Annotated in this window: 107 protein-coding genes and 5 pseudogenes (1 of these 112 running past the window's edge); 52 read left to right on the forward strand and 60 right to left on the reverse strand. The window is 69.7% G+C overall.

Features of this window, described 5'->3' with window-relative positions:
* Positions 1 to 250 precede the first annotated feature (250 nt).
* The 5 genes and pseudogenes from ACFV6H_RS06220 to ACFV6H_RS06240 all read left to right on the forward strand — a co-directional run.
* Positions 251 to 898: a Chromate resistance protein ChrB gene (locus ACFV6H_RS06220; protein WP_385539148.1), complete on the forward strand. Its 648-nt coding sequence runs from the start codon at positions 251 to 253 to the stop codon at positions 896 to 898.
* Positions 895 to 1317 carry a YkvA family protein gene (locus ACFV6H_RS06225; RefSeq protein WP_385539150.1) on the forward strand — a complete coding sequence of 141 codons (423 nt, stop codon included), beginning with the start codon at positions 895 to 897 and terminating at the stop codon, positions 1315 to 1317. The genes ACFV6H_RS06220 and ACFV6H_RS06225 overlap by 4 nt, the downstream gene beginning before the upstream one ends.
* Before the next feature lie 7 nt (positions 1318 to 1324).
* Positions 1325 to 2044, forward strand: coding sequence for a sulfite exporter TauE/SafE family protein (locus ACFV6H_RS06230; protein WP_385539152.1), 720 nt, complete (start codon positions 1325 to 1327; stop codon positions 2042 to 2044).
* Positions 2045 to 2202: 158 nt separating this feature from the next.
* On the forward strand, positions 2203 to 3525 hold the full coding sequence (locus ACFV6H_RS06235) for a hypothetical protein (RefSeq protein ID WP_385539154.1): 1323 nt from the start codon (positions 2203 to 2205) through the stop codon (positions 3523 to 3525).
* Positions 3526 to 3540: 15 nt separating this feature from the next.
* Positions 3541 to 3837: pseudogene (locus tag ACFV6H_RS06240) on the forward strand (hypothetical protein); the annotation flags it as partial.
* A 157-nt stretch (positions 3838 to 3994) separates the two neighbouring features.
* Here ACFV6H_RS06240 and ACFV6H_RS06245 read toward each other — a convergent pair.
* From ACFV6H_RS06245 to ACFV6H_RS06265, 5 genes are all read right to left on the reverse strand, one after another.
* Positions 3995 to 4690, reverse strand: coding sequence for an MBL fold metallo-hydrolase (locus ACFV6H_RS06245; protein ID WP_385539156.1), 696 nt, complete (start codon positions 4688 to 4690; stop codon positions 3995 to 3997).
* An 81-nt stretch (positions 4691 to 4771) separates the two neighbouring features.
* Complete coding sequence (locus ACFV6H_RS06250; protein WP_385539158.1) at positions 4772 to 5290, reverse strand: 3-isopropylmalate dehydratase; 519 nt, start codon at positions 5288 to 5290, stop codon at positions 4772 to 4774.
* Positions 5290 to 6543 carry an aconitase/3-isopropylmalate dehydratase large subunit family protein gene (locus ACFV6H_RS06255; protein WP_385539160.1) on the reverse strand — a complete coding sequence of 418 codons (1254 nt, stop codon included), beginning with the start codon at positions 6541 to 6543 and terminating at the stop codon, positions 5290 to 5292. Before ACFV6H_RS06255 ends, ACFV6H_RS06250 begins: the two co-directional genes overlap by 1 nt.
* On the reverse strand, positions 6543 to 7439 hold the full coding sequence (locus ACFV6H_RS06260) for an oxaloacetate decarboxylase (protein ID WP_384988088.1): 897 nt from the start codon (positions 7437 to 7439) through the stop codon (positions 6543 to 6545). The genes ACFV6H_RS06255 and ACFV6H_RS06260 overlap by 1 nt, the downstream gene beginning before the upstream one ends.
* A gap of 26 nt (positions 7440 to 7465) precedes the next feature.
* Positions 7466 to 8911: an MmgE/PrpD family protein gene (locus tag ACFV6H_RS06265; RefSeq protein WP_385539163.1), complete on the reverse strand. Its 1446-nt coding sequence runs from the start codon at positions 8909 to 8911 to the stop codon at positions 7466 to 7468.
* Positions 8912 to 9033: 122 nt separating this feature from the next.
* On the opposite strand from ACFV6H_RS06265, the gene ACFV6H_RS06270 reads away from it, so the two are divergent.
* On the forward strand, positions 9034 to 9726 hold the full coding sequence (locus ACFV6H_RS06270) for a GntR family transcriptional regulator (protein WP_385539165.1): 693 nt from the start codon (positions 9034 to 9036) through the stop codon (positions 9724 to 9726).
* 6 nt (positions 9727 to 9732) lie between these two features.
* Here the strand turns inward: ACFV6H_RS06270 and ACFV6H_RS06275 are convergent, their stop codons facing one another.
* The gene (locus tag ACFV6H_RS06275) at positions 9733 to 11133 is read right to left on the reverse strand and encodes an MFS transporter (protein WP_385539167.1); all 1401 of its coding nucleotides are present in this window, start codon (positions 11131 to 11133) and stop codon (positions 9733 to 9735) included.
* 194 nt (positions 11134 to 11327) lie between these two features.
* Between ACFV6H_RS06275 and ACFV6H_RS06280 the strand changes: the two genes are divergently transcribed.
* The 3 genes and pseudogenes from ACFV6H_RS06280 to ACFV6H_RS06290 form a co-directional block, all read left to right on the forward strand.
* Positions 11328 to 12089: an IclR family transcriptional regulator gene (locus ACFV6H_RS06280; RefSeq protein WP_384988096.1), complete on the forward strand. Its 762-nt coding sequence runs from the start codon at positions 11328 to 11330 to the stop codon at positions 12087 to 12089.
* A 344-nt stretch (positions 12090 to 12433) separates the two neighbouring features.
* A pseudogene (locus ACFV6H_RS06285) lies at positions 12434 to 12725 on the forward strand (hypothetical protein); the annotation flags it as partial.
* Positions 12716 to 13535: pseudogene (locus ACFV6H_RS06290) on the forward strand (IS630 family transposase); the annotation flags it as partial. The pseudogenes ACFV6H_RS06285 and ACFV6H_RS06290, both read left to right, overlap by 10 nt.
* 29 nt (positions 13536 to 13564) lie before the next feature.
* Here ACFV6H_RS06290 and ACFV6H_RS06295 read toward each other — a convergent pair.
* On the reverse strand, positions 13565 to 14194 hold the full coding sequence (locus tag ACFV6H_RS06295; protein ID WP_385539170.1) for a TetR/AcrR family transcriptional regulator: 630 nt from the start codon (positions 14192 to 14194) through the stop codon (positions 13565 to 13567).
* 70 nt (positions 14195 to 14264) lie between these two features.
* Between ACFV6H_RS06295 and ACFV6H_RS06300 the strand changes: the two genes are divergently transcribed.
* Complete coding sequence (locus ACFV6H_RS06300; RefSeq protein ID WP_385539172.1) at positions 14265 to 15134, forward strand: ketopantoate reductase family protein; 870 nt, start codon at positions 14265 to 14267, stop codon at positions 15132 to 15134.
* Positions 15135 to 15356: 222 nt separating this feature from the next.
* On the opposite strand, the pseudogene ACFV6H_RS06305 reads toward ACFV6H_RS06300, so the two are convergent.
* Together ACFV6H_RS06305 and ACFV6H_RS06310 are read right to left on the reverse strand one after the other, a co-directional pair.
* Positions 15357 to 15695, reverse strand: a pseudogene (locus tag ACFV6H_RS06305) (IS5/IS1182 family transposase); the annotation flags it as partial.
* 198 nt (positions 15696 to 15893) lie between these two features.
* A complete protein-coding gene (locus tag ACFV6H_RS06310) occupies positions 15894 to 16859 on the reverse strand; it encodes a pirin family protein (protein ID WP_385539174.1) in 966 nt (321 codons plus the stop codon).
* A gap of 122 nt (positions 16860 to 16981) precedes the next feature.
* On the opposite strand from ACFV6H_RS06310, the gene ACFV6H_RS06315 reads away from it, so the two are divergent.
* Positions 16982 to 17392, forward strand: a complete 411-nt coding sequence (locus ACFV6H_RS06315) for a tetratricopeptide repeat protein (protein ID WP_385539176.1) — start codon at positions 16982 to 16984, stop codon at positions 17390 to 17392.
* A 90-nt stretch (positions 17393 to 17482) separates the two neighbouring features.
* On the opposite strand, the gene ACFV6H_RS06320 is transcribed toward ACFV6H_RS06315, so the two are convergent.
* Positions 17483 to 19333 (reverse strand): transketolase, encoded by a 1851-nt coding sequence (locus tag ACFV6H_RS06320; RefSeq protein WP_385539177.1) that lies wholly within the window; start codon positions 19331 to 19333, stop codon positions 17483 to 17485.
* A 1-nt stretch (position 19334) separates the two neighbouring features.
* On the reverse strand, positions 19335 to 20711 hold the full coding sequence (locus tag ACFV6H_RS06325) for an NAD(P)/FAD-dependent oxidoreductase (RefSeq protein WP_385539179.1): 1377 nt from the start codon (positions 20709 to 20711) through the stop codon (positions 19335 to 19337).
* A gap of 336 nt (positions 20712 to 21047) precedes the next feature.
* On the opposite strand from ACFV6H_RS06325, the gene ACFV6H_RS06330 reads away from it, so the two are divergent.
* Positions 21048 to 21533, forward strand: coding sequence for a DUF5709 domain-containing protein (locus ACFV6H_RS06330; protein WP_093590100.1), 486 nt, complete (start codon positions 21048 to 21050; stop codon positions 21531 to 21533).
* 39 nt (positions 21534 to 21572) lie between these two features.
* Here ACFV6H_RS06330 and ACFV6H_RS06335 read toward each other — a convergent pair whose 3' ends face one another.
* From ACFV6H_RS06335 to ACFV6H_RS06350, 4 genes are all read right to left on the reverse strand, one after another.
* On the reverse strand, positions 21573 to 22079 hold the full coding sequence (locus ACFV6H_RS06335) for an ATP-binding protein (RefSeq protein WP_385539181.1): 507 nt from the start codon (positions 22077 to 22079) through the stop codon (positions 21573 to 21575).
* Between the two features lie 276 nt (positions 22080 to 22355).
* Complete coding sequence (locus ACFV6H_RS06340; protein WP_384975010.1) at positions 22356 to 22724, reverse strand: hypothetical protein; 369 nt, start codon at positions 22722 to 22724, stop codon at positions 22356 to 22358.
* A gap of 99 nt (positions 22725 to 22823) precedes the next feature.
* On the reverse strand, positions 22824 to 23357 hold the full coding sequence (locus ACFV6H_RS06345) for a type 1 glutamine amidotransferase domain-containing protein (protein ID WP_385539183.1): 534 nt from the start codon (positions 23355 to 23357) through the stop codon (positions 22824 to 22826).
* A gap of 148 nt (positions 23358 to 23505) precedes the next feature.
* Positions 23506 to 24516 (reverse strand): amino acid ABC transporter permease, encoded by a 1011-nt coding sequence (locus ACFV6H_RS06350; RefSeq protein ID WP_385539185.1) that lies wholly within the window; start codon positions 24514 to 24516, stop codon positions 23506 to 23508.
* Between the two features lie 831 nt (positions 24517 to 25347).
* Here ACFV6H_RS06350 and ACFV6H_RS06355 point away from each other — a divergent pair.
* The 11 genes from ACFV6H_RS06355 (at position 25348) to ACFV6H_RS06405 (ending at position 36659) form a co-directional block, all read left to right on the forward strand.
* The gene (locus tag ACFV6H_RS06355) at positions 25348 to 26517 is read left to right on the forward strand and encodes an LLM class flavin-dependent oxidoreductase (protein ID WP_385539187.1); all 1170 of its coding nucleotides are present in this window, start codon (positions 25348 to 25350) and stop codon (positions 26515 to 26517) included.
* Complete coding sequence (locus tag ACFV6H_RS06360; protein WP_385539189.1) at positions 26517 to 27032, forward strand: GNAT family N-acetyltransferase; 516 nt, start codon at positions 26517 to 26519, stop codon at positions 27030 to 27032. Before ACFV6H_RS06355 ends, ACFV6H_RS06360 begins: the two co-directional genes overlap by 1 nt.
* Positions 27033 to 27036: 4 nt before the next feature.
* A complete protein-coding gene (locus ACFV6H_RS06365; protein ID WP_385539191.1) occupies positions 27037 to 27990 on the forward strand; it encodes an ABC transporter substrate-binding protein in 954 nt (317 codons plus the stop codon).
* Positions 27991 to 28005: 15 nt separating this feature from the next.
* The gene (locus tag ACFV6H_RS06370) at positions 28006 to 29061 is read left to right on the forward strand and encodes an amino acid ABC transporter permease (RefSeq protein WP_385539193.1); all 1056 of its coding nucleotides are present in this window, start codon (positions 28006 to 28008) and stop codon (positions 29059 to 29061) included.
* The gene (locus tag ACFV6H_RS06375; RefSeq protein ID WP_384783959.1) at positions 29058 to 29840 is read left to right on the forward strand and encodes an amino acid ABC transporter ATP-binding protein; all 783 of its coding nucleotides are present in this window, start codon (positions 29058 to 29060) and stop codon (positions 29838 to 29840) included. The genes ACFV6H_RS06370 and ACFV6H_RS06375 overlap by 4 nt, the downstream gene beginning before the upstream one ends.
* Positions 29841 to 29926: 86 nt before the next feature.
* A complete protein-coding gene (locus tag ACFV6H_RS06380) occupies positions 29927 to 30913 on the forward strand; it encodes an ABC transporter substrate-binding protein (protein WP_385539195.1) in 987 nt (328 codons plus the stop codon).
* Positions 30914 to 31461: 548 nt separating this feature from the next.
* Positions 31462 to 33354 carry an APC family permease gene (locus ACFV6H_RS06385; RefSeq protein WP_385539761.1) on the forward strand — a complete coding sequence of 631 codons (1893 nt, stop codon included), beginning with the start codon at positions 31462 to 31464 and terminating at the stop codon, positions 33352 to 33354.
* 118 nt (positions 33355 to 33472) lie between these two features.
* The gene (locus ACFV6H_RS06390; RefSeq protein WP_093590094.1) at positions 33473 to 33655 is read left to right on the forward strand and encodes a hypothetical protein; all 183 of its coding nucleotides are present in this window, start codon (positions 33473 to 33475) and stop codon (positions 33653 to 33655) included.
* Between the two features lie 92 nt (positions 33656 to 33747).
* The gene (locus ACFV6H_RS06395) at positions 33748 to 34392 is read left to right on the forward strand and encodes a hypothetical protein (RefSeq protein ID WP_385539197.1); all 645 of its coding nucleotides are present in this window, start codon (positions 33748 to 33750) and stop codon (positions 34390 to 34392) included.
* A gap of 183 nt (positions 34393 to 34575) precedes the next feature.
* Entirely contained in the window at positions 34576 to 35502 is a 927-nt protein-coding gene (locus ACFV6H_RS06400; RefSeq protein WP_385539763.1) for a DUF6895 family protein, read from the forward strand.
* Entirely contained in the window at positions 35499 to 36659 is a 1161-nt protein-coding gene (locus tag ACFV6H_RS06405) for a serine hydrolase domain-containing protein (RefSeq protein ID WP_385539199.1), read from the forward strand. Before ACFV6H_RS06400 ends, ACFV6H_RS06405 begins: the two co-directional genes overlap by 4 nt.
* Here the strand turns inward: ACFV6H_RS06405 and ACFV6H_RS06410 are convergent.
* Entirely contained in the window at positions 36649 to 37947 is a 1299-nt protein-coding gene (locus ACFV6H_RS06410) for an LCP family protein (RefSeq protein ID WP_385539765.1), read from the reverse strand. The two genes, ACFV6H_RS06405 and ACFV6H_RS06410, sit on opposite strands and share 11 nt — an antisense overlap.
* Positions 37948 to 38374: 427 nt before the next feature.
* Here ACFV6H_RS06410 and ACFV6H_RS06415 point away from each other — a divergent pair, with 427 nt between their 5' ends.
* Together ACFV6H_RS06415 and ACFV6H_RS06420 are read left to right on the forward strand one after the other, a co-directional pair.
* A complete protein-coding gene (locus ACFV6H_RS06415; RefSeq protein WP_385539201.1) occupies positions 38375 to 38923 on the forward strand; it encodes a hypothetical protein in 549 nt (182 codons plus the stop codon).
* Positions 38924 to 38974: 51 nt separating this feature from the next.
* Positions 38975 to 39472: a hypothetical protein gene (locus tag ACFV6H_RS06420; RefSeq protein ID WP_384783972.1), complete on the forward strand. Its 498-nt coding sequence runs from the start codon at positions 38975 to 38977 to the stop codon at positions 39470 to 39472.
* Between the two features lie 44 nt (positions 39473 to 39516).
* Here the strand turns inward: ACFV6H_RS06420 and ACFV6H_RS06425 are convergent, their stop codons facing one another.
* The 4 genes from ACFV6H_RS06425 to ACFV6H_RS06440 all read right to left on the reverse strand — a co-directional run bounded on the left by ACFV6H_RS06425 (position 39517) and on the right by ACFV6H_RS06440 (position 44715).
* Entirely contained in the window at positions 39517 to 41388 is a 1872-nt protein-coding gene (locus ACFV6H_RS06425; protein WP_385539203.1) for a LamG-like jellyroll fold domain-containing protein, read from the reverse strand.
* A 203-nt stretch (positions 41389 to 41591) separates the two neighbouring features.
* Positions 41592 to 42566, reverse strand: coding sequence for an AEC family transporter (locus ACFV6H_RS06430; RefSeq protein ID WP_385539205.1), 975 nt, complete (start codon positions 42564 to 42566; stop codon positions 41592 to 41594).
* Positions 42567 to 42753: 187 nt separating this feature from the next.
* Positions 42754 to 43617: a helix-turn-helix domain-containing protein gene (locus ACFV6H_RS06435; RefSeq protein WP_384975023.1), complete on the reverse strand. Its 864-nt coding sequence runs from the start codon at positions 43615 to 43617 to the stop codon at positions 42754 to 42756.
* Between the two features lie 147 nt (positions 43618 to 43764).
* On the reverse strand, positions 43765 to 44715 hold the full coding sequence (locus tag ACFV6H_RS06440; protein ID WP_385539207.1) for a GlxA family transcriptional regulator: 951 nt from the start codon (positions 44713 to 44715) through the stop codon (positions 43765 to 43767).
* Positions 44716 to 45004: 289 nt separating this feature from the next.
* On the opposite strand from ACFV6H_RS06440, the gene ACFV6H_RS06445 reads away from it, so the two are divergent.
* On the forward strand, positions 45005 to 45505 hold the full coding sequence (locus tag ACFV6H_RS06445; protein WP_385539209.1) for a DUF2269 family protein: 501 nt from the start codon (positions 45005 to 45007) through the stop codon (positions 45503 to 45505).
* A 237-nt stretch (positions 45506 to 45742) separates the two neighbouring features.
* Positions 45743 to 46951 carry a S8 family peptidase gene (locus ACFV6H_RS06450; protein ID WP_384975026.1) on the forward strand — a complete coding sequence of 403 codons (1209 nt, stop codon included), beginning with the start codon at positions 45743 to 45745 and terminating at the stop codon, positions 46949 to 46951.
* A gap of 136 nt (positions 46952 to 47087) precedes the next feature.
* Here the strand turns inward: ACFV6H_RS06450 and ACFV6H_RS06455 are convergent, their stop codons facing one another.
* Entirely contained in the window at positions 47088 to 48521 is a 1434-nt protein-coding gene (locus tag ACFV6H_RS06455) for a dihydrolipoyl dehydrogenase family protein (RefSeq protein ID WP_385539212.1), read from the reverse strand.
* Positions 48522 to 48685: 164 nt separating this feature from the next.
* Here ACFV6H_RS06455 and trxA point away from each other — a divergent pair, with 164 nt between their 5' ends.
* Positions 48686 to 49072: a thioredoxin gene (gene trxA, locus ACFV6H_RS06460; protein WP_385539214.1), complete on the forward strand. Its 387-nt coding sequence runs from the start codon at positions 48686 to 48688 to the stop codon at positions 49070 to 49072.
* A 32-nt stretch (positions 49073 to 49104) separates the two neighbouring features.
* On the opposite strand, the gene ACFV6H_RS06465 is transcribed toward trxA, so the two are convergent.
* Together ACFV6H_RS06465 and ACFV6H_RS06470 are read right to left on the reverse strand one after the other, a co-directional pair.
* Positions 49105 to 49374 carry a hypothetical protein gene (locus tag ACFV6H_RS06465; RefSeq protein ID WP_385539216.1) on the reverse strand — a complete coding sequence of 90 codons (270 nt, stop codon included), beginning with the start codon at positions 49372 to 49374 and terminating at the stop codon, positions 49105 to 49107.
* A 94-nt stretch (positions 49375 to 49468) separates the two neighbouring features.
* Entirely contained in the window at positions 49469 to 50503 is a 1035-nt protein-coding gene (locus tag ACFV6H_RS06470; RefSeq protein WP_385539218.1) for a LacI family DNA-binding transcriptional regulator, read from the reverse strand.
* A gap of 68 nt (positions 50504 to 50571) precedes the next feature.
* Between ACFV6H_RS06470 and ACFV6H_RS06475 the strand changes: the two genes are divergently transcribed.
* The 5 genes from ACFV6H_RS06475 to egtD all read left to right on the forward strand — a co-directional run bounded on the left by ACFV6H_RS06475 (position 50572) and on the right by egtD (position 55729).
* On the forward strand, positions 50572 to 51051 hold the full coding sequence (locus ACFV6H_RS06475; protein ID WP_385539220.1) for a type II toxin-antitoxin system PemK/MazF family toxin: 480 nt from the start codon (positions 50572 to 50574) through the stop codon (positions 51049 to 51051).
* 310 nt (positions 51052 to 51361) lie between these two features.
* The gene (gene egtA, locus ACFV6H_RS06480; RefSeq protein WP_385539222.1) at positions 51362 to 52636 is read left to right on the forward strand and encodes an ergothioneine biosynthesis glutamate--cysteine ligase EgtA; all 1275 of its coding nucleotides are present in this window, start codon (positions 51362 to 51364) and stop codon (positions 52634 to 52636) included.
* Positions 52633 to 54015, forward strand: a complete 1383-nt coding sequence (egtB, locus tag ACFV6H_RS06485) for an ergothioneine biosynthesis protein EgtB (protein ID WP_385539224.1) — start codon at positions 52633 to 52635, stop codon at positions 54013 to 54015. Before egtA ends, egtB begins: the two co-directional genes overlap by 4 nt.
* Positions 54015 to 54770 (forward strand): ergothioneine biosynthesis protein EgtC, encoded by a 756-nt coding sequence (egtC, locus tag ACFV6H_RS06490; RefSeq protein WP_385539226.1) that lies wholly within the window; start codon positions 54015 to 54017, stop codon positions 54768 to 54770. The genes egtB and egtC overlap by 1 nt, the downstream gene beginning before the upstream one ends.
* Positions 54767 to 55729 (forward strand): L-histidine N(alpha)-methyltransferase, encoded by a 963-nt coding sequence (gene egtD / locus ACFV6H_RS06495; RefSeq protein ID WP_385539228.1) that lies wholly within the window; start codon positions 54767 to 54769, stop codon positions 55727 to 55729. Before egtC ends, egtD begins: the two co-directional genes overlap by 4 nt.
* Here egtD and ACFV6H_RS06500 read toward each other — a convergent pair.
* From ACFV6H_RS06500 to ACFV6H_RS06535, 8 genes are all read right to left on the reverse strand, one after another.
* Positions 55624 to 56502, reverse strand: a complete 879-nt coding sequence (locus ACFV6H_RS06500) for a lysophospholipid acyltransferase family protein (RefSeq protein ID WP_385539230.1) — start codon at positions 56500 to 56502, stop codon at positions 55624 to 55626. The genes egtD and ACFV6H_RS06500 overlap by 106 nt on opposite strands.
* Positions 56499 to 57317: a GNAT family N-acetyltransferase gene (locus tag ACFV6H_RS06505; protein WP_384975035.1), complete on the reverse strand. Its 819-nt coding sequence runs from the start codon at positions 57315 to 57317 to the stop codon at positions 56499 to 56501. The genes ACFV6H_RS06500 and ACFV6H_RS06505 overlap by 4 nt, the downstream gene beginning before the upstream one ends.
* A gap of 246 nt (positions 57318 to 57563) precedes the next feature.
* The gene (locus ACFV6H_RS06510; protein ID WP_385539233.1) at positions 57564 to 58817 is read right to left on the reverse strand and encodes an extracellular solute-binding protein; all 1254 of its coding nucleotides are present in this window, start codon (positions 58815 to 58817) and stop codon (positions 57564 to 57566) included.
* A 293-nt stretch (positions 58818 to 59110) separates the two neighbouring features.
* Positions 59111 to 60508: a cellulose binding domain-containing protein gene (locus ACFV6H_RS06515; protein WP_385539768.1), complete on the reverse strand. Its 1398-nt coding sequence runs from the start codon at positions 60506 to 60508 to the stop codon at positions 59111 to 59113.
* Positions 60509 to 60666: 158 nt separating this feature from the next.
* On the reverse strand, positions 60667 to 62226 hold the full coding sequence (locus tag ACFV6H_RS06520) for a beta-N-acetylhexosaminidase (protein WP_385539235.1): 1560 nt from the start codon (positions 62224 to 62226) through the stop codon (positions 60667 to 60669).
* A 12-nt stretch (positions 62227 to 62238) separates the two neighbouring features.
* Entirely contained in the window at positions 62239 to 62988 is a 750-nt protein-coding gene (locus tag ACFV6H_RS06525; protein WP_093595634.1) for a carbohydrate ABC transporter permease, read from the reverse strand.
* Positions 62989 to 63104: 116 nt separating this feature from the next.
* Positions 63105 to 63980 (reverse strand): carbohydrate ABC transporter permease, encoded by an 876-nt coding sequence (locus ACFV6H_RS06530; protein WP_385539770.1) that lies wholly within the window; start codon positions 63978 to 63980, stop codon positions 63105 to 63107.
* Between the two features lie 143 nt (positions 63981 to 64123).
* The gene (locus tag ACFV6H_RS06535) at positions 64124 to 65371 is read right to left on the reverse strand and encodes an extracellular solute-binding protein (protein ID WP_385539237.1); all 1248 of its coding nucleotides are present in this window, start codon (positions 65369 to 65371) and stop codon (positions 64124 to 64126) included.
* Positions 65372 to 65628: 257 nt separating this feature from the next.
* Between ACFV6H_RS06535 and ACFV6H_RS06540 the strand changes: the two genes are divergently transcribed.
* From ACFV6H_RS06540 to ACFV6H_RS06550, 3 genes are read left to right on the forward strand one after another with little or no spacing between them, the layout of a single operon-like run.
* The gene (locus ACFV6H_RS06540; protein ID WP_237539972.1) at positions 65629 to 66492 is read left to right on the forward strand and encodes a GntR family transcriptional regulator; all 864 of its coding nucleotides are present in this window, start codon (positions 65629 to 65631) and stop codon (positions 66490 to 66492) included.
* Between the two features lie 47 nt (positions 66493 to 66539).
* A complete protein-coding gene (locus ACFV6H_RS06545) occupies positions 66540 to 67328 on the forward strand; it encodes a GntR family transcriptional regulator (RefSeq protein WP_385539240.1) in 789 nt (262 codons plus the stop codon).
* A 59-nt stretch (positions 67329 to 67387) separates the two neighbouring features.
* A complete protein-coding gene (locus ACFV6H_RS06550) occupies positions 67388 to 67618 on the forward strand; it encodes a dodecin (protein WP_093595616.1) in 231 nt (76 codons plus the stop codon).
* Positions 67619 to 67672: 54 nt separating this feature from the next.
* On the opposite strand, the gene ACFV6H_RS06555 is transcribed toward ACFV6H_RS06550, so the two are convergent.
* Positions 67673 to 68161, reverse strand: coding sequence for a hypothetical protein (locus ACFV6H_RS06555; RefSeq protein WP_385539242.1), 489 nt, complete (start codon positions 68159 to 68161; stop codon positions 67673 to 67675).
* Positions 68162 to 68229: 68 nt separating this feature from the next.
* Here ACFV6H_RS06555 and ACFV6H_RS06560 point away from each other — a divergent pair, with 68 nt between their 5' ends.
* Positions 68230 to 69246, forward strand: a complete 1017-nt coding sequence (locus tag ACFV6H_RS06560; RefSeq protein ID WP_385539244.1) for an MsnO8 family LLM class oxidoreductase — start codon at positions 68230 to 68232, stop codon at positions 69244 to 69246.
* A 118-nt stretch (positions 69247 to 69364) separates the two neighbouring features.
* On the opposite strand, the gene ACFV6H_RS06565 is transcribed toward ACFV6H_RS06560, so the two are convergent.
* From ACFV6H_RS06565 to ACFV6H_RS06585, 5 genes are all read right to left on the reverse strand, one after another.
* Positions 69365 to 70369, reverse strand: a complete 1005-nt coding sequence (locus ACFV6H_RS06565; RefSeq protein WP_384975043.1) for an NAD(P)H-dependent glycerol-3-phosphate dehydrogenase — start codon at positions 70367 to 70369, stop codon at positions 69365 to 69367.
* Entirely contained in the window at positions 70312 to 71226 is a 915-nt protein-coding gene (locus ACFV6H_RS06570) for a class I SAM-dependent methyltransferase (protein WP_385539246.1), read from the reverse strand. Before ACFV6H_RS06570 ends, ACFV6H_RS06565 begins: the two co-directional genes overlap by 58 nt.
* Positions 71219 to 72370 (reverse strand): YcaO-like family protein, encoded by a 1152-nt coding sequence (locus ACFV6H_RS06575; protein WP_385539248.1) that lies wholly within the window; start codon positions 72368 to 72370, stop codon positions 71219 to 71221. Before ACFV6H_RS06575 ends, ACFV6H_RS06570 begins: the two co-directional genes overlap by 8 nt.
* Complete coding sequence (locus ACFV6H_RS06580; protein ID WP_385539250.1) at positions 72367 to 73431, reverse strand: TfuA domain-containing protein; 1065 nt, start codon at positions 73429 to 73431, stop codon at positions 72367 to 72369. Before ACFV6H_RS06580 ends, ACFV6H_RS06575 begins: the two co-directional genes overlap by 4 nt.
* A 214-nt stretch (positions 73432 to 73645) precedes the next feature.
* Complete coding sequence (locus tag ACFV6H_RS06585) at positions 73646 to 73795, reverse strand: hypothetical protein (RefSeq protein WP_384975047.1); 150 nt, start codon at positions 73793 to 73795, stop codon at positions 73646 to 73648.
* Between the two features lie 299 nt (positions 73796 to 74094).
* On the opposite strand from ACFV6H_RS06585, the gene ACFV6H_RS06590 reads away from it, so the two are divergent.
* Positions 74095 to 75462, forward strand: coding sequence for a transcriptional regulator (locus tag ACFV6H_RS06590; protein WP_385539252.1), 1368 nt, complete (start codon positions 74095 to 74097; stop codon positions 75460 to 75462).
* A 70-nt stretch (positions 75463 to 75532) separates the two neighbouring features.
* Here the strand turns inward: ACFV6H_RS06590 and ACFV6H_RS06595 are convergent, their stop codons facing one another.
* The 3 genes from ACFV6H_RS06595 to ACFV6H_RS06605 form a co-directional block, all read right to left on the reverse strand.
* Positions 75533 to 76279 carry a succinate dehydrogenase/fumarate reductase iron-sulfur subunit gene (locus ACFV6H_RS06595; RefSeq protein ID WP_384975049.1) on the reverse strand — a complete coding sequence of 249 codons (747 nt, stop codon included), beginning with the start codon at positions 76277 to 76279 and terminating at the stop codon, positions 75533 to 75535.
* Complete coding sequence (locus ACFV6H_RS06600; protein ID WP_385539772.1) at positions 76276 to 78261, reverse strand: fumarate reductase/succinate dehydrogenase flavoprotein subunit; 1986 nt, start codon at positions 78259 to 78261, stop codon at positions 76276 to 76278. The genes ACFV6H_RS06595 and ACFV6H_RS06600 overlap by 4 nt, the downstream gene beginning before the upstream one ends.
* A gap of 129 nt (positions 78262 to 78390) precedes the next feature.
* Positions 78391 to 79101: a succinate dehydrogenase gene (locus ACFV6H_RS06605; RefSeq protein WP_385539254.1), complete on the reverse strand. Its 711-nt coding sequence runs from the start codon at positions 79099 to 79101 to the stop codon at positions 78391 to 78393.
* A 96-nt stretch (positions 79102 to 79197) separates the two neighbouring features.
* Between ACFV6H_RS06605 and ACFV6H_RS06610 the strand changes: the two genes are divergently transcribed.
* Positions 79198 to 80181, forward strand: a complete 984-nt coding sequence (locus ACFV6H_RS06610) for a LysR family transcriptional regulator (RefSeq protein WP_385539774.1) — start codon at positions 79198 to 79200, stop codon at positions 80179 to 80181.
* Here ACFV6H_RS06610 and ACFV6H_RS06615 read toward each other — a convergent pair.
* The 4 genes from ACFV6H_RS06615 to ACFV6H_RS06630 form a co-directional block, all read right to left on the reverse strand.
* Positions 80151 to 82310, reverse strand: a complete 2160-nt coding sequence (locus tag ACFV6H_RS06615) for a putative bifunctional diguanylate cyclase/phosphodiesterase (RefSeq protein ID WP_385539256.1) — start codon at positions 82308 to 82310, stop codon at positions 80151 to 80153. The genes ACFV6H_RS06610 and ACFV6H_RS06615 overlap by 31 nt on opposite strands.
* The gene (locus tag ACFV6H_RS06620) at positions 82307 to 83119 is read right to left on the reverse strand and encodes an SAM-dependent methyltransferase (protein WP_384975053.1); all 813 of its coding nucleotides are present in this window, start codon (positions 83117 to 83119) and stop codon (positions 82307 to 82309) included. Before ACFV6H_RS06620 ends, ACFV6H_RS06615 begins: the two co-directional genes overlap by 4 nt.
* Positions 83120 to 83489: 370 nt before the next feature.
* On the reverse strand, positions 83490 to 84434 hold the full coding sequence (locus tag ACFV6H_RS06625) for an SCO0930 family lipoprotein (protein WP_093603447.1): 945 nt from the start codon (positions 84432 to 84434) through the stop codon (positions 83490 to 83492).
* Positions 84435 to 84819: 385 nt separating this feature from the next.
* Positions 84820 to 85053, reverse strand: coding sequence for a hypothetical protein (locus ACFV6H_RS06630; protein ID WP_385539259.1), 234 nt, complete (start codon positions 85051 to 85053; stop codon positions 84820 to 84822).
* Positions 85054 to 85130: 77 nt separating this feature from the next.
* Between ACFV6H_RS06630 and ACFV6H_RS06635 the strand changes: the two genes are divergently transcribed.
* The 3 genes from ACFV6H_RS06635 to ACFV6H_RS06645 all read left to right on the forward strand — a co-directional run bounded on the left by ACFV6H_RS06635 (position 85131) and on the right by ACFV6H_RS06645 (position 86858).
* On the forward strand, positions 85131 to 85280 hold the full coding sequence (locus ACFV6H_RS06635) for a hypothetical protein (RefSeq protein ID WP_384975055.1): 150 nt from the start codon (positions 85131 to 85133) through the stop codon (positions 85278 to 85280).
* Between the two features lie 14 nt (positions 85281 to 85294).
* Positions 85295 to 86059 (forward strand): hypothetical protein, encoded by a 765-nt coding sequence (locus tag ACFV6H_RS06640; protein ID WP_385539262.1) that lies wholly within the window; start codon positions 85295 to 85297, stop codon positions 86057 to 86059.
* Positions 86060 to 86285: 226 nt separating this feature from the next.
* Positions 86286 to 86858 carry a hypothetical protein gene (locus tag ACFV6H_RS06645; RefSeq protein WP_385539264.1) on the forward strand — a complete coding sequence of 191 codons (573 nt, stop codon included), beginning with the start codon at positions 86286 to 86288 and terminating at the stop codon, positions 86856 to 86858.
* 129 nt (positions 86859 to 86987) lie between these two features.
* On the opposite strand, the gene ACFV6H_RS06650 is transcribed toward ACFV6H_RS06645, so the two are convergent.
* Entirely contained in the window at positions 86988 to 87473 is a 486-nt protein-coding gene (locus ACFV6H_RS06650; protein WP_093604296.1) for a hypothetical protein, read from the reverse strand.
* Positions 87474 to 87784: 311 nt separating this feature from the next.
* Here ACFV6H_RS06650 and ACFV6H_RS06655 point away from each other — a divergent pair, with 311 nt between their 5' ends.
* Positions 87785 to 88444: a class F sortase gene (locus ACFV6H_RS06655; protein ID WP_385539266.1), complete on the forward strand. Its 660-nt coding sequence runs from the start codon at positions 87785 to 87787 to the stop codon at positions 88442 to 88444.
* A 146-nt stretch (positions 88445 to 88590) separates the two neighbouring features.
* Here the strand turns inward: ACFV6H_RS06655 and ACFV6H_RS06660 are convergent, their stop codons facing one another.
* Positions 88591 to 89451: a polysaccharide deacetylase family protein gene (locus ACFV6H_RS06660; protein ID WP_385539268.1), complete on the reverse strand. Its 861-nt coding sequence runs from the start codon at positions 89449 to 89451 to the stop codon at positions 88591 to 88593.
* A 246-nt stretch (positions 89452 to 89697) separates the two neighbouring features.
* Here ACFV6H_RS06660 and ACFV6H_RS06665 point away from each other — a divergent pair, with 246 nt between their 5' ends.
* Entirely contained in the window at positions 89698 to 90156 is a 459-nt protein-coding gene (locus tag ACFV6H_RS06665; RefSeq protein ID WP_384975059.1) for a universal stress protein, read from the forward strand.
* Positions 90157 to 90309: 153 nt separating this feature from the next.
* Here ACFV6H_RS06665 and ACFV6H_RS06670 read toward each other — a convergent pair whose 3' ends face one another.
* Entirely contained in the window at positions 90310 to 91494 is a 1185-nt protein-coding gene (locus ACFV6H_RS06670) for a CapA family protein (RefSeq protein ID WP_385539270.1), read from the reverse strand.
* A gap of 263 nt (positions 91495 to 91757) precedes the next feature.
* On the opposite strand from ACFV6H_RS06670, the gene ACFV6H_RS06675 reads away from it, so the two are divergent.
* The gene (locus ACFV6H_RS06675) at positions 91758 to 92336 is read left to right on the forward strand and encodes a sigma-70 family RNA polymerase sigma factor (protein ID WP_385539272.1); all 579 of its coding nucleotides are present in this window, start codon (positions 91758 to 91760) and stop codon (positions 92334 to 92336) included.
* On the opposite strand, the gene ACFV6H_RS06680 is transcribed toward ACFV6H_RS06675, so the two are convergent.
* Complete coding sequence (locus ACFV6H_RS06680) at positions 92273 to 92713, reverse strand: zf-HC2 domain-containing protein (RefSeq protein ID WP_385539273.1); 441 nt, start codon at positions 92711 to 92713, stop codon at positions 92273 to 92275. The genes ACFV6H_RS06675 and ACFV6H_RS06680 overlap by 64 nt on opposite strands.
* Positions 92714 to 92784: 71 nt before the next feature.
* Here ACFV6H_RS06680 and ACFV6H_RS06685 point away from each other — a divergent pair, with 71 nt between their 5' ends.
* Positions 92785 to 93354 carry a hypothetical protein gene (locus tag ACFV6H_RS06685; RefSeq protein ID WP_385539275.1) on the forward strand — a complete coding sequence of 190 codons (570 nt, stop codon included), beginning with the start codon at positions 92785 to 92787 and terminating at the stop codon, positions 93352 to 93354.
* Positions 93355 to 93381: 27 nt separating this feature from the next.
* Here the strand turns inward: ACFV6H_RS06685 and ACFV6H_RS06690 are convergent, their stop codons facing one another.
* From ACFV6H_RS06690 to ACFV6H_RS06705, 4 genes are all read right to left on the reverse strand, one after another.
* Positions 93382 to 94572 (reverse strand): sensor histidine kinase, encoded by a 1191-nt coding sequence (locus ACFV6H_RS06690; protein ID WP_385539277.1) that lies wholly within the window; start codon positions 94570 to 94572, stop codon positions 93382 to 93384.
* The gene (locus ACFV6H_RS06695; protein WP_384975065.1) at positions 94569 to 96131 is read right to left on the reverse strand and encodes a cation acetate symporter; all 1563 of its coding nucleotides are present in this window, start codon (positions 96129 to 96131) and stop codon (positions 94569 to 94571) included. Before ACFV6H_RS06695 ends, ACFV6H_RS06690 begins: the two co-directional genes overlap by 4 nt.
* The gene (locus ACFV6H_RS06700) at positions 96128 to 96499 is read right to left on the reverse strand and encodes a hypothetical protein (RefSeq protein WP_237540227.1); all 372 of its coding nucleotides are present in this window, start codon (positions 96497 to 96499) and stop codon (positions 96128 to 96130) included. Before ACFV6H_RS06700 ends, ACFV6H_RS06695 begins: the two co-directional genes overlap by 4 nt.
* A 160-nt stretch (positions 96500 to 96659) precedes the next feature.
* On the reverse strand, positions 96660 to 97409 hold the full coding sequence (locus ACFV6H_RS06705) for a LytR/AlgR family response regulator transcription factor (protein ID WP_384975545.1): 750 nt from the start codon (positions 97407 to 97409) through the stop codon (positions 96660 to 96662).
* Between the two features lie 80 nt (positions 97410 to 97489).
* Between ACFV6H_RS06705 and ACFV6H_RS06710 the strand changes: the two genes are divergently transcribed.
* Positions 97490 to 98182 (forward strand): zf-HC2 domain-containing protein, encoded by a 693-nt coding sequence (locus ACFV6H_RS06710; protein WP_385539280.1) that lies wholly within the window; start codon positions 97490 to 97492, stop codon positions 98180 to 98182.
* A gap of 88 nt (positions 98183 to 98270) precedes the next feature.
* Here the strand turns inward: ACFV6H_RS06710 and ACFV6H_RS06715 are convergent, their stop codons facing one another.
* Positions 98271 to 99149, reverse strand: coding sequence for an Fpg/Nei family DNA glycosylase (locus ACFV6H_RS06715; protein ID WP_384782466.1), 879 nt, complete (start codon positions 99147 to 99149; stop codon positions 98271 to 98273).
* Positions 99150 to 99289: 140 nt separating this feature from the next.
* Between ACFV6H_RS06715 and ACFV6H_RS06720 the strand changes: the two genes are divergently transcribed.
* Positions 99290 to 99994, forward strand: coding sequence for an alpha/beta hydrolase (locus ACFV6H_RS06720; RefSeq protein ID WP_384782464.1), 705 nt, complete (start codon positions 99290 to 99292; stop codon positions 99992 to 99994).
* A gap of 90 nt (positions 99995 to 100084) precedes the next feature.
* Here the strand turns inward: ACFV6H_RS06720 and ACFV6H_RS06725 are convergent, their stop codons facing one another.
* The 4 genes from ACFV6H_RS06725 to ACFV6H_RS06740 all read right to left on the reverse strand — a co-directional run bounded on the left by ACFV6H_RS06725 (position 100085) and on the right by ACFV6H_RS06740 (position 103623).
* On the reverse strand, positions 100085 to 100936 hold the full coding sequence (locus tag ACFV6H_RS06725; RefSeq protein ID WP_385539777.1) for an amidohydrolase family protein: 852 nt from the start codon (positions 100934 to 100936) through the stop codon (positions 100085 to 100087).
* A 25-nt stretch (positions 100937 to 100961) separates the two neighbouring features.
* The gene (locus ACFV6H_RS06730; protein ID WP_385539283.1) at positions 100962 to 101273 is read right to left on the reverse strand and encodes an L-rhamnose mutarotase; all 312 of its coding nucleotides are present in this window, start codon (positions 101271 to 101273) and stop codon (positions 100962 to 100964) included.
* Entirely contained in the window at positions 101270 to 102301 is a 1032-nt protein-coding gene (locus ACFV6H_RS06735) for an aldo/keto reductase (RefSeq protein WP_385539779.1), read from the reverse strand. Before ACFV6H_RS06735 ends, ACFV6H_RS06730 begins: the two co-directional genes overlap by 4 nt.
* A gap of 80 nt (positions 102302 to 102381) precedes the next feature.
* Positions 102382 to 103623, reverse strand: coding sequence for an AbrB family transcriptional regulator (locus tag ACFV6H_RS06740; RefSeq protein WP_385539285.1), 1242 nt, complete (start codon positions 103621 to 103623; stop codon positions 102382 to 102384).
* Positions 103624 to 103869: 246 nt separating this feature from the next.
* Between ACFV6H_RS06740 and ACFV6H_RS06745 the strand changes: the two genes are divergently transcribed.
* Positions 103870 to 104547: a response regulator transcription factor gene (locus tag ACFV6H_RS06745; protein WP_385539287.1), complete on the forward strand. Its 678-nt coding sequence runs from the start codon at positions 103870 to 103872 to the stop codon at positions 104545 to 104547.
* Entirely contained in the window at positions 104548 to 105987 is a 1440-nt protein-coding gene (locus ACFV6H_RS06750) for a sensor histidine kinase (protein ID WP_385539289.1), read from the forward strand.
* Between the two features lie 27 nt (positions 105988 to 106014).
* On the opposite strand, the gene ACFV6H_RS06755 is transcribed toward ACFV6H_RS06750, so the two are convergent.
* The 3 genes from ACFV6H_RS06755 to ACFV6H_RS06765 form a co-directional block, all read right to left on the reverse strand.
* Positions 106015 to 107460: a wax ester/triacylglycerol synthase family O-acyltransferase gene (locus tag ACFV6H_RS06755; protein WP_385539291.1), complete on the reverse strand. Its 1446-nt coding sequence runs from the start codon at positions 107458 to 107460 to the stop codon at positions 106015 to 106017.
* A gap of 113 nt (positions 107461 to 107573) precedes the next feature.
* The gene (locus ACFV6H_RS06760; RefSeq protein ID WP_385539293.1) at positions 107574 to 109646 is read right to left on the reverse strand and encodes a SpoIIE family protein phosphatase; all 2073 of its coding nucleotides are present in this window, start codon (positions 109644 to 109646) and stop codon (positions 107574 to 107576) included.
* A gap of 98 nt (positions 109647 to 109744) precedes the next feature.
* Entirely contained in the window at positions 109745 to 110821 is a 1077-nt protein-coding gene (locus ACFV6H_RS06765) for a DUF6777 domain-containing protein (protein WP_384975072.1), read from the reverse strand.
* Between the two features lie 169 nt (positions 110822 to 110990).
* Between ACFV6H_RS06765 and ACFV6H_RS06770 the strand changes: the two genes are divergently transcribed.
* Together ACFV6H_RS06770 and ACFV6H_RS06775 are read left to right on the forward strand one after the other, a co-directional pair.
* Positions 110991 to 111179 carry a hypothetical protein gene (locus ACFV6H_RS06770; protein ID WP_385539296.1) on the forward strand — a complete coding sequence of 63 codons (189 nt, stop codon included), beginning with the start codon at positions 110991 to 110993 and terminating at the stop codon, positions 111177 to 111179.
* Positions 111176 to 111325: pseudogene (locus tag ACFV6H_RS06775) on the forward strand (DUF1990 family protein) (its annotated part continues 102 nt past the right edge of the window); the annotation flags it as partial. The gene ACFV6H_RS06770 and the pseudogene ACFV6H_RS06775, both read left to right, overlap by 4 nt.

The following is a 111325-nucleotide window of genomic DNA, read 5'->3' on the forward strand; positions in this document are numbered from 1 at the left end:
CATTTTTTTGGGCCCGCCGTTTGATCCGGGGTGGCACCCGCGCCCCGCCCCCGCCGGGGGGGGGGGGTCCCCCGGGGTGGGGCGGGGGGGGGTGGGGCCCCCACGACGACGCAAATGTTACAACCGTTACTACGGGCGTGCGCCTCACACTGACCACCTGAGGCCTGATCTCACCCCGCACATACGCACTCGCGTCCACAGGCGTCCGGGCAATTACAAGCACAGATAGATACGCACGTATCATAGATGCATGGAGAACGAAGACCTACGTCAATCGACCGGAACGCCTCAGGAGGGATCCAGTGGCCAGGAGGGGTGGCTGCTGGTCGCGGTGAGCACTGCCGGGGCGGCGGATTCCCTGCGGGTGTACGTCTGGCGGAAGTTGCGCGGCCTGGGAGCGGTATATGTGCAGCAGTCGGTGTGCCTGCTGCCCGACCGGCCCACCATCGCGGCGACGGTACGGCGGCTGGTGGACAAGGTCCGTGCCGACGGCGGCACTGCCCGCTGCCTTCACATCCGTATCGACGACCCGGTGGAACGCGGAGAGCTGATCGGCGAGTTCCGGGAGGCCGTCGCCGTGGAGTACGGCGAGGTGCTCGAACGTCTCCCGGCGTTCTTCACGGAGATCGAGGCCGAGACCTCGAAGGGGCGCACCACCTTCGCCGAGGTCGAGGAGTCCGAAGCCGATCTCGTCCGCTTCGAGACCTGGGTCGCCAAGATCGAAGCCCGGGACTACTTCGCAGCTCCGATCGGCGCCGAGGTCCGCGCCGAACTCGACCGCGCCCGCGCCGCGATGCGCGAGTTCGAAGCCGCCGCGCTGGCCGCCGAGACCGCCCCCGATGCCGGCACCGCCCGCGTACCGGTCCGGCTGCGCGCCGTGGAAGGAGACCACCTGTGAACCCCTGGCTCACCGCCGTCCTCGCCATCGTCGGCGGACTGATACTCGCCTGGCTGCTCGCCCTGGCCGCCCTGCTGATCGTCCGCCCGCGCGGCAACCTGCTCACCGAAGCCGTCCGCCTGCTGCCCGACCTGCTACGGCTCATCCCCCGGCTGGCCCGCGACCCCCAACTGCCGCGCGGGATACGCGTACGGCTGTGGCTGCTGCTCGCCTACCTCGCGATGCCCATCGATCTGATCCCCGACTTCATCCCCGTCCTCGGTTACGCCGACGACGCGATCATCGTCGCCGCCGTCCTGCGCTCAGTCGTACGCGCCGCCGGCCCGGAGGCACTGGACCGCCACTGGCCGGGCACCCCGGACGGCCTGGCCGCCGTGCGCCGCCTGGCCGGGCTCCCCAACGCCCCAACCACACGGTGAGCGAGGCGTGTTGACCGTCCTGCTGGTGGTCATAGCCGCCTACAGCACCGCCACGCTCTCCGCGGTGGCCGGGTTCGGCGGCGGTGTGCTGCTGCTGCCGGTATTCGTGAAGGTCTTCGGCCCCCGGGACGCGATCGCCGTGCTCACCGTCGCCCAACTCGCCAGCAACGGCAGCCGCGTATGGTTCAACCGGCACGAGATCGACCGCCGCCTCGTCGGCACCTTCGCGTACGGCGCCGTACCCGCCGCCGCGGCCGGAGCATGGCTGTTCGCCACCGCGCCACTGCCCGCACTCACCCGCCTGATCGGCGTTTTCCTGCTCGCCATGGTGGCCTGGCGCCGGTGGCGACCACGGGCGGCGAGCCTGAACGACGCGGCGTTCGCCGCGATCGGAGCAGCCTCCGGCTTCGGCTCGGCACTGGTCGGCTCCGTCGGCCCCATGGTCGCGCCCTTCTTCCTCGCCCGCGGTCTGGTCCGTAGCGCCTACATCGGTACCGAAGCCGCCGCCGCGGTCGTCATGCACCTCGTCAAACTCGCCGTCTTCAGCGCCGCCGCCGTCCTCACCGCCGGCAACACCCTGACCGGCCTCGCCCTCGCACCCGCCTCCACCGCCGGAGCCTGGACCGGCAAGAAAATCGTCGACCGGCTCCCCGTACCCGTCTTCATCACCCTCGTCGAAGCTGGCCTGGTCACCTCTGGCCTGCTCCTGCTCACCGGCGGCGGATAGCGAGCGCCATCAGCCCCAGCCCGTACCGGCCGCTGCCTGCTGTTGCTCTGGTTGTGGGCATCCGACAACAGGGGGGCGGAGAGGCGCTGCCGTCCGCGGGGTCTGGCACTTCGGAAAAGCCCTGCGATAGCGCCGACAAGTCCGTCATGCTGGCGGCCATGCACCCCCAGGACCAAGAGATTTGGCGCGCGATCTACCACGGCGATCGGGAGATCGACTGGGCGGCCTGGTTCGGGCAGGCCGACGGCGCCGACTATCTCTCCGAGGCAGGGCACGAGTTGACCGCTCGCGCGGTGGCCGGCCTCACCGAATTCTTCGACAGCCGCTGGCTGCCCAGAGCTGTGACCACCCCGCACACCGACGGCAGGGCCAGCGACACCGTCGCCGGACTCGGCCGACACTCGCCTGTGCTACAGATCCTCAACGGGAGCGCGAAGGGGGCGTGGGTGGAGGCGGTGCGCTGGTGGGCCGCGTACGCCTATCTGGAGGAAGCCGGTGTTCCGGGCCTCGCCTCCGTCCGGCGGGACGCCCGCCATGACGTCACCCTCTCCCGCTTCCTCCATACCCAGACACAGGCCCGCCTCGCGCTGATGGGCGCGTCCCGTAGGTTCCCGGTCGAGCTGGAGCCGACGAAGGCCACGGGCGGCCCCGGCGACGTCCGGATCGGCCCGGTCTTCATCGAGGTCGTCACCTTCGCGGAGGACCAGAAGCTCCAGGACTACGAGAAGTTCCGGCAGCGCTGCCGGGTCCACCTCCTGAGGCTGGACAGGAAGCGCGACATTTACTGGGAAGGCGACTCTCCCGAACTGCTAAATCGCGACGACCTCGCGGACTGGGAGAAGCAGACCGAAGAGGCCGCAGAACGATGCGCGTCCACGGGGACCGCCGTGGAGGTCGTCAGCGGCGCCGGACGCCGCCTGACCGTCCGCCCCGGGCAGGCCCCCGAAGGCACGACCCTGACCGGGGCAACCGTCGAGAGCGACCAAGGGAAGCGGCTTCTCGGCAAAGTACGGGGCAAATGCGCCAAGACGGCGGGTGCCGGCACGGCATGGATATGGGTGGAGGACCACAGCGGCCTCTTCCACTTCCCCATGCCCTTCGCCGAGATGTCACTCGCCGCGAAGACCGACGCGCTCGCGGACCTGCTCGGACCCGTCCTGGACGACTACGTCCACGTCGCCGGGATCGTCGTCTCGAACGCCGCACGCCGACGACTGCCCCTCCCGCCGGACGAGGACTCGCGCCGCCCTCACGGGCAGGGCTTCCAGCGCGGGCTGCCAATCGACCGGGTCCGCGAGACCATCGTGATCCCCCGGAAAATCCTTCTGCCCGAACAGACAAGCATCATCGCCAGAATGTGCGACACCGAAGCGGCCTGGCTCGACCGGGCCCTGGAGAAGCTCGGCATTCCCGGAGGCGTGTCGTCACTACTGGCCGCTTCTCCAGCACCTTGTCGGGTCTCCTCGCTGTGGATGCCATGAACTGACCTCGGACACGGAGGCACGACCACGGTCCACCACCCCGTCGTCGGTGAACTACGCCTCCACCGGGACAAACTACCCATCGACGACGTCATCCTCGTCGTCTACTACCCCGACAAGGACAACGACAGCGACGAGAAACTGCGGCTCCTCGCCGCACTCACACACACCGAGTCCGCCAGCACAGCACACAACAGGCCGACGGACATCCCCCACCCCAAGACACCTTGGCGAACACGCACCGTCCCGCCGTCGCAGCCAGAACACGCGCGCCACGGGTTCCACCACCCGCGAGATCGCCCCGGACCCTGATCACGAGCCGTCCGCGTCGTCCTTGCCGCGCAACGGCCGCAGGCCCCCGGGCACCAGATCCTTTGAGACGGGACAGCCGCGGTGGTGATCGCCATCAACTTCTGAGTGTTGAGAGTGGGGTCGGCTTGTAGAGCGGCCGCCGTCTGGGTGTCCGGGCTCAGGATTCCGAGCGGAATTGCCGCAGGAACTCCTGGAAGGAGTGCGCCCCACTGCCCGTTAGTGGGGCGCCGTGGGCAAAGCCGACTGCGTTGAGGTTCTGGGGGATGCGGGCCAGGCTGCCGGGCCTGAGGTCGGGATCGGCGGCGAGTGCGGCGGGGCCGATGGCGAGTTTGCCGCGGTTGAAGGCCGCGTCTCCCATGAGGATGGTCTTGCTCGGTTCGTGCAGCAGCACGATGTGGCCGGGCGAGTGGCCGGGGGTGTGGATGACGCGCAGTCCGTCGCTGCCCTCCACTACTTCTCCGTCGGAGACGGTGCCGTCTGCGGTGGTGGGGGTCCAGTGGAGTTTGGGCAGGTGGTCGATGAGGCGGCCGATGGTGCCGGAGCGTCCCTCGGCTGGGACGCGTCCGGCTTCCGGCCAGGCGCGGTCGGCGTCGTGGATGAGGATGTGTGCGCCGGTGTGGCGGCGGAGTTCGGCGGCGCCTTGTACGTGGTCGGGGTGGGCGTGGGTGAGGATGACGCGGCGGATGTCGGAGGACTTGCGGCCTAGAGCGGCGACCGTGTTGAGAAGAGCTTCGGGGGCTTTGGACCAGCCGACGTCGACGAGGGTGAGGCCGTCGTCGCCGTCGATGAGGAAGGCGTTGTCACGGTTGCTGGTGGCGATCTGGGTGACGCCGGGGGCGAGCTGGCTGTGCATGAGGGTCCCTTGATCATGGAGTGTGCAGTCCCTGAGGGAGGGAACGGTGTTGGGGCGGCCCGACGCCGCCCCAACACCGGCTCAATGGCCGTGTGCGGCCGGGGCGGGTATGTAGCCTTCGCGGACGAGTTTGGGCAGGATGCCGCCGTTGGCCAGGATGTCGAGGACCAGGGGCGGCAATGCGCCTCCGTCCAGGCGGGTTCCGGACCTGGTGTTCTCGGCCCAGCCTTCGGCGAAGTCGAGGCGTGCGGTGTCGCCGTCGGAGAATGCCTCGGTGGCGCCGGGTACGGTGAGTGCGGGCAGGCCGTGGTTGATGCAGTTGCGCAGGAAGAGGGAGTTGAACTCCTCCGCGATCAGTGCGGCGATACCCAGTTCGCGAAACAGTGCGGCGACGGGGCGCGATGAGCCGAGGCCGAAGTTGCGGCCCGCCACCACGATGTCGCCTGCCTGGACCTGGTCGGTCCAGCCGGGGCGCAGCTCGTAGAAGATGTGGCGGGCGGCTTCGGGCACGGGCAGTTTCATGGCAAAGGCGGGGTACATGGCGTCGGTGGTGACGGAGTCGCCGACGACCCAGACGTGTCCGGTGATGAGGGTGTCCATCAGCTGAGTTCTCCTCGCGGGTCGGTGACATGGCCGGTGAGGGCGGAGGCGGCGACGGTGGCGGGTGAGGCCATGTAGATCTCGGCGTCGGGGCTGCCCATGCGGCCGGTGAAGTTGCGGGTGGAGGAGGTCAGGCAGACCTCGCCGGGGGCGAGGAGTCCCATGTGGTAGCCGAAGCAGGCGCCGCAGGTGGAGTTGGTGACCACGGCGCCGGCGTCGGCGAGGTCCTGGAGGTAGCCGGCGCGCATGGCGTCCTTGTATACCTCCTGAGAGGCCGGGGTGATCAGCAGTCGTACTCCCGGCGCGACTTTGCGGCCACGCACGATGTCTGCGGCGATTTTGAGGTCTTCGAGTTGTCCGTTGGCGCAGGATCCGATGAAGCACTGGTTGACCGGACGCTTCTCGATCGCTGATATCGGCAGCGAGTTGTGGCTGACGGTGCCGGGGCGGGCGACGTAGGGCTCCAGCGACGAGAGGTCGACGGTGCGTACGGCGGCGTAGGTGGCGTCCGGGTCCGGATCGGCTGCTGTGTAGGAGTCGGGGGCGGCTCCGTGGGCGGCGAGGAAGTCGCGGGCGAGGTCGTCGATGGGGAAGGTGGAGAAGTCTGCGGAGATCTCGGCGCCCTGGGTGGCGATGGTGCGCCGGTCGTTCATGGGGATGGAGGCGAGGCCGGGTCCGCCGTATTCGAGGTTGTGGTTGGTGGCGTCGCCGTAGGTGCCGGCGATGTACAGGAAGATGTCCTTGCCCGAGACAGCGTCCGGCTTGGTGCCGGTGAACTCGTAGCGGATGGTGGGCGCGGCCTGGAACCAGGTCTTGCCGGTGCACAGGATCGAGTACACCTCGGCTGGGCCGAGTCCGCGGGCTGCTGTGTTGTAGGCGCCGCCCGCGCAGGTGTGGGAGTCGGTGCAGGCGAGGATCTCGCCGGGGCGGGCAAGGCCGTTCTCGGCGATGACCTGGTGGCAGATGCCGTGCCGGCCGACGTCGTAGAACTTCTCTATGTGGAAGTCGCGGGCGAACGCGCGGGCGTGGGTGCCGCCGATGGCGTCGTGAATGCTGGGGGCGGGCACGGCATGGTCCATGATGACCGCGACCTTGTCCGGGTCGTTGATCTTCAGGGGCTGGACCCAGCTGGTGGCGAACTGCAGGTCGATCATGACGGTCATGTCGACGTCGCAGACCACCGTGTCGCCGGGGCTCACCTTCTCGACGCCGGCTTTGCGGGCGAGGATTTTCTCCATCATGGTCATGCCCATCAGGCACCGTCCTTGGTGTGGTCGCGGTAGCGTTCGCCGATTGCGGACCACTCGCGCAGCCCGACGAGTTCGAACAGGCCCTGCGGGCCGGGCGTGGCCTCGGGCATGGTGCCGCTCATGCGGCCCAGGGCCTCCAGTCCGTGCAGGACGTAGGGGGCGAGCAGGGCGCCGGGGTGGATGGCGATTCGGAAGCCGAGCTCGGCGAGCCGGCCGGGCGCGGTGTCGGGTGTGAGGCCGCCCTGCACCATGTTGATCAGGAGCGGGGCGTCGACCTCGGCGGCGATCTTCTCGATTTCCCCGATGTTCTGCGGGGCTTCGACGAAGAGGACGTCGGCGCCTGCGGCTGCGTAGCGGCCGGCGCGGTCGATCGCCTCGTTGATGCCCAGCGGCCCGCGGGCGTCGGTCCGCGCGATGATCACCAGGTCGTCATCGGTGCGTGCCTGGAGCGCGGCGTCCAGCTTGGCGGTGAACTCCTCGGGGGTGACGAGTTCTTTGTCGGGGAGGTGGCCGCACTTCTTCGGGAATGCCTGGTCCTCCAGGTGGAGGGCGGCGACTCCGGCCTTCTCGTACTCGCGCACGGTGCGCGCCACGTTCATCGGTGCGCCGTAGCCGGTGTCGGCGTCCGCGATGAGCGGGATGCCGTCGAGTGCGGTGACGACGATGCGGGCCCGCTCGGTCATCTCGCTCTGGGTGAGCAGGCCGATGTCGGGCAGGCCGAACCCGGCGACGGACACGCCCGCGCCGCTCAGGTAGGCGGCGCTGAAACCGGTGCGGGCCACCAGGTGGGCGGAGAGGCCGTCGAACACGCCGGGGGCGGTGATCAGGTTGTCCTGGGCGAGCAGAGTGCGCAGCCGGCCGCCCGCGGTGGCGGGGGCTGTCTGTTGAGACGGTGACATGGGGATACCTCGCAGTGCGTAGGGGGTTAGTCGAGGACGCCGCGGGCGGGTTCGGCCAGCAGGTCCACGAGGCGTCCGAGATCGATCTGGTCTTCAAGGTCCAGGACGATGCGTTCGATTTCTGCGGCCCGGTCGGCATCGATGACTGTGGCGGTCAGCGCCCGGTACTTTTCACGGATTTCGCTGTTGGTGAGCGGGTCGTCCGGGCCGCCGTGGGGCTGATTGAGGGCCTGGGTGAGGACCTCGCCCCCGCGCAGCGTGATCGTGAGGCGGGTGTTGTAGCCGCGCTGGGTCCAGGCGGGGTCCTGGGGCTCGTCGACCTGCTTGACCTCGGTGCGGCCGATCAGTTGCCAGACGTCTTCGGCGTTGATCCGGGCGGGCGTGAACTGTTCCGGCCGCACGTGGCCGTCCAAGAGGGCGACGGCGGTGGCGTAAGCAATGTTCATCTGGGCGCCGATGGTGGTCAGGGGGCGCTCAGGGGTCCACCATCCGTGATGGTAGATCGCGTCAGGGACCTCGATGAGGATGGAGTCGATGTCGTCGGCGCTCAGCGTGCGGCCGTCGGCCATCGCGATGGCCGCGTCGATGGCGGGATGGAGCCCGCCCATGGCCGCGTGGATCTTCACCGTGATCTGCTCGGTGTTCCACACCTGGCCCAGGCCCTTGGTGATCTGGGTGGCGTCGGGGTCGTGGCCTTCACCGAAGGTGGACAGGAAGCCGCCGTAGGGGCGCTCGAAGACCCTCTTGATGCCGGTGTAGCCGGCCTGGGCGAGCCCGGCGGCGTAGAAGCCGTTGCGGGAGGCCAGACCGTGGTGCATCCGCTTGGACATGGCCTCGTACTGCGCGGCCATCAGGCCCGCGGACTGTGTGGCGGCCAGGCCGAGCGCGTCCTCGAACGCGGCGGCATCCAGGCCGCGCAGGACGCCGGATGCGGCGGCGGCCGCATGCGTGCCGAAGACCGAACCCGAATGCCAGCCACGGGAGAGCATTTGCGAACCGTGCAGGGCCAGGCCCACCCGGGTGCCGGTCTCGAAACCCAGGACCGACGCCGTCAGGAACTCCGCGCCCGTGACCGACGGCAGCTGCGATGCGGTGGACAACAGTGCCGGCAGGACCAGGGAAGTGCTGTGCAACGGCGCGGCCGGGTAGTAGTCGTCCAGCTCGAAGCCCTGGATGAACGTGCCGTTCAGCACGGCGGCTGCCGGGCCGCTGGTGGTGCGCCCCCAGCCGATCACCGGGACACCTCCGTCGCCCTCCAGGGCCAGGACCGCCTCGACAGCTGTACGTGACCAGGGCAGTTGAGCGCCGATCAGCGCGCAGGCGAGGCCGTCGAGCACCAGGTGCGCGGCCCGCTCCCGCACGCCAGCAGGGATCTGTTCCAGCGAGGTGGTGGTCAGCCAGGTGGCCAGCTGCCCCGTGGGGCCCTCAGGGTCGGTGGGCTGTCGGGCGGTCGTTGGCGTCGGTGCGTACACCGCGCTCACCTCCAATGTCGTGGGACTCGGATCGGGCGGAAGGAGTGGTCCGGTCTCCCGCGAACTCCCGCATTACAATTTATAACATCTAGTTTCAGTGGGTCGGTGGGTAGCATGGGCGGGTGGCACTGAAGCGAACCTCTCTTCCCCGTACCGCCGAGGCTGTGGCCCTGGCGGAACTCCGCGACGCGATCGTCCGCGGCGACCTGCCCCCCGGCGCCCCGATCCGCCAGAGCGCTGCCGCCGAGGAACTGGGGCTGAGCGTCATCCCGGTCCGCGAGGCCCTCAAGACGCTGGCCGGGGAGGGGATCGTCACCTACGTCCCGCAACGCGGCTACACCGTCACCGAGTTGAGCCCGCGGAGCGTGGACGGCATCTTCCGGATCAGGGAACTCCTGGAGGGCGAAGCCGAGGCGAACGCGGCGGCCCGCATGCGGCCCGAGGACATCGCCGCGATGCGCACCGCCCTTGAGGCCCAGCGAGCCGCCGTCGCCGGAGTCGATGTACCGAGCACGATTTCCGCCAACCGGAATCTCCACTTCGCGCTGCTCGACCGCTGCGACAACGAATGGATGCTGCGCTTCGTACGGCAGCTGTGGGAGGCCCTGGAGCCGCACCGGGCGCTGGCCTACCGGCGGGCAGCCGCGGCAGGGGACGCCGTCCGCGCGGAGGCAATCCTCGGCGAGCACGAGGGGATCGTCGCCGCCTTCGAACAGGGAGACTTCCCTCTTGCCCTGCGCCTGCTTGCCGAGCACCGCGCGGGCGGCCGGTCGGACTTCCACCGTCTGCTGGTGGTGGACGCGGCACCGGTGTAGCCCTCTCTAGATGTCCTCAAGGGTGACCGCGTTGGTTCGGGGGCCGAGCATGGCGACCGCGAGGGCCATCAGTGCGATGATGCAGGCGCAGCTGAGGTAGACGGGGCCTGCGCCGAGCGTGTCGAGGACGGGCAAGGTGCAGAAGGGCAGGATGGCCGCCACCAGGCGGGAGAGCGAGTAGGTCCGGCCGAGTGCGGTGTTGCGGACCTCGGTGGGGAAGAGTTCGGCGCCGTAGGTGCGCGAGACGGTGGCGTTGATAACACTCATCAGTGTGGTCAGCAGCCCGGCCGGGACGATCACCCAGACGGAAGTTCCTATGCCGAAGATCGTGCCGGCGACGGCCACCAGCAGGGACGAGACGATCACCAGGGTTCTGCGCTGGATCCGTTCGGCCAGGTGCATCAGCACATAGCACCCGAGCGGATAGCCGATCGCCGTCATGGCCGAGTACGTCAGCGAGTCGACGACGGTGAATCCCTTGTGCAGGAGTACGAGGGGGGCGATCGAGGCGAAGCCGTAGAACCCGACGGGCCCCAGGGTCTCCATCAGGCACACCAGCAACGTGCGGCGCCGCAGGGCAGGGCCCCAGAGCTTGGGACGGCCGCTCCGTTCGCAGGCTTCCTCACGGCCGAGTCCCAGTTCGGGAGCGGCGGTGAAGGTGCCGGTCACCGGCAGGCCGGCTGTCTCCTCGATGCGGTCCATCGCGGCGAGTGCCTGATGGGGTTTGTGGGTGGCCAGCCATCGGGGCGATTCGGGAAGGTTGCGGCGCAGCAGGTAGACCACGAGAGCACCCGCGCCCGCCATGACCATGAGCCAGCGCCAGCTTGAGGTGCCGAGCATGGTGTGAGGGAGCTTGGCTGCGAGCACTCCGGCCACGGGCACGGCCAGCATGCCGAGGCCATAGGCGGTGGCCAGCATCCGTCCGCGGCGGGCGGCGGGCATGAGCTCGGTGAGATACGTGTCGACCAGGGCAAGTTCAGCGCCGAGCCCGATGCCGAGCAGGAACCTCAGCACGATCAGCTGGGCGGGGCCCTGGGCACACGCGGCCGCGATGGACAGCGCTGCGTAGGCGACGAGGTTGATCTGGAACATCCGCCGCCGCCCAATGCGGTCGGCGAGCCCTGACAGGGCGACCGCGCCGAGAAGCTCACCGGCGAACGTCGCGCTGATGAGCAGGGACTTGCCCGTCGTGGTGGCAGCCCAGTCCACCGGCAGCAGGGGAATGAGCAGGCTGCTGAGGGCCACCTCGAAGAAGTTGAAGAAGGAGCCGAGACCGACGACAGCAAGCACCCTTCGGTGCCAGCGGGTCAGAGGGAGACCGTCGAGGCGGGCCGCGACGAGAGACCGCAGCTGGCGTGTGTCGGAGATGTTGCCCACGGACGGCGAAGCGCCGCGAATGTCTGCCATTGTTCCGTCCGGTTTCATTATCTGTAACCTGGGTTTCATATTGGGACGCCGAGAGTGACAGGGGCGTACACCCTCGTCAAGGGGTGAGGCGCGACCGCCCTGAGTCGGCGAGCAGCGCCTTGCAGTCGGCACACAGGAGGCCTTAGGTTTCAGATAATGATTCCAATGGTGTAAATGTTGAGACAGGAGAGATCGTGGCGGATCAGACCCAGGGCGGTAACACCGCGCGGCGGGCTCTGCGGCTGCTTGAGGCCGTCGCCGCGTCACGGGAACCTGTCGGCTTGCAGGAACTGGCGGAGACCGTGGGGCTCAGCAAACCGACGGCCTACCGACTGCTGCGCGTGCTGCAGGAGGAGTCATACCTGACACGGGCGGATTCCGGCGGATATCGCATCGGCACACAGTCGATGGCCCTCGCCGCCCAAGTCATGCCCCGGGCCGACGTGTTCGTCGATGCCCGCCCCGTTCTGCAGGCCCTCGCCGGGCTCTCCGAGGAGACGGCGACGCTGCACTTGCGGGCCGGGGACGAGGCCATCTTGGTGCTCGGAGTCGACAGCGCCCATGAACTGCGCCGGGCAGCCCGCCTCGGCTCCGCGACTCCACTCCACCGCGGATGCAGCGGGCAGGCAATCCTGGCCCATCTCCCCGTCCGCGAGGTTGCCGCGCTCCTCAAGCGGGTCGACAGCGACCTGGACACGTCACAGGTCGTCCAGGCGCTGAGCGCCGTACGCGACCAGGGGTTCGCCCTGTCCGAGGGCGCCAATCACCCGGGGCTGACAGGCATCGCCGCACCGGTGCTCACCGCATCTGGCCGGCCGACGGCATCCATCGCCGTCTCCGGACCCTCTGCACGCTGGACGGCGGAGAAGGCCAGGGAGTTCGCCAGCGTACTGACCGAGCACTGCAGCCGAGTGGCCGAACTGTTCGCTCCTCTCCCGCCTGCGGACAGGACGTAGCCAAGGAGCTTGTCGCTGTGCGATGAAGAGTTGGTGGACGGAGCTCATGAGTACGGCTCGTTCGAGTTCGGCTTTGTCTTTCTCGCGGAGTTCCTTGAGCCGCACGACCTGTTTGCGGCGCCGGGTCTCGGCATCTGTGGGATGCCCACGTTCTTTGACCTTGGCGTAAAACTCGTTCTTCAGGTCGAGGTGGCGCTGGGTGAGAGCGTTGCGGGGGACGCCGGCCTCGACAGCGAGGGCCACGATGGTCAGCGCCCCGTTGGAATGCTCGGGGCGTCCGGCCAGGATGCGGTCCATCGCGGTGCGGATGCGGTGGCGTTCGTCGGGTGCTCCGCTCATGCGGTGACCAGTGGGGCGTACGACTCGCCCTCTCCGCCGTGCACGCCATCAGCGAGGACGAATGCGCACGGATCGACAAGGGGCAGCCGTACGGATCGCTGTCGGACTTCTGGCAGCGGGCCCGCCCCAGCAGACCCCGTCGCCGAACGCCTCGCCGAGATCGGCGCGCTCACCTGTCTGCACGACGGCTGACTCACCCGCCGCGACCTGCTGCTCCAGATCACCGAGTTGCACCGGCAGTCCCGCAACCGGACCGCGGCCTCGGGCCAACTCCCCATCGACACGGGCGCGGTCGGCGGTCGGTGGTGACCTGGCGGTGGGCCCAGATGGTGTTGTTGTCAGCGCAGGGCATGCTGGTCGACAACATCGCGACGGTGACGTTCACAAGCCCGGACCGGGTCCGGGACGGGATGCACAACTTCAACGCCGACGGCTTCGAGGCGCTCTGCCCCAAGTACCGGGGCGGGCGCCCGAAAACCTTCGCCCTCCTGGAACGGCGGGAGATCAAGAAGATCGCCAAGTCCAAGCCCGCCGAGCACAGCCTGCCGTTCTCGACCTGGAGCCTGGTCGAGCCGGCCGACTTCCTGGTCGACGAGGGGGTGGTCGACGACATCAGCCACGAGGAACTGCGCATCCTGCTCCGCGAGGAAGGCGTCACCTTTCAACGGGTGAAGGACCTGGAAGACCTCGAAAGACCCGGACTACGAGGCCATAAAGGCCCAGGTCGAGCACCTCTACGCCATCGCCGACGGCGAAGTGATACCTGAACCCGGCGAGCCCGAAGTCATCCTCTGCATGGACGAGTTCGGCCCACTCAACCTCCAGTGTGACAACTACTCGCCGCACGTGACGGCCAAGCGCTGCCAGCGGGTCGGCGCGTGGGCGGCTGCCGATGACGCCGAGATCGTCTGCACCCCGACCAACAGCTCCTGGGTGAACAGGATCGAGGCCCAGTTCACCGCCCTTCGCTGCTTCGCCCTCGACGGCACCGACCACCCGACCCACAAGGCCCAGGGCAGTATGGTCCGCCGATACATCATCTGGCGGAACAAGAACGGCGCCGACAAGCGCCTCACTGCCCTCGTCCACAGGGCGAACGCCGCCTGACCCGCGCCGTCGGCGTCTGTCTTGGGTCGTCAGGTCCGGGGCGGTGGCGCGCTCATCGCTGCCGTCAGGAACGTGATCGCCCATCGCCGTGCCGCCTCGCCCGCTACCGGGGACTCGCAGCCAGGGGAGGGCTGCTGGTGGACCTGGAGGCGGTCGACGGCCGTCACGGCAAAGATCCCCCGCATCCGGAACCACAGCTCCTCCGGGGAAAGGCCGGGCAGTACGCGCGCGAAGGCTGCGAAGTAGCGCTCGCGGACCGCGTCCTCGGCCGGGCCGGTCCAGCTGCGTGCCTCCTCGGCCGGGTCGCTGAGGATCGTCACGATCAGCCGGGACGTCCGGGCGCCGCCCTCGTCGCCGGCCGGCATCTCGTCGAACAACGGCCCCGCGAATGCCTCCACCAGTTCGCTGACCGGTGGGTCGGGGGTCCGAGTGAGCAATGTGTCGAGCCCGGCGCACTGGGCAGCGGTGATGGGCTCGACCACGCGGCGGGCGACTGCCGCCATCAGCTCCGCCTTCGAGCCGAAGTGGTAGCCGACGGCGGCCAGGTTCGCTCCGGCGAGTTTGGTGATCGCGCGGACCGAGGTGCCGCGGTATCCGTGCTCGGCGAAGAGGTGCTCGGCCGCGTCGAGGATCTGGGTGCGGGTGTCTGGGGTCGCCACACGAAGGACTCTACATATGTTTGAATGAAACGAACGTATGAATGAAGCGAACGTGTGAAAGAGGACTGTCATGAAGCTGCTCGTGTACGGCGCCGGGGTTTGCGGCAGCCTGTTCGCCGCCCGCATGCACGAGGCCGGCCACGACGTCTCGCTCCTCGCCCGGGGCGAGCGCCTGACCGCCCTGCGCCGGCAGGGAGTGCAGCTCGCCGAGGAAGACGGCCCTGTCAAGCGGGTGCCGGTACCGGTGATCGAGCACCCGGACGGCGGGTACGACCTGATCACCGTCTTCGTCCGCACCCACCAGGTGGATGCAGTGCTGGAATCACTCGCTGGTGTCCAAGGTGACGTGCTGTTCCTGCTCAACTGGGCAGCCGGCCCGGAGACGCTGGGTGCGGTGATCGGCCACGAGCGGGTGCTGCTCGGCTTCCCCACGACTGGCGGCACGATGGACGGCGACGTGGTCCGCTACCGCAAGAGCAGTTTCATCACCCGCCGGGTCGCGATGCCGATCGGCGAGCCCGACGGCCGTACCACCCCGCGACTGGTACGGATCGTGGAGACGTTCCGTACCGCCGGGATCAACGCCAAGGCCGAGCCGCAGATGGATGCCTGGCTCAGGACGCACGCCGCGTTCGAGGTCCCGCTCGGTCAGGCGGTACACGCGGCGGGCGGCCCGGTAGTGCTGGCCGACGCCCCGGACGCCGTCCGCGCCATGCTCCACCTCATACGGCAGAACCTCTCCGCGATGGAGACACCGCCGGTACCTCGCGCGTTCGCCGCGTTGCGGACTCTGCCGCAAGGGCTCCTTGTGGCCGTCCTCCGGCGCTTCCTGAAGAGCCCGACGGCCGTGCACAGCGGACTCAACGACCCGTCGCCTGCCACGGCGGCCGAACTCAAGCAGCTGGCCGAACAACTCCGTGCCCCTGCGGGAGCCCGCTGAGCGACCCAGGACGGCGAAAACCTCACCACGCACACCACCGCCAGTCCCACAGTCCTCGACCCCACCTCCGCCGGCTCCACGGACGGCAACCGCTGACCTCATGACCGTTTCGGTAGCAATGTAGCGGCCGGCCTTCGGAGTTGGCGTGGCTTTCTCCCCCCTGCGGCCACGTCCTTCAAATAGCACGGCACTACAGGGCGAACGTTGGTTGATGCGGCACTACCTGCGATTGCAACGTGAGCTGTATGCCTTGTCCCGCCCAAGCGGCCCGAACAGGTGCGAGGGCGACCGCCCTGCGGGCGGGAGACATGGGTGCGTTCGACGGCCTCGACCATCTGCGGTGCGTCGGCCCACTGGCCGAGCGTGAGGAAGGCCATCGGCTGGCATCCGCCTTCACCCGCGAGATGGATCTGGCAGGTCAGACCGCCCCAGGACCGTCCGAGTCCTTCGTCGGGGCGGCGGTACCGTGGCATTGTCCTTTTTCGGGACGCGTGGCTTCCTCTTCGGGGCGCCGGGCGCCTGCTGATGGGCTTGGCAGGACGTCGAGTCGACGCTGCCCATGAGCTGACGAGGCATAACAAAAGTCAGCATTGGGTCAGCATGAGGTCTGGCACATACGAGAAGAGGCGACAACACCTGCCACTCGAACCAGCTCTCTCATGCAGGCCTGGAGCACCCCGGCCGGTGCGCCGGATCGCCAGCCGGGGGAATTAAGGGGATCAACGAATGCCATCCGGCCAACGAACACGAACGCGCAGATCAGCGCGTGCGTCCCCGCGGTTTCAGCGGGGTCGGCGGGAGGGCTGGGGCGGGGAGGCGGTCGCCTTCGAAGCCGTGGACGTCGCCGAAGCGGGTGCCGGTCATCCAGTCTTCGCGGGCCTCTTCGATCTCCTGCTGGCTTCTGCCGATGAAGTTCCACCACATCACGAGCTCCTCTTCGAACGGCTCGCCGCCGAGGAGCATCAGGCCGGCGTCGGACTCCGCGCGCAAGGGCAGTTCCGAGCGGCCACAGCCTAGGTAGAGCATGGATCCCGGCAGTACGGGGACGCCGTCGACCTCGGCCTCGCCGGACATGGACAGGACGGCGTACTCGAAGTCCGGTTCCAGCGGCAGACGTGTTTCGGTGCCGCGGGCGAGTGCCAGGTCGGCGCCGATGATCGGGCTGTAGGTGGTGCCGGGTGAGACCGCGCCGTCGAGCGCGCCGAGGATGACGGTCGCGGTCAGACCGGGCGCGGTGACGACGGGCAGTTCCGCGTGGTGCTGGAAGTGCGGCTGGACCTGGCGGTGGGCGTCGGGAAGTGCCACCCAGAGCTGGGCGCCGTGCAGAAAACGGGCATGCCTGCGCGGGCTCTCCTCGGAGTGGGAGATCGCCCGGCCCGAGGTCATCAGGCCCAGCTCGCGCGGGCGTACGGTCTGGAGGCTGCCGAGGCTGTCGCGGTGCAGCACCTCGCCGTCGTGCAGCCAGCTCACGGTCTGGAGGCCCATATGGGGATGAGGCGGCACCTGCATTCCGGGCTCGTCCGCGATGTCGTCCGGACCGTAGTGGTCGACAAAAGCCCATGCACCCACCATCCGGCGGCCCAGATTGGGCAGCAGTCTGCGGACCTCGGTGGATTCGCCGAGCTGGACCCGGCGCGGGCTCAGCAGCTCACGCACCGGCTCGGCCACGACGAAGCCGCGACCGCCGCACACGGTGAGGGCGGCCTGACGATCAAGATTGCTCATGGCGCCCAACCTAATCCCGTGGCGTCCGGAGGGGCAGTATCCACACCAAATCGATAGTGGAATGTTCAACCACCTTAAACTGTTGTCAGCGTACGACACCATCGGAGACCGGAGGAGGACACGTGGAGAGCACGTCCTACGACACGTACTACGAGTACGGAACGGCCGCGGAACGCTGGGACCGCGCACAGCTGTTCTTCGACGCCAAGGAGTACATGACGGCGGCCCGTATCCTCGACGGACTGGTGGCGGAGGTGCCGGAGCAGGTCGCGCCGCGGCTGCTGCTCGCCCGTACGTACTACCACTCGGCGCGGCTGGCCAAGGCCGAGGCCGAACTGCGCGCCGTCCTGGAGCGTGACCCGGTGGAACCGTACGCGCGGCTGATGCTGGGCCGCACGCTGGAGCGGCAGGGCCGCCGCGCGGAGGCCGCGACGCAGCTCCGGATGGCCGCCGCGCTCGCCGGTGAGTTCACGGCACCGGCCGCCGACGGCACGTACGACGCGACGTACGACGGAACGCACGACGCGACATGAGCGTCACCGGCGTCAGGAGCGTGAGCGCCCCTGACGCCGGACGGCAAGCGCGCCGCCCTACGCTTCCGTCGGCACCTCGGCCGTGAGCCGTCAGCGGATGATCTTCTCCACCAGCAGCCGCACCCCCGCCGCGATCGACTCCGCGTCGATGCCCGCCGCGCGGAGCTGCTCCTCCGGTGTCGCCGAGCCCGGAATCCTGTTCACCGCCAGCCGTACCAGCCTCTTGGGCGCCGGGCGGCCGTCCGAGAACACCTCGGCCACCGCGTCCCCGACACCGCCCTGCGGATGATGGTCCTCCACCGTGATCAGACAGTGTGTGTCGGCCGCCGCGGCCTGGAGTGTGTGTTCGTCGGCCGGCTTGATCGAGTAGAGGTCGATGACACGTACGGGAATGCCCTCGCCGGCCAGCAGATCGGCAGCCTTCAGACACTCGTGCACGGTGACTCCGGCGCCGATCAGTGTCACCCGGTCGCCGTCGGAGCGGCGCAGCACCTTGCTGCCGCCGACCGGGAACTCCTCGTCCGGACCGTAGATCACCGGCGTCGCGCCCCGGAGCGTACGGAGATAGCGCACGCCCGACAGCGCGTGCATCTCCGCCACCAGCCGTGCCGTCTGGTTGGCGTCGCACGGGTGCAGCACCGTACTGCCGTGTATGGCGCGGAACATGGCCAGATCCTCCAGGCCCATCTGCGACGGACCGTCCGGACCGATCGCGACACCGGCGTGCGAGCCGACGACATTGATCGAGGCCCGGCTGACGGACGCCATCCGCAGGAAGTCGTGCGCGCGCGTCAGGAAGGCCGCGAAGGTCGACGCGAACGGGACATGGCCGAGCGCCTGCATACCGACGGCCGCCGCGATCAGTTGCTGTTCCGCGATGTAGCACTCGAAGAACCGGTCGGGATGCTCCTTGGCGAAGAACTCGACCCGGGTCGAGTCGCTGACCTCGCCGTCGAGCGCGACGACCTCGCCCTGGGCCGTGCCGAGCGCGGCAAGCGCCCTGCCGTACGCGTCACGCGTGGCGACCGAGTCGCCGACCTCGTAGCGCGGCAGTTCGAGAGTGACGGGATGCCTGGCGGTACGGGCCGGGGCCTCGGGCTCGGCGGGCTTCGCCACGGAGATCCGGATGGAACGCCGTCCGCCCAGCTCCTCGATGGCGCTCTCCGCGTCGGGCAGCACCTTGCCGTGCATCCCTTCGCGGTCCTCGACCGAGGCGACGCCCTTTCCCTTCCTGGTGCCCGCGATGATCGCGGTCGGCCGACGGCCCGTCGACCGGGCCTCGTTGAAGGCCGCGTCGATGGCGTCGACGTCATGGCCGTCGATCTCGATGGTGTGCCAGTCGAACGCGCGAAGCCTGCGGCCGTACGCCTCCAGATCCCGCTGATGGCGCGTGGGACCGCGCTGGCCGAGCCGGTTGACGTCGAGGACGAGTGTCAGCGAGTCGAGATGTTCGACACCGGCGTGTTCGATCGCCTCCCACACCGATCCCTCGGCCATCTCGCTGTCGCCCGAGAGCACCCAGACGCGGTACGGAGTCCGGCCGAGCCGCTGTCCGGCGAGCGCCATGCCCACGCCCACCGGCAGTCCCTGGCCCAGTGAGCCGGTGGCGACATCCACCCACGGCAGCCGCGGAGTCGGATGGCCTTCGAGCCGGCTGTCGAGCCTCCGGTAGGTGAGAAATTCCTTCTCGTCGACCGCGCCCGCCGCCAGATACATCGAGTACAGCAGCGGCGAGGCATGGCCCTTGGAGAAGAGCAGCCGGTCGTTGCCCGGATGGCCGGGACGGTCGAAGTCGTAGCGCAGATGCTTGGCCATCAGCACCGCCATGAGGTCGGCGGCCGACATCGAGGAGGTCGGATGGCCCGAGCCCGCCGTATCGGTGACCCGTACGGAGTCGACCCTCAACTGCTGGCCCAGTTCGGTCAGTTCTTCGCTGTTCATGTCACTCCTCGCGAGGTGAGCTCGACGTACTGGAGGTGCCGGAGGTGCTGGAGGTGTTCGAGGTGTGCGGTCCGCCCGGGACCCTGGCCAGCTCGGGTGACGACGATTCGAGCGGTACGGTCCAGGAGCGGACCAGACCGAGCTGTACGGCCTGACGCGGCAGCACCGCCTCAAGCAGCCAGTCGGCGGCGACGCGCACCCGGTTGCCCGGCATGGCCGCCAGGTGGTAGCCGCGTGTGACGGCTCCCGCGAGCGGTCCGGACAGCGGCACACCGAACGGATTGGCCGCGGCCTTGACACCGCCGAGATCCACGACGAATCCCAGGTCGTTGTGGCGGTAGACCCGCTGCTCACCGTGGCCGAGCGTGGCCGCCACATTGCCGCCCGCCACCCGGCCCTGCCTGCTGGCGTGTTGGGCGGTCATCGGCGTGAACTGGCCGGGCCTGGTGAGGTCCGGTACGGCCGCGGCGTCACCGCAGGCGAACACCTCGGGATGGCCGGGCACATTGAGCCGCGCGTCGACCAGCAGCCTGCCCCGTTCGACCGGCAGTCCGATCTTGGAGACCAGCGGATCCGGCCGTACGCCCACACACCACACCAGGGTGTGGGTCTCGATGAACTCGCCGTCGTCCAGCGTGATCCCGGTCCGTGCCGCCTCCTTCACGGAGGTGCCGGTCCGTACGTCCACACCGCGTCGGCGCAGCACCCGGTCCGCGGTGACGGAGAGCCGGCGGTCCAGCTCGGGCAGGACGCGCGGTGCGATGTCGAGAAGCAGCCAGCGAGGTTTGCGCTGATGACACCAGGCGGGCTGTTTGCGGACCAGCGCGTCGGTGAAGAGCTGGCCCTGCGCGGCGACCTCGGTGCCCGTGTAGCCGGCTCCGACCACGACGAACGTGGCACGGGCCGCGCCCTCACGGTGGTTGTCGGTGGCGGCGGCCAGCTCGATCTGACGGGTCACATGGTCCCGTAGATAGAGGGCCTCCGGCAGTCCTCGGAAGCCGTGCGCGTACTCGGCGACACCCGGCACCGGAAGCAGCTTGTTGACACTGCCCACGGCGAGGACGAGCCGGTCGTACGTCAGCTCGCCGCGTTCGCCCTCCGGTCCCGTGTACTCGACACACCGTGACTCCAGGTCGACATGGTGGGCCTCGCCGAGGACAAGCCGTACGCGTGGCAGCGTTCCCGGGAGAGAGACGGTCACCCGGCGCGGCTCCAGAATGCCCGCGGCGACCTGGGGCAGGAGCGGGAGATAGAGGAAGTAGTCCGTCGGATTCAGCAGGACCACTTCCGCGGTGTCCCGGACGCGGTGGGAGAGCGTACGGGCAGCCTCGTATCCGGCGAATCCTGCTCCGATGATGACAATACGTTCTCGGCTCACATTCGACTCCGGAGTGTGACATATCGGGTCGTAAGGGTTGACTTGTCACGTGCCCGCCGACAGGGACGACAAACACCTCCCGCGCCGGGAAGGCGTGTGGAAGGCGCTCGGAAGCGCTGCGCGAGGCACCGCGTACGACGGCGTCCGGCACCGTGTGACCGCCTCCCACAGGCGCCTTCACCTGCCGGTTGACACGGTCGTGAGAGGTGGGAAGGTGGACGCAAGGGAGGAGCCGCCACCTCCCCCGGCAGAAACTCCCACGCACCGGCGCACGGCCGGCCCGCAGGAGGCGAGGAGAACGACGTGAGCGGCGACAGCGGCGAAAGCGGCGAGATCATGGGCGACGAGGTCTACCAGCCGGACGGCTCGGAGGTCATCGACGACGAGGGCATCCTCGATCCCGAGGACACTCTGCTCGACCGTGGCTCGGATCCCTTCGACGAGGGCTGGTCGCCGCCGGAGCGCCCGCTCGGTGTGGAGCACATCGGGACGACGGCCGCCGAGCAGCGCGCGGGAGAAACGCTGGACCAGCGGCTCGCCGAGGAGGTCCCCGATCTCACGGTTCCCATCGGGGACGGTATCGGTGACCTGCCGTACGGAGAGGGCGAGACGCTGGACGACGAGGTCGGCGACGACCGGTCGGGACGGCTGGTTGCACCGGACGAGGGCGCGCACGAGGACGCCGAGAAGGACATGATCGCCAGCGATGTCGGTATCGACGGCGCCGCCGCTTCGGCGGAGGAGGCCGCGGTCCATCTCATTCCGTTCCCGGAGGACGAGATTCCCTTCCCGGAGGACGAGCCGGAGCCCGAGTTCGAGTGACCCGGGCCCGAGTTCGAGTTCGAGTGAACCGTCAGACCGTCAGACCAGGACCGGCACACGCGGTACGCGCGGTACGAACATGGCCGGAGCGGGCAGCGGGACGGGTTCCCGCCGCGCCGTGTCGAGCCCTCTGAGTGGTGTCCACGGCACACGCGGGATGTCCTGCGGGCTGCGGACACTTCTGGTGAACCAGATGACTTTGCCCTCGGCCGTGGCGCACGTACCCCAACTGTCGCTCAGCGCGGCGACTCTGGCGAGGCCGCCGCCACCGGCCGTGAGCAGCCGCGGCATGCGCGGGCCGTTGTCCTCGACGGAGGACGTGAGATGCCGGCCCGTCCAGCGGAGTTCGACCACACAGCGATTGTCGTCACCGACATGACGAAGGACATTGGTCAGCAGTTCCTCGATACCTTTGTCGACAGGCGCTATATGCAGGTCGAGCTTCCAGTGCCGAAGATGCGCGGCGACGATGCGCCGGAGTTGTGGAACACGCTCCAGAGAGGCGTGCAGTTCGACCACATAACGACGGTCGAGCGGATCGGTCATGGTCGAGGCTCCTCACAGAGAGGCCCACGAACTTCACCACGTTGGATCAAACACCGTCGGATCAACACCGCGTTGGATCAACGACCCCCGAGCACGAAGCGTGAGCGAAAGCCACTTCTGGGTCATCCTCAGGGTGAGGTGAGCCGTCCGGAAGCGCAACACGAGAGGGGCCGAGGCGAATCACCGCAGCCGGGAGCCGCTCCCGAGCAGGTCGGCCGCCGGCCTGCTCGGCTGTCGGCTTTCCGAGAGCCACAAGAGCCCCAGGAGCCGAGTCGGCTACCGGCTCTCCAGGAGCACCTGGATCTCTTCCTCCTGATCGCCGAAGGCCGTACCGACATCGTGGACGGTGAACACGGAGGCCAGCGTTCTGCGCATGCTGTCCACCGCCGAGTAGCCGCCCTGGAGCGTGGCCGTGAGCGGTGCCGTCAGCCGCGTGGGGCCCGGCTTCCTCCCCGGATGGGACGCGTCGAACGTCGCGAGCCACACGGTGGGCCGCCGCTCGACCACGTCCTTCGGTACGTCGTCTGGCGCGCGATCGCAGGCGAAGGCCGTACGGAGCACACCGAACACGGCGTGCGCGTCCTCCTTCGCGCCGTCGGTGAGCGCCACCACGACCTCGTCCACGGGATGATTCACACTCTTCACGTCGATCGCTCCTCTCCATTCACCACCCTCTCCCCCGCCGCCGCGGTGTGCGACCGGACCGCACCCTGCCGGGTCGGGCCAAGGTCCAACCGGGCGACGCTACGCTCCGAGTTCCTTGAGGAATGTCGTGCAGAAGGCGTCGAGGTCGTCCGGCTTCCGGCTGGTGATCAGGGTGCCGGGCGCGGACGTACAGACATGGACCTGCTCGTCGACCCAGGTGGCGCCCGCGTTGCCGAGATCGGTCCGCAGGCTCGGCCATGAGGTCAGCGTCCTGTCGCGCACCACATCCGCCTCGATCAGCGTCCATGGCGCATGGCAGATCGCCGCCACCGGCTTGCCCGCGTCGAAGAAGCCCTTGACGAACGACACGGCCGCCGCGTCCATCCGCAGGGCGTCCGGATTGGCGACACCGCCGGGAAGCACCAGCATGTCGTAGTCGTCGGCGGCCGTCTCGGACACCGTGCGGTCGACCGGGAAGGTGTCCGCCTTGTCGAGATGGTTGAACGCCTGGATCTCACCCGGCGCAGTGGAGATCAATACACGCTCTCCGCCGGCGTCGCCCACGGCCTTCCACGGCTCGGTCAGCTCAACCTGCTCCACTCCTTCGGGAGCCGCGAGGAATGCCACACGCATGTGATCACGTCCTTTCCCGCGCTGTCCTGCTCGCTCGTACGACTCTTCTCGTACGACTCTGCTCGCACACCTCTTCCCATACCCAGAAATTCTCGTTGATTCCTGCATATCCCGGGCATATGCCAGGTGTGCGGACGCATCGAGCAGCTCAGAGACGTTTCGCGTCGGGCGCGGTCGCGGTACGCAGCCGTGCGGTCACGCTCGTGGTACGGCGGCGCAGTCGCTGGAGAGGTGTGGGCGGCAGCTCGCGGGCCGCGCCACGGGCGTAGTACCGCTCGACATAGAACTGGCCGACGGACAGCACGCTGGTGACGACGATGTACCAGATGGTCGCCACCATCAGCAGCGGAATGACCTGGTACGTACGGTTGTAGATGAGCTGCACGGAGTACAGCAGGTCCTGTACGGCGAGGACGCTGACGATGCTCGTCCCTTTCAGCGTGCCGATCAGCATATTGCCGGCGGTGGGCACGATGGAGCGCATCGCCTGCGGCACGATGATCCGGCGCAGCACCCGCCATCGGCTCAGCCCCAGGGACTGCGCGGCCTCGGTCTGGCCGGCGTCCACGGAGAGGATCCCGCCGCGTACCACCTCCGCCGCGTAGGCCGCCTCGTGCAAGGTGAGACCGATCAGCGCGGTGAGTCCGGCACCGAAGAGATTCACGGTCTTGAAGGTGAGGAACTCGGGGCCGAAAGGGATACCGATGCCGAGCGTCGGATACAGCGCGCCGATGTTGAACCAGAACAGGAGCTGCACCAGCAGCGGAGTGGATCTGAAGATCCAGACGTATCCCCAACTGATCGTGCGCAGCACCGGGTTGGCGGAGAGCCGCAGCACGGCGAAGACCGTGCCGATGACAAAGCCGAGCACCATCACGCCCGCGGTCAGCCAGAGCGTGAGCAGCAGCCCGTCGAGCACGGCGGGCGTGGTGAAGTACCGGCCCACCACGCTCCACTGGAACCGCTGGTTGCGGACGACCGAGTTGACGACCATCGCGAGGATCAGCAGCGCGGCGACGGCCGACAGCCACCGTCCCGGATGCCGGCGCGGCACGATACGGGAGGCCTCATCGGCGCGCGGCGGAATCGGTTCGCGTCCGGGAGGGACCGCGTCCGATACGTGGAGGACATCGGGCGAGGGCGATGGCGATACAGACATGAGAGGGCTCCGGCGGGAGTGCGGTCGGCGGTGGTCGGCGTACTCCGGGTGCTCCGGATACCCCAGGTGCTCCAGGTACTCCGGACGTCATCACGCACCGCGTCCCTCAACACGGCCGGTACGGCCCGGTGTTCACCTCGGTCACTTCAACGGACCGTTGTGCGCACAAGAGCCGGACGCGTTTCGATCGTACGGGCCGGAGCCGCGCGCTTGTCAAGGACGCCTAGGCCGTGTCTGACAAATAGCGTCGTCCGCCCGCAGGGCGGGGCTCACGGCGTCTGGTGCGTGCGATCGCAAGGCGGAGGGTCATCCTCGTACTGGACGTACTTGGATGATCCCGACAACGCAGCGAGCGTGCGTGCCAGGCGTCGTGAGCCAGACGGGATTTGTCAGACACGGCCTAGGCGCCCGACCACGGTGCCGACACCGGGACCACAGTGCGAGCACCGGTTGACTTCGGTGAAAGTCCCGTGCTCAATTGGCTGCATGCAGAAGCAGCTGCCGTTGGTCACCCGCGGCCACATCGACTTCGGTCGAGTGTGGTCCGCCTCTTGTTGCGCCTGATCGCACCTGACCTCGGCAGCGGGCCGCCCGACCGGCCCCTCCCTCCCTCGGTGACCCCGTCGCGGGCCGAGTTCCTGCTCCTCACCGGGTGCACGCTGCCGTCTTCCTCCTGACGCTCCACGCGCCACTCGTTTCCACGCGCCACTCCGCTTCCACACGCCACTCAGCTTCCGCCGTTTCCGCCGTGTCCGCGGTCTGCCCAGGGTTCCTTCGGCATGCCCTCTTCCGCGTACGCGCCGCGTTTCCCCGCCGTACGAAAGGTCCGTCATGCCTGTGGAGTTCCTCGGTATCGCCGCCACCCACGACGGGTCGGAGACGAGTCCCCGCTCCGGCGCCGCGTTCGACAAGGAGTACACGCTCAAGCTGGCCCGCGCCCATGAGGACCACGGCTGGGACCGGGTGCTGTTCGCGTACGGCTCAGGCTCGCCCGATCCCGCTCCGGCCGCCGCGTTCATCGCCTCCCGTCTGGACAGGCTCCAGATCCTGCTGGCGCACCGGCCGAATGTCTCGTATCCGACCTTCGCCGCCAAGACGTTCGCGACGCTGGACCGGATCAGCGACGGCCGGCTCACGGTCCACTTCATCACCGGTGGCAACGACCATGAACAGGGCCGCGAGGGCGACACGCTCACCAAGGATCAGCGCTACTCGCGTACGCGCGAGTACATCGAGATCGTCAAGCGGATCTGGACCACGCACGAGGCCTTCGACCACGAGGGCGAGCACTACCGGTTCCATGACTTCGTCAGCGATGTCTTCCCGGTCCAGCAGCCGCGCCCGGACGTCTCGTTCGGCGGCTCCTCGCCGGCCGCGTACGAGGCGGGCGGCGCCGAGGCGGACATCTACTGCCTGTGGGGTGAGCCGCTGGAGAGGACCGCGGAGCAGATCGAGGCGGTGAAGGCCGCCGCGCGCGCGGCCGGGCGCCCGGCACCGCCGCGTATCCAGGTGGCCTTCCGGCCGATCATCGCGCCGACCGAGGAACTCGCCTGGGAGAAGGCCCATCGGACGGTGGACACGATCAAGGCCCGCAGGGAGCAGGGCGACGCGGCCCTGGTGCGCCGCTATCGCCGAGGCGAGCCCGAGAACACCGGCTCGCAGCGGCTGATCGCGATCGCGGAGTCGGGCGAGCGTTACGACCGGGCGCTGTGGACGCCGACCGCCGCGGCCACCGGTGGCGCGGGCAACTCCAACGCGCTGGTCGGGACGCCGGAGACGGTCGCGCGGGCGCTGCTCGACTACTACGACCTGGGCGTGGACATCATCTCCGCCCGCGGTTACGACCTGCTGGGCGACGCCATCGACTTCGGCCGCCATGTCATCCCGCTGGTGCGCGAAGAGGTCGCCAAGCGGGACGCCGAACGGGACAGCAAGCAGAACGCCGAGCGGGACGCCGAGCGCGCGGTCCGTGGCACGCGGAACCTGGTCGAGGCCGGCTGATGACCTCCGTCGCCGAACCCGGCGGTCTGACCTGGGTACGGACCGCCCTCTCCGATCCGCTGGTGCTGCCGATGCTGCGCGAGCTGGACCAGGAGTACACCGCGCGCTACGGCCAGTCGGCGCACGGCGAACTGGCCCGCTATCCGGCCGAGGAGTTCGATCCGCCGCACGGTGTCCTGCTGCTGTTGCTGGAGCACGGCGAACCGGTCGCGGGCGGAGCGTTCCGCAGGTACGACGACACCACGGCCGAGCTGAAGCGGATCTGGACCCACTCCGCCCACCGACGGCGAGGACTGGCCGCGCGGGTGGTCGCGGAGCTGGAGCGGATCGCCGCCGTACGCGGCTACCGCCGGATCCATCTGACCACCGGACCGCGCCAGCCCGAGGCCAGAGGGCTGTATCTGACGGCCGGTTACACACCTCTGTTCGACACGAGCGCCGATCCGGAGACCATCGGCCCGCTCCCGTTCGAGAAGCATCTCACCGATCGCCGCTCCTCCGAAGGAAAGGTGTAAGCCCGTGCGCACCCTGATTCCGGGCCGTCGCCGCCGGCTGCCGGCCGCCGCTCTGGCCGCTCTGCTCCTGCCCGTCCTCGCGGGCTGCGGTACGGACACGTCGTCCGGGCCGGAGACGGCGGGCGCCGCCTCGCCCGCGCCGTCGGACGATGTCACCGCCTCGCTGACGAAGAACGCCGAGCTGGCGAAGCTGCTGCCCGAGAACGTCCGCGCGCAGGGAACCTTCCGGATCGCCTCCGCCGTGGGCGCGCCGCCCAGCGCGTACTTCCCGGACGCGTCGTCCCATCAACTCGCCGGTCTCGACATCGACATCGCGGATGCCGTCGGCAGACTGCTGGGACTGAGACCGGAGCGGCAGGACGCCAGTTTCGAGGCGATCCTGCCCGCGCTCACCAGCGGCAAGTACGACGTGGGCACCGGAAACTTCGGTGTCACCGACGAGCGGCTCAAGACGATCGACTTCGTCACCTATATCAACGACGGACAGGGATTCGCCGTCCGCAAGGACGACAACAGCCTGAACAAGGTGACCAGTCTCGACCAGCTCTGCGGCAAGACCATCGGTACGGGAGCGGGCACCACCTTCGAGGCGACCTTGAACTCCCGGAAGAGTGTCTGCGCGGACGCGGGCAAGAAGCCGTACACGGTGCGGGTCTTCTCCGAGAACGGCGCTGTCCTGACCAGTCTTCAGCAGGGCCGGATCGATGTGGTCATGTCGACCATCAACGGTCTGCGTCACCAGGCCTCGCAGCCGGCGGCCGGAGTCAGATTCCTGGGCGAGTTCCACCGGCTCGATGTCGGTTTCGCCTTCGACAAGGGCTCGCCGCTGCTCAAGGCGTTCCAGGGCGCTGTCAACGAGCTGATCGACGACGGCACATACGCCCGGATTCTCAAGAAGTGGGGAACGGAGGACTCCGCCATCGAGGAGTCCCGGATCAGCCCGCCCGAGACGACGTAGCGGCAGGAGCCTCCGATGGATATCGCAACCGGCACGGCGGCGGACAGACCGCCCGTACCGCCGCCCGTACCGCCGTGGTCCTCCGCGGCGCCGTCCGACGCCCTGTCGTCGTCCGCTCCTTCGCCGAAGAAGGAGTCATCGCCACCGAGCGCGGCGGAACTCGCCGCGCTGAAGGTCGTGCCCGCGCGCCATTACTGGCGCTGGGTGGCCGGTGCCGCCGCGCTGGTCGTCGTCGCGCAGTTCGTACACGGTCTGGTCACCAATCCGGGCTGGGACTGGGACACCTTCTTCCTCTATCTCTCCACCGACACCGTGCTGAAGGCCGTCTGGGTGACGCTCCAGCTCACCGCGTACGGCACCGCGCTGGGCTTCGCCCTCGGTGTCGTCCTCGCCTTTATGCGGCTGTCGCGCAGTGTGATTCTCCAGACGGTCGCCTGGACCTATATCTGGGCCTTCCGCTCGATCCCGCTCATCGTCCAGCTTCTGTTCTGGTTCAATCTGGCCTATCTCTACCAGGAGTTGGGCGTCGGCGTTCCCTTCGGTCCCGTCCTGTGGAGCTTCGACACGATGAACCTGGTCGGCGCCATGTCGGCGGCCGTCATCGGTCTGGCGCTCCATCAGGCGGCCTATGCGGCGGAGATCGTGCGCGGCGGGATCATCTCCGTCGAGGGCGGACAGCTCGAAGCGGCGGCGGCACTGGGCATCCCCCGGCTGCGTCAGATACGCCGCATTCTGCTGCCGCAGGCGATGCGCGGAATCCTGCCCAACGCCGCCAACGAGGTCATCTCCCTCTTCAAGGGCACCTCGATCGTCTCCGTGATGGCCATCGGCGAGCTGTTCTACCAAGTACAGGTGATCTACGGCCGCAACGGCCGGGTCGTACCGCTGCTGATGGTCGCCACCGCCTGGTACATCCTGCTCACCACGCTGCTGTCCGTCGCCCAGTACTACGTGGAGCGGCACTTCGCGCGCGGAGCCGAGCGCACTCCGCCGCCCACTCCGCTCCAGCGAGCCCGGAGCTTCACCCGCAGAGTACGGGCCGCTGCCGCCACCGGAGGTTTTCCGCGATGAGTACAGACACAGACACCGCTCCTCTGATGGTCGATGTACGAGGTGTGCACAAGAACTTCGGCGCGCTGGAGGTGCTCCGCGGAGTCGACCTCCAGGTCCGCACCGGCGAGGTCACCGTCGTACTGGGCCCGTCGGGCTCGGGAAAGTCGACGCTGCTGCGCAGCATCAACCATCTCGAAAAGCTCAACCGCGGCTACGTCAGCATCGACGGCGAGCTGATCGGCTACCGCCGCTCCGGCTCCAAGCTGCATGAGCTCAAGGAGAGGGACGTACTGAAGCAGCGGCTGCACATCGGCTTCGTCTTCCAGAACTTCAATCTCTTCCCGCATCTCACCGTGGTCGAGAACATCATCGAGGCTCCCGTCTCGGCGCTGCGCCGCCCTCGTAGGACCGCTGTCGAAGAGGCCGAACGGCTGCTGGAGCGGGTCGGTCTCGCCGACAAGACCCATGCCTATCCGCGGCAGCTCTCCGGCGGTCAGCAGCAGCGTGTGGCGATCGCCCGCGCGCTGGCGCTGGAGCCCAAGGTGCTGCTCTTCGACGAGCCCACCTCGGCGCTCGATCCCGAACTGGTCGGCGAGGTCCTCGATGTCATCAAGGATCTGGCCCGCAGCGGCACCACCATGATCGTCGTCACTCATGAGATCGGCTTCGCCCGTGAGGTCGCCGACACCGTCGTCTTCATGGACGACGGTGTGATCGTCGAGCAGGGCCCGCCGGCCGAGGTGCTGGACCGGCCGCGCCACGAGCGGACCAAGGCGTTTCTCTCCAAGGTGCTCTGACCTCACGCTTCCTCGCTCACGCTTCCTCGCTCACTCTTCCCTGCCCGCTCTGTCCGTCAACCCGTCTTTCCCACAAGGAGCCCTCCGTGCCGTCCAGACCTGTCCTCCGTACCACCGCCGCCCTCCTCGGCCTTGTCGCCGCGCTCTCCCTCTCGGCCTGCGGCAACTCCGCCGACGGCTCCACCGACGAGGTGGTGGCCAAGGACGGAGGCAAGGACGGTCTGCGGATCAACCTCAGCCCGGACCAGAAGCGGATCACCACGCCCAAGGTGAACTCCATCGCCGCGCTCCTGCCCGCGGCGATCCGCGAGCGCGGCACTCTTGAGGTGGCCGACTCGGCCGGTTCCGTACCGCCGTTGTCCTTCTACGCCACCGACGACAAGACCGTCATCGGAGTGGAGTCGGACATCGCCTCGCTGATCGCGGACGTCCTCGGGCTGAAGCTGAGCTACAACACGGTCGACTGGGCGAATATCTTCGTCGGTCTCGACAGCGGCAAGTACGACGTCGGGATCAGCAACATCACCGTCACCGAGGAGCGCAAGGAGAAGTACGACTTCGCCACCTACCGGCTGGACAATCTCGCGTTCGAGGCGAAGAAGGGCGGCGACTGGAAGGTCGCGAGCCCGACGGACGTGGCAGGCCGGACCATCGGTGTCGGCTCCGGCACCAACCAGGAGAAGCTGCTGGTCGACTGGAGCAAGCAGAATGTGAAGAACGGTCTCAAGGCGACGGACATCAAGTACTACCAGAATGCGAGCGACTACTATCTCGCCCTCGGCTCCGGACGTCTCGACGCCTATCTCGGGCCCAACCCGGTCGCCGCGTACCACGCCGCCTCCACCGGAGAGACCGAGATCATCGGCACCTACTCGGGCGGCGGCGCCGATGTCCAGGGCAAGATCGCGGCCACCACGAAGAAGGACAACGGTCTGATCAAGGCCCTCCACGAGGCGCTCGGCACCGTGATCGGGAACGGTACGTACGAGAAGGTCCTGGCGCGCTGGGGACTGTCGAACGAGGCCGTGACATCCTCCGAGCTGAACCCGCCGGGACTGCCGAAGACCGAGTAGCCGCACCGAGCACGCTCCGGGCGGAGCGGACCCGCCGCTGTCCGGGCCCGCCGCCGTACCTCCGAACGGGTTGTCGGCGTCCCGGCCCGTGTGTCGTCCGCCGTGGGAGAGTCGGTCGGCGCGCTCCGCCGATGAGACTCGCCCATGTGACGGATACCCAGGGAGAAGACGGCCGGCCGGGTCAGGTACCGGAGGACAGCGAAGGTACGCCCACGCCCGTCATCGTGGAGAAGCTCGATCCGGAGCAGTCCATGGTGCTGCGTCAGGTGGGCCGTGAGTGGGCGCGGGTGTCCGCCGCGCGTGACGCGTGGCGGGCGGCGCTGCCCGTGGATCCCGACATCGGCCGCTATCCCGAGCCCGCGCAGATCGTGCCGGCGCGCTTCGACCGGATCGTACGCGTACCTCCGCTCGGCGGGCTGCCGTTGCCCGCCGAGACGGGCGACATGGCGACGGTGGAGAGCCTGACGGAGCCGAGCGGTCCCGGTACGCGGATCCGGCACGCGATTCTGGGAGCGCCGCTGCGGAGCACGGCGATGGCGCGGGAGCGGATGCGCAAGATCGTGGCGCTGCCGGTGCTCTCGGCGGACGCGCTGTCGTCGGTCGCGTACGGTCCCGAGGCGCTGCTCGCCGTACTGGTGCTGGCCGGTACGGCGGGACTCGCCTATTCGGCGCCGGTGGCCGGAGCGATCGTCTTTCTGATGCTGGCGGTCGGGCTGTCGTACCGTCAGACGATCCGCGCGTATCCGCACGGCGGCGGCTCGTACATCGTCGCGACGGACAATCTCGGCCGGGTGCCCGGGCTGATGGCCGCGGCCGGACTGCTGACGGACTATGTCCTCACGGTCGCCGTCTCCGTCTCGTCCGGGATGGCGGCGGTCACCTCGGCGCTCCCCGGGCTGTCGGACGATGTGGTCCTGATCGGCCTGCTGGTCATCGCCGTTCTGCTCGCGGGAAATCTACGCGGTGTCAAGCAGGCCGGAGCGCTGTTCGCCGCACCGACCTATGCGTTTATCATCGCCATCCTGTCGCTGGTGGCCGTGGGACTCTACGACGCGGCCGGGCGCGGCTTCGAGGCCACACCGACCCCGCCGCTGCACGCCGTCGAGGGCGTCGGTCTGCTGCTGGTGATGCGGGCGTTCGCCTCCGGCTCGACGGCGATGACCGGTATCGAGGCGATCTCCAACGCGGTGCCCGCGTTCGAGCCCGTCTCCTGGCGCAACGCGCGCACGACACTGTCATGGATGGTCGGACTGCTCGTCACACTGTTCGCCGGCACGATCGCGTTGGTCCATCTGACCGGTGTCGTACCCGAGTCGCGGGAGACGGTCCTGTCGCAGCTCGCGCATATCACCTTCGGCTCCGGCGGTATGTATATCTTCATCCAGGCGGCCACGGCACTGATCCTGCTGCTCGCGGCGAACACCGCGTACAACGACTTTCCCCGGGTGCTGTATCTGCTGGCACGCGACAATCACGCGCCACGGATCTTTCTGCGGCTGGGCGACCGGCTGGCGTTCAGCAACGGCATCATGCTGCTCTCCGTGGCGGCGGCGGTCGTCTATGCCGCTTTCGACGGGAAGACCGCCTCACTCATTCCGCTGTACGCCGTCGGAGTCTTTCTCGCCTTCACCCTGTCGCAGTGCGGCATGGTGGTCCACTGGTGGCGCAGGCGTGAGCGGCACTGGCGCAAGAGTCTCGCCTTCAACGCGGTCGGCGCCCTGCTCTCGGCCGTGGTCTTCATCACCGCGGGCATCACCAAGTTCACCGAGGGAGCCTGGCTCGCCCTTCTCACCGTCGCCCTGTTCCTGCTGGTGACGACCAGGATCCGGCACCACTACGACATGGTGCGCCGGGCGGTGCGGCTGCACTCCCGGCTGATCGAGATTCCGAGCCGTACGCTGCCGCCGCGGCCGGAGAGCCGTAAGACCCGTGCCGAGGGAGCCGACGGTGCCGAGGGGCCGTCAGACCTGCTTCCTCGGAGCGAGCGGCCCCCGGAGAAAGAGGAGAGAGAGGAGCAAGAGGAGACACCCGAGGAGATCCGGCATCTCTCCGTCGTCCTGGTGGACGCGCTGCATCAGGCGAGCATGCGCGCGATGGCCTACGCGGCCTCCCTCCAGCAGCCCGTTCTCGCCCTGCATGTCAGCCCGAGCGACGAGGACGCCGAACGCTTCCGTGAGAGCTGGCTCCTGTGGGGCGACCATCTGCCGCTGAGAATCGTCCTCTCGCCCTATCGGGCCATCGTGACCCCGCTGATCAGCTATATCGAACAGCTCCACCATCAGCGTCCCGATCTGACCATCACCGTGATCCTGCCGGAGATCGTCGTACGGCACTGGTGGCACCGGCCGCTCCACAGCCCGCTCGCCGGCCGGCTGCGGCGGGCGCTCCGGCCGCTGTCGAAGATCGTGGTGACGACGGTCCCGTTCCATGTGGATGGATGACGAAAGAACGGATTGAATGCCCATCACCCATCCCAATTGGTCGGTTTGTCCGTTTCGATCTAGGGTGAGCGATGGCACCGCCCAGATAGGGCAAGTGCGACTACACGAGGAGCCCATGATGCTTTCTCAGACCATCAGGCCCGGAGAAATCACCCTGGACCACTACGCGTTGGGTGCGGCAATGGCCGAGCCCGAGGCGCCCGTCAGTGATGCGCCGGTGTACGCGCCGGAAGCCGCCGGTCTACTGCTTCTGCTGCTTCTGCTGTCCCCGAAGGAGCCGAAGGAGCCCAAGGGCCTGTGAGCCAGGACCGGTCGCGGACCATTTACCAAGAATCAGCGGCCGGCCTGGCACGACGTGCCCTCGGCGCCCTGCGGGGTGCCGGGGGCACGGCCATGGTCGCCGAACATGTCGAGAGCGAGCGGGATCCGGGCGCCGCGCTGGCCGCCATCCGGATCCTCGGCGCCGATGTCCTCGCGCCCGCGGTGCTGGGCGGCGCCGCGTTCCATCCGTTGGACGCCGAGGCCGTGGCCCTCTCCTTCACGGCCCTGCCGCCCTCCCGGGTCGAACCGCTCCCGCCGCCCGCCGGGCCCGAGGAGCCCTGGCTGATGGCCTGGCGCGACTGGGGCACCGTCACTCTGCTGACGGTCCTCACCAGCGGTGACACCGCGCGGATGACGGCACCTCGGCCGTCCTCGCCGCCGGCCGGTGCGCCCGCCGTCGAGGACGGCACGGGATGGGCGGCCTGGTCGGTCAGGATGGGCCGGCTCTGCGCCCTGGCATTGCCGGGACTGGAGAGTCCGGTGCATGACGCGGCGCGCGCCGCACCGCTGGCGCTGGCCCGCGGGGCGACCCGTGCCGTGCTGCGCAGGGACTATCCCACCGCCGCGCGGATCGTACGGTGGCTGGCCTGGCTCCGCGCGGACGGTGTGGAGCTGCCGCTCGATCCGGTACCGCTGGTGGAGCACATCGGTCTGATGGCGGGAGGCGACCGGCTGGCGCTGGACATGGCGATCGCGCGTCGTCTGGTCGCCGTCTGACGGGCGCTCGATCTCCGTTCCCTCCCCTGGCTCGATTCCCGTTCCCTCCTGATCGCTTCCTTGCCGTTCCGTTCCCTGACGTTCCCTGCCATTCCCTGAAGTTCCCTCCCGATCCCACCCGTTCACCTCCGATCAACAGACCTTGTCTGAGTGATCGTCACCCGATCGGACCGAGATCCCGCCATGCCGATGTCCGTCGCACAAGCCGCCCACCGGATCACCTCCCTGGCGCTGACCTGGCTCCACACCCACCGTGAGCACGGCGCGCTGCCGCCCGGCACCACCGCCGAACTCGCCGAGCCCAACAGCGTGTACAAGCCGCTGGGCGAGACCGCTCTCGCCGCATCCCTCGTCCTGCGCGAGGCGGTGGCCGGCACCGTCGAACTGCGGCTCGCCCGTGAACTGCTCGACTTCAGCTGGGAGCAGCTCGGCGCCGGAGCCATGCTCCATGAACGGCTGCTGCGCTATCCGATGATGAGTGACCCGCTGGAGACCTACGCCCACTTCGCCCGCAGCGGCTACCGCCACCAGGCGCTGGACCGGCTGCTCACACACACCACCTCGCTCCGCTCGGCCCGCGCCGTCGAGGTGATGCCCAACCGGCGGCTGGCGATCGCCAACGCCGCCCGCGTCGGCGGCTTCGACCAGGGCGACGACCGCGCCGTCGACTGGGCCGCGCTGACCGAGGCCACCTGGTTGGGCTCATTTCCCGAACCGTGGCTCATCGACTGGATGACCGCCTACAACATGACGCACACCGTCTTCCATCTCACCGACTGGGGCCGTACTCCGGCCGGTCTGCCCGTCGAGTCGGCCCGCTATCTCGCCGACTGGCTGCCCGCCTGGATCGATATCTGGGCCGAGATCGGCGAGTGGGATCTGGTGGCCGAGCTTATGATCGTCGGGAGTTCGCTGCCCGATCCGTACTGCGATCCGGCGGACTGGGAGCGACTGGCCCGTCTCCAGCACGAGGACGGGCTGATGCCCCGCGACGGACACCCCGTCAGCGAGGATCCCGGCGAGCGCTTCGCGGCGCACCACCACACCACTGTGGTCGCCGCGGTCGCCGGTACGCTCGCCCTCTCCCGTACCCTCGGCGCCCGTCCATGACATCGGGAGCGACGGGAACGGCGTATGCGCCGACGGCCCACGACCGGGCGGTGCGACGGCCGGAGTGGGCCCACGGTCCCGCCTCGGCCATCGCCGCCTCGGCGCGCGGCGCCAGCGGTGTGGCCGTCGCGATCCGTCAGGGCGAGCGGCGGGCCGTCATGACCTACGGCAGTACCGCGCACGGCGGTGCTCCGGTCACGGCCGACACCCGGTTCGAGACGGGCTCGCTCACCAAGTGCTTCACCGCGCTGCTGCTCGCCGAACTGGCCGCGCGCGGTGAGGTCTCGTACGGCGATCCCCTCACCCGGCTGCTGCCGCCCGGCTCCGTTCCCGCGCCGCGCGGCGGGCCGATCACACTGCTCCATCTCGCCACGCACACCTCGGGGCTGCCCCGGCTGCCTCCCGGACTGCTCGCCGGTGCGGCGCCGCGCTGGTTCAGCAATCCGTACGCCGGTTTCCGCACCGACGATCTGCTGCGCGCGCTCGCCAGGACCCGTCCATCCGCCCGGCCCGGCGAGCGGGTGCGGTACTCCAACTTCGGTGTGGGGCTGCTCGGTCATCTCCTCGGCCGTGCGGTCCCCGGCCGGCTGGGGTACGGGGAGCTGCTGGCGGACCGGGTCCTGGAGCCGCTCGGGCTGCACCGCACCGGCTGTGCGCCGGGCCTTCGACAGGCCACCGGCTACTGGCACGGCCGCGCCCGGCCGCCCTGGCGGATCCCGGGTCTCGCCGGAGCGGGCGCGGTCCGCTCCAGCGCCGGCGATCTGCTGACGCTGCTCGACGCCCTGCTCGATGCCTCGTCCTGCGGCTCGTTCGATGCCTCGCCGGACACTCCGGTCGGCACCTCGCCGGACGCTCCGGCCCGCGACGGTTCCGTACCGCTGCCCGCGCCGTTGCGTACGGCGCTGGCGGATGTGGTCCGTCCACGGCTCGCGCTGCGCGGAGGCACCAGACGGCTGGCGCTCGTCTGGAACATCCGTGTCCGGCCGGACGGCGATGTCTATCACCACTCGGGCGGCACCCGTGGTTTCACGGCGTTCGCCGGATTCAGTCCTCGGCACCGGACCGCCGTGGTCGCTCTGGCCAACACCGCACCCTCCGCCGACCAGCGCTTCATCCAGAGCGCCTACGGGACGCTGCTCTCACTGCTCATCCGGTGACCTCCGGCAGATCGGGACCGATGGTGAGCGTCACCATGCCCGGCGCGGCCTGGGCCGACCGTATGGGCACCAGGCCCGGGAGGTGCGCGGCGAGCGCCCTGGCCTGGTCCGCGAGGCCCTCCGGGTAGGTGAGCGTGGTGCGTTGGGCGGGTGCGGGCGCGTTGCCGGTGCCGCTGATCCGGAAGCCGAGCGCCCTCAGCCGGTCGGCCGTCTCCCGGGCCCTGCCGGTCACGCCCGTACCGTTGAGCACGGTCACCGCGACGGTGGCCGCCGCGGGCGGCAGTTGACGGGCCGTCTCCGCCAGCTGGGCCGCGGTCATCTCCCGGTCGAGCGTGAGGGCGGTGAACAGCCGCTGGGCGGCAGGCCCGTTCCAGACGACATTGGCCCGGTCGCTCGGCACGTCCCGCTCCCGTGGGTAGTTGGGCACGGTCAGAAAGGAAATCCGGTCGGTGGGCAGTGCCTTGAGGCCGGAGGCCAGTTCATGGAGCGGCTTGAGTCCGGCCAGTTCGGGATCGGTGGTCAGTGATCCGGTGGCCGAGTCGAGAAAACCGTACAGCGCACCTGGGTTGTAGAGCTTGGCCTTGGCCCGGGCGACGAGCGCCCGCATGAACTCCTGCTGCCGGCCGATACGGCCGATGTCTGTGCCGTCGCCGAGGCTGTAGCGGGCCCGTACATAGCCGAGGGCCTCGCTGTCCTTCACCGTCTGGCAGCCCGCGCGGAGATCGAGATGGGCCTTTCTGTCATGGATGGGCCGCTCGGGACAGATCTCGACTCCATCGAGAGCGTTGACCATGCCGGTGAATCCGCGGAAGTCCACGACGAGGAAGTGGTCGATGCGGACACGGGTGTTCTGTTCGACGGTCTTGATCGCGCAGGCGGCGGCCTTGCCGGTGTCGCCGGTGGAACCGCCGATCGCGAACGCCTCGTTGATCTTGAAGTGGTGCGGTACGGAGAAGGTGCCGTCGCCCTGGTCGCAGGCCGGGATCCGGACCCAGGAGTCACGCGGGAAGGAGACCATGGTGGCCCACTTCCCGCTGCCGCCGACATGGAGCAGCAGCAAGGTGTCGGACTGCATGCTGGTCAGCCCTCGGCCGTAGCCGTCTCCCGCGCCTTTACGGCTGTCGGAGCCGATGACCAGGATGTTTTCGCCGCCCAGGGTGGCGCTGGGCCGGTTGTCGCCGATCGCGTCGTCCACGCCCGCGCCCTGGATATTGCCGCTGAGCCGGGTGTACAGCCAGCCGCCGGCGCCCGATGTGCCCAGCACCAGAAGGGCGGTGGCCACGGCGATCCAGCGTCCGATCCGGCGGAGCGGAGACCGCGGGCGCGGGCGTCCTCCACTCCGCGCGGGCCCGCTCCCCGCGCCCGTCTGTACTGCTTTCACGGCGTCAAGCTCCTTACTGCGGCCCGGTCGTGGAACGGATCGTACGGGGAGCGAGGTGCCCGATGTGCCGGATGTGTCGGACAATCATTCAGCCGAGAACGAGGATCGGCCACGCGTCGAACAGGGCACCGAAGCCGACCGGGAGCGGTCGCGAAGACCGGAGCGAGGGCGACGGCGAGGGCTGAGACGAAAGCGACGCCGAGGACGACGGCGAGGTACGTCGGACGGCTCTGTCCGGTGGCCCGGGGCCCGGAGGTGCCGTGTAGTGGAGGGTGCGGCCCCGACCGGGCGGTCGGTGTGCCGCCCATGGGACGGCCGGATCGGAGGAGCCTCGATGGGGAGCACGTCCAGCACGGCCGGTGTCATGGCCGTGGCGCTGCTCTGCGTCGCGGCGGTGACGGGCTGTGCCGACAGCGGCGGAGGCGGCTCCTCGGTGGCACGGTCCGAGGCACGGGACGGCCTCGCGGCGGACGCGTCCTCGCCCGGCGTGGACAGGGACGAGGTGTCCGCGCGGTCCACCTCGCTCGGACGGATCCTGGTCGACGGCGCGGGCCGGACTCTCTATCTCTTCGAAGGAGACGGAAAGAACGCCTCCACCTGTACAGGGCCCTGCGCGAAGATCTGGCCTCCCTTGACCGTGGCGACAGGGGCGACCGCGGGCGGCGGCGGAGTCGAGAAGCGTCTGTTGGCCGTCGCCGTCCGTGCCGACGGCGCCCGGCAGGTCACGTACAACGGCCATCCCTTGTACACGTTCGAGGACGACCACAAGCCCGGCGACACCAATGGCCAGGGCGATATCTCCTTCCACCACAGGTGGTACGTCGTCGACACCGCGGGCAACAGGAACACCACTCCGCAGCAGGACACCGGCGGTCTCTACTGACCTCCATCCACGCCTTCGAAACCTCTGGCCACCGGTGAGACAGGAGAAGCGATGTCATCAGGCACGTCCGTCGTATCCCCCCAGCGCGGACGGAAGCTCCGTGTGCTGCGGGGAGCGGCCCGGCTGCTGGCCGCCCTCGCCCTGGCGGTGAACGCCTATGTCCACGCCGATCTCGCTCCTCGCTACGACCTCGTCGCCGAGAACATCAGCCAGGGCACGCTCTTCCGTATCGAAGCCGCTCTGTCCGCGCTGGCGGCCCTGCTCATCCTGGTCTGGCACCGGCTGATCAGTGATCTCTTCGCCTGGTGCGTCGCCGCCGGAGGTCTGGCGCTGCTGTTCGTGTACCGGTACATCGATGTCGGCACGCTCGGACCGTTCCCGAACATGTACGAACCGCGGTGGTACGACGAGAAGTTCGTCGCGGTCGTCGCCCTGGCGCTCGCCGTACTCGCCACGGTCTTTCTGCTGCTCACCCACCGCTGGCGGCGAGGTCGTGGCGTGCACGCGGGTCTGGGCAACCGCAGACGCCGCCGCGGCGAGGTGTCCTGACCGGACCCTCGTCCGCGGCGGCGCGGGTGTGGCTACGGGCGTGCTTACTCGTACGGCGTGAGGAACTCCTTCGGCTTCAGCGCCCGCTCCACGATGCGGGTGTCGCCGACCCAGCCGTAGAAGCCCTGGCCGAACTTCTCGTCGAACTGGGTCCCGCCGATGACGAAGGGCTTGCCGAGCGTGGCGATACCGGTCGACTCCTGCGTGGGATTACGGGCGATCTTCGAGCCGTCGACATAGATCACCGTACGGTGTCCGTCGTTGACGACGGCGATGTGCGTCCACCGTCCGACCGGCAGGGCGTGGCTCCATGAGGTGGGATCGGCGTCCTGGCGGTGTGCGTAGACGACGAACTGGATGAACCGCTCCGGAGAGATGTTGAGGCTGCACGTGGGCTCGTCGGGCGACCAGCCGGTGGTCTTGCCCGCCTCGCTGTTGCGCCCTTCCCAGCTCAGGATGCCCATCCAGGCGTGATCGCCCTCGAAGGGCTCCGGCAGCTTGATGTAGGTCTCGATGGTGTAACCCGAGGTGAACTTCGTGCTGTTGAGCGGTGCGTTGGCGGAGGTGGTGAGGATGGCGCCGCGGTCCGGGGACTTGCCGCCGTCGAAGCGCAGGCTCGCGTGGGCCGGCTGGCCCTCGTGGTGCTCGTTCGACCAGGTGAGCGCGTCGGCGCCGCTGGAGTGCAGCCGGCTCACGGTCAGGTCGTTGCCGTTGCCGGTCAGATCGCGCGCGACCTTTCCGTCGGCCACGGGCGCGCCCGCCGTGCCGGCGCCGCCGCCGAGCCCGGCGGAGTCGAAGCGCCAGTACGCGACGGTCCCGCGCGGTATCACGGCGGAGGCCGGGCGGGCCGTCGGCGGTACGGACTGGTCGAAGCCGGCGAACCGGGTGTCGAAGTCGATGTCGAGGCTGAACCGGTCGGTGGGACCGGTCAGTTCGATCGTCTCGGCCTCCAGCGGCGTCCGCTTCTCCGGATCGCGCGCGAGGAACCAGGGCGAGAACGTCTCGACGTCGATGACACCGCGCGCGAGGTCGAAACCGTACAGCCGGATCATCGCGGCACCGCCGTAGTAGCGGTCCTGGTAGTTGGTGATGTGGACATGGACGTCATGGCCCGCGTCATTGGTCAGGACGGTACGGCCGGGCGGCCAGTAGTGACCGCCGAGCGCGAGGAAGATCTGGTCGTTGCCGTGGATGAGACCGTCCCACAGCCGCTGTCCGTTGCCCGAGAGCTGGGCCTTGCCGTCGTCGCCGGACGAGGCGATGTCATGGGTGGTGAGAATGGCCGGCAGCGTCGCGTGGCGGTCGAGCACCGAGCGCGCCCAGTCGAGGCCCGCGTCGGACACACGCCAGTCCAGGGCGAGGACCAGCCACTCGCGTCCGGCGGCGCTCACCACGTGGTAGCTGTTGTAGCCGTCGCGCGAGGAGCCGCCGTAGGTCGGCATGGACGCGTAGCGCGCCGGTCCGAAGGCCCTCAGATAGGCGGAGTCGCCGCGCTGGTCGTCGGAGCCGTTGATGTCGTGGTTGCCCGCGAGCACGCTGTAGGGCAGTTTGCCGTCGAGCGTACGGAAGGTGTCGGCGGCCAGCTCGATCTCGTCGCGGGTGCCGTGCTCCGTGACATCACCGAGGTGCGTCATGAACGCGATGTTGGCCTCCTTCCGCTCGGACACGAGGTAACGGAAGGTCTCGCGCAGCGGCGCCGGGTCGGAGCTGTCGGCGTCGAAGAGGTACTGGGTGTCGGGAAGGACGGCCAACGCGAACCGGGGGCTGACGCCGTCGAACCGCCCGTAGGCACCCGAGTCGGCCTGCGCCGACGCCGTGTCGAGGAACGTCGCCGCCGCCCCGGCGGCCGGCACCGCGAGCGCCGCCTGAAGCAGCGCCCGTCTCGCCGGCTTGCCGCGATTGTCTGCTGTGCTCATGTCGAACTCCCTGCGCTGTACATCTGTGTCAGCCGCACTGTTCTGATCAGCCATGGCGCGGCGATGGCTGACAACTGAACGCCGTCTGCCCGTTCGCGGTACGTATGGGCCGGTCCGGGCCGCTACCGCCGTCATGACCGGCTGCGCCCTTTACGCGTGCGCCCGTTACGCGCGTTCCCGTTACGCGCGCGCCCGGCCGTACGTCAGCCGAGCAGTGCCGCCACCGCCACCAGGGCCGGGATCGACAGGAGTGTGGAGAGCAGGATCGACTCCCGCGCCAGCCGTTCTGCGACCTTGTAGCGCGAGGCGTAGGTGTAGAGATTCTGGGCGGCGGGCAGGGCGGAGGTCACCACGACATTGAGCAGGGCCGCGCCGTGCAGTCCGAAGGCCCACGCTCCCAGCATCCAGGCCACCAGCGGCTGGCCCGCGGACTTCAGGGCGGCGGAGAGCAGCACGGAGTGGCGGTCGGGACCACGGCCCGGCAGGGCGCTCCCGTGCAGCGATATCCCGAAGGCCAGCAGCACGGCGGGAACGGACATGTTGCCGATCAGGACCAGCGGATCCAGCACAGGTCCCGGCACCGTCCAGCCCGTGGCCGCCACCGCCACTCCGCACAGCGAACTGGCCGCGACCGGATTGCGCAGCGGAGTGATCAGCCGCTGCGCGAAGGAGAGTTTCTTCCTGGGCCCGGCCTCGGTTCCGGTCCCTGCTCCCGCTCCGGTCCCTGCTCCGGCTCCGGCTCCGGCCAGATCGAGCACCGTCAAGGCGATCGGTGTGACCACGATGAGCTGGAACAGCAGGACGGGAGCCACCAGTGAGGCGTCGCCGAGGACATAGACGGCGATCGGAATCCCGAGATTGCCCGCGTTGACATAGCTGGAGCAGAGCGCTCCGATCGTGGTGCGGCCCACGTCCCAGCGGCGGACCACGGCGACCGCCACGAACGCTCCGGCCGCGACGGCCGTACTGAGCGCGGTGACCAGCAGCCGGCTGGAGAGGACCGCCGACAGTTCCGCCTGTGCGAGCGTGGTGAACAGCAGCGCGGGCGTGGCCACATGGAAGGCGAGCCTGGTGAGCACCTCACGCCCGTTCTCGCCGAGATGTCCGCGCCGTCCCATCAGATAGCCGACGCCGATCACCACGGCGATGACCGCGAATCCGGTCAGTACTCCCCGCACTGCGCGTTCCGGCCGATGGATATGGGTGCATGGCTCACACAGCCAACCCTCCCCAGGAACATCACCCGAGGTCAACGTGATCTCGCGCACTGGACATCAGGGTGCCCGGCAGCGAGACGGCCGTGGGTACGGTCGGAACTGAGGCAGGACCAGGTCGGAACTGCGCCGGAACTGCCTCGGAACGGGCTCAGAACTCCTTGCGGAGAACGGTGAGTAGCTCCTTGGTGCGGCTCGCGGGCTCCGCGTGGGCCACCATCCGGTCCATCGCCTCCATGTGCTCGGCGACCTCGCCCGCCTCGTCCAGATAGAGCGCGCCCGTCAGATACTCGATATAAACCATGTCGGGCACTTCGGGAACATCGAAGCGGAACAGTACGAACGGGCTGTACGTCCCGGGATGGTGTCCCGCATCCAACTCGGCTATCTGGATGGTCACATTGGGCTGCTCGGTCGCCTCTATCAGCCGGTCGATCTGCGCCCGCATCACCGCCGCGGAGCCGACGGGTCTGCGCAGGACGGTCTCGTCCAGGACGGCCCAGTAGGCCGGCGCGTCCGGGCGGGTGAGCAGCGCCTGACGCTGGCAGCGCAGGGAGACATGGCGCTCTATCCGTTCGGAGTCGGCCGTCCGTCCCAGCGCGCCCGTGGTCAGCACCTGGCGGGCGTACTCCTCGGTCTGGAGCAGACCCGGTACGAAGTGCGGTTCGTAGACGCGCATGGTCGTGGCGGCCTCTTCGAGGCTGACGTAACCGCTGAACCACTCCGGGAGTACGTCATGGAAACGCTGCCACCAGCCCGGCTCGTTCGCCTCCTCGGCCAGCCGCAGGAATATCTCGGTCTCCGCCTCGCACACTCCGTACGCGGGCAGCAGGATCTGCAGATACGGGATCTTGAGCCCGACCTCGGCCGTCTCCATCCGCCGGATGGTGGCCGCGGTGATCCGCAGCAGCTTGCCGGCCTGCTCCCTGCTCAGCCCCGCCTTCTCGCGCAGGGCACGCAACTGCCTACTGAGGACGAGCTGCCCGATCGTCGGGGCAGACCGCGGTTCGCTCATGTCCCACCCCCGAGCAACACCACCGTTTTCGGGCAGTCTGCCACAGCAACTGGTATGTGGGGATGGCATATTGATCGCACGATTCAACCTTCGCGCCACTCGGGTCCCGGGCGCCACGCGGGGCTCCGAGGACTCAGGTGGCGGCGCTCAGCCCGCGGAGCCGCGGAAGGCGCGCCGATAGGTGTGCGGGCTGGTGCCGACGACGCGCTTGAAGCGTTCACGGAAGGCCGTGGGTGAGCCGAATCCGGCCTGGGACGCGATGCGGTCGACGGAGTGGGTGGTGGTTTCCAGGAGGTACTGGGCGCGGCGGATCCGGGCACGGTGGAGCCATCGCAGCGGCGTGGTGCCGGTCTGTTCGCGGAAGCGCCGGCTGAGCGTACGGCTGCTCATCCTGGCCCGTGCGGCGATGTCCTCCAAGGTCAGCTCCTGGTCCGCGTTCTCCTCCAGCCAGCTCAGAAGCGGCTCCATGGCGGATCCGGACGGTGTGGGCGGCTGGGCGTGGACGATGAACTGGGCCTGGCCGCCCTCGCGTTCGAGTGGCATGACCGACAGCCTGGCCGTGTCGGCCGCGACGGCGGAGCCGTGGTCCTTGCGGACCATGTGCAGACAGAGATCGAGTCCGGCGGCGGCTCCGGCCGAGGTGAGGAACTGTCCGTTGTCCACATAGAGCACATCGGGATCGACGGCGATCTCTGGATGGAGGGCCGCGAGACGGGCGGCGGCGATCCAGTGGGTGGTGGCGCGCAGCCCGTCGAGGAGTCCGGTGGCGGCGAGCACGAAGGCGCCGGCGCAGATGGAGGCGATACGGGTGCCGTCCGCCGCGGCCTCGCGCAGCGCGTCGAGCACGGCGTCGGGGACCGGCCCGGCGTGCTCCAGCGTGCCCGGGACGATGATCGTGTCCGCCTCGCGCAGCCGGTCGAGACCGTGCGGCGCGCGCAGTACGAACGGACCGGCGTCGACCTCTTCCGTGGCGGCGCAGATCAGCACGCGATAGGCGGCGCGGCCGTCGGGCAGACGCGTACGGGAGAACACCTCGATGGGAGTGGCGAGGTCGAAGGAGACGACCTGTTCGAGCGCGAGTACGGCCACGGTGTGCATGGCGAGAGGCTATGCGAGGAACGGATTACGGCCAAGCGCGCGGGAGCGAGGGCGGCTCGGTGATGTGCCTGCGCTGTGCCTGCACTGTGCCCGTACCGCGCCGACCTCATGTCCGATTTCATCCTGCTTGCGGCACCTGGCGAGAACCCGTTGAATCCTGGCACTCAAGCCACTACTGGACCGCGGTGCCCACGCCTAACGTCGGGTACGGCCTCCCGCGCGGGAGCCCTCCGTATCCCGCCCTGCCCCGCCCCGCCCTTAGACGTACGCCTGAGAAAGCACCCCACCTGTGACGAAATTCCTTCTTGCCGTTCATGTTCTGGCCGCGATCGTCGCGATCGGACCGGTCACCGTGGCCGCCAGCATGTTCCCGCCGACCGTCCGCCGGGCGCTGGCCGATCCCGGCGACCGGCAGGCGATGGCATGGGTGCGTCTGCTGCACCGAATTTGCCGTGTCTACGCGGTCATCGGTCTGACGGTGCCGGTCTTCGGATTCGCCACCGCGAGCTCGATGGGCGTACTCGGTGACACCTGGCTGATCGTCTCGATCGTCCTGACCGCACTCGCGGCCGTCGCCCTCGGCGCGCTCGTACTGCCACGCCAGGAAGCCCTGTTGACCGGAATCGAGGCGGCTGAGACGACCGAGGCAGTCAAGGAGACGGCCGCCGCAGAACCGGCGGGACGCCGGGCGACCGCCCGACTGGCCATGGTCACCGGGATCTTCAATCTCCTCTGGGCCACCGTGACCGTCCTCATGATCATCCGCCCGGGCTCCACCACAGGCGCCTGACCTTTCGGGTCCCTTGAGCGGCACGGTTCTTGACGTGGCGTCATTGCCAAGTCATTGCATGGCCATGTCATGTCGATGACATGGCTTCAGACCGTCTTGTCGGCGGCCCGCACCCTCCGCGATCGTTCTCGCACAGGCGGTGCCGGAATCACCCGCACCCCCTTGCGCATACATCCGTATGCGTCCCCCACATTTGCGCACGCACCCCCGCGCACCACGTTGAGGAGGACCCCTCACATGGCAAGGATGCGTACCACCAGGACACGGATCGCGGCTACGGTCACCGCGACCGCGGCGGTCGCGGCTCTCGCCGCCGTCTCCGTCCCCGCCCAGGCGGCCCCCACCGTCGGCACCGTCATCGGCGCCGGCGCCAAGGACGCGGTACAGGGCAGCTACATCGTCACCCTGAAGGAGACGGCCGGCCTCAAGTCCGCCTCGGCCGCGGGCCGCAGCGTCGTGGCCGAGTACGGCGGCACGGTCGAGCACACGTACACGGCGGCCCTCAACGGCTACGCCGCGAACCTCTCGCCCGAGCAGGCGCGGAAGCTGGCCGCCGACCCGGCCGTGGACAAGGTCTTCCAGGACAGCGAGGTGCACGCGCTCGCCACCCAGACCAACCCGCCGTCCTGGGGCCTGGACCGGATCGACCAGGCCGCGCTCCCGCTGAACCAGCAGTACACGTACCCCGACACGGCCGGCCAGGGCACCACGGTCTTTGTCATCGACACCGGAGTCCGTATCACGCACCAGGACTTCGGCGGCCGGGCCTCGTACGGATACGACGCCGTCGACGGCGACAACACCGCGCAGGACGGCAACGGCCACGGCACGCACGTGGCGGCCAATGTGGCGGGCAACGTCTACGGCGTGGCCAAGAAGGCCAGGATCGTGGGAGTGCGCGTGCTCAACAACGCGGGCTCCGGCACCACGGCCGGGGTCATCGCGGGCATCGACTGGGTGACCCAGAACCACTCGGGTCCCTCGGTCGCGAACATGTCCCTCGGCGGTGGCGCCAACGCCGCGCTGGACACCGCGGTGCAGAACTCCATCAACAGCGGTGTGACCTACGCGGTCGCCGCCGGCAACAACGGGCTCAACGCCCAGAACTACTCGCCGGCCCGCGTCGCCGACGCCATCACCGTGGGCGCGACCACCAGCACGGACGCGCGCGCCAGCTACTCCAACTACGGTACGCGCGTCGACCTGTTCGCGCCGGGCAGCGCCATCACCAGTGCCTGGAACACCTCGGACACGGCGAGCAGCTCCATCTCCGGCACCTCGATGGCCACACCGCATGTGGCCGGAGCGGCGGCCGTCTACCTCGCCGGGCACACCACGGCCACTCCGGCCCAGGTGGCCACGGCCCTGGTGAACGGCGCCACGTCCAATGTGGTGGGCAACCCGGGCACCGGTTCGCCCAACAAGCTCCTCCGCATAGTCCCGTAACACATCGATCCTGTAACACATCGGTCCCGTAATAACCCGTAATAAGCCGACCGCTCTTGCGCCCGCCGCCATCCAGGCGGCGGGCGCGCCGCGTTGTATACCTGAGCGTTGTATACCTGAGCGGTCCGGGCGGCGGTCACTCGTCCCGGTAGGTCTCCAGCAGCCGCAGCCATACCTCGCTGATCGTGGGATACGACGGGACCGCGTGCCACAGACGGCTGATCGGCACCTCGCCGACAACCGCGACGGTGGCCGAGTGGAGCAGCTCACCGACTCCCGGTCCGGCGAACGTCACACCGCGCAGGATCTCGCGGTCGAGGTCCACGATCATGCGGGCACGGCCGTGGTAGCCGTCGCCGTAGAGCGCCGCGCCGGACACATTGCCGATCTCGTAGTCGACCGCGCGGACACGGTGGCCCGCCCGCTCGGCCTCGGCGAGGCTGAGACCGACCGCGCCGATCTCCGGGTCGGTGAAGACGACCTGCGGAACGGCGCCGTGGTCGGCGGTCGCGGCGTACGGGCCCCAGGGCCCGGAGACCGGTACGGCCGAGTCCGCGGCCCTGGCCGCGATGGCGGCGCCGGCGATCCGGGCCTGGTACTTGCCCTGGTGGGTCAGCAGAGCGCGGTGGTTGACATCGCCGACCGCGTAGAGCCAGTCGCTCCCGTCGACCAGGCAGCTGTCGTCCACCGTCAGCCAGGAGCCCGGATCGAGGCCCACCGACTCCAGACCGATGTCGTCCGTGCGCGGCGCCCGGCCGGTGGCGAAGAGGACCTCGTCGGCCTCGATCCGCTCGCCGCCCGTCAGTACGACCGTCACCGGGCCGGTACCGCCGTCGCGCTCGACCGCGGCGACCGTCGCTCCCGTACGGACCTTGGCGCCCGCCTCGGTCAGCGCCTCGACCACCAGCTCACCGGCGAACGGTTCCAGCCTCGGCAGCACACCGTCCCCGCGCACCAGCACGGTGACCTCCGAGCCGAGCGCCCGCCACGCGGTGGCCATCTCCACACCCACCACTCCCCCGCCGACGACCACCAGGCGCCCGGGGACCCGCTGGGAGCTGGTCGCCTCACGGCTGGTCCAGGGCTTGGCATCGGCGAGTCCCGGCAGATCGGGGAGTACGGCCCGGCTGCCCACGCACACGGCGACGGCATGGCGCGCGGTCAGCACCCGCTCCTCGCCGTCGGGGCCCGTGACCACGACTCTTCTCTTGCCGTCCAGCCGGCCGTAACCGCGTACGAAGGTCGCTCCCACGCTTTCGAGCCATGCGACCTGGCCGTCGTCCTTCCAGTTCGCGGTGAACTCATTGCGGCGCGCGAGGACCGCGGACGCGTCCAGCGGGCCGCTCACATCCTGGCTCAGCCCCGGCAGCCTGCGCGCGTCGGCGCGCGCCAGCACCGGGCGCAGCAGCGCCTTGCTGGGCATACAGGCCCAGTACGAACACTCGCCGCCGACCAGTTCGCTCTCCACAACCGCCGTGCTCAGTCCGGCGGCCCTGGTGCGGTCGGCGACATTCTCACCGACCGGTCCCGCGCCCAGCACCACAACGTCATATTCCATGGCTTCCGTCATGGGCTCAGTCTGGTGCGGAGATCGTCGCATGGCCACACGATCTTCGGGCAGGGGCCCAAGGGACCCGAAGGGCTCAGGGCCCAAAGGACTCAAGGAATACAGCGATGACGCGGACGGTTGTCGCAGGCGGCTTCCCACCGGAGAGCAGGAAGAGGTAACAGGCCATGGCCACTGTGGAACTCACCAAGGACAACTTCGACCGGACGGTGTCGGAGAACGACTTCATCCTGATCGACTTCTGGGCTTCCTGGTGCGGACCGTGCCGCCAGTTCGCGCCGGTGTACGAGAAGGCCTCGGAGCGTCATGAGGACCTCGTCTTCGCCAAGGTCGACACGGAGGCACAGCAGGAGCTCGCCGCCGCCTTCGACATCCGCTCCATCCCGACGCTGATGATCGTCCGGGACAATGTCGCTGTGTTCGCGCAGCCCGGCGCGCTGCCGGAGGCCGCCCTGGAGGATGTGATCGGCCAGGCCCGCGCGCTGGACATGGACGAGGTCCGCAAGTCGGTCGCGGAGGCCGAGGCGAAGGCGAAGAACACCGAGAGCGCGTAACCGGGAGTACCCCGGCGGAGTGCCCGCCGTCCTCAGGGGCCGGGGACGGCGATCACCCGGACCGACATCCCGTAGTCCAGCTCCGAGCCGTCGACCAGCAGCGCTTCCACCGTCAGGGTCTCGGGATCGATGTCCGCCTCCATGCCGTTGCCCTCGTACCTGGGATAGCCGGAGGCTCCCGTGTCACCGGTCGCCTCGACGACGGCCGAGCGCAGGGCGTTCGCGGCGCTGGGCGGGCCTTCGTCGTCCTCCGTGAACTCGGCGACCAGATAGATCTCGAAGCGCTGTGGAACGGTGCTCATGGAGCCGACGCTAACCATCCGGCGACGGCGCCGCATGTCGCCGCCGTCAGCCGCCATCGGCCGTCGGCCATCAGCTGTCAGCCGGGCCCGGGGCTCAGGTGGACTCGCGGTGGACGGCCCGCGCGCCCATCAGATCGTGCCGCTCCGGCTCGCCGTCCGGATCGCGGACGACCCGGTGGACGAGTTCGGCCAGCCGCTGTCCCGTCACCATGTCGATATGCACGGTGGAAAGCCTGGGCCTCAGCAGTCTGCCGAGCAGCAGATCGTCGGCCCCGATCACGGCCGTCTCCTCCGGGACGCCGATCCCTTCGTCCTGGAGCGCCCGCATCAGGAGCATCGCGTACTCGTCGTTGTACGCGAAGACGGCGTCCAGGCCGAGCGCGCGCCAGCGGGCGGCGAGGGCCACCGCCGACTCCTCCTCGTACGCGAGCGGCAGCGGCTCTATCCGGGCGCCGGTGGATTCGGCGGCCGTACGGGCTCCGGCGAGACGCGGGCCGGCGAACAGTTCCAGGCCGGGTTCTACGGGCATCACCACACCGATCCGGGCGTAGCCGCGTCCGAGGAGATGGGCCACGGCCCGGCCGCCGATCTCACGCTGGTCCATGACCAGCGCGTGCGCGCCGGCGACCCGGTCGGGACCGAGCGTGATCACGGCTCGCGCACCGGACCGTTTGAGCAGGTCCACGCCCTGCGCGGTCAGGGCGATCTCACCGAGCGAGACGACGGCCACGGGCCGCAGTTCGGCCCAGGCGCGCGCCGCCGCGTCCCCGTCCATGCCGAGGCTGCCGTACTGCACCACGGTGTAGCCGAGCCGTCGCAGGGCCCACTGGAGCTCGTTGAAGAAGGCGCTGTACAGCGGCCCGACAGGGACATGGGCCGCCGGCAGCAGCACGATCCCGGTGTGCCCGGCGCGCAGACTGCGGGCCGCCGCGTGCGGTACGTATCCCAGCCGCTCGGCGGCCTCGTGCACCTTGCGACGGGTGGGCTCGCTGATCCGGACGGCCGAGGTGTTGTTGAGTACGTACGAGACGGTGGCACGGGAGACACCGGCCAGCCGCGCCACATCGGCGCTGGTCGGGACCGGACGTTCGGCGGAGTGTGCGGCGGACTGCTCGGGCAACGGGCTCATCGCTCCCGATATCTTTCCAGACGGCCCCAGGGCAGGTCCCACGGATGTCCTGAACTAACGTCGTGCGGATGACGACCTTCTCCGACGCCCCCGATGCCCCTGGCGCCTCCGACGCCTCCGGCGAACTTCCCGGCCGTGCCGGTCCCACCGCCACCACCGAGGCCGATCCCCGCGCCGTGGGACCGGTCCGTACCTCGTACGCTCCCGAGCACGACGGCGATCCGGATCCGGGCGAGATCGTCTGGACCTGGGTGCCCTACGAGGAGAACGACGGACGCGGCAAGGACCGGCCGGTTCTGGTGGTCGCCCGAGAGGCGGCGGGCACACTGCTCGCGGTTCAGCTCTCCAGCAAGCGCCATGACCACGACCATGAGTGGGTGCCGATCGGGACAGGGCCGTGGGACCGCGCCGGGCGCGAGTCCTGGGTGGATGTCGACCGGGTGCTGCGGGTCCATGAGCGCGGCATGCGGCGGGAGGCGTGCGCCCTGGACCGTGGCCGGTTCAATCTGGTCGTGAACCGGCTCCGGGAGCGCTACGGCTGGAGCTGAGCGCCTCGACCGCCGCGCGAATCACCACGTCACGGCCGTCCGGAGCACTGTATTTCCCCATTCGGACGATCTCCTCGGATTCTTTCCCGATGCCCGGCGGCCGTGTGCTCATGCGGCGAACCGTGTATGGACGATCCCGGCCGGGGCAACCGGTTTTCTGGCGAAAGAGTGTCCCCGGGGGCACTCTTGTGCGAAGCGGTGAGAGGGGCTTTAGGTTGGACGAAGCGCTCCGCCCCGAACCCGGGGAGGAGTCCGGTCGGGGGCCTGATCCACAAGACGGGCCCCAGGTCTTCGACAGGAGGATCCGGCCATGTCATCCGACAGTTTCAGCGACGAGGGACCAGTGATCGGCGAGGACGACGCCGAGGAACTGCTCCGCGGTATCTGTTTCAAGACCGGCCCGCCCCGCACCGTGGGCGTGGAACTGGAATGGCTCGTGCACGATCTGCACAGCCCCGAACAACCCGTACCGGCCCGTCGGCTCAAGGAAGCCCTCGACGGACTGCGCGCCTTGCACCTCAGCTCCGCACTCACCTTCGAACCCGGCGGCCAGCTCGAACTGAGCTCGGCGCCCGCCGCGTCACTGATGGAGTGCATCACCTCCACCGACCGGGATCTGGCCCTCGTACGGTCGGCGCTCCGTCCGGCGGGACTCGCTCTCGCGGGACTCGGACAGGATCCCTGGCACTCTCCCGACCGGCTGCTGCGCGCACCGCGCTACGACGCCATGGAGACCTATCTCGACCGGATCGGCCCGGCCGGCCGCGCCATGATGCGGACCACCGCCTCCATCCAGGTCTGTCTGGACGCGGGCCACGAGGAGCCGGGACCGCTCGGCTACGGCCGGCGCTGGCAACTGGCCCATCTGCTGGGCGCGGTGCTGGTCGCCGCGTTCGCGAACTCACCGATGCGCGAGCGCAGACCGACCGGCTGGCGCTCCACCCGGCAGGCGCTGTGGGCCCAGCTCGACCCGGCCCGTACCACCGCGCCGGCCGCGCGGCACGAGCCGCGCGCGGGCTGGGCCGCGCTCGCCCTGGACGCTCCGGTGATGTGCATCCGGGCACCCAAGGGCCCCTGGGCCGTGCCCGAGGGACTGACCTTCCGGAACTGGATCCGGTCCGGCGCGCCCAGGCCGCCGGTCCGCACCGATCTCGACTACCACCTCACGACGCTCTTTCCGCCCGTCCGGCCGCGTGGCCATCTGGAACTGCGGATGATCGACCAGCAGCCGGGCGACGACGGCTGGATGGTGCCGCTCGCCGTCACCACCGCGCTGTTCGACGATCCCGAGGCGACGGAGACCGTCTACCGCACCGTCAAGTCGCTCGCGGAGACGGCGGGCTCGCTGCCCGCGCCGCGCAATCTGCTCTGGGTCAACGCCGCGCGGTACGGCCTGGCCGATCCCGAGCTGCATCTCGCCGCGATGGCCTGCTTCGCCGTCGCGCAGGAGGCGCTTCCGCGCATCGGTGCCACTCCCGCCGTGCAGAAGGCCGTCGCCGCCTTCAACGACCGCTATGTGGTGCCCGGCCGGTGTCCCGCCGACGAACTGCGCGCCTCTTTGAACGGGAAGGACCAGAGGACATGACCGACTCCGTGGAAACCGTCGGGATACCGGCCGAACAGCTGCGGCAGCGGGCCGTCGACGCGCTGACGACCGCCCGGGACCGTACCGCGCTGCTGACCACCTGCGTCGACGACCACGATCTGACCGCGCAGCACTCTCCGCTGATGTCCCCGCTGGTCTGGGATCTGGCCCATATCGGCAATCAGGAGGAGCAGTGGCTGCTGCGGACCGTCGCGGGACGCCCGGCGATCCGGCCCGAGATCGACTCGGTGTACGACGCCTTCGAGCATCCGCGCTCGGCGCGGCCCACACTGCCGCTGCTGCCGCCCGCCGAGGCACGGGCGTACGCGTCGGACGTACGCGGCCGGGTCCTGGACGTCATCGAGCGCACTCCGCTGCACGGCGGTCCGCTGCTGGACGCGGCCTTCGCGTTCGGCATGATCGCCCAGCACGAGCAGCAGCACGACGAGACCATGCTCATCACGCATCAACTGCGCCGTGGCCCGGCCGCGCTGACCGCGCCTCCGCCGCCCGCCGGGGACATGGCCGGGCTGCCCGCCGAAGTGCTCGTACCTGCCGGGCCTTTCACGATGGGCACCTCCACCGAGCCCTGGGCGCTGGACAATGAGCGCCCGGCCCATCAGCGGCTCGTGCCCGCGTTCTTCATCGACACCGTGCCCGTGACCAATGGCGCCTATCTCCACTTCATCGAGGACGGCGGATACACGGACGAACGCTGGTGGGCACCGGAGGGCTGGGACCAGATCCGTGAACACTCCATCGGCGCGCCGCTGTTCTGGCGGCGCGAGGGCGGGCAGTGGCTGCGCCGCCGCTTCGGTGTGGTGGAGCCGGTGCCGGTGGACGAGCCGGTGCTCCATGTGAGCTGGTACGAGGCCGACGCGTACGCCCGCTGGGCCGGGCGGCGGCTGCCGAGCGAGGAGGAGTGGGAGAAGGCCGCCCGGCACGATCCCGTCTCCGGCCGGTCGCTGCGCCATCCATGGGGCGACGAGGAGGCCACCGCGGAGCGGGCCAATCTCGGTCAGCGCCATCTTCGGCCGGCGCCCGTCGGCAGCTATCCGCAGGGCGCGTCGCCGCTGGGCGTACGGCAGTTGATCGGCGATGTCTGGGAGTGGACGTCGAGCGACTTCCTGCCCTATCCGGGCTTCGCCGCCTTCCCGTACCGCGAGTACTCGGAGGTGTTTTTCGGCAGCGCGCACAAGGTGCTGCGCGGCGGATCGTTCGCGGTGGATCCGGTCGCCTGCCGGGGCACGTTCCGCAACTGGGACCTGCCGGTGCGGCGCCAGATCTTCTCCGGCTTCCGCACCGCCCGTACGGCCGGTGACGCCGAGTCCCGTACGGCCGGTGGCGCCGCGTCCGCCGACAGCTCCAAGGAATCCTGATGTGCCGTCAGATCGCTTATCTGGGACCGCCGGTGGCGCTCGGCGAGCTGCTTGTGGCGCCCGCGCACGGGCTCTACCGGCAGTCCTGGGCTCCGCGCCACCAGCGGTACGGGACCGTCAACGCCGATGGTTTCGGGGTGGGCTGGTACGCCGAGGGCGATCCGGTCCCGGCCCGCTACCGGCGCGCGCTGCCGATCTGGGCCGACCTCGGCTTCACCGATCTGGCGCGGGTGGTCCGTACCGGCGCCCTGCTCGCCGCGGTCCGTGACGCGACGGTGCCGGGCGCCGACGGCGAGGCCGCGGCGGCGCCGTTCGCCGACGGGCCCTGGCTGTTCGGCCACAACGGCTCGGTCGACGGCTGGCCGGACAGTGTCGCGGCGCCGGCCGCGGCCCTGCCCGTGGCCGAGCTGCTCACTCTGCCCGCCCGCAGTGATTCCGCGCTGCTGTGGGCGCTGGTGCTGCACCGGCTGCGGGCCGGCGACGAACTCGGCCAGGCGCTGGCCGACACCGTTCTCGACATCGCGGCGGCGGCGCCCGCGTCCCGGCTGAATCTGCTGCTCACCGACGGCGCCCGGATCGCGGCGACCACCTGGGGCGACACCCTCTGGTACCGCACCGGGCCCGGCGACCGCACGGTGGTGGCGTCGGAGCCCTACGACGACGATCCGCGCTGGCGCGCGGTCCCCGACCGCACTCTGCTGGTGGCGACCCGCGCCGATGTTCTGCTCACCCCCCTCAAGGAGCCACCCGCGTGAGCCCGTTCGAGCTGACCCGCACCCTGCCCGAGGACGCCACCGGCGCCGCGCTGCGCGCCGATGTGCTCCAAGGGCTGACCCGTACGTCCAAGACACTGCCGCCCAAGTGGTTCTACGACAGCCGAGGCAGCGAACTGTTCGAGGAGATCACCCGGCTGCCCGAGTACTACCCGACCCGGGCCGAGCGGGAGATCCTGCTCGCGCGCGGACCCGAGATCGCGGCGCTGACCGGCGCGCGCACTCTGGTCGAGCTGGGCTCGGGATCGTCCGACAAGACACGTCATCTGCTCGACGAGCTGACCGAGCTCCAGCTCTACGTACCGGTGGACGTGAGCGAGAGCGCACTGACCGGAGCCGCCCGGTCGCTGCTCGCCGAGCGGCCCGGACTCCGGGTGCACGCGCTGATCGCCGACTTCACGGCCGGGCTGACGCTGCCCGCCACTCCCGGTCCCCGGCTGGTCGCGTTCCTCGGCGGCACGATCGGCAATCTGCTGCCCGCCGAGCGCGCGGTGTTCCTGGCGTCGGTCCGCGCGCTGCTGGCGCCGGGCGACACGCTGCTGCTCGGCACGGATCTGGTCAAGGACGAGTCCGTACTGGTCAGGGCGTACGACGACACCGCCGGAGTGACAGCCGCGTTCAACAAGAACGTCCTCTCCGTCATCGACCGGGAGCTGGGCGCGGACTTCGATCCACGCGACTTCGGCCATGTGGCGCTCTGGGACGCCGAGAACGAGTGGATCGAGATGCGGCTGCGGGCCCGCCGGGCCCTGACCGTGAAAATCCCCGAACTGGATCTGGTGGTGCACTTCGAGGCCGGTGAGGAGGTACGGACGGAGATCTCGGCGAAGTTCCGTCAGGACGGCGTACGGACGGAGCTGTCGGCCGCCGGGATGGAGCTGACACGCTGGTGGACCGACGAGGCGCGGCGGTTCGCGCTCTCGCTCGCCACCGCGGTCTGAGCGGCCCGGGACAGCGCGCGGCGGTCGGTGTGGCGGCCGGCGGGAATCACCGGCAGGAGCGTGATCTCCGCCGTCAGCCCGCCGGCCGTCGCCACCCGCCACAGCGAGACCCCGAGCGAGTCCTTCCCGATGAAGGCCGGCGCACCGGACGGCTCGCCACCGGGACCGCGGTAGGTGAGCCGTACGGGCCGGACATCGGCGTCCGCGTCCAGCGCGGCCTGGAAGACGGCGGTGGTGAACCGGCCGTGCTCCTGGCCGCACCAGGTGCAGCCCTCGGGAAAGACGATCACCCGGGAGCCCTCGCGCATGGCCGTGGCCAGCGTCCGTACGGTGCCGGGCAGCGCCCGCAGCCGCTCGCGCTCCACGAAGACCGTGCCGCCCTGGGTCGCCATCGCGCCCAGGACCGGCCAGCCCCGTATCTCGCTCTTGGCCAGGTTCCGCCCGGGAAAGACGGCCGCGATCAGCGGGATGTCCAGCCAGGAGATGTGGTTGGAGACGACCAGGAATCCGTCGCCGCGCCGGGGCACCGGCCCGCCCACGACACGGACGCGCAGACCGAAGCTCCGGACCACCGACCGTGCCCAGAGCCTGGTCAGCCGGTCCCGGTGCGCCCCGGGCAGCAGCGAGACGAGCGGAGTGAGCAGCACTCCCGCGAGGACGACAGGGATGCCCACGAACAGCCGGGCGAGCCCGGTGACGGTGCCGGCGGACGGGCCGCTGTGGGTGACGCACTCCGGCGAGACGCAGGGCGCGGTGGGCAGCCAGACGCTCATGCCGACGGAACGAGAGAGAGGAAGTGCCGCAGATAGCGCGGGTTGGTGCGCTTCATCGACAGCAGGACATAGAGGTCGGCGCAGTCGAAGTCCGGGTCGTGCGCGGGCGCGCCGCAGACCCAGGCGCCGAGCCGCAGATAGCCGCGGAGCAGCGGCGGCAGTTCGGCGGCCGAGGCGGCGGCGACTGTGTCGGTTGCGGCATCCGGCGTCCAGAGGCGGTGCGGAGTGACCCAGTACTCCTCGGGCGCGAGGTGCTTGGTCTTGACGGTGCTCCAGGTGGAGGCGGCCAGCGCGCCGCCGTCCGCGAGCGGGATCGAGCAGCAGCCCGCCAGCCAGTTGTGGCCCGTGGTGGTCATATAGCGGGCGAGTCCGGCCCAGATGAGGGCGATGACACCGCCGGTGCGGTGCAGCGGGTGGACGCAGGAGCGGCCGACCTCGACCAGGTCGTCCCGGATCGGGCCCAGCCGGGAGAGGTCGAACTCGCTGTCGGAGTAGATCCGTCCCGCGGCCCTGGCCCGGTCGGGCGGCAGCAGCCGGTACGTGCCGACCACCTCGCCGGTGGCCTCCTCACGGACCAGCAGGTGGTCGCAGTACGCGTCGAACTCGTCGACGTCCAGGCCGGGCTCGGGCCCGTCGAGCCGGGCACCCAGCTCTCCGGCGAAGACAAGATGGCGCAGTCGCTGCGCGGCCCGTACGTCCTCCTGGTTACGGGCGAGGGAGACCACATAGCGCGTCTCGGCGTCGGCGGGAGCGGAAACGCCGACGGGCGAGGGAGCGGGCGTGGTCGTGAGCGGAGCTGGTGCGATGGCGGACATGGCTGTCTCCTGTGCCGGTGGGGAAGGCGGCTGCCGGAGTCCGTCGCTCGCGCGGCGGGTCCGGCACCTTGTTTCTTCCGTGACCGACTGGATTTGACATGACCACACGGCGGAGTATGGATGTGAGACGGTTGAATGGCCGGGATCGGGCGGAGGGCGGAGTGCCTCGTTCCGCGCCTTGTCCGGTGTCTCGTTCACACCTCAGGACGCCTCTTGGGCGCTTCCTCGTAACCTACCGGTACCGGTTCAGCCGGAGACCAGCGCGGCGGTGATGTGCTCGGAGGCCGCCTTCGCGGACTCCTGCGGGTCCTGGCCCTCCAGGACGGCCGTCATATAGGGCTTGATCGGATTGTCCGCCTCCACGCTCGCCCACTGCGGCAAGTTGGGCGTGGCCCGGCCTCTGGCGGCGCCCGCCGCCATCGCGGCCGTGCCCTCGTCGCCGCCGATCACCTCGGCGAGCGTGACCTTGTTCGGCACATAGCTCATCGTTCTCGCGAGATCCGTCTGCCACTTCTCGCCCGCCAGCGCCTTGACGACATCTACGGCGGCCGAGTGGTGGCTGGAGTTCTTCGGCACGATCAGATCGGAGCCGCCGGTGAAGACGCGCCCGGGCTTGTCGGACGTCTTGCCCGGTATCGGGAAGAAGCCGAGCTTGCCCTTCAGCTCAGGGTTCTGCTCCTCGATGAGCCGCGCCGAGCCGGGCGTGGAGATGATCTGGGCGACATCGCCCTTGGCGAAGACATCCGCCTGCGGAGGCTTGGCCTCGTCGGAGTTCTTCGGTCCTTCGCCCAGCGACTGGAGGTCCTTGTAGAAGGACATACCTCTGAGCGCGGCGGGCGAGTCGAGCACGCCCTGCCACTCACCGCCCGTCTCGACGGCCAGTTCGCCGCCCTCGTCCCAGATGAAACCGGCGAGCGTGTACCAGTCCTGGCCCGCGAGATAGATGCCCTGGTTGCCACCGCGGTTGAGCTCCTCGGTGTCGGCGAGCCATGCCTCACGGGTCTTGGGAAGCTCGCCGATCCCGGCGAGCGCGAACAGTTCCTTGTTGTAGATCACCACGCGGTTGGCCGCGTACCACGGGATACCGAACTGCGCGCCGTTGATACTGCCCGGCTCGGCGAGACCGGGCAGCCAGTCCTCGCTGCCCAGGTCCCGCACGGACTCCAGCGTCAGATCACGCAGATTCCCGCTCTCCGCGTACTGGGCGACCTGGGTGTTGCCGACCTCGACAACATCCGGCGCGTCCTCGCCGTCCAGCGCGGTCAGCACCTTCTCGCCGATCCCGGTCCACTCCTGGATCTTGATGTCCAGTTCGACGGAAGGGTGTTCGTTCTCGTAGTCGGTCACGAAGCGGTCGAGGAAGGCGTCCGAGACGCTGTCCTTCATCAGCCAGACGGTCACCGTGGTGGAGCCTCCGCCTCCGCCCGGCATCATTCCGCAGCCGCCGAGCGCGACGCAGGAGACAAGGGCTACGGAACAGGCAAGACAACGGTTCTTCACGTAGGTCAACCTTCTGGCGTGAACAGCACGAAAAGGGAGCCCGGCGTGGGGGGAGCGAACAGCGTTCGCGCGGGTGTGTGGGATTTTGGTATGGACCAAGGGGAGGGTCAAGTCCCACAAGGAGACGGAGAGGGACGGGCGCCTGAACGACACCCGTCCCTGTGATGGCCCGGTCCGGCGCGCGGTCGGCACGGTTCGAGGCACGGTCGGCGGCCGTTACGACGTACCGCCGGCGCCCGGTGCGTCACCCGGCGCCGGTGCCCGTTACGACGTACCGCCGGCGCCCGATCGCGTCACTGACCGCCTGGCACCGTGTCCTCGAAGGTGGTGCCCGCCGCCCGGTAGGCGTTGACCTTCGCGCCGACCTGAGCCGGAGTCAGCACCTGGTCCTTGACATGCAGGACGTAGTCGACCTTCTGGTCGTACGCCCGCGGTGTGGTGCTCGTCTGTCCGGCCAGATCGATCAGCCACTGGTTGAAGTTGATCGACATGGGCCGCTCGGGCAGATAGCGGGCGTCGTGCGTGCCGAAGGTCTGCCCGTCGACGTAGTAGGTGATGGCGTTGTTGTCGATGGTGACCACCAGATCGTGCCAGCCCGCGTAGCTGATCCGGGATTCCGAGTGCTGGTTGACGGCCTCCCAGGGATCGGGCCGGTAGGTCTCCCAGGAGGTGGTGTAGAGGATATTGGCGGGCTCGCCCCAGCCGCCGTTCGGCAGATACTCGAAGTCGTACTCCGCGTAGTCGTCCGCCATCGGGGCCCTGAGGTCGTTGATGGTGAAGAAGGTCTGTACGAGACGGTCACCGTCCGGGCCCGACTTCGGGGTGTCGGAGAACCTCACGCGGGCCGCGTAGGTGCCGTTCTTGAACTTCATCGCCTTGGTGAGGACCTCGGTCTGCTCGGTCGTACCGCTCGTGCCGGCGGTGGAGGTCTCCAGATTCATGATCGAGTTCGTCCCCTCCTTGGCGAAGGTGACGTTCTCGGGCGCCCAGGTCGCGCCCGGCACTCCGGGCCCGCCGGAGTTCGCGCGCACGCTCCAGCCATGGGAGCTGATCGCGGGATCGGTGTACGAGGTGTAGTTGAAGTCGTCGAAGAGCGCGGCACCGCCGGTGGGCGGATCGGTCGGAGGATCGGTGGGCGGGTCGGTGGGCGGATTCGTGGGGCCGCCCGGGTCGTTGCCGTCCGGCGCGGTGCCCCAGACGAGTGCGCCGCCCACCGTGGCGGTGGTCTTCGTCCAGTCGCCGTAGGCGGTCTGCGAGGGACCGAAGGAGTAGTCGTCGCTCTGGTTGAGCGAGGCCCAGTTGGAGCGGTAGAAGCGGAGCTGCATGTCGCCGGTGTCGGTGCCCGGCGCTAGGGAGCCCGCGCCCGCGGTGAAGCCGATCTCCAGATAGCGGTCTGCGGTGGCGGTCGGATGGGCGAGCGTGCCGAAGATGCCGGTGATGTTGGCGCAGCCCTTCACCGCCCAGGAGCAGGCGAAGGTGTACGAGGCGCCCGCGTCGGCCTTGAAGTAGTAGCGGATCTTGACCGTGCCGAGGGAGACGGCGGAGCCCGAGGTGTTGACCACCTTGAACCAGGGCTCGGCCTGGTCGGAGCCGGTGGAGCTCTGGCGGTACTGGACCTTCAGCGACGGATCGGCGGCGGCGGCCGGCAGCGCGGTGAGCGCGGCACAGCCGAGTCCGGCCGCCAGGCCCATGGCGACGGCGGTCCGTATCCCGGCGCGGCGGGCGCGGCGCACGGCGGGCACCGGTGCGCTGCTCGTGAGTGTGCTGCTCATAGGTGCGCTGCTCGTGGGTGCGGTGGTGTCTGTCGGTGGAGCGGTGTTCGTCGGTGCGGTGTTGTTCTCCTGTGCGGTCATCGACCGGTTTCCTCTCCTGGTGGGGGACCGAGCGGGGAGTGGTACGGGAGGCGGCTCGGCACGCGGAGCGCGTCGAGCCGGGTTCGGTGGTGGATCAGCCGCCGCTGGAAGCCCGGCCAGTCCCGGTGCGGCGACCAGGCGGTCTCGGCGAGCGCGCAGAGCCGTGGGAACGCCAAATACTCGGCGTGCGCGGCGGTGGGCACGTACTCGCTCCAGAGCTGCGCCTGAGTGCCCAGGACCCGGGCGGCGGCGGCCGGTTCCCAGGCGGCGGGCGCGGGCTCCAGCTCGTACACATCGCGCAGGGACACCACACCGCCCGGCTGACCGGGCGGCTCGTCGGGACCGTCGCTCTGCGGGTAGTCGAGATAGGTGGAGCGGTACGGTGCCATGATCACGTCCTGGCCCCGGCGCGCGGCAGTGAGCCCGTGCTCGGCGGCCCGCCAGGGCACGGCGGTGAAGCCGACGGGCAGATCGCTCCCGGACTCGGTCCAGCCCAGCGGCCGTCGGCCGTTCTCGGTGAGGAAGCCGCCGACGCGCGCCATGAACCAGCCGTGCAGCGCCTCCGGTCCCAAGAGCCCCTCGGCCGCGGCCCGCCGGCGCGCGTCGGGCGAGCGCTCCCACTCGGTGGTGGGGCACTCCTCGCCGCCCACATGCACATGCGGCGACGGAAACGTCTCCATGACCTCGTCCAGTACGGTGCGGCAGAAGTCGAGTACCTGGTCATGGACGCCAAGGACGTTCTCGCACACGCCCCAGCGGTCCCACACCGTGAGTCTGCGCGAGGGCACATTGCCGAGTTCGGGATACGCGGCGAGCGCGGCCCGCGCGTGACCGGGCATCTCTATCTCCGGTACGACGGTGACACCACGGGCGGCGGCGTACGCGACGAGACCGCTGAGCTCCTGGCGGGTGTAGGCGCCGCCGTGCGGCTCGCCGCCCACCTCGGTGAGCTTCGGATACGCGGCAACGGGCATCCGCCAGCCCTGGTCATCGGTGAGATGCAGATGCAGCACATTGAGCTTGTGCAGGGCGAGCAGATCGGTGAACCGGTGCAGAAAGGACACCGGCCGGAAGCGCCGGGCCACATCGAGCATGGCGCCGCGCCAGGCGAACCGCGGTACGTCCGTGATCTGTACGCACGGCAGCGACCACTCCGTATCGCGCGCCGGTCCGTCCGACAGCGCCTGTGGCGGCAGGAGCTGACGGAGCGTCTGAACGCCGCGCAGCAGGCCCGTCCGGCCGCCGGCGCGCAGCAGTACGGCGTCGGCGCCGACGGTCAGCCCGTATCCCTCGTCGCCCAGTCCGCCGAGGGCGGGATCGAGGACGAATACGATCCGGCCGTCGTCGGCGCCCGGCAGCGGCAGTCCGGTGGCGGGAACGAGCAGCGTACGGAGCAGGGCGGCGGCGTCCTCGGCGCCGCCGGGGGCCGCGCGTATCGCGGTGTGTTCGTCGAGTGTGAACTTCCCTGGAAGCGGGGCCAGTTGGGACGGCCGTGGCACGAGCTGGAGTCCGGCGCGGTGTGCGGCGGTCGTGCGGGTGGTCGTGGGCGTGGTCATGGCGGTGGTCTCCTATCCCTTGACGGCGCCGCTGGTCATCCCGGAGGCGACCCGTCCCTGAAGGACGAGGAAGAGCACCAGAACGGGCAGGGCGAAGAGAGTGGAGGCGGCCATCGTGGCGCCCCAGTCGGTGCCGAAGACATTGGAGAACGAGGACAGCCAGACCGGGAGGGTGCGGTCGTCCTGGTTCTTGATGATCAGCATGTTGGCGAAGGCGAACTCGTTCCAGGCCGTGATGAATCCGAAGAGCGAGGTGGCGAGCAGTCCGGGAGCGAGCAGCGGCAGGGTGATCCGGCGGAAGGCGACCGCGCGGGTGCAGCCGTCGACCTGGGCCGCCTCCTCCAGCTCGACCGGGATGGCGGTGAGGAAGCCGCGCAGGGTGACGATGGTGAAGGGCAGAGTGATCATGAAGTAGATCAGAGTGAGCATCGACAGCTTGTCGAGCATGCCGGTGTCGCGGGCGATGACATACATCGGGATCAACAGCGCTTCCCAGGGCGCCACTTGCGCGATGAAGACCATGAGGATGAAGCCTCTGCGGCCCTTCCAGCGCAGCCGGGCCACGGCGAACGCGGCGCCGAGGGCGACGATCAGCGCGAGCAGCACACAACCGGCCGTGACGGCGAGGCTGTTGCGCCAGAAGAGCCAGAATCCGTCCGCCTGGACGGCCTTGGTGAAGTGGTCGAGAGTGACCGAGGTCGGCAGGAACAGCGGTGTCTCGGACTGGATGTCCCGGGTCGGCTTGAAGGCGGTCAGCACCATCCAGTAGACGGGGAAGACGGAGAGGACGAAGACCAGCAGCGCGGCTGCGTGCAGCGGAAGCCGTCGTATCCGGGGTCGTATCCGGGCGCGGCTGACCAGGCTTGTGGAGGTCCGGCTCACAGCTCGGCCTCCTGCCGGAACATCTGACGGAAGTAGACGACCAGCACCGCGACGAGCAGCAGCACGGTGATGGTGGAGGCCGCCGCTCCCAGGTCGTAGCGGTGCAGGGATTGCGCGACGCGGTAGGCGTAGACGGGCAGTGTGGTGGTCGCGTCGCCGGGGCCGCCCTTGCTGATGGCCCAGATCTGCGCGAAACACCGGAAGACCCAGATGACTTCGAGACAGAGCACCAGCGCGAAGAGCGGTCGCAGCACGGGCAGGGTGACGGAGCGGAAGATCCGGGCCGCGCCCGCGCCGTCGAGCCGCGCCGACTCGTACAGCTCTGCGGGGACGGTGAGCAGCGCGGCGTGCAGGGTGATGGCGGCGAACGGCACGGACTGCCAGACGACGAGCAGCACCAGGATCACAAAGGTGGCGCTGCCGTCGGCGAACCAGGAGTAGTTCTCGTACGACTCGAAGCCGAGCCGTACGAGCAGCCAGTTGACCACTCCGAGCCGGGACGAGAAGAGCCATTGGAAGACCGTGGTGGTGGTGATGACCGGGCTGGCCCAGGCGAGCACCAGACCGCTCATCACCAGCAGCCGCATCCGTCGGCCGAGATGCTGGAGCATCAGCGCGACGAGCGTGGCCAGCACCATGATCAGGACGACATTGACCGCGGTCCACCAGAAGGTCCGCCGTACGACCTCCCAGAACACGGTGTCGTCCAGGATCTCCCGGTAGTTGGCGAGCCCGGCGAACGGAGCGCCGCCGCGGATGAGTTCGCCCATCCCGTAGGTCTGGAAGGAGATGACCAGATTGCGGACAAGCGGATAGACGAGCAGATACGCGGTGCCGAGCACGGTGGGCGCGATCAGCAGATACGGCCACAGGGCCCTGGGTATCCGGCCGGCCTCGGGCTTGGCCCTGGGCGTGGTCGCGGGTGTCCGGTCGGTCCCGTCGGTCCCGTCGGTCCTGGACGTCCGGTCGGCCCCGGGCTTGGCCTCGGGTGTCCGGCGGGCCCTGGCTGCCGTGCTCATGAGCCGAGCGTCTTGGTGATGCTGTCGGACGCTTCCTTCGCGGCCTTCGCGGGATCGGTTCCGGTGAGCACCTCGGTCATGTACTGCTTGATCGGATTGGTGGCCTCGACGGCGGCCCACTGCGGCGAGTTGGGAGTCGCGCGGCCCTGCGCGGCGCCCGCGGCCATCGCGGCGGTGCCCTCACTGCCCTGGACTGCGCCCGCGAGCGAGGTCCTGTTGGGGACATAGCTCATGGTCTTCGCCATGTCGGTCTGCCAGATGTCGCCCGCGAGCGCCTTGATCACCTGATAGGCCGCGTCCTGGTGGGCGGAGGCCTCCGGGACGATCAGATCGGAGCCGCCGGTGAAGACCGCGCCCGGCTCGCCCGCCGTCCTGCCCGGCACCGGGAAGAAGCCGATCTTTCCTTTCAGCTCGGGATTGGTCTCCTCGATGATCTTCGCTCCGCCGGGTACGGAGATGATCTGGGCGACATCGCCCTTGGCGAAGACCTCCGCCTGCGGCGGTTTCGCCTCGTCGGAGTCCTTGGGTCCCTTCCCGAGGGCCTGGAGGCGCCGGTAGAAGTCCATCCCGGCGAGCGCCTGCGGAGTGTCCAGCGTGCCCTTCCAGGCAGCGCCGGACCGTACGGCGAGATCGCCGCCCTGGTCCCAGATGAAGCCGGCCAGCGTGTACCAGTTCTGGCCCGGCAGATAAATGCCCTGGACCTGGCCCTTGTTGAGCTTCGCGGTGTCCGCGAGCCAGTCGTCCTGGGTGGCGGGCGGCGAGGTGATCCCGGCCTTGGCGAAGTGGTCCTTGTGGTAGAGGACGACCCGGTTGGCCGCGTACCAGGGAATGCCGTACTGCTTGCCGTCGATCCTCCCGGGCTCCGCGAGCCCGGGCAGCCAGTCCGCGCCGGACAGGTCCTCCGTACGGTCGGTGAGATCCTTGACGCCGCCGCTGGCGGCGTACTGGGCGACCTGCGTGTTGCCGACCTCGATGACATCGGGCGCGTCGGTGGAGGCGAGGGCCGCGGTGACCTTCTCGCCGATGCCGTCCCACTCCTGAATCTGAACGTCCAGGGCGATGTCCTTGTGCCGCCGCTCGAAGTCCTCGGTGAACCGGGTGAGGAAGTCCTCGGTGACGCTGTCCTTCATGATCCAGACAGTGAGCTTCTCCGGGCCTTCGGCGCTGTCGGAGGAGGAGCCGCACGCACTGACGGCCAGGGTCGCCGCGAGCGCTGCGGCGCCGGCGATGAAGCGGATCTTCACGGGCCACCTCGATAGGGATTTACCAATTGGTCAACTGGTAAGGTGTGTGCCCAGAAGGTGGCATGGACCAATGTCGGCGTCAAGCCCCTGGAAAGTAGGCACTGTTCACCGGCGCTGTTCGCAGGCATTGCTCGCAGGTGCCCGCAGCTGCACGCAGCGAACGCGCCGTTCGCTTGGTTACGATGGTGTTTACCAGTTGACCAGTCAGGGTCATATCAGGGTCATCGGGTACAGAAGCACGAGGGACGGAAGAGGTCATGCCCATGGGGAGCGGCTCGTCGGGTGGCTCGTCAGGTGCCGTACTCAAACGTGAGCGCGTACGGGAGTATCTGCTCGGCCTGATCGAGTCGGGCAGCGCGGGCGACGCGATCCCGTCCGAGCGCACCCTCTGCGCCGAACTCGGTGTCTCCCGCCCGACCTTGCGCACCGCGGTGGACGAACTCGTCGCCACCGGACAGCTCGTCCGCGAACACGGCCGCGGCATGTTCGTCGCACCCGCGAAGATCACCCAGGAACTCACGCCGGAGGACACGGCGTTCGTCGTTCCCAGGGCCTCCGGCACCTGGTCCAGCCGCGTCCTGGAGCGCACCACATTCCAGGCCGGCGCCCGGATCGGCCGCAAGCTGCGCGTCTCGCCCGCCACGGAGCTGATCTATATCGCCCGGCTTCGGCTGGTCGACGGCTCGCCCATCGCCATCGAGCATCTCCACATCCCGGCCGAACTCGCTCCCGCCCTCACTCCGCAGGAGCTGGAGTCGGGCGAGCTGTACGACCATCTGAGGGAGCATCACCAGCTCTATGTCCACGAGGCCACCCAGTCCATCGAACCGACGGTGGTCAGCGAGTCCGAGGCCGCGGTGCTGCGCGTCCCGGTGCTCTCTCCCGCCCTGCTCATCGAACGCCTGACTCTCGACACCTCGGGCCGTCCCGTCGAGTACGTCCACTCCCTCTACCGCGGCGACCGCTACCGGATCGTCTCCCGGCTGGCCCTGGGCACCCGGCCGTCCCATCCCCATCCTCATCCCCGCCCGCGCCCGGACGGCCACCATCCGGGCATCCCGCCGGGCGACTTCGCCCACGACGGCATCATCACCTCGTCCACCACCGGTGATGCATACTGACCGCAGCTTCCGACGGCCCACCGTCCTACGGCTCACCGGGAGGGCCCGTGCGCGACACCCGTTCTCCTCACCCGGTGCTCAAGCGGGAGCGGGTACGGGAGTATCTGCTCGGCCTGGTCGACAGCCGCGGGCCCGGCGACGTGATTCCGTCCGAGCGCACGCTCTGCGCCGAGCTGGGCGTATCACGGCCCACACTGCGGGCGGCGGTGGACGAGCTCGTCGCCACCGGACTGCTGGTCCGCGAACACGGCCGCGGCATGTTCGTCGCACCTGCGAAGATCACTCAGGAGCTGGTCGCCGAGGACCGTCCCGCCGTGGTGCCCAGGGCGCCGGGCGCGTGGTCGGCCCGGGTGCTGGAGTTCCGTACGGTCGGCGCGGGCGCGCGGGTCGGACGCAGACTGGGGCTCTCGCCGGCCGCCGAGGTCGTCTATGTGGCCCGGCTGCGGTTCGTGGACGGCGGGGCCGTGGCCCTGGAGTATCTGCATCTGCCCGCGGAGCTGGTCCCGGGGCTGACACCGGCGCGGATGGAGTCCGGGTTCTACGCGTATCTGCGCGAGGAGCGGCGGATCACGCCGGCCGAGGCCGTGCAGTCGATCGAGCCGACGGTGCTGAGCGAGGACGAGGCGGCGCTGCTCGGCGTACCGGTGCTCTCACCGGCGCTGCTGTTCGACCGGATCACCTCGGACGCGTCGGGCCGACCCGTGGAGTATGTGCGCTCCCTCTACCGCGGCGACCGCTACCGGATCGTCTCCCGGCTGGCCCTCGGGACCGCGGCGGAGGACCGGCCGGCGCCGGACGCCTCGCGGAGCGCCGCGTGGTGGGGCACGGTGGAGTGAGAGCCGTGGCGTACGACGTACGAACGCGTGCCGGGGCGTACGAGGAGAAGGGCGAGCCCATGTCCCACCACACCCACACCCATCACACGTACCGGGTCACCGAGATCGTCGGCACGTCCCACGAGGGAATGGACGATGCCATCCGCAACGGCATCGGCCGTGCGGCCCAGACGCTGCGCGGTCTCGACTGGTTCGAGGTGACGGAGGTCCGTGGCCATATCGAGGACGGCGACATCGAGCACTTCCAGGTCGGACTGAAGGTCGGGTTCCGTCTCGAAGGCGACGAGTGAGCGCGGGCGCAGCGCGGACGGACGGAGCTCTGACAGACAGGCAAGCGCGGCCGGTCAGGTCCGTCCCTGACGCTGCTGCGCGTCCTTGAGGGCCTGTGACGTACTGGCCCAGCGGGCGCGTACGACCTGGAAACCCGCGCGTTCAGCCGCGGCGCAGACCAGCTCGTCGTCATCCACGAGCATCCGGATCTCGCGGTTGCCGCCCAGCCGACGCAGGATCTCCAGCTTGGTCGTACGGGCGGGCCTGCGGTCGTCGTTACGGCGCATCCAGATCCGGCCCTCGGGCAGACCGTGCTCGGCCAGCCAGGCCGCGGTGTCCGCGCGGCAGCGCTCGGGCCGGCCGGTCAGATACATGACCTCGCACTCCTCGGCGGCCTTCAGCGCCAGCCGTACGCCCTCGGCCAGCGGCGTGTCCTGCCCGGCAGCGGCGAAGAATCCGGCCCAGTCACGAGGCGCCCGCTCCAGGAAGTGCTGACGGTGGCCGGTCTCCGCGAGGGTTCCGTCCAGATCGAACACGGCCAGTGGCCTGCTGCTACGGGGCATGCCGACCAGCCTAAGTGCTCTCCCGGGGCCCCGGGGAATCCTGGCACGGGCTGGGCGTTGAAAGCTGTGTGAGCACTCTGGCCAGCATTCCATTCTCCGTACTAGACCGCTCCCGCACCCGGCAGGGCCAGGACGGGCCGACGGCACTGCGCGACACCGTACGGTTCGCGCAGCGGATCGAGGCGCTCGGCTACCACCGGTTCTGGGTCTCCGAGCACCACAGCGTGCCGGGAGTCGCCGGCTCCGCGCCGACCGTACTCGCGGCGGCCGTCGCCGCCGCGACCTCGACGATCCGCGTCGGCACGGGCGGTGTGATGCTGCCCAATCATCAACCGCTGGTCGTCGCGGAGCAGTTCGGAGTGCTGGAGTCGCTGTTCCCGGGCCGGATCGACATGGGGCTCGGCCGTTCCGTGGGCTTCACCGACGGGATACGCGCGGCCCTGGGCCGCGACAAGCAGCACGCCGAGGACTTCGCCGGACAGCTCACCGAACTGCTCGGCTACCTCACCGGAACCCAGACCGCCCACCCCCAGGTCCACGCCCACCCCGCCGAGGGCCTCCACATACCCGCCTTCGTCCTGGCCACCGGCAAGGGCGCACAGATCGCGGCCGAAGCCGGACTCCCACTGGTCATCGCGGCGGTACGCGGCGAAGACGCGATGCTGCGCGCGATCGACGCCTACCGCAAGGACTTCCGCCCATCCGCCTGGGCCGAGCGCCCGTACGTCGTACTCTCCGGCACAGTCGCGGTCGCCGCCACCACCGAGGAAGCCCGCCGCCTACTCCTCCCGGAGGCCTGGTCCACGGCGTACTCCCGCACACACGGAGTCTTCCCACCACTCATGCCCGTCGACACAGTCCTCACCACCACCATGACCACCCGCGAACACACCCTCTTCGAGGCCGCCTACCGCGATCAACTCCACGGCACGGCGGACGAGGTGACAGCCACCCTGCAAAAACTGCTCACACGCACTGCGGCCGACGAGTTCCTGGTCACAACAAGCACATACGACACCGGCTCTTTGCTGGACTCGTACGAACGCCTGGCGGCCCTGCTGGGGCTCGGGGGTACGAATGTCTGAGCCCCGACAGGGCAGCGATGCAGGCGTGACCGCTCCAGCGCCGCTATGGCCGCACAACGTCCACGGCCAGGCCTTGTCCGGGCGATCACGCGCGGAGCCAGATGTCGATGTGCCGCCTTCAGCGAAGTTCGGGCTGAGGCGAGCGTGACATGAGGTCCCTGACCGCTTCCTGAGGTGATGTGCCGCCGTGGACGATGCCGACAACGGTCTCGGTGAGCGGCATGTCGACGCTGTGGCGCCGTGCGAGGTCCAGGACTGCCCGGCAGGAGGTGACGCCTTCGGCGGTCTGCTTGGTGACCGCGGCGGTCTCGGCGACGGTCAGGCCGCGGCCGAGGTTGGCGCCGAAGGTGTGGTTCCGGGACAGGGGCGAGGAGCAGGTGGCGACGAGGTCGCCCATGCCGGCCAGCCCGGCGAGCGTCTGTGCGTCGGCGCCCATGGCCTGGGCGAGGCGGGTGGTCTCGGCCAGGCCCCGGGTCATGAGAGCGGCCTTGGTGTTGTCGCCGAGTCCGTGTCCGTCGGCGATGCCCACGGCCAGGGCGATGACGTTCTTCACGGCTCCGCCCAGCTCGCAGCCGATGACGTCGGTGGTGGTGTACGGGCGGAAGTACGGGGTGTGGCAGGCGGCTTGGAGTCGTTCGGCGACGGTCTCGTCCTGGCAGGCGACGACACTGGCCGCAGGCTGCCGACGGACGACCTCGCCCGCGAGGTTGGGGCCGGAGACGACTGCGGTCCGCTCCGGCCCGGCGCCCGTCACCTCGCCGATCACTTCGCTCATCAGTTTGGTCGTGCCGAGTTCGACGCCCTTCATCAGGGAAACCAGGACGGTGTCGTGGGCGAAGTACGGTGCCCATTGGGTGAGGTTGTCGCGCAGGGTCTGCGCGGTGACGGCGAGGAAAGCGGCTGTGGCGCCCTTGGCGGCCTCCGCCGGGTCCGCCGTGGCTGTAATCCCGGATGGGAGCGTCGTGTCCGGGAGGTAGTCGGGGTTGCGGAAGGTGGTGTTGATGGCATCGACCAGTTCGGGGCGGCGTGCCCACAGGGACACTTCGCATCCGGCGTCGGCCAGGATCATGGCGAACGCGGTACCCCAGGATCCAGCCCCGAAGACGGCAATACGGGTCGGCATCGGCCGGTCTCCCCTTGTCTCTTGTGCACGTGGTGTAGCTCCGTCGGGCCAGGGTCGTCCGCGGACGCCTGCGTGCCGTCAGGCCGTCTCAGCGTAACGGTGACGGAGTGTCGGTTTCCGAGTGCCGGTGATCTTGTGCGGGCCTCGGTGAGCATGTTCTCGGCCTGTTCGTCACCGAGGTGACGCCTCAGGTCCGCCTCGTGTTCGGTCCACAGCCGGTAGAGGCGGCGCCACATCGCCGGTTCGTCCGGACGCACATCCTCGGACTCCAGCTCCATGCCCGCCTCGGCGGCCCGGTGCGACCACGGCGGGGCCACAGGGTGGGTGCGGCGGCCTCCGGAGGTGAGGACGGCCCGGCCACCGGGACGTAGCACCCTGCGTATTTCCCTGAGTGCGCTCCTCTGATCGGGAGCGAATCCCAGGGCGTCGACGCATACGACGCCGTCGGCCTGGGCGTCGGGGAGGCCGGTGGCCTCCATGGTCGCCACACGGAAGGTGGCCTGCCCCGGCGGCACGAACGCGGGAGAGCGTCGGGTGGCCAGGCTGATCGCCGTCGGTGAGATGTCGATACCGACCAAGTGCACGGAGAGTGCGCGTGCCAGCCACAGCCCGGCGCCTCCGGTCCCGCATCCCAGATCGACGAGCCTCCCACCAGGGCACAGCCGCAGTCGGCTGACCACGGCCCCGAGCAGGGGCCAGTCGCATGAGCTGGATGCCTCCAGCTCATGCGGATAGGCGTCGCCCATCGCTTCGGCGTAGAGCTGGGCCACCAAGGTGGTCGAGGCCCTGGCCGCGTGGAAGGCGTCGTATACGGCTGCGAGCTGCTGCTCGGTCGCTGTCCGTGGGTTCTCACCCATGGCGGTTGCCTGGACGGGGAATCGAGCGGACGATACGCATCTCCAGCCCGGGGCTGATGACCTTTGCTCCGGCATAGGTGTCAGAGTTGTGCAGGGGGACGGCGATCGGTTCGTAGCCGGTGACGGAGGCGATCCTGGCGGCCACCGATGCGGCTTCCCGGGTGAAGTCCGGCTCGGCCGCGGCGTAGCGGCCGGTGAGGGCGTTCCAGTCGGCCGTGCCCGGCCAGGCCGGTTTCGGGGACGGGGGACGGGCGGCGAAGGCGTTCTCATGGGAGTCGAGATCGTCGCGGGTGCCCGCGATACAGGTCAGCCGGGACTGGGCGGCTTCGGTGAGGGCTCTGGAGAGCGCGATGTGCGGATCGCGGTGGCATCCGGAACCGGCGAAAACAACCGGGTAGTCCTCCGACCAGATGTAGGCCGCGCACACAGGGATCTGATGGGCGCTGTCGACAAGCGCAATTTCCAGGAACATGCCGGCAGTCAGGAACCGGTCGATCAGATCCCGGCAGTACGGGTCGTCCACGCTCTGCGGGTCGATCAGTGTGCGCTGCTGCCCTCCGCCGGCGTAGTCGCGGTGGAGGACGTCCCGCTCGATCACTTCGAACAGGCCGTGCAGGATCGCTTCGTCCAAGGTGTTCCCGCAAGCCAGGCCGTTGCTCGTGACGTGGAAAAGGTCCGGTTGCGTCACATCTCGCCGCAGGCGGCGCCGGGCCAGGCCGGCGGGGACCAGGATGTCCTGACCGCTGGTCAGGCCGGTCCCCGCCACCCAGTCCAGCTCGATGTCCTTGAGGCCCTCGTGAGCGAACTTCACAGGCAGGAGAGCCATCGGGTAGGGAGGTTCGAGGTCACGGTAGGAGCCGTGTACCGGCGCCGTCGGTTGGGGCTGTTCGGCGTGCCACAGCTCCGCGCTCTCCAGCACGGCCGAAATCTTGGCCAGTACGTCGCTCGCACCCTTTCCCTGGGAGGTGACAAGGGTATGCGCGCGGGGACGGATCGCCGTCCATACCGGGGTACCGAGATGGTCGAGACCCGTAAGACATGCCACACGGGTGATACCGAGGCACTCCAGCTCCGGTTCCAGCGCCCGCCATGTTTCCTCCGGCGTCCTGGCGCGCACCGTGCCGTCGAGAACAATCCGGCTCACTGTCGGGCCTCCTGATCGCGCAGAAATCCCAGTACGAACACCTTGGCCGCATCGACCGCGTCGCGGGCGCCCTGGAATCCGCGGGCCCAGGACTCCTCCTCAAGGGCATCCGCCTCCGTGGACCAGACAGAGGCAAGAAGCCGCCGGGCGACGCTGTTCTTGATCGCGTCAGGGAAGAAGCCCCGGTGCGATCGGGTCGTGGTCTCGTTCAGGGCGATGTACCGGGCGACGGCTGCCCGGTCGGCGGGCGTCTCGTGTGCCAGCAGCCGGGCCACCGTGTTCTGGTCCGTCAGATCCGTCTCCGGGCGTATCACCGCACAGACCAGAGGACGGGGCAGACCCGACGCTCCCGGGATTCCGGCGGCCGTGCCGAGGTGGTCCCACCACAGGCGCGGGAAGTGCCGGTCGAAGATCTGCTGATAGGTGACCCGGTGACTCGTCGCCAGATGGACCCCGTCCACCGTCTGCACGGCGAACATGTTCGCCCACTGACGGAAGTGACGAGTCCGCCACTCCAGCACAGGCGGCGGCTCCGCAGGCGTGTCGGCGAGGGACAGAGCGGTCTTCAGCGCCCGCAGGGCGTCGGCCCGTTTGAGATCACCGAAGTACGGGTCCTCGGCCAGACGCGAGGTGAGCCACCCTGCGAATTCCACGGCTCCATGTTTGCGGCTGATGACCGAGACGGCCGTCAGCGACCGGTGCGGGTAGTAGACGCCCCGTAGTTCACCGAGCAATTTCGCGGCTGCGGGCGCTCCGATGACTCCGGCCGCCACGGCAAGCTCCAGTACATGGCTCAGATTGACCAGGGGCCAGGTCACCGAGCGCAGGTCGGCATCGGCAGACTGCCCGACGGCTACCTCGTCGTCACCCTCGATGGTACCGGCGGCGTAGGCGTCGTAGATCTCCCCCACCCCGACCATTCCGCACGAAGCCAGTTCAGCCGCGCGCAGCGCGCCGATGCTCGCGGCACCGACGACACGCACGCCCCTGCCGAGAGCCCAGATGATCTCTTTGTGCCGGACGGCAGGCGTGTGGTGATAAAGGCCGTCGATGATGACCACGGTGTCCGTTGCGGCAATATCACTGGAGAACAGGTCACCGTGGCGGATGGGGGGCCGTGGGGCGAACCGGGGATCGGACAGTACAGGGTCGTCCGGGCTGAGCGTCGGCCCTGTGTATACGTGGATCAACCGCACCCTCTCCTTGTGTTGTCCGAGCACGAGAGGGCGCCCTGCGTCGAACAGCGCACGACACCCCCTCGCCCGAATCAGCGCGTCAGAACGTGTAGCACTCGTCCTGCTCGGTGTCCTCGGACCGTACGACCGCCGACGGCTCGATCAGATCCGCGACGTCGGTCGTGACACCGGTCTTGTCGCTCTCCTGGGCACTGCTCTGCGCAGCCACCTGCGACTTCGAAATCTCCATCTCGCTTCCTTTCAGATGTGATGAGCGGAATGCGCCTGTCCCTCCACGGCTGCGTACCTGGGCGATACGGCCCCGCAGCCCCCGAAAGTCCCCAGCCGGTCCGCGAAGACCACGTGGCGAATTGGTCGGTGCCGCGGATCGGGAACTCTCGTGTGCCACAACCTTCGCGCGCGGGCAGGCGGCCTGGGGAGCCCGCCGATGTGCCCAGGCGTGCCCACGCTGTGCCCACGCGTACCCATGCGATGACAAAGCGGCGATCGGTCCGTATGCGCCGACGCCGAAGGGGGCACGATGGGGATGTGGAGACGGATGCGCACCCACTGGCTTATCTGCTCCACCTCAACGGCTGGACAGCTACCAACTACCTGGCCCGCTTAAGCGTGGTACACCAACGGCTCGGCTACGGAAAACTCGACGTCCATCAGCGCAAACGGGTCTCGCGGTGGATACGTGAGGGCATCACTCCCGAGATGAACGTGCAGCTGGCCATGGCCGTCCTCCATGGCATCGCCACGCACGAGATCGCTGCGCGGCCCTGGCCGGAATGGCTGAAGCCGGCCTGCGTCCGGGAGCAGGACCTCCTGGATGCCGAGTGGACCGCGCAGACCACCCTCGACCTACTCGACCGTGTCGCCGCCCCGGGAGGGCCGATGGAGCGCAGGGGATTCCTCGTCGTCACCGGAACCGCGATCGGTTCCGTTCTGGCCGGAGCAGCCACCGCACAGCCGGCCGCAGCCCGAACGCCGGGCCGGCGGATCTCGCGGAAGGTCCCGGCCCTGTTCGAACAGTCCCTTGCGGTTCTGCGGCGCCAGGACGACCAACTCGGCGCCGGCCAGGTCCATGCCTCGGCTCGCGCTCAGCTCCGCCTGATCACGGGCACGCTCAGAGGTGCCGCCTACAGCGAGGACACCGGGCGGCGGCTCTACGCCGCCGCGGCCGAAGCGGCCAGAATCTGTGCCTGGACGGCCTACGACTCCGGCTACCACGGACTGGCCGAGGAGTACTACGTCGCCGCCCTCCGCGCCGCCGGATCGTCCGGCGACCCGGTTGTCACCGCCAACACCAAGAACTTCTGGGCGATCATGCGCTACTCCAACGGAGACCCGAAGGGAGCCGCCGATCTGGTCACCGACGCCCTCGCCCAGACCGGACGGATCGGCTCACCGCGGTTGGAGGCCATGCTCCACGCCCGGCTGGCCCGGTCCCACGCTCGCGCGGGAGACCAACGGGCAGCCGCCCGGGCCCAGACGGCCGCCTTCGAGGCATACGACCGCGCCCGCGACCGATCCCCGGAAGAAGAACCCGACTGCGTGTACTGGGTCAACCTCGGCGAACTGCACAGCTGGGCCGCGACCAGCGCGATGGACCTGCAAGCGCCGGCACAGGCGCTCACCCACTTCGCAGCCATTCCAGCAGCCCACCGCGACGAAGGGTATGACAGCCAGGCATACCCGCGAGCGGTCGCGCTCCGGCTCGCGCGCACAGCAGAAGCCCACGCGGCCCTTGGCGACCTCGACGGCGCCGTCCACAGCGCCCACCAAGCCGTCACCCACATGGGCAGCCTCACCTCAACACGCGGCAACTCCGCCCTCAACAACCTCCGAGCCAAGATGGCCGACCACGAGAGCGTGCCCGCCGTCCGTGAATTCCTGGAGAGCACAGCCTGAAACGACCGAACTGCCCTCACCGCGGCGGACCGAATCTCGATCCCACAGACCGGAGAGAAGAGAGCGCCCGCTAGCGCGCCACCTTGCGCGTCGCCCTCAGCCATTCCCTGTTCATTGCGGCGATCGATGGGAGTGGGATGCCCTTCGGGCAGGCCGTAGCGCATTCGCCGGTGAGGGTGCAGCCGCCGAAGCCTTCTTCGTCCATGGTGGCGACCATGTCGAGGACGCGGGTCTCGCGTTCGGGGGCGCCTTGAGGGAGGACGTTGAGGTGGTTGACCTTGGCCGAGGTGAAGAGCATCGCCGAGCCGTTGGGGCAGGCCGCGACGCAGGCGCCGCAGCCGATGCATTCGGCGTGGTCGAAGGCAAAGTCGGCGTCGGGTTTGGGGACCGGTGTGGCGTGGGCTTCCGGTGCGGCGCCGGTCGGGGCGGTGATGTAGCCGCCCGCGCCGATGATCCGGTCGAACGCCGAGCGGTCCACCACCAGGTCCTTGACCACCGGGAAGGCCCCGGCGCGCCAGGGCTCGACATCGATGGTGTCGCCGTCCTTGAAGTGCCGCATATGGAGCTGGCAGGTGGTGGTGCGCTCGGGGCCGTGGGCGTCGCCGTTGATGACCACGCCGCACGCGCCGCAGATGCCCTCGCGGCAGTCGTGGTCGAAGGCGACCGGCTCGTCGCCTTCGAGTATCAGCTGCTCGTTGAGTGTGTCGAGCATCTCCAGGAAGGACATGTCCTCGGAGATGCCGTCGATGCCGTAGGTGACCATGGCACCGGTGGCGTCGGCGTCCGGCTGGCGCCAGACGCGCAGGGTGAGCCTCATGCGTAGCTCCGCTGGGTGGGATGGATGTACTCGAAGACGAGGTCTTCCTTGTGCAGGACGGGCGCGGTGCCGGTGCCGGTGAATTCCCAGGCCGCCGCGTACGCGAACTCCTCGTCGCGGCGCGCCGCCTCACCGCCCTCGGTCTGTGACTCCTCGCGGAAGTGGCCGCCGCAGGATTCGGCGCGGTGCAGCGCGTCGAGGCACATCAGCTCGGCCAGTTCCAGGTAGTCGACCATGCGATTGGCCTTCTCCAGCGACTGGTTGAGCTGTTCGCCGGTGCCTGGCACCTTGATCCGCCGCCAGAACTCCTCGCGGATCTGCGGGATCCGGTCGAGCGCCTTGCGCAGTCCCTGCTCGTCGCGCGCCATACCGCAGTGGTCCCAGAGCAGTTCGCCGAGCTCCTTGTGGAACGAGTCGGGCGTACGGTCGCCGTCGACGGCGAGCAGCAGCCGCAGCCGGTCCTCGGTCTCGGCGACGGCCTCGGCGACCACCGGGTGGGAGTCGTCGATCTCGTCGTGGTGCGGATTGCGGGCGAGATAGTCGTTGATGGTGGACGGCAGGACGAAGTAGCCGTCGGCGAGGCCCTGCATCAGCGCGGACGCGCCGAGCCGGTTGGCGCCGTGGTCGGAGAAGTTGGCCTCACCGATCGCGAACAGGCCGGGCACGGTGGTCTGGAGGTCGTAGTCGACCCAGAGTCCGCCCATCGTGTAGTGGATCGCCGGATAGATCCGCATCGGCACCTCGTAGGGATCCTCGGCGGTGATCCGCTCGTACATCTCGAAGAGATTGCCGTACTTCTCCTCGACGGCCTTGCGGCCGAGCCGGGCGATGGCGTCGGCGAAGTCCAGATAGACGCCCTGGCCACCCGGGCCGACGCCGCGTCCTTCGTCACAGACGTTCTTCGCGGCCCGTGAGGCGATGTCGCGCGGCACGAGATTGCCGAAGGAGGGATAGATCCGCTCCAGGTAGTAATCCCGCTCGTCCTCCGGGATCTCGGCCGGCGGGCGCCGGTCGCCGGCCGTCAGCGGCACCCAGATACGGCCGTCGTTGCGCAGCGACTCGCTCATCAGCGTCAGCTTGGACTGATGCTCTCCGGAGCGCGGGATACAGGTCGGATGGATCTGGGTGAAACAGGGATTGGCGAAGAGGGCGCCGCGCCGGTGGGCCCGCCAGACTGCGGTGGCGTTGCTGTTCTTGGCGTTGGTCGAGAGATAGAAGACATTGCCGTAGCCACCGGACGCGAGGACGACCGCGTCGGCGAAGTACGTGGAGATCTCGCCGGTGATCAGATCGCGGGCCACGATGCCACGGGCCCGTCCGTCGACCACGATCAGATCGAGCATCTCGGTGCGCGGATGCATCTCGACGGCGCCGGCCGCTATCTGCCGGGACAGCGCCTGGTAGGCGCCGAGGAGGAGTTGCTGGCCCGTCTGGCCGCGCGCGTAGAACGTACGGGAGACCTGGACGCCGCCGAAGGAGCGGGTGTCGAGGAGTCCGCCGTACTCCCGGGCGAAGGGCACACCCTGGGCGACGCACTGGTCGATGATCTCGACCGAGACCTCGGCGAGCCGGTGCACATTGGACTCACGGGCGCGGAAGTCGCCGCCCTTGACGGTGTCGTAGAAGAGCCGCTGGACGGAGTCGCCGTCGTTGCGGTAGTTCTTCGCCGCGTTGATCCCGCCCTGCGCGGCGATGGAGTGGGCTCGGCGCGGCGAGTCCTGGTAGCAGAACTGGACGACGTGGTAGCCCTGTTCGGCGAGTGTCGCGCCCGCCGCGCCGCCCGCGAGGCCCGTACCGACGACGATGACGGTGTGCTTGCGGCGGTTGGCGGGATTCACCAGCTTCGCCTCGAAGCGGCGACGGTTCCAGCGCTCGGCGACGGGCCCGTCCGGCGCCTTGGTGTCGGCGATCGGCTCGCCGACGGTGTACGCGGCGTAATCGGTGTAGCCGGCGGTGTGGTCGGCGTGGGCGGTCCTGTTCATGCTCGGCTCATCCCTGTCCTTGCTGTCCATGCTCAGCCTGTCCGTGCCGTCCGCCGTCTTGTCCACCCGGTCCGTCCTGTCGTCCTTGTCGTCCGCCCGGCCCGTCCTGTCCGTGGTGCTTTCCATCTCTCAGCTCACCACTCCGGTCATCACGGCGACGGGTATGGAGATGAAGCCCGCAGTCAGCGCGAACGCCAGCACTCCGGCCGAGGTCTTCAGTGCGCGTTCACGGGCGGCGCTGCCCACGCCGAGCGTCTGGGCCGCGCTCCAGAAGCCGTGCAGGATGTGCAGGCCGAGCGCGAGCATCGCGACGATGTAGATGACGTTCCCGTACCAGGTGGAGAAGGTGTCCACGACGTTCTGGTAAGGATGGCCGGGCTGGAAGCCTCCGGGATGCGCGGTGCCGGTCGTCAGATCGAGGATGTGCCAGACGATGAACAGGGCGAGGATGATCCCGCCCCAGCGCATGGTGCGAGTGGCGTACGTGGCGCGCGCCCGCTTGTGCGCATAGCCGACCGGGCGGGCCGCACGGTCGCGGCGGCTGAGCTGGTACGCGCAGACCGCGTGCAGCACCACGGCCACGACCAGCACCACCCGGAGGATCCAGAGCGCCCACTCGTAGTGCAGAACCGGTTCGCCCAGGGTCCGCAGCCAGTGTGCGTATCCGTTGAACTCCGGTGCCCCGAAGAAGATCTTGAGATTGCCGAGCATATGCGCGACCAGATAGCCGAGCATGATCAGGCCGCTCACGGCCATGACCGTTTTCTTCCCGATCGTCGATCCCCAGAGGGTGCGGGTCATGGACGGCCGTTGGTCCGTCCCCCGCGTTGCCAGCGCCATGGACAGCACGCTAGGCCGCCCGCCGCCCAGTGGTCCAAGACATGGTCCGGCTGATCTCCATAGCCGCTGGCTATCATGCGATCTACTCTGGTTCTTATGCAGTTCCAGCAGCTTCTCTACTTCGTGGCCGTCGCCGAGACCAGGCACTTCACCCGCGCCGCGGAACGGGTCCATGTGTCGCAGCCCTCCCTCTCGCAGCAGATCAGAGCGCTGGAGAAGGAGCTGGGCGCCGAGCTGTTCAGCCGCGCCCGCGGCAATGTGGCCCTCACCGACGCGGGCGAGGCGCTGCTGCCGCTCGCCCGGCGCATCCTCGCCGACACCGAGACCGCCCGGCACGAGGTGCAGGAGCTGGTGCAGCTCCGGCGTGGCCGGGTGAGGCTGGGCGCGACACCCAGTGTGTGCACGGGCCTGCTGCCCGATGTGCTGCGCGCCTTCCACGATCTGCATCCGGGCATCGAGCTGCTGATCGAGGAGAGCGGTTCGCACGATCTCGTACGGGAGCTGGCGCGCGGCGCGCTGGATCTGGCGCTGGTGGTCATGCCGCTGCCGGCCGCGTCACCGGCGCTGACCACGGTCGAGCTGCTGCACGAGGATCTGGTCGTGGTCTCGTCGGCCGCCGCTTCGGCGCCGCGCCGCCCGCTCAGGATCGCCGATCTGGAGGGCGAGCCGCTGGTGATGTTCCGGCACGGCTACGACCTGCGCGAACTGACGGTGGCGGCCTGCCGGGCCGCCGGATTCGAGCCGTCGTTCACGGTGGAGGGCGGCGAGATGGACGCCGTGCTCGGTTTCGTACGGGCCGGTCTCGGTCTGGCGGTCGTACCGAGCATGGTGGCCGCGCGGGCGCGCGATCTACGGGTCACCGCCCTGGCCAGGCCGGGACTACGCCGTACGATCGCGCTCGCGCACCGCAGCGATGTCGCGCCGCCGCGCGCCGCCCGCGAGCTCCAGCGCGTGCTGCTGGCCACCCAGGCCGCGGCCCCGGGAAGAGCCGCGGTCCCAGGAAGAGCTACGGCCCCGGCAAGAACCGGGACCGCGGCTGTTACGAACGGTCAGACCGCGTCCGCAAGCGACAGCTCGTGAAGCTGCTCGGGCGGCCCGGGTCTGGCGTAGTACCAGCCCTGCGCGGTGTCGCAGCCCAGCCGGCGCAGATGCTCCGCCTGCGCTCCGGTCTCCACGCCCTCCACCGTGACGGCCAGCTCCAGGCTGTGCGCGAGCGACACGATCCCTTCGACGATCTTCAGATCGACCGGATCCGCCGGATGCTGCTGCATCCCCTGGGTGAAGGAACGGTCCAGCTTGAGCACGCTCACCGGCAGCCGACGCAGATTGGCCAGATTCGAGTAGCCGGTCCCGAAGTCGTCCAGCGCGATGTCGACGCCCATCTCGGCGAGCTGGCGCAGCGGTTTGAGCAGATCCTCGTCGGCCCCGATCAGCCCCGACTCGGTGACCTCCAGACAGAGTGAGCCGGGCGGCAGACCGATACGCTCCAGCACCTCCACCGTGTCGGAGACCAGCCCCGGGTGGTGGAGCTGCGTCGGGGAGAGATTCACATTGATCCGCAGCGGTCCGCCGAGCGTGCCCGCGGGAAGTGTCTGGTGCCAGAACATGGCCTGCCGTACGGACTGTTCCAGCACCCAGCGGCCGAGCGGCACGATCAGTCCGGTGTGCTCGGCGAGCGGGATGAACCGGTCGGGCCCGAGCACTCCGTGCTGCGGATGCGACCAGCGCACCAGCGCCTCCGCGCCGTGCACGGAGCCGTCCTCCAGATGGACCAGCGGCTGGTACTCGATGAAGAACTCACCGCGCTCCAGGGCCGCCGGCAGCGCCGTGGTCAGCCCGTGCCGGGTGATGGCGCGGGCATCGGCCTCCGGATCGGCCAGCTCGTAGCGGTTGCCGCCCGCCGCCTTGGCCCGGTACATGGTGATGTCCGCGCTGCGCAGCACCTCCGCCGGGCTGTGCTCGGCGGCGAGTCCCTCCACGATGCCGATGCTGCCGCGTACGGTGAACTCCCGGCCGTCGAGCAGGATCGGCGTGGCCAGTACGCCGAGGATCCGCGAGGCCAGATCGGCCACACCACGCTGAGTGTCCGGGCCCGTGGTCAGCGCCACGAACTCGTCGCCGCCGAGCCGGGCCACCATCTCGCCGGGCGCGGTGGCGCAGCTCTGGAGCCGGTCCGCGACCTCGACGAGCAGCCGGTCCCCGGACGCGTGGCCGAGGCTGTCGTTGATCGCCTTGAAGCCGTCGAGATCGAGATAGCAGAGACCGAAGCGCGTGCTCCCGGCGGCGGAGAGCGTCTTGTCGAGACGCTCGAAGAACAGAGTCCGGTTGGGCAGTCCGGTCAGCGCGTCATGGGTGGCCTCGTACCGCAGCCGCAGATTGAGCAGCCGCCGCTCGGTGGTGTCCTCCATCAGCGCGAGCTGGTACTGCGGCGCGCCCTCGGTGTCGCGGAGCAGCGAGACCGTCAGATTGGTCCAGAGTACGGTGCCGTCGTTGCGGTAGAACGGCTTCTCGACCCGGAAGTTCTCACGCTCACCGCGCACCAGTTCGCCGTACATCCGCCAGACGTGCGGTACGTCCTCGGGATGGACCCACTCACTGACGTTCCTGCTGCGGACATGGTGTTCCAGTCCGCCGAACATCTCGGTGAGCGTCTCGTTGACCTCCAGCACATTGCCTTCGAGGTCGGCGATGCCGATACCGACGGCCGCGCCGTCGAAGACCGCGCGGAACCGTGTCTCGGTGGCGTGCAGCGCCTCTTCGGCATGGCTGCGGGCGGCGAGCGCGGAGCGCGCGATGGCCTCCTGCTCGGCGAGGGTGCGCTCACGCAGGGCCTGGGCGAAGCCCGCGGCGAGGGAGTGCTGGAGCCGGGCGCAGCGGGCCCGGCCCTCCTCGACCGGCAGTTCGTCCGTACCGCAGTACAGGACCAGATAGGAGTCGATGACGCCCAGTGTGCGCGTGAGGGCCTCGGGGTCGGTGCAGTGCGCCAGGACCAGCTCGGCGCCGACGCGCGCCGCGGGCGCGGTGTCGAACGGGCGCGCGTGCAGCGCGTCCGCCAACTTCCTTGCCAGCGGCATCAGATGGGTCTCGAACTCGGGGCGGGTCAGCGGCGTGGCCGTGGCCGGGAAGATCGCCCGGCTCCAGATGGTCGCGAACCGTCTCAGTCTGTCCTCCGGACCGTCCGGGCCTGCCGGCTGCGACGGGACCATCACGCTTTGCGTCCTACTCCGGCGATGCCCGAGTAGGCATACGGATCCTCCTGGGCGTCCGGGCAGTCCGGCCGCCACTCGGGCATGAACACCAGGCCGGGCTCGACCAGTTCGAAGCCGTCGAAGAAGCGGGCTGTCTCCGTGCGTGACCGCATCACCAGCGGATTGCGGATGTTCCGGTAGACGCCGACCGCGCCGTCCGCCTGCTCGGGAGTGAGCGGCAGACGGTCGTACGAGGCGTGCGTGAGGACGAGCAGACTGCCGGGCGCGAGCGCGTCACGCAGCTCGGCCACCGCGCCGTACGGATCGTCCTCGTCCTCCAGGAAGTGCAGCACGGCGACGAGCAGCAGCGCCACGGGCCGGTCCAGGTCGAGCAGTTGGAGCGCCTCGGGACTGGTGAGTATCTGACCGGGCTTGCGCAGATCGGCGCTCACGATCGCGGCGTTGTGGTTCCCGTCGAGAACGGCCCGGCTGTGGGCGACGGCGACCGGGTCGTGATCGACATAGACCACCCGGGCTTCGGGGTTCGCGGTCTGGGCGACTTCATGGACATTGCCGAAGGTGGGAATACCGGAACCGATGTCGAGAAACTGCGAGATGCCTTCGTTCAGGGCGAATTCCACCGCACGGCGCATGAACGCCCGATTCGCCTTCATGATCTTGGGAAGCCCCGGCATGAACTCCATTGCCTTGCGCGCGGCTTCCCTGTCCACCTCGAAATTGTGCGAACCGCCCAGATAGTAGTCGTAAATGCGGGACACGCTCGGCATCGATATGTCGATGCCTCGCGGAGCCCAGGCGGGACGCTCCATCGATGTCTCCAACAAGTCGCCACGGATCGCGGCCAGGTACCTGGCCGGTTGTTCGAGCCGAGGCTACTGATCGACCGCCAAGAGGGCGAGCCCAAACGGAAATCAGCGATCCGTTCTTGGTCACACGCCGGCGGCATGTGCGACCGGTCCGCCGTCACACGGAGGGGCGTGACGGCGGACCGACGGGCCGGAGGCGCGGCGTGGGGACTCAGGGCCTCTCGTCCGGGTCTTGCCGGGCTCGCGTGCCCTGGTGCCGCGCCTCGCCGCGTTGTCGTCGGTCACCAGGGCTCCGCCATGGCTCCCTCCTCCGCCTTGCGATCCACGGCACCAGACCCCGCTCCCTGATCCGGCCTGACCCAGACGAAAGACCCTACTTCGGCGCTCCGACCAGCTTGGCATTCGGCGAAACCGCGTACCAGGTGCCGCCGACGCCCTGACCATTGGTGTCGCCCGGCTTTGTGTCACCGGTGAAGGTGTAGATCGGCCAGCAGTCGATGCTCTGCTGCTTGATTCCGTCGGGCCTGTCGAAGGTCACGAAGCCCTTCTCGATGATGCCTTCGGTGTCATTCTTGTCGACGGGAGCGACAACCGGCCACTTCTCCAGGCACTCGCCGGTGCAGGCCGACGACATCGGCCAGGCGGTGTCCTTCTTGAACCGGTACACCGTCATTCCCTTTGAATCGACCACAATGTCGCCGAGCTTGGGATCCTTGCGGACGGACAGGCCCGGCAGGTCACCGGCGGTCACCTCGCCGCCCGCGGCGCCCGCCGGGGCCGCCTTCTTGCCGTCGGGAGCGGAGGCGAACCAAGTGCCGCCCACACCCTGACCGTTGGCGTCGCCGGGGCTGGTGTCCTTGGCGTAGCGGTACATGGGCCAGCCCGCGATGGTGAGCTGCTTGGTGCCGTCGGCCCTGGTGATCTCGCCGAGCAGTGAGGGATCGGTGCCCGGCGCGGCCTCGGCGTCGCCCGCGGCCACCACGGGCCAGGCGGTCACACAGTCGCCCTCGCAGTTCGACTTGGGCGGGTTGGCCGTGTCCTTGTCGAAGCGGTAGAGCGTGAACCCCGCGCTGTCGGTGAGGACCTCGCCGAGCTCCTTGCTGTCCCACACGGCGAGTTGACCGGCCGACTTGGCCTCGGGCGCGGCGCCCGTGTCGGTGCCGTAGCCGCTGTCCGCGCCGTAACCGGCGTCGGCCGGCTTGGCGGCGCCGACAGACTGGCCGTTGGTGTCGGTGCCCTGCTCCTGACCGCACGCCGTCGTCAGGGCCAGTACGGCCGCCGCGGTCACCGCGAGCGAGGCGTTCCGCCAGGTGTTCATGTCAACTCCTGTTGTTCGTAAGCCAGTTGCTGCGCCTGGGTGCGCCTTTCATGGCCCTAAGTACGGGCCGGGACCACCGCTGTGTTCAACGCGACCGGAAAAAACTTCCGGCGGTCTTCGAACGGCCTTCCGGCGGCCAAACCTCCGGCGGTCGAAAAGCCCCTATCCGGGGGAATCCGAGCAACTTCCGGCGTGCCACGGCAAAATGGGGAACAAGCTCCTGCCGTGTATCGATCACTTGTCGGACGGCTGCTCGCGGCAGCCACGCTCATATCGCTGTCGGCCGTTCCCGTGCCGGCCGTGGCGCACAGCTGCGCCTACGCCTCGCTCGGTCCCGGCGGCCTGGGCTCGGTGGTGTCCGTGGCGGGCAGCGGTGACTGCCGGCCTACGCCGACTCCTCCGCCACCGCCGAACCCGCCGCCTCCACCACCACCGCCCACTCCTCCCCCGCCGCCCACGCCTCCTCCACCACCACCGCCTCCGACGCCACCACCACCGCCGCCACCTCCGACCGCCGCGCCGAAGCCGCCGCCACCTCCGCCACCTCCGGTCCGCCCGGCTCCCCGGCCGCCGCGCCCGGCCCCGCCGCCGCCCGCGCCCGCGCCGCCGCCGGAGCCACCGCCCGCGCCGGTCCCGAGCCCGGTTCGGCCGTCGCCGACGCCGTCCGCGAGCCCGTCGAAGTCCTCGGCGGCTCCGGTGGCTCCGACGCCGCCGGTGGCCCTGCCCGCCTATCGCAAGGCGACCCGCGAGCAGCCCGCCGGCGGGCCTTCGATGGTCTCGCTGATGCTCCTGATCACGGCTCCGGCCGTACTCGCCGTCGCCATCCTGCGTCCGCGCTCCCGCTGATCCATGGAGAATCCATGTCGGAATGGCTCGTTCTGAGCATCGCGATGGCCGCCGCCTGCGCGGTCGTCCTCACCATCGTCGTGATCAACAACCGCCGTATCCCGGACGACGACGATCCCACCGGAACACCCGACGTCATGGAGTACATGACGATGATGATCGGCGTGATCTACGCGATCGTCCTGGGCCTCGCGATCGCCGGTGTCTGGGAGGGCCGCAGCGCGGCCCAGGAGTCCGTACGCCAGGAGGCCCAGTCGCTGCACGAGATCCAGCAGCGGGTCCAGGTCTATCCGGCCGAGGTCAGGGACCGGATCCGCGGCGACATCGACGCGTACGTCTCGTATGTCGTCCACACCGAGTGGCCACACATGTCCGAGCACGAGGCCCTCAGCGCGAAGGGCACCGAGCTCTTCGACCGGATACGGCGTGATGTCACCCGGTACGCGCCACGGACCGAGCTGGAGGGCCAGGCCTATCAGCCGCTGGTCGACGAGGTGGCCTCGGCGGACGACGCCAGAGGGGCCCGTGGGCAGAACGCGGGAGCCACGATGCCCGGAGTCGTCTGGTTCGGCCTGATCACCGGCGCCGTGGTCACGGTGGGGCTGATCTTCGTCCTCCAGATCCGCCGCACCTTCCGTGAACTGCTGCTGGCAGGGCTCTTCAGCGCGCTGATCGCCTTCCTGCTCTTCCTCATCTGGGACTTCGACGCCCCGTACGGCCGAGGGATCGCCGCGACCGCGGCTCCCTTCCTCGATCTGTTCCCGCAGATCGGGTCCTGAGGCAGACCGGCTCCTGAGGCCGCGGCGATCGGCCTTCTGAGGGGCGCGGCGCGGCACCGACCGGGGCATGGGCATCCGCCGACCGGGGGACATCCATGCCCCATTCGCCCGCCAGCGATCGCGGGTGTGATAACGGGCTCCTACCGTTTCTCGCATCGAGGTGCATTCCCTGACATTTGCGGAAAAAGGTTCCGCTGCTGCTCCTCGGGGACCCGGAGGATTCACCATGCGCGCGATACGTGCCGCGTCCGCCGCTCTGCTGGGAGTGGCCGCACTCGCCCTGACCGCTCCCACCGCCGTGGCCGCGGTCGACGGAAGTGTCACGCCGTTCGGATTCACCGTGACCCCGTCCACGATCAACCCCGGCGGAAAGGTGACCCTGGGCGTCACCAAGTGCAGTTCTCCCGCCACGGCCTCCTCAGGGGTCTTCGACAACGTCACCATCCCGTCCGGCAGCACCGCCACGGCCACCGTCGACTGGGACGCCAAGGCCGGCGCCAGGTACATCGTGACCTTCACCTGCGACGGAATGTCGGCGAAGACCACCCTCGCCATCTCCGGCTCCCCCCAGACCCCCGCGCCCAATCCGGTCCCCACGACGAACAGCACCGCGACGCGGGCGGCCACGGCCCCGGCCCCGGTCAGCTCCAGCTCGCCCGGAGGCGTCCGAGGCGGCCTCGGCGGCAGCATCGGAGGTCTGAACATCGCCGAGATCGTCACCGGCACCGCACTGGTGGTGGCAGGCGCCACCGGCACCGTCTACGCCATACGCCGTCGAGCGATGAACCGTGGGCACTGACCGTCCGCGGCCCTCCGCCCAGGAACGCCCGTCGCCGGAACGCCCGTCGCCCCGAGTCCTCCGCCTGGACTCGGGGCGACGGGCATTCGGGGCGCTCCGGCCCACGGGACGGCCTGGCGGCAGGGCCGGTCAGACTCCCGCACCGGTCAGCCGACGGCGCCGTGCGATGAACAGGGAACCGCCGATGGCCGCCGAGGCGACCAGCCCGCCGCCGACCGCCATCTCCGTGGAACTGGGGCCGATGGAGCCGCCGAGCCCGCCCAGCGCGCCGCGGCCCTGGAGCACCTCGAACTGGTGGGTCTCGACCCGGTTGTTGTCGCTGCACTTGACGGCGAGGTTGTAGCGGCCTGGCGTGGCGTCGTCGAAGATCCGTGCGGTGGCCCGGGACGTCCCCGCCGGATTGACCGAGAGATCGACCCGCCGGAAGGCGTTGGACGTAACGGTCCCGCCGTGGCCGCAGCCCTGGACGGTGATCTCGATCCTGCCGCCCTGATGGACCGAGAACGGGTTGACGGTGACATTCCTCGGACCGTCCGTGGCGGCGGCGAGTGGAGCGGAGAGCGCCACGGCCGCGCAGGCGGCCGCGGACACCGCGAGAGCGCGTGAAGCACGCATCGTTGAACCTCCAGCGGAAGACGCCCCAAAGCGGTGCTCCGGGAGATTCGACGAGTACGCCTTCCATGACGAACCATCACCGCGCGACCTGATCGTCGCACTTCGGCACTGGTCCACCCCGGTGAGCCGACACGCCGGACGGAGGCCGCCCACCCGGACGGAGACGCAGGTCACCGCCCGTCAGAAGTTTTTATATGCCGATTACTCGGATGGGTCAGCGCGGCAGGCGCCGCCACCCGTTCGCCCGTCTCTGATCGCGGGCTCGGCGGACCGCGCTTACCGTGCCAGCAGACGTCCACGAAGGGAGAACTATGGGCAAGAACCATTACGCTCCGGAGTCGAGGATGCGCTCGCCCTGGGGGGTTCTGGCTCTCGTCATGCTCACCGGCATCGCCCTGATACGGAATGGGGTGGACGTACCGCTGGGGCCGCCGCAGCCCGCGGCGGCGGCGGGACTGGGCAAGCCGGATCCGGCAGCAGCGGCCGCGCACACGGCCGCGATCGTCAAGCCGCTGCCGTACGCGCCGATGGCACGGGTGCGGATCCCGGCCATCAAGGTCGACACCCCGGTGGTGGACGTGGGCCTCGACGCGGACGGCTGGATCGCGGCGCCGCCGCCACGGGATCCCAATCTGGCCGGCTGGTACCAGAACGGCGTCGCACCGGGCCAGCGTGGCACCACGGTGGTCGTGGGGCATGTCGACAACCAGGCGGGGCCCGCCGTCTTCTTCGCGCTGGGCTCGCTGGAGAAGGGCCAGCGCATCGAGGTGACCCGGCTCGACGGCCGGACGGCCGTGTTCGTGATCTACGGCGTCGAGGTCTTCGCCAAGGACGACTTCCCAGGAGCCCGGGTCTACGGCGACACCGGCCATGCCGAGCTGCGGGTCATCACCTGCGGCGGCGGCTATTCGAAGGCCGGCGGCTATGCCGGCAATGTCGTGGTCTTCGCCCGGCTGGCCGAGACGCGCTGAGCCACGGAAAGACTGCCGCGCCACGGAAAAACCGCGGAAAAGACAAAAAGCCACGGAAAAGACTTGGGCCGGCCGGCTCACTCGGGCCGGCCGGCCCTTCGGTGCGGACATCTCATCGGTGCGGTCGTCTCATCGAACCGTCCGGCTCATCGGTGCGGCACCGCGATGCGGTAGCCGTCCTTCAGCAGTTTGGGCAGATAAACACGGAGCGCCGCCACGCTCTGCGAGCGGTTGCCGCCCGCGTCGTGCGACAGGACCACGACGCCGGGCCCGGCGCCGTCCAGCACCCTGCTGACGATCTTCTCGGTGCCGGGCACGTTCCAGTCGAGAGTGTCGACGGTCCAGGCGAGCGGCTCCATGCCCAGCTCGGCGCCGATCTCGAAGGAGTGCTTGTTCCAGGCACCGTAGGGCGCCCGGTACCAGAGCGGCGCGGTACCGATGGTCTCCTCGATCAGTTCGCTGGTCCGCCCCAGTTCCTTGCGGATACTGGACGGAGCGAGGCTCGGCACCAGCGGATGGGTCCAGGTGTGATTGCAGACGACATGCCCGTCGTCGGCGATCTCCCGCAGCAGATCGGGATAATCCTCGACCATCCCGCCGCAGACGAAGAACATCGCGCGTACGTCATAGGTCCTGAGCGTTCGCAGGATGCCCGGTGTGTAGCGCGGATCGGGCCCGTCGTCGAAGGTGAGCACCATGCTGCGGCCCAGCTCGGGCAGGGCCAGGATGGGGTTCTTGCGTACCGGAGGCGCGGCTCTGCGGTAGCCGAGCGGAGCGCTCTCGATCATGGGCTGGAGCCGGTACGCGGAGGGCTTGAGCGGGGCGCTCGCCCTGGCTCCCGCCGCCTCCACCGCGTCCTTGGAGCCCGCCGGCGGCGCCGGGACCACGGAGGGACCGGGCGTCTGGGCCTGTCCTGCGGTGATCATCCGGGCGGCGAGGGCGGCGCCCAGGCAGGCGGCGACCCGCAGGACGGCACGGCGCCCCGGAATCATCTGATCCTTTTTCATGACCAATGGCTCGCACGGCGGATGCTTTCCGTCACTCAGCAACACCCCAAAACCGGGCGAAAGCACCCGATGGGATGAGCACCGCTCCGGTCCCTGGCCCGCGCGCCGACGGGACCGGAAGTGTCTCACGGATGGCCGACCGGGTGACAATCGCGATCACCCGGCCGCCGCCGTAACGGCCGGCCCCTCGGCTCGTTAAGGAACACCGTTCATCGACGGTCCACCGGGAGCCGATAGCCTGCGTATGTGACCCAGCAGCCCACCAGATTCGAACGCGGCACCGACGGCCCCAAGGTGATCGTCGTCGGTGTGGACGGATCGCAGTCCTCGTTCCGCGCGGCCTCGTACGCCGGCGGTCTCGCCCGGCGGCAGAACTCGCTGCTCGCCATCGTCTATGTACAGCCGGTGCTCGCGGCGGGCGCGGCCCTCGGCGCCCCGGTCGCGGACACGACCGGGGAGATCGCCGAAGGGCTGGTGGAGGAGGTCCGCGAGGCGATCGAGCGGGTCAAGGACGTCTGGGACGTCCGCTGGGAGTTCCATACGTTCCACGGGGACCCGTACAACGGACTGGTCACCGCGGCCGACGAGCTGAAGGCCGACGCCGTGGTGGTGGGTGCCTCCGAGTCGGCCGGGCACCGGATCATCGGCTCGGTGGCGGTACGGCTGGTCAAGGCGGGCCGCTGGCCGGTGACGGTCGTCCCGTAACCCGGGAGCCGCAGCCCGGGAGCCGATGACGCTCGCCCGGCGATCCGACCCCTGGCCGACGCGTCCCACCGCCCCGTGGCCGCCGCCCGTCGCCCGCTCCGCGCCCTTCCGGCAGGCATCGGCATCCTCGGCCCACGGTCTTCCGCGCGGCCCTCAGCGGCCCATCGTGAGCCCGTCCGCCGCCGCGCCCCGGCTGAGGACCGCCTCGCTGATGTCCGACTGGATCTCCCGGTAGTCCTCCCGCCCCGGATCCCGCTGTACGGCCTCCGGCAGATGGACCACCCGCAGCGTGTCCAGATCCATCATCTGCGGGATGAACTCGGCCTTCTTCACCTGCCAGCGCTCTCCCTTCGCCGCGGGCGGCGCGAAGGTGAAGCGGCCGATCGAGCCGTGGTTGCCCCGCCCGTCGAGCTCGCCGTCGTTGTTGGTCATCGTGCCGGCGACCTGGTCGCCCATCCCGTAGATGATCCAGGTGCCGTTGACCTTCTGGTACGGCTGCGGCACATGCGCGTGCGTACCGAGGATCAGATCGATGTCGGGCCGGCTTCCGTTGCGGGACGCGGTGAGCTTCTTGCCCAGTTCGAGCTGTTCCGCGTCGGGCTCGGTCTGCCACTCGGTGCCCCAGTGCAGACTGACCACGACGACATCGGCCCCGGCGCTGCGCGCGGCGCGCGCGTCGGCGATGATCTGGTCCTCGTCGAGGAGACCGACCGCCCACGGCTGGTCCTCGGGAAACGGATTGTCGTTGGTGCCGAAGGTGTAAGCGAGCTGGGCGACCTTGGCACCGCCCGCCTTCATCAGGGCCGGACGCATGGCCTCCGCGGCCGAGCGGGCCGAGCCCGCGTGTTTGACGCCCGCCTTGTCGAGGGCGTCGAGAGTGCGGCGTACACCGTCGGCTCCGTCGTCCAGGCTGTGGTTCGACGCGGTGGAGCAGGAGTCGTAACCGGTGTCCTTGAGGCCCTGGGCGATCTCCGGCGGCGACACGAAGGCCGGATAGCCGCTGTACGGGCCGCCCTCCTCGCCGTACACGGTCTCCATATGACAGATCGCCAGATCTGCGCCGGAGACGACAGGCTTGACGGCGGCGAACATCGGCGCGAAGTCGTAGCCGTCGTCCTCCGCGTCGGACTCTCCCTGGGCGATGACGGAGTCGTGCGGAAGGACATCGCCCGTGGCGACCAGGGTGAATCCGCCCTTCTTGGCGGCGCCGTCCGCCGTGGGCCCGTGGTGCGGCGGACGGTCGTGGGTGGCGGGCCGCCCGGGGCCCGCGCAGGCCGCCGCGGTTCCGAGGAGCACCACGGCGGCGGCCATCGCTCCTTGTCGCATGCGCTTGGTCATGAGCCGTACTCCGTCTTTCGGGGATATCGACGCAATGAATCCATATGGTCATATAAATAGATGTCAAGTAACCAAGCCGACAAGGCCGGAGAAAGGGACTGAACGCCTCCGCCGGACCGTTCATCGCACCACTCGTCGCAGTGAGCGACCGCTCGTCGCAGACCTCTGCGCTCCGTCTGTCCCCCGGCGCCGCCATGCGCTCGTATACGGCAGGCGGCAGCACCACCGCAGGACGGCGAACCCGACGGGAAAGGGCGTTCACGATGACCACCGCCACGGCCACGGAGACGACCGACGAGCGGGCGCTGAAGGAGCTTCAGCGCGCGCACGGCCCGGCCCTGATGAACTTTCTGCTGGGACTGACCTACGGCGACCGGCAGCGCGCCGAGGATCTGGCCCAGGAGACGCTGGTACGGGCCTGGCAGCACCCGGAGGCATTCGAGGCGCCCTTCGACTCCATGCGGCCCTGGCTGTTCACCGTCGGCCGCAGGCTGGCGATCGACGCCCGCAGGTCCCGGATGGCGCGGCCCAGCGAGGTCAGCGACGGGATCCTCGCCGCCACGCCCGATCCGGAGGACCGCACGGAGAGCGCGGTCGCGGTACTGGACGTACGGAAGGCCGTGAAGGCGCTGAGCCATGACCACCGCGAGGTCCTGGTGCAGATCTACTTCCGCGGACTGAGCGTCGCCGAGACCGCGCGGACGCTGGGCATCCCGGAGGGCACGGTCAAGTCCCGTTCGTACTACGCGCTACGGGCGCTGAGCCGCTCCCTGCCCGGCTACAGCAGATCGTCCTCGTCGCAGAGCGCGAGCAGCGACGGCATACCGGCCACCTCCAGATAGGCCGTACCGCACAGCTCACAGCCGGCGAGATGGTCCACGACCCGCCGGTCCTCCTCGGGCGCGAGCGCGCCGAGCACATGGGCTCCGAGCAGTGTGCGCACATGCGGACCGGCCGGGACGGGATGTGGCTCGGGATGCGGCTCCGGGCGTGGTTCCGGATACGGCTCCGGGCGTGACTCGGTGCGTGGTTCCGGATGCGGCTCCGGGCGTGACTCCGGGCGCGGCGCGGGACAGGAGCCGGAGCGTCGGCCCGACGACGGGCCGGAATCAGCCGTTCCGCTGTCGGAATCCGCCGTTCCACCGCCGTCCGCGACACCGTCGGCCACACCCGTCACAATCCGCTCCCGTCCGCCGTCCGATCCTGCCCTTCTGGCCACGCGAGGCGGCCTCCGCCGGTTCAATGCTCCCTGAAGCAGGCTTCGGGGGAAGGAAGGAAGGCGGAAAAGCGATGCGTCCGGAAAGTACCGAAGGGGTAGGTGGTGGCGGTCTGCTGGTGCCGATGGCTTGGATGTACGCCGAGTACATCGCCGACGAGCTGCTGCGCACCGGTGATCTGATGCCGCCCACGACGCTGGAGTACCGGGCCGGCCGGGACGCGCTGGCCCTGACCATTTTCCTCTCCGACGGCCCGGTGGGCGGTCGGCGGTTCCAAGGCGTCGTGGCCCGTATGGACGAGTGGCGCTCGCTCACGGCGTACGGCACGAGCTGGCGCGACTGGGTCTGTACCCGGCTCGACCGGCTGGAGGCGGCGGCCTTCGAGTCCGGCTCCCGCAGCCATGATCCGGATCTGGAGCTGGCGGGCGCGGCCTGGCGGTGGCTGGAGGAGACGGAGCTGCTGGCGGCCGATCTCGACGCCATGGGTCCGGCGAGCGGGGATCCGTTCTCGGCCGGAGAGGCCGAAACGGCCTCGGTGGCGCGGGAGTACGGAGCGGGCGGAGAGGAGGAGGGACCTCAGGTGTGGACGCCGGCCTGGCAGCTCGGGCTGCCGCTGGGACATCTGGCGATGCATCTGTTCTGATCGGGTCCGACCGAGTCCGACCGGGCCTCAGGTGCCGTGTACGCCCGCCCGGTACTTGGGTATCCGTACGGTGATCTTCGTTCCGGCGTCCACTCCCGTCTCGATGACCAGCCCGTACTCGTCCCCGTAGACCTGGCGGAGCCGCTCGTCCACATTGAGCAGTCCGATCCCGGTGGACGCGCCGCCCTCGCCGCGCAGGATCCGGCGCAGCCGGTCCGGCTCCATACCGACGCCGTCGTCCTCGATCACCACCTCGGCCTCCGCTCCCGCGTCGAGCGCGCTGATGGTGATTCGGCTTCTGGTGACGGCTCCTTCGAGGCCGTGCTTGACCGCGTTCTCGACGAGCGGCTGAAGACAGAGGAACGGCATCGCGACGGGCAGGACCTCCGGGGCGACCTGGAGCGTCACCGAGAGCCGTTCGCCGAACCGGGCCCGTACGAGCGCCAGATACTGGTCGATCGAGTGCAGTTCGTCGGCGAGAGTGGTGAAGTCGCCGTGCCTGCGGAACGAGTAGCGGGTGAAGTCGGCGAACTCCAGGAGGAGTTCACGGGCCCGCTCCGGATCGGTACGGACGAACGAGGCGATGGCGGCCAGGGAGTTGAAGATGAAGTGCGGTGAGATCTGCGCCCGCAGCGCCTTGATCTCGGCCTCGATCAGCCGGGTGCGGGAGCGGTCCAGCTCGGCCAGTTCGAGCTGGACGGAGACCCAGCGCGCGACCTCCCCGGCCGCCCTGGCCAGCACCGCCGACTCCCGTGGCGCATAGGCGACCAGCGTGCCGAGCACCCGGTGGTCGACGGTGAGCGGAGCCGCCACCGCCCAGCGCAGCGGACAGTCGAGATCGCCGCAGCCGCTGGCGAAGGCCGTGTCACGGCCGCTGTCCAGCGGCGCCCGCACATGGTCCATCACGTGTTTGCCGTGGTGTTCGCCCAGACCGTCCCAGACGAGGACCTGCTCCCGGTCGGTGAGGCAGAGCGCGTCGGTGCCGAGCAGGGAGCGGAGTCTGCGGGCGGCCTTGCGCGCGCTCTCCTCGGTGAGTCCGGCCCTGAGCGGCGGCGCGGCGAGCGAGGCGGTGTGCAGTGTCTCGAAGGTGGCGTGCTCCACGGGAGTGCCGACATCGCTGGTCCGCGCGGGCCGCGCGGTGCGCCGGCCGAGGACGAAGCCGCCCGCGAGCAGCAGCGGGCCGAGGACGATCAGTACGGCGAGGGCCGCGCCGCTCATCGGACACCTCCCGTACCACTCGTACCACCAGTGCCACTCGTACCACCGGTGCCGCTGGTGCCGTCCAGGCCGCCCGGGCCGCCGCGCGCGCCCGGCATCAGGGCCTCCGGCAGATGGAACCGTGTCATGGCCGCGTTGGTGCCCGGCGGTATCCGGCCGCGTGTGGCCAGGGACACCAGGATCATCGCGAGAAAGCCGACCGGCACCGACCAGACGGCGGGCCAGGCGAGCAGCGCGTGCGGCCAGCCGGACCGTACGACGCCGCTGACCGTGATCACCGTGGCGGCGAACGCCAGCCCGCCGCCGAGCAGCAGTCCGGCGATCGCACCGGGCGGAGTGAGCCGGCGCCACCAGATGCCCAGCACCAGCAGCGGACAGAACGAGGACGCGGAGACCGCGAAGGCCATCCCGACGGAGTCGGCCACGGGCATCCCGCTGACCAGCAGCGAGCCGCCGAGCGGTACGGCCATGGCGAGCGGTGTGGCCAGTCTGAAGTGCCGTACGCCACGCGACGGAAGGACATCCTGGGTGAGGACGCCCGCGACGGCCATGGTCAGTCCGGAGGCCGTGGACAGGAACGCGGCGAAGGCGCCGCCCGCCACGAGCGCGCCCAGCAGCGCTCCGCCGAGACCACCGATCGCACGCTCCGGCAGCAGCAGCACGGCGGCGTCGGCGTTCGCGCCGTGCGGCAGTTCGGCCACGTACAGCCTGCCCAGCGCGCCGTAGACGGGCGGCAGCAGATAGAACGCGCCGATCAGCGCCAGGACGAAGACCGTGGTGCGGCGGGCGGCCCGGCCGTTGGGGCTGGTGTAGAAGCGGACGACGACATGCGGCAGGCCCATCGTGCCGAGGAAGGTCGCCACGATCAGTCCGTACGTCGCGTAGAGAGGATGGTCGGCGCGGTCCGCGACGGCGCTCGTCAGCCCGAGATCGACGCGCGGCCGGCCGTCGCCCTGCCAGGCCAGCAGCAGGAAGAGCGCCGGTACGAGCAGCGCGGTGAGCTTGAGCCAGTACTGGAACGCCTGGACGAAGGTGATGCTGCGCATTCCGCCCGCCGCGACCGCGACCACCACGACCAGCGCGACGAGCACTCCGCCGAACCAGTCCGGCGCGCCGGTCAGAATCCTCAAGGTCAGCCCGGCGCCCTGGAGTTGGGGCACCAGATAGAGCCAGCCCGCGCCGACCACGAACACACTCACCAGTCGGCGCACCGCGCGTGATTCGAGCCGCCCTTCGGCGAAGTCGGGCAGTGTGTAGGCGCCGGAGCGGCGCAGCGGCGCGGCCACGAAGACCAGCAGCACCAGATAGCCGGCGGTGTAGCCGACCGGATACCAGAGCATGTCGGGGCCGTGCAGCAGCACCAGGCCCGCGACACCGAGGAAGGAGGCGGCGGAGAGGTACTCGCCGCTGATCGCGGCGGCGTTGAGCCCGGGGCCCACGGTGCGGGAGGCGACATAGAAGTCGGAGGTGGTACGGGAGATCCGCAGCCCGAAGCCGCCGACAAGGACGGTGGCGAGGACGACGACGGTGACGGCCGTCACCGTATAGCTCTGGCTCACGGAACGGGCCGGCCCTTCACCAGCCGGGCGAAATCACGCTCGTTGCGCTCCGCGCGCCGTACGTACCACCAGGCGAGCAGTGTGAGCAGCGGATAGGCGGCGAAGCCGAGCACCACCCAGACCGCGGTCGCGTCCCGCAACGCGGCGAAGGCCAGCGGCAGTGTGCCGGCGACCAGCGCGAGCACGGCGAACGCGGAGAGCCCGGCCCGTAGTTGACTGCGCATCAGGGAGCGTACATAGGCGTCGCCGAGGGCGGTCTGCTCCTCGATCTCCGCCTGGGCGCGGTAGCGCGGCAGCGGCCGTACGCGCCGGGACTCGCCGGTGACGACCTCGCGCCGGGGCGCGGGCTGCCGGGACTCTCCCGTCATACGCGCTCCTCCCGTCGGGCCCGCGCCGGAACCGCCCTGTGCCGGAACCACCCTGTGTCCGGACCCGGCCCTGTGCCCGGGCCCGGCGCTGTGCCCGGGCCCGGCGCTGTGCCCGGGCCCGGAGTGTACGCAGCCGGGCGATCCCTGCGGAAGGGCCTGGTCAGCGCCCGCCCTGTCGCATCAGAAGATCGCGCAGGGCGCGGGCGTGGCGCCGGCTGACGGCCAGCTCCGCGTCCCCGACGCGTACGCTCATCGTGCCCGCGTCCAGGCGCAGTTCGTCGATCCGGGCCAGCGCGACCAGATGGCGGCGGTGGATCCGGACGAAGCCGCGGGCCCGCCAGCGCTCCTCCAGCGTGGTGAGTGGGATCCGTACGAGATGGCTGCCGCTGTCGGTGTGCAGCCGGGCGTAGTCGCCCTGGGCCTCCGCGTAGACGATGTCGTCCACGGCGACGAAGCGGATCACGCCGCCCAGTTCCACAGGTATCTGGTCGGCGGCGGGCGCCTGCGCCGGACCGCGCTCCCCCACCAGCTCGGCGACCCGGCGCACGGCCTCGGCGAGCCGCTCCCTGCGCACCGGTTTGAGCACATAGTCGACGGCCTTCAGGTCGAAGGCCTGGACGGCGAAGCCCTCGTGCGCGGTGACGAAGACGATCAGCGGCGGCTCGGCGAAGCCCGCCAGCAGCTTGGCGACATCGAGCCCGGTCAGCCCGGCCATATGGATGTCGAGGAAGACCACGTCGACGGCGGCGGAGCCGTCGGGCCCGGCGTCGAGCGCGGCACCGATCCGGCGCAGCGCCTCGGTGGCGCTCGTGGCGCCCTCGGCGCTGCGGATCCGCGGATCGGCCCTGAGCAGATAGAGAAGCTCTTCGAGCGCCGGTTCTTCGTCGTCCACGGCCAGTACGCGCAGCATGACGCCGGAGTGTAGGTCCTCGAACACACAATGGCTTCCCCGGCTTGAATGATTCGGCGCTCCGCTGCGTACCAGACACCATGCGGACCTTGGACCTCCATCGTGATGTCGGCGCCTACACGCTGGGCGTGCTCGACGCCGCGGACGCCTTCCGCTTCGAGGACCACCTGATGGAGTGTCCGCGGTGCGCCCTGCTGCTGGCCGACCTCGGCGGTGTGAAGGCGCAGCTCGACGAGTACGCGCGGCGGACGCCCGCCGAGGTGGCTCCGTTCGCCGCCGCGAGCCCGGAGCTGCTGGCCGGGCTGCTGGCCGAGGCCGCCGCCGGGCGGCGCGCCGGACGAGGACGGCGGCTCGCGCTGGTGGCCGCGGCGGCGGTGCTCGTCGTGGGCGGTCCGCTGGCCGTGCTGCGGATGGCTCCCGGGCCCGATCCGGGCGCCGCGCCTGCCGTACGGTGGACCGCGTCGGACCGGGCGACGGGCACGGCGGCCGTGGTCACGGCCGCGGAGACGGGCTGGGGCACGGATGTGGGCCTTGAGCTGGTGCGGCCGGGCGCCTCCGGTGTCTGCGCCCTGATCGCGGTGGGGACGGACGGTTCGCGGGAGACCGTGACGACCTGGGCAGCGCGGGCCGACGACGGGACGGCGCTGGTCACCCGGGGCGGAGCGGCGCTGCGTCCCGACGAGATCGACCACTTCGAGGTACGGAGCGCGGACGGCCGACGGCTGGTGACGATCGGCGGAGGGCATGACCGTACGGCACGTCCCGCCACCTGAGCGGGACCTGAGCGGACCGGCTTGCGAGGGCGGGCTTGCGCGGGCCGGCTTGAGCAGGTCTGAGCAGGTCGGCTTGCGCGGGCGGGACCTACTTGAGCAGCCGGGACAGTCTGCGGTCGGCGAGCGGTTTGCCGCCGGTCTGGCAGGTCGGGCAGTACTGGAGCGAGGAGTCGCTGAAGGAGACCTCCCGGATCGTGTCACCGCAGACCGGACAGGCCTCGCCGGTGCGGCCGTGCACCCGCAGTCCGCTCTTCTTCTCCGCCTTGAGCCGCCCGGCCGCCACTCCGCGCGAGCGCTCGATCGCCTCGCGCAAGGTGGAGCGCAGCGCTTCGTAGAGGAGGGTGATCTCGTCCTCGGAGAGATTCTTGACCGGTTTGAACGGGGACATCTTCGCGGCATGCAGGATCTCGTCGCTGTACGCGTTGCCGATGCCGGCGATCAGACGCTGGTCCCTCAGCGCGCCCTTGATCTGCCGCCGTTCACCGGCGAGCAGCCGGGCGAACGCGTCCCGGTCGAAGGAGTCGTCGAGCGGATCGGGCCCGAGCCGTTCGATACCGGGAACCTGGGCCGGATCACGGACGAGATGGACGGCGAGCCGTTTGGTGGTGCCCGCCTCGGTCAGATCGAAGCCGTCTCCTCCGGCCAGGACGACCCGCAGCGCGAGCGGGCCCTTCCCGGGCCTGGGCGGCTGCGGCGGGAACGAGTCCTTCCAGCGGAGCCAGCCCGCCCGGGCGAGATGGACGGCGAGATGGAGCTCCGTACCGCCGTCGGCACCGGCCGCGACGATGTCGAGATACTTGCCGTGGCGGGCGATGGCGGTGACGGTGGCACCGTCCAGGGCGGAGAGCGGCGGATCATAGGTCTTGAGGACATTGACCGTCAGGGGCAGGACACGGACGATCTCCCTGCCCACGAGATGGCCGTCGAGGAACTCGCGCAGCGCTTCGACTTCGGGTACTTCCGGCATGCGTCAAGGGTGCCGCAGTCCCCGTACGAGTGCCCGGTGAAGCGTGCGGCTCCGTACGAGCGGTCCGTACGGTCGGTTCCGTACGACCAGCAAGAAGGGTGCCCGCCATGGGCCCCGACCGTCGGAAGAAAGGCCTCCACGTGTCCGTGAGCGATCGGCGAGCAGCCGTTCAGCGCCGAGCAGCCGTTCAGTCGGCCCTGGTCCTGGACAGGACCTCGCCGCGGCCCCGCGCCGCCGTTCTGGTGCTGCACGGCGGACGCTCCAAGGGCGAGCGGCCACCGGGCCGGGTGAACGCGCCGGGCGTACGGATGTGGCCCTTCACCTGGGCGGTGCTTCGGGCCACCGACGGATACGACGTGGTGGTGGGCCGGGTGCGCTACCGGTACCAGGGATGGAACGGCGGGCGGGCCGACGCGGCCCGTGACGCGCGCCGGGCGCTGGACGAGCTGGAGCAGCTCGCGGGCCCGGTCCCGGTGGTGCTCGTCGGGCACTCGATGGGAGGCCGTGCCGCCCTGGCCGTCGCGGGACACGAACGGGTCAGCGGAGTGGTGGGACTCGCGCCCTGGTGCCCGCGCGGCGAGCCGGTGGAGCAGCTCGCGGGCCGTCGCGCGGTGCTGCTGCACGGCGAGCGTGACCGGGTGACGGATCCGCGCGAGAGCGTCGAGCTGGCGGCCCGCGCCCGGGAGGCGGGCGCGGAGGCCTGTGCCGTGCTGCTGCCGGGCGGCGATCACGCGATGCTGCGCCGGGCGGGCACCTGGCACCGGCTGACCACCGGCTCGGTCACCGCGCTGCTGGGCATGGATCCGTATCCCGCGGCGGTACGGCGGGCACTGCACCCGGGCTGACCGGGAACGGCCGGGCGCGGCGAGTCCGCCAGGCCCCGGCCGGGCGCGGCGGGCGCGTCCCCGGAAATGCGTCCTGGGAACGCGCCCGGTTCACAGTCCGTAGACGCGCCGTGCGGTGGTCCCGAAGACCTCGTCGCGCTCGTCCTCGCTCAGCCCGTCGGTCACCACCCGGGCCGCGTCGAACACCTCGCCATAGGTGCCGGCCAGCCGGCACACGGGCCAGTCGGAGCCGAACATCAGCCGGCCGGGACCGAACGCGTCGAGGACGGTGTCCGCGTACGGGCGCAGTCCGTTGGCCGTCCAGGAGTCCCAGTCGGCCTCGGTGACCATGCCGGAGAGTTTGCAGACGGTGTTGGGACGGGCGGCCAGCGCCTTGATGTGCCCGGCCCAGGGATCGAGCGCGCCGGCCGCGATCGGCGGTTTGCCGAGATGGTCGAGGACGAAGGTGAGCTGCGGCAGCGACTCGGCCGCCTCCGCCGCGGCGGGCAACTGCTCCGGAAGGACGACCAGGTCGTACACGAGACCGGCGTCGGCGACGGCGGCCAGTCCGCGCAGTACGTCAGGACGCAGCAGCCACCTCGGGTCGGGCTCGCCCTGCACCTGGTGACGTATCCCCACGAGCCGGTCGCCGCCGGGCAGTTCACGCAGCGCGGCGAGCGTGTCGGCGATCCCTGGCGCGGTGAGATCGGTCCAGCCGACGACGCCCGCGACCAGGTCGCTGCCATGGGCGGCGGCCAGGAATTCGGGCGTCTCCTCCGGGACACAGACGGTCTGGACGAGAACGGTGGCCGTCACGTCCACGGCGCGCGCCTCCGGCGCCAGATCGTCAAGGCCGAAGTTCCGGCGGATCGGCGCCAGCGCGGGACCGGTGATCCAGTCCTGGTCGCGTACAGACAGATCCCAGATGTGATGGTGGGCGTCGACGGCGTTCTGCGGTGTCAGCGGTGGCAGCGATATCACCGGGTTGTCAGAGCTCCCAGACGACGGGCAGTCCGGCGTCGGCGTCGGCCGCGGAGTAGTCGTGCCTGACATCGAGCAGCTCGGCCATCCTGGCCTGCCAGGCCACATTGACCGGCAGCTGGTCCAGTTCGGCCAGCAGACGCGGATAGTCCTCGCACTCCAGCAGATGGAAGAGATCGGTGCCGCTGCGCCAGATCGTCCAGGAGGTGGCACCGGCGGCGCGGATCGCGGCGGTGAGTTCGGCGGGCACCTCGCGGTGCGCGGCCTCGTACCGCTCGATCCGGTCCGCGCGGACCGTGGTGTGCAGGGCGACTCTCATGACAGCGCTCCGTCCTCGGCAGGCCGGGCCCCGGCCGGCGGCTCCTCGGTCAGCAGGCCCTCGGTCAGCAGTCCTTCGGCGCGCAGCTCGGCCCAGAGGTCGTCGGGGACGGTAAGGGCCGCCAGTTCGGCCGCGTCGCGTACCTCCGCCGCCGACCGGGTGCCGACGAGCACGCTGGCGACGGCCGGATGGCGCAGCGGATAGTGCAGGGCCGCGGCGCGCAGCGGGATTCCGTACCGTCCGGTCACGGCGTCCATCCGCAGGGCCCGCTCCAGCAGGGCGGGCGGCGCCGCGGTGTAGTCGTAGGTCGCGCCCGGGCGCGGATCGGCGAGCAGCCCGGAGTTGAAGACTCCGCCGACGACGACGCTCCTGCCGCGCGCGGCGGCCTCGGGCAGCAGTTCGGTGAGCGCCGACTGGTCGAGCAGGGTGAAACGGCCCGCGCACAGGACGACATCGGCGTCGGTGTCACGGAGGAAGCGGGTGAGCATCGCCGTCTGGTTCATCCCGGCGCCGATGGCACCGACGACGCCTTCGGCGCGCAGCCGCTCCAGCGCCGGATACGCCTGGTGGAAGGCCTCCTCGGCGTGGTCGTCGGGATCGTGCAGATAGACGATGTCGAGCAGGTCGAGATCCAGCCGCTCCAGGCTGGCCTCGATACTGCGGAGCACTCCGTCGGCGCTGAAGTCCCAGACGCGGCGGTGGGTGGCCGGTACGGCGAAGCCATGGGACAGGTCGTCACCGACCGGGCCGTCCCCGGGTACGGGTTCGAGCAGCCGGCCCACTTTGGTGGAGATGGCGTATTCGTCGCGCGGCCGGTCGCGCAGCGCCTCGCCGAGCCGCCGCTCGGAGAGCCCGAGTCCGTAGTGCGGCGCCGTGTCGAAGTACCGTATGCCCGCGTCCCAGGCCGCGTCGACCGCCGCCCTGGCCCGCTCGGGTTCGACCGGAGTGTAGAGATTGCCGATCCCGGCCGCCCCGAAGGACAGTCCGGTCACCCGGACCGCACCGCGTCCGAGCGTGGTGTGCCGCATACCGCCGCCGCCTCCCCATGTGCCGACGCCCGCGTCCCGTCGTCGATCACGACGAATATTCATCGGATGACTCAGTGCCGTCAACACCTCTGAAGCAGCTTTCTGGGCTTCTTCGCGATTGAACTGTCCGATCTATCGACCGGAGTGCGGTAGTGGTTCGATGGTGTCAGCCGACGGATGATCAGCGGTGTCATGAGTACCACGACCAGCAGTCGCAGGCTCTGCACCGTCGAGACCAGGGCGACGTCTCCATGCGAGGTGACCGCCGCGGCGAGGACCGCGTTGATCCCTCCGGGAGTGGTGGCGAGATAGGCGTCGATGACCGGTGTGCCCGTCACCTTGGCGAAGATCCACGCCAGACCGGCGCAGCCGAGGCATACGGCAACCATCCCGGCCAGGATCGACGGCAGCAACCGCCGTACACGCCGTACCGCCTCGCCGGTGAAGCGCACGCCGACGTCCATGCCCACGAGGACGAAGACGATGTCCTGAAGGACTCCGGCGGGAGCGAAGGGCGGTATGACACCGCTCATGGTCGCGACGAGGGCCGCGAGCATCGGCCCGATCAGCGCGGGCGTGGGAAGACGCAGCCGACGGCCTGCCCGGACTCCGATCACCGATACGGCGGCGAGTGTCAGCAGACCGGTCGCCTGGTCCGGCCCCGCGACAAGAGGGAACAGGCCCGGGCCCGCCCAGTGTCCCGGTCCGCCGCCCGGCGGACCGGCCGCCGAGGCCGCGGACATCCAGTGGGCGGCCAGCGGCGCGGTGGTCGCGACGAGCCCCACGCGCAGGTACTGGATGAAGGCGACGAGTCTCGCGTCGGCGTTGAGTTCGTCGGCACTGGCCACGCTCGCGGCCGAGCCGCCCGGCATCATGCCGAGGACCGCGCTGGGCCGGCTGATCCGCCGTCCGCGCGCGAGAAACCACGCCACCGCCACACTCAGCGCGATCGTGGCGGCGGTGACCGCCGTCAGCGGCAGCGCGGCCGGCGCCGCCGACATCAGGGCGGAGGGCGTCAGATGGCTGCCCATGAGCGCGCCGACCAGCGCCTGGGACGACCGGTTCACGGGCCCGGGAAGCCGGTCCCGTACTCCGCCCGACAGCGCGAGCACGACACCCACCAGCACAGAGGCGAGGAGATAGGGAGAGGGAACACCCAGAGCCGAGGCGACGAGACCGGCCGCGTAGCCGCCCGCGATGATCAGTGCCCAGCGCCCGGCGGGCTTCGGCGCGGAGCCGTGCGAGGGGCTGTGCGGGTGGCCGTGCGAGGCTCCCCGAGTACTCGTGTGCTCCCGCTGCCGCACGGACGTCGGAGCCACCATGCCGCCTTCCCTCGGTGAGTGATACGTCCCGTGGGCCGGACCCGACAGGGCCTGGACGCCTCACGGGACATCAGCGGCCCACTGTGCGTGGTCCGGCCTGTGCGGGTGCTGAGAGCGGCTGAGCGAACGCTGGGACCACCCTGAGAGCACGCTGAGAGCGAGCGGCTGACCAGGAGGAAGGCACCTAGACTCAAAAACGGGATCGGCTCCACGGCTGAGACCTGATCGGCGCACGAGGAGAGTCCGGTGCGAGTACTGGTGGTCGAGGACGAACCGCATATCGCCGCCGCGGTCGGGCGAGGGCTGCGCGCCGAGGGCTTCGGCGTGGACATGGCCGGGGACGGCGAGCGGGGACTGCTCCTCGCGCGGCGCAACGAGTACGCCGTGATCGTGCTGGACCTCATGCTGCCCAGGCGCAACGGCTACGACGTCTGCCGCGCGCTGCGTGCCGCCGACGTCATGACGCCGGTGCTCATCCTGACGGCCAAGGACGGCGAGTACGACGAGGCCGATGCGCTCGACCTGGGCGCCGACGACTATCTGACCAAGCCCTTCTCATTCGTCGTACTGCTGGCCCGGGTCCGCGCGCTGCTGCGCCGCAGCGCTCCGCAGCGGCCGGCCGTACTGACCGCCGGTGATCTGTGGCTCGATCCGGGAGCCCATCGCTGCGGCCGGGGTGAGAGTCTCCTCGGACTCACTCCGCGCGAGTTCGCCCTGCTGGAGTTCCTGCTGGGCCGCCCCGACACCGTCGTGAGCAAGACCGAACTCCTCACCCAGGTCTGGGACGCCTGGTACGAGGGCGATCCGAACATCGTCGAGGTCTACGTCGGCTATCTGCGACGCAAGATCGACGCTCCCTTCGGCCGCGCCGCCATCGAGACCGTGCGCGGCGTCGGATACCGGCTGGACGGAAGGGGAGGCTGAATGCCTCCGCATCGCGCCCGTGTCCGTGCGCTTCTCGCCCGATGGCCCCGGCCGGCCGGAAGGCTGACCCTGCGCTCCCGGGTGACTCTGTGGGCCACCTCGATCGTCGCCGTGGCGATGATCCTGGCCGGTCTCGGTCTGCTGCTCGGTCTGCGGAACGCCATGTGGCACGATCTGGACGACACGGTCGGCCGCCGTGTCTCCGACGTCTCCTCCCTCGTCGCCCATGGCCAACTGCGCGCGCTCATCCCTTCGAACGGCGAGGACGCCGACATCGTCCAGGTGCTCGACGCCTCCGGGCGCGTGCTGGCCAGCTCCGAATCCGAGGTCCGGCCCGGCAGCCGCAGCGCCTTCCCGCACCCGCTGCCTCCGGCCCTCGTCGATGGCCGTCCCATGACACTGCACAACCTGCGCATCGGCGACGGAGGCGACTTCCGCGTCCGCGCCCGGCCGGTCCATGTCGACGGACGTCCCGCCACGATCGTCGTGGCCGTGTCCCTGGCCCAGGCGGAGCGCACCCTCGCCAGCCTGGTCACCGCGCTCGCCATCGGCATTCCGGCACTGACGGCCCTGGTCGCCTGGACGATCTCGCTCACGACCGGACGTACTCTGCGGCCCGTCGAGACACTGCGCCGCCAGGCCACCCACATCAGCGCGACCGATCTGCACCGCCGGCTGGACCTGCCCGCCTCCCGGGACGAGGTCCACGCCCTGGCCGTCACCCTCAACGACATGCTCGCCAGGCTCGACTCGGCCTCCGCCGCGCAGGGCCGCTTCGTCGCCGACGCCGCCCATGAACTGCGCAGTCCCCTCACCGCGATCCGCGCCCAGCTGGAGGTCCTGGCCGAGTATCCCGATCCGGAGCGCGACCCGTCGGTGGCCGCCGCGCTGCTGGAGGACACCGAGCGGCTGCACGGTCTCGTCGAGGACCTGCTGGCCCTGGCCCGCAGCGAGGATCCCGCGCGGCAGAGCCAGCGCGCGACGGTCGATCTCGATGAAGTGGTCCTCGCCGAGGTCCGTCGGCAGCGTGGTCTGACCGCGACCGGTATCGACGCCCGCAGGGTCTCGGCCGGACGCGTCCGGGGAGACGCGGGGGCGCTGCGCCGTGTCGTACGCAACCTTCTCGACAACGCCCGCCGCCACGCCGCTCACCAGGTACGGGTCGCTCTCACCGAGCGCGACGGCACGGTCGAGCTCACGGTGAGCGACGACGGCGCGGGTATCCCGCCCGCCGACCGCGCCCGTGTCTTCGAACGCTTCACCCGCCTCGATGAGGCCCGCTCGCGTGAGGCGGGCGGCTCGGGCCTCGGTCTGGCGATCGTCGGCAAGATCGTCACCAGCCACGGCGGTTCCGTCCATGCCGACGAGGATCCGTCACCCGACGACGGCGGCCTCGGCGGCGCCCGGCTGGTGATCCGCCTCCCCTCCGCGGAGGCCTAGAAGAACCGGGCCCCGAGCGGGCCGGGGCTACAGGGTGGCGCGGAGGAGTTCGTCCAGTTCATCGGTCATCCCGCGCGCCAGCCGGTCCAGGTCCGGTACGGCCTTGCCGTCGGCGACCAGTCCCACATGGACCCGGCCGCCGTACGTGGTCAGCGCCACCGCCAGGGACTGTCCGCGTGTCAGCGGCGCCATCGGGTAGACCTCGCGCAGCGGGCAGCCGCCGAGCGAGAGCGTCGAGCGCGGCAGCGGCACGCTGGTCACCAGGATGTCGAAGAGCATTCTGGCCGCGCTGCCCGCCAGCGGCGCCGCCAGCCGGTGCGCCAGCGGCGGCAGTTGGTCCGCGAGTACGGCGACCGCGCCGGCGCCGCGTGAGGGACCGTCGCACTTGTTGCGGTGCATCCCACGGCGGACGAGAGCCAGCCGGACGCGGGGATCGGCCTCGGCGACCGGGAGGGCGAGGAGATACGCCGAGAGCTTGTTGCCGGATCCGGGCGGACTGCCTGGACGGCGCCGGGAGACCGGTACGAGGGCACGCGGCGGCGCGGCGGGCAGCCGTTCGTCCCGCTCCAGCATCCAGCGGCGCAGCGCTCCGGCGACCGTCGCGAGCAGCACATCGTTGGCCGTGCCGCCCGCCACTCTGCGGATCCGCTGGACGTCCTCCAGATCGAGCACGGCGGTGGCGAGTCTGCGCGTACCGCTGGATCCGGCGGTCAGCGCGGGCATGCCGCGCGGGTCGAGCCGGCTGGCCCGTACGACCGAGGCGCCGATACCGACCGCCCGGCCCAGCTCCTCGATCCGGCCTCGGGCCAGCCCGGCCACCTGCCAGGGCCCTGGCAGCCAGGACCTCGGCGGCACCGGTCTGGCCCGGCGGACGCCGGCCGCCCGCTCGTCGGCGATCTGGTCGAAGATGCCCGCGCCGATGGCCACGGCGCGCATCCCGTCGGCGAGGGCGTGGTGCAGTTTCACCAGGACGGCGAAGGGCTCGCCACCCGCTCCCGCCGACTTTCCCGCCCGCGCCCCCGTCCCCGTCCGCGCTCCGGCTCGCGTTCCGACCCGTGCTCCCGTCCGCGTTCCCGCCCGTTCCACGACAGGCCGCCTCGGCGTGAGGACATACATCTCCCAGGGCGGGATGCCGCGTTCCAGCGGACGCTCCATCAGCTCGCCCGCCAGCCGCGCGGCCTGCGCCGCGAACTCTCCCTCGGGCAGGATCAGCCGCCGTACATGCCGCCGTACGTCGAAGTCCTTGTCGGCCGCCCAGGCGGCGCCGCCGACCGGGAGCCAGACGTCCCGTACCCGCATCCGCAGCCGGGGAATGGCGGCGGCGCGCGCGGCGAGCAGCTCCAGCAGTCCCGCGCCGCCCGCCGTCCCGGGCGCGGCGGTGAAGACGGCGAGCGCGCCGAGATGCATGGGATGGTCGGCGGATTCGAGATGCCAGAAAGCCAGATCGAGAGGTGCCAGCAGCTCGGTGGTCAAGGGAGCCCCAGACGGTAGAGGGAGGAGAAAACCAATCGCGAATGGTCGATTACGGTCAAGTATGGTCACTTCACCTGAAGTCAACGACCTGTGCCCAACGGTGTGACGGCCGTTCAGGGTGATGGCCGGTCCGGGACGACGAATTCGCACCAGACGCATTTGCCGCTGCCGCGGGACTCCACGCCCCATGCGTCGGAGAGCTGGTCCACCAGCAGCAGCCCGCGGCCCGAGACGCTCGACTCACCGGCGTCGCGACGGTGCGGCAGGACGCTGGAGCAGTCCTCCACCTCGGCCCTGAGCCGTCGCTCCGCGCCGGACAGCACGCGTACGGTCACGACCGCGCCGTTGTCCGTGTGCATCAGCGCGTTGGTGATCAGCTCGTCCGCCGCCAGCTCGATCTCGTCCGCGCGTTCCCTGGCGCCCCAGGCGCCGACCGCCGCCCGGATCATGTGCCGGGCGGTGCGCAGGCCCTCCGGGTCGCCACGGGAGACCTGCTGCTGAAGCCGGCCGCCGGGGATCGGGGCGTGTGCGCCGCCGCGCCGCAGCAGCAGTACGGCGACATCGTCGTCACCGTTGCGCTCGTCCATGACCGCGCACAGCCGGTCGGCCAGTATCTGGAGGTCGCGCGGTCCGTCCCGGACCAGCGCGGTCAGCAGCTGTATCCCGTCGTCCAGATCCGCGCCGGGCAGCTCCACCAGACCGTCGGTGTAGAGCATCAGCGTCTGGCCCGGATCGAGTTCGACGGTCTCGACCGGATAGTCGAGCCGTCCGAAGAACGCCGAGAGCCCGAGCGGCAGCCCGCCCGGCACCGGCAGCCTCCGGCAGTGGCCGTCGGTGTCCCGGATCAGCGGATCGACATGACCGGCCCGTACGAGCTGGACCACGCCCGTCGACAGATCGGCCTCCGCGTAGGTGCAGGTCGCGAAGCGGTCGGTGTCCAGTTCATGGAGGAAGACCGAGGCGCGCGCCATCACGGTGGCCGGTGCGTGTCCTTCGGCCGCGTAGGCGCGCAGGACGATACGGAGCTGGCCCATCACGGCGGCGGCATGGGTGTCATGGCCCTGCACGTCCCCGATCACCGCCCCGACCCGGCCGCCGGGCAGCGGGATGACGTCGTACCAGTCGCCTCCGATGTCCCTGCCGAACCGGGCCGAGCGGTAGCGGACCGCGATCTCGGCGCCGGGCACGGCCGGGATCCGGCGTGGCAGCATCGCCTGCTGGAGTCCCTCCGCCAGATCGTGCTCCTGCTCGAAGAGGACGGCGCGCTGGAGGCCCTGGGCGATGCTGCTGCCGAGGGCGACCAGCAGATTGCGGTCCTCGGCGGTGAATCCGTCCTTGTCGCGGTAGAGCAGCCCGAGCGCTCCGATCGGCCGGGCCTGCGCGATCAGCGGCAGATAGGCGGCGGCGTTGATACCGAGCTCGCTGATCCTCGGCCAGAGCAGCGGATAGGAGATGGCGAACTCCTTGGCGGACTCGATGAAGCGCGGCGCCAGCGTCCGCACCACCTCGCTCATCGGATATCCCTCGTCGATCCGCGTCACGCGCGTGCCCGGCACATACGAGCCCTCGGGCCCTTCGGCGACGAGATGGATACGCCCGGACTCCAGCAGGCCCATCACCAGACTGGTGGCGCCGAGATGCTCCAGACCGCCGGACTCCTTGAGTACGTCGATGACGTCCTGCACGGTCCTGGCGTGGGCGAGCGCGGCGGCGGTGCCCTCGACAACACTGGTCTGCACCCGGCGCACCGCGGCCAGTTCGAGCCGCGCGGTGGAGTCGGCCAGCTCCTGGACGGCGTCGCGGATGATCCCGATGACGCGCGTGGCCCGGCCGTCGGTGTCCCGGCGGATGCTGCCCTGGGTATGGGTCCAGCGCAGCGTTCCGTCCCGCAGCCGGACCTGGAAGTACGCGCCGTATCCGGTGCTGCCGTCGGTGAGCGCCCGCGACACCACCGTGTCCAGCCGGATGCCCTCCTCGCGCGGGACCCGGGGCGCCAGGCTCTGCGGCCGGCCGTCGTACTCGTCGGGCCGGGTGCCGAGCACATCGAGGGCGGTCGCGTCCAGATACAGCAGTCCGCTGTCGAGGTCCCAGTCGAAGGTGCCCATCCCGTTGAGGGAGAGGCTGATGTCCGGCCGGGCGGGCCAGTCGTCGGGGAGCGACAGCAGCCCCGCTGCCCGTTCAGCCATGGAGACACTCTGTCATCATTTGTCGGATTCTTCGACTGGTCCGGTCGGATGCGGAACGTCCCCTCACGCGTCCCCTCACCTCGGTCCCGAGACGCACGTCAGCCCTGGAACGACACGGGACCGATCAGCAGGCCCTCCATCTGCTGTTCGTCGGCGTCCGCCCCGGAGCCGCCGTCGGGCCGGAGATCGGGCTGGGCGTCCGGCTGCGACCTGGGCGCGAGCGGCTCGCTCTCCTGTCCGGTCGTCCCGCCGGGCGCCCGCGGCGGAGCCGGCGCCTCCGGAGCCGGAGCCTGCCGAGGGCCTCCGGGGATACCCGAGGACGACGGCTGCTCCGGCGTCCTGACGACATTCGGATCGGTGATGTCGGCGTCCGGGCCGTACGCCGGAGTGGTTCCGGGACGACCGTCGGCCTCGCCATGGGTACCGGTCAGCCGCTCGATCCAGTCGTTGTTCACCGTGTCGACAAGGATCAGGCTGCTGAGCGGCTGGGCGGTGCGGTCGATGACGACGACGCGCTCGGGCCGGTATCCGCGCCATGGACTCCCGCGATGGGTCATGGAGCCCTGGGCGACGACCGGCGGACGCAGCGGGCTGCCGCCGGTGCAGCGCACTCTCGGCAGTCCATGACCGTCCACCAGGACGGCGGTGCCCGCCTGGAGTACGGACTGGAACTCGGCGGCGGCCCCGTCCCGGAAGCCGTGGTTCGTCATCCGGATGTCGGCACGCAGGAAGACCGGAGTGAGACCGCGCAGGAACTCCGGCACCGACTCCTGGCCGACCCGCGCGCCCTGGGCAAAGGCCCCGGCCTTGGCCTCGTCCTCGGTGAGCAACTGGACCTGACGCTCCACATCACAACTGGAAGCGGCCTGGACACCGCCGTAGAGACCGGGCGTGGAGCCGGGCAGAGCGCGCGCCGTCCGTCCGTTGCCGCTCTCGTCGTACGATTCGTCCTCCTCCGCAGAGGTCCCGGCCTTGGCGGCGCCCTTGGGCGGTTCCAGGGCGGTCGACGGAGTGAACGGATCCGGGCCCTGGTCGGCGGCCCGCTGGAAGTAGAGCTCGTTGATCTGAGGGCCCGACGTGTTCTCGCCGCCGTCCCCGCCGCAGCCTGCTGTGATCAGAATGCCCGCGGTCAGCGCGGCAAGCGTGGCATGCCGACGACGGTTGGGTGAGCGCACCGTGATCTCCCGCCTTTTCCTCCATGGATGTCCTCCTTATGTCTGCCGGACGGTCGGCGCCCTCGCAAGCGGGAACGAGGCGGACGGGCCCGGGACTTGAACACGTTCAGGTGACGGCATAAAGTGATCGCGCAACTTGAACACGTTCAAGTCCGGGGGGTGGTACAGGATGTCCGTGCTGGTCAGCCGGATCGCGGTGGGCAGCACACCGTCGGTCGCGCCGCGCGAACCGCGTCCCGCCGAGTCGTCGTACACCGCCCTCACACCGGGTACGCCTGGACTACGCCGCCGGTGGCGTCGGCACTCCCTCGGTTCGGCACATCCTCGGCACGTCCTCGGTAAGGAGACCGCCGTATGAAGCCCGCCCAGCCGCGTCCCGCGCCGGACAGCAGTGCCTTCGGCGTATTCAGCTACCGCGAGGTGGGCGCGACCCGGCTCGGCCCGCTTCCCGAGGGCTATCACCATCTCCATCACCGCGTCAGGATCGGCCGCGGCCGTACGGTC

The sequence above is a fragment of the Streptomyces sp. NPDC059743 genome (genome assembly GCF_042732975.1).
Taxonomy (GTDB): domain Bacteria; phylum Actinomycetota; class Actinomycetes; order Streptomycetales; family Streptomycetaceae; genus Streptomyces.

Excerpts from the sequence above, each read along its gene's own strand:
- ACFV6H_RS06220 (WP_385539148.1), top strand. The coding sequence starts at position 251 with ATGGAGAACGAAGACCTACGTCAATCGACCGGAACGCCTCAGGAGGGA.
- ACFV6H_RS06235 (WP_385539154.1), top strand. The coding sequence starts at position 2,203 with ATGCACCCCCAGGACCAAGAGATTTGGCGCGCGATCTACCACGGCGAT.
- ACFV6H_RS06245 (WP_385539156.1), bottom strand. The coding sequence starts at position 4,690 with ATGCACAGCCAGCTCGCCCCCGGCGTCACCCAGATCGCCACCAGCAAC.
- ACFV6H_RS06250 (WP_385539158.1), bottom strand. The coding sequence starts at position 5,290 with ATGGACACCCTCATCACCGGACACGTCTGGGTCGTCGGCGACTCCGTC.
- ACFV6H_RS06255 (WP_385539160.1), bottom strand. The coding sequence starts at position 6,543 with ATGGGCATGACCATGATGGAGAAAATCCTCGCCCGCAAAGCCGGCGTC.
- ACFV6H_RS06260 (WP_384988088.1), bottom strand. The coding sequence starts at position 7,439 with ATGTCACCGTCTCAACAGACAGCCCCCGCCACCGCGGGCGGCCGGCTG.
- ACFV6H_RS06275 (WP_385539167.1), bottom strand. The coding sequence starts at position 11,133 with ATGGCAGACATTCGCGGCGCTTCGCCGTCCGTGGGCAACATCTCCGAC.
- ACFV6H_RS06300 (WP_385539172.1), top strand. The coding sequence starts at position 14,265 with ATGAAGCTGCTCGTGTACGGCGCCGGGGTTTGCGGCAGCCTGTTCGCC.
- ACFV6H_RS06310 (WP_385539174.1), bottom strand. The coding sequence starts at position 16,859 with ATGAGCAATCTTGATCGTCAGGCCGCCCTCACCGTGTGCGGCGGTCGC.
- ACFV6H_RS06320 (WP_385539177.1), bottom strand. The coding sequence starts at position 19,333 with ATGAACAGCGAAGAACTGACCGAACTGGGCCAGCAGTTGAGGGTCGAC.
- ACFV6H_RS06330 (WP_093590100.1), top strand. The coding sequence starts at position 21,048 with ATGGGCGACGAGGTCTACCAGCCGGACGGCTCGGAGGTCATCGACGAC.
- ACFV6H_RS06335 (WP_385539181.1), bottom strand. The coding sequence starts at position 22,079 with ATGACCGATCCGCTCGACCGTCGTTATGTGGTCGAACTGCACGCCTCT.
- ACFV6H_RS06345 (WP_385539183.1), bottom strand. The coding sequence starts at position 23,357 with ATGCGTGTGGCATTCCTCGCGGCTCCCGAAGGAGTGGAGCAGGTTGAG.
- ACFV6H_RS06350 (WP_385539185.1), bottom strand. The coding sequence starts at position 24,516 with ATGTCTGTATCGCCATCGCCCTCGCCCGATGTCCTCCACGTATCGGAC.
- ACFV6H_RS06355 (WP_385539187.1), top strand. The coding sequence starts at position 25,348 with ATGCCTGTGGAGTTCCTCGGTATCGCCGCCACCCACGACGGGTCGGAG.
- ACFV6H_RS06360 (WP_385539189.1), top strand. The coding sequence starts at position 26,517 with ATGACCTCCGTCGCCGAACCCGGCGGTCTGACCTGGGTACGGACCGCC.
- ACFV6H_RS06370 (WP_385539193.1), top strand. The coding sequence starts at position 28,006 with ATGGATATCGCAACCGGCACGGCGGCGGACAGACCGCCCGTACCGCCG.
- ACFV6H_RS06375 (WP_384783959.1), top strand. The coding sequence starts at position 29,058 with ATGAGTACAGACACAGACACCGCTCCTCTGATGGTCGATGTACGAGGT.
- ACFV6H_RS06385 (WP_385539761.1), top strand. The coding sequence starts at position 31,462 with ATGCGCAAGATCGTGGCGCTGCCGGTGCTCTCGGCGGACGCGCTGTCG.
- ACFV6H_RS06390 (WP_093590094.1), top strand. The coding sequence starts at position 33,473 with ATGCTTTCTCAGACCATCAGGCCCGGAGAAATCACCCTGGACCACTAC.
- ACFV6H_RS06395 (WP_385539197.1), top strand. The coding sequence starts at position 33,748 with ATGGTCGCCGAACATGTCGAGAGCGAGCGGGATCCGGGCGCCGCGCTG.
- ACFV6H_RS06400 (WP_385539763.1), top strand. The coding sequence starts at position 34,576 with ATGCCGATGTCCGTCGCACAAGCCGCCCACCGGATCACCTCCCTGGCG.
- ACFV6H_RS06405 (WP_385539199.1), top strand. The coding sequence starts at position 35,499 with ATGACATCGGGAGCGACGGGAACGGCGTATGCGCCGACGGCCCACGAC.
- ACFV6H_RS06415 (WP_385539201.1), top strand. The coding sequence starts at position 38,375 with ATGGGGAGCACGTCCAGCACGGCCGGTGTCATGGCCGTGGCGCTGCTC.
- ACFV6H_RS06420 (WP_384783972.1), top strand. The coding sequence starts at position 38,975 with ATGTCATCAGGCACGTCCGTCGTATCCCCCCAGCGCGGACGGAAGCTC.
- ACFV6H_RS06425 (WP_385539203.1), bottom strand. The coding sequence starts at position 41,388 with ATGAGCACAGCAGACAATCGCGGCAAGCCGGCGAGACGGGCGCTGCTT.
- ACFV6H_RS06435 (WP_384975023.1), bottom strand. The coding sequence starts at position 43,617 with ATGAGCGAACCGCGGTCTGCCCCGACGATCGGGCAGCTCGTCCTCAGT.
- ACFV6H_RS06440 (WP_385539207.1), bottom strand. The coding sequence starts at position 44,715 with ATGCACACCGTGGCCGTACTCGCGCTCGAACAGGTCGTCTCCTTCGAC.
- ACFV6H_RS06450 (WP_384975026.1), top strand. The coding sequence starts at position 45,743 with ATGGCAAGGATGCGTACCACCAGGACACGGATCGCGGCTACGGTCACC.
- ACFV6H_RS06455 (WP_385539212.1), bottom strand. The coding sequence starts at position 48,521 with ATGACGGAAGCCATGGAATATGACGTTGTGGTGCTGGGCGCGGGACCG.
- trxA (WP_385539214.1), top strand. The coding sequence starts at position 48,686 with ATGGCCACTGTGGAACTCACCAAGGACAACTTCGACCGGACGGTGTCG.
- ACFV6H_RS06465 (WP_385539216.1), bottom strand. The coding sequence starts at position 49,374 with ATGAGCACCGTTCCACAGCGCTTCGAGATCTATCTGGTCGCCGAGTTC.
- ACFV6H_RS06470 (WP_385539218.1), bottom strand. The coding sequence starts at position 50,503 with ATGAGCCCGTTGCCCGAGCAGTCCGCCGCACACTCCGCCGAACGTCCG.
- ACFV6H_RS06475 (WP_385539220.1), top strand. The coding sequence starts at position 50,572 with ATGACGACCTTCTCCGACGCCCCCGATGCCCCTGGCGCCTCCGACGCC.
- egtA (WP_385539222.1), top strand. The coding sequence starts at position 51,362 with ATGTCATCCGACAGTTTCAGCGACGAGGGACCAGTGATCGGCGAGGAC.
- egtB (WP_385539224.1), top strand. The coding sequence starts at position 52,633 with ATGACCGACTCCGTGGAAACCGTCGGGATACCGGCCGAACAGCTGCGG.
- egtC (WP_385539226.1), top strand. The coding sequence starts at position 54,015 with ATGTGCCGTCAGATCGCTTATCTGGGACCGCCGGTGGCGCTCGGCGAG.
- ACFV6H_RS06500 (WP_385539230.1), bottom strand. The coding sequence starts at position 56,502 with ATGAGCGTCTGGCTGCCCACCGCGCCCTGCGTCTCGCCGGAGTGCGTC.
- ACFV6H_RS06505 (WP_384975035.1), bottom strand. The coding sequence starts at position 57,317 with ATGTCCGCCATCGCACCAGCTCCGCTCACGACCACGCCCGCTCCCTCG.
- ACFV6H_RS06515 (WP_385539768.1), bottom strand. The coding sequence starts at position 60,508 with ATGGGCCTGGCGGCCGGACTCGGCTGTGCCGCGCTCACCGCGCTGCCG.
- ACFV6H_RS06520 (WP_385539235.1), bottom strand. The coding sequence starts at position 62,226 with ATGACCACGCCCACGACCACCCGCACGACCGCCGCACACCGCGCCGGA.
- ACFV6H_RS06525 (WP_093595634.1), bottom strand. The coding sequence starts at position 62,988 with ATGGTGCTGACCGCCTTCAAGCCGACCCGGGACATCCAGTCCGAGACA.
- ACFV6H_RS06540 (WP_237539972.1), top strand. The coding sequence starts at position 65,629 with ATGCCCATGGGGAGCGGCTCGTCGGGTGGCTCGTCAGGTGCCGTACTC.
- ACFV6H_RS06550 (WP_093595616.1), top strand. The coding sequence starts at position 67,388 with ATGTCCCACCACACCCACACCCATCACACGTACCGGGTCACCGAGATC.
- ACFV6H_RS06555 (WP_385539242.1), bottom strand. The coding sequence starts at position 68,161 with ATGCCCCGTAGCAGCAGGCCACTGGCCGTGTTCGATCTGGACGGAACC.
- ACFV6H_RS06565 (WP_384975043.1), bottom strand. The coding sequence starts at position 70,369 with ATGCCGACCCGTATTGCCGTCTTCGGGGCTGGATCCTGGGGTACCGCG.
- ACFV6H_RS06570 (WP_385539246.1), bottom strand. The coding sequence starts at position 71,226 with ATGGGTGAGAACCCACGGACAGCGACCGAGCAGCAGCTCGCAGCCGTA.
- ACFV6H_RS06585 (WP_384975047.1), bottom strand. The coding sequence starts at position 73,795 with ATGGAGATTTCGAAGTCGCAGGTGGCTGCGCAGAGCAGTGCCCAGGAG.
- ACFV6H_RS06595 (WP_384975049.1), bottom strand. The coding sequence starts at position 76,279 with ATGAGGCTCACCCTGCGCGTCTGGCGCCAGCCGGACGCCGACGCCACC.
- ACFV6H_RS06600 (WP_385539772.1), bottom strand. The coding sequence starts at position 78,261 with ATGAACAGGACCGCCCACGCCGACCACACCGCCGGCTACACCGATTAC.
- ACFV6H_RS06605 (WP_385539254.1), bottom strand. The coding sequence starts at position 79,101 with ATGGCGCTGGCAACGCGGGGGACGGACCAACGGCCGTCCATGACCCGC.
- ACFV6H_RS06610 (WP_385539774.1), top strand. The coding sequence starts at position 79,198 with ATGCAGTTCCAGCAGCTTCTCTACTTCGTGGCCGTCGCCGAGACCAGG.
- ACFV6H_RS06620 (WP_384975053.1), bottom strand. The coding sequence starts at position 83,119 with ATGGAGCGTCCCGCCTGGGCTCCGCGAGGCATCGACATATCGATGCCG.
- ACFV6H_RS06625 (WP_093603447.1), bottom strand. The coding sequence starts at position 84,434 with ATGAACACCTGGCGGAACGCCTCGCTCGCGGTGACCGCGGCGGCCGTA.
- ACFV6H_RS06640 (WP_385539262.1), top strand. The coding sequence starts at position 85,295 with ATGTCGGAATGGCTCGTTCTGAGCATCGCGATGGCCGCCGCCTGCGCG.
- ACFV6H_RS06645 (WP_385539264.1), top strand. The coding sequence starts at position 86,286 with ATGCGCGCGATACGTGCCGCGTCCGCCGCTCTGCTGGGAGTGGCCGCA.
- ACFV6H_RS06650 (WP_093604296.1), bottom strand. The coding sequence starts at position 87,473 with ATGCGTGCTTCACGCGCTCTCGCGGTGTCCGCGGCCGCCTGCGCGGCC.
- ACFV6H_RS06655 (WP_385539266.1), top strand. The coding sequence starts at position 87,785 with ATGGGCAAGAACCATTACGCTCCGGAGTCGAGGATGCGCTCGCCCTGG.
- ACFV6H_RS06660 (WP_385539268.1), bottom strand. The coding sequence starts at position 89,451 with ATGAAAAAGGATCAGATGATTCCGGGGCGCCGTGCCGTCCTGCGGGTC.
- ACFV6H_RS06670 (WP_385539270.1), bottom strand. The coding sequence starts at position 91,494 with ATGACCAAGCGCATGCGACAAGGAGCGATGGCCGCCGCCGTGGTGCTC.
- ACFV6H_RS06675 (WP_385539272.1), top strand. The coding sequence starts at position 91,758 with ATGACCACCGCCACGGCCACGGAGACGACCGACGAGCGGGCGCTGAAG.
- ACFV6H_RS06685 (WP_385539275.1), top strand. The coding sequence starts at position 92,785 with ATGCGTCCGGAAAGTACCGAAGGGGTAGGTGGTGGCGGTCTGCTGGTG.
- ACFV6H_RS06690 (WP_385539277.1), bottom strand. The coding sequence starts at position 94,572 with ATGAGCGGCGCGGCCCTCGCCGTACTGATCGTCCTCGGCCCGCTGCTG.
- ACFV6H_RS06700 (WP_237540227.1), bottom strand. The coding sequence starts at position 96,499 with ATGACGGGAGAGTCCCGGCAGCCCGCGCCCCGGCGCGAGGTCGTCACC.
- ACFV6H_RS06705 (WP_384975545.1), bottom strand. The coding sequence starts at position 97,409 with ATGCTGCGCGTACTGGCCGTGGACGACGAAGAACCGGCGCTCGAAGAG.
- ACFV6H_RS06710 (WP_385539280.1), top strand. The coding sequence starts at position 97,490 with ATGCGGACCTTGGACCTCCATCGTGATGTCGGCGCCTACACGCTGGGC.
- ACFV6H_RS06715 (WP_384782466.1), bottom strand. The coding sequence starts at position 99,149 with ATGCCGGAAGTACCCGAAGTCGAAGCGCTGCGCGAGTTCCTCGACGGC.
- ACFV6H_RS06730 (WP_385539283.1), bottom strand. The coding sequence starts at position 101,273 with ATGAGAGTCGCCCTGCACACCACGGTCCGCGCGGACCGGATCGAGCGG.
- ACFV6H_RS06735 (WP_385539779.1), bottom strand. The coding sequence starts at position 102,301 with ATGCGGCACACCACGCTCGGACGCGGTGCGGTCCGGGTGACCGGACTG.
- ACFV6H_RS06740 (WP_385539285.1), bottom strand. The coding sequence starts at position 103,623 with ATGGTGGCTCCGACGTCCGTGCGGCAGCGGGAGCACACGAGTACTCGG.
- ACFV6H_RS06750 (WP_385539289.1), top strand. The coding sequence starts at position 104,548 with ATGCCTCCGCATCGCGCCCGTGTCCGTGCGCTTCTCGCCCGATGGCCC.
- ACFV6H_RS06760 (WP_385539293.1), bottom strand. The coding sequence starts at position 109,646 with ATGGCTGAACGGGCAGCGGGGCTGCTGTCGCTCCCCGACGACTGGCCC.
- ACFV6H_RS06770 (WP_385539296.1), top strand. The coding sequence starts at position 110,991 with ATGTCCGTGCTGGTCAGCCGGATCGCGGTGGGCAGCACACCGTCGGTC.